Consider the following 114,014-nt stretch of genomic DNA (forward strand, 5'->3'; position numbering starts at 1 on the left):
GCGGCGTCCTCGCCTAGCGCCGCATCGACCACGGCCAGGGTGTCGGGGTCTGTGATCAGGTCGGTGTGCCACACGATCGCCGAGGCCAGCCGCACACTGATCGCCCCGCGGGCCAGCAGTGCCCCCACCCGGGGGAGCCGGGTGCGCAGCGCCATCGCCAGGTACATCTGCCCGGAGGCCAGCGCATGGCTGAGGTGTCCGGCGGCAGCGACCTCGGCGGCCATTGCGTCCCAGTTGTCGCACGACCAATGCGCGGACTCGGTCGGGCCCTGGGCGTGGCGGGCCACGAACTCCGCGATCGCGGCCAGCCGCCGCGCCGCGGCGATCGCCTCGTCGCGCGCACCGTCGCCGATCGCCGCAACCAGCTGCGCATCGGTCGCCGACCGTAATTCGACGGCGCTCAACGAATCGCACATATGTTCGAAGATAGGTGGTCCCGGCGGCGCGCGACACCCCCAACCGCCAACCTGTGGATGAACCCCCAACTGTGGATAAGCCGTCCGAAACGGGTTTAATCCCAGCCCGGCCCGGGCACGCGAACGGCATGTCTGTCGCAGCGTTTCAGGATCTGCCGTTGGCGGACCGCGACCGCAAGTGGGACGGCGACGCCGCCGAGAAGCGTGTCCGCAAGTGGGCCGGCGCCGAGGATGCGCCGAATGAAAAGTACCGCGATGCCCACGTCTGGTACGACGGCGAGAAGAAGGACAATTTCACCGCATACAAGTTATTAATCGCCGACGTCATCGGCGGCGAGCTCAAGGCGGTGCCGCGCGGGATCATGGCGGCCGGCGCCATCATGGATGGCGCGCGGGGCGGCGTCAACCTGCCCGAGAAGGACGTCGACCGGGTGAAGGGCCACCTGGCGAAGTACTACAAGAAGATGGACGAAATCCCGCCCTGGGAGCGCAGTTAACGCCCGCGAGCGTGCGCGGTTGCACACCCAACGCGGCGTGTCGCCGTACAAACACGCACGCTCGCGCAAGAAAGGGCGCGCAAATGAGCTAGACCTCGACGGCTAGCGTGGACAGGCCACGCAGGGTGACGTTGGCCTTGTAGTGCGGCTCGCCGGCCAGGCGTGCCCGCGGGAAACGCGCCGTCACTGCCGAGAGGGCGACGCCGGCTTCCAGGCGGGCCAGCGGAGCGCCCAGGCAGTAGTGCGCCCCACGGCCGAATCCCAGATGCCGCAGCCCGTCCCGCCCGGGGTCGAAAGTGTCGGGCGAATCGAACTCCGCCGAGTCGCGCTGCGCCGCCGCCAGCAGCAGCATCATCACGTCGCCCGCCGGCACGTCGACGCCCCCGACGGTCATGTCGGCGGCAGCCACGCGGCCGACCAGCTGCACGGGCGGGTCGTACCGCAGGGTTTCCTCGACGATGGCGGGCGCCCGACCGGCGTCGGCGGCCAGCGCCGTCCACTGCGCGGGGTCGCGGAGCATGGCCAGGACGGCATTGCCGATGAGGTTCACGGTGGTCTCGTGCCCCGCGATCAACAGCAGGTTGCAGGTGGAGACGATCTCCTCCTCGGTCAGCTGATCGCCGGATTCCTCCACCGCGATGAGCAACGACAACAGGTCGTCCCCCGGATGGGCGCGACGGCGGTCGATCAGGTTGTGGAAATAACCACGCAGCCATGCGCCGGCCTGCATGCGCTGGTTCACCACTTCCGGCGGGACACCCGTGATGGTGGCGAACGGGTCCAGCGCCTGCGCCAGCACCGCCGACGCCCGGCCGAACTGAGGCTCGTCCTCCAGCGGGACCCCGAGCAATCGGCAGATCACCGCGACGGGCAGCGGATAGGCGAAGTCGCCGACGACATCGAAACGTCCCCGCTCGGCGATGCCATCCAGCAGCCCGTCGACCAGGCCCGCGACATCGGGCTGCAAAGCGTTTACGACTTTCGGCGCGAAGGCCTTGCTCACCAGCCGGCGCAGCCGGGTGTGGTCGGGCGGATCGAGGAACAGGAACCCCGGCGGAAATTGCCGGGGCCGCGCCACGCCGGCTTCAATCTGTCGCTTCGTGACCGTCGAGTTCATGTTGTCGCTACTCGTCGACGGGTGGCGCAGCACCTCGTCGCAGTCGCGGTAGCTGGAGAAAACGACCAGGTGGGAATCCGGCAGCTGCAGCGGCCCGCGGTTGCGGAACCGCGCGTACACCTCGTACGGGTCGGCGCGGTTGGCCGGGTCCAGCAGCTGCAGCAGCATGGATTCGGCTTGCGCCGACGCGGTCCTCATGCAGCCATCGCGGTCGTCATGCAACCATTGTGCCCGCGGCCCGGACCGGCTCAGCGGCGCAGAAACTCCACGATGTGTCCGGCCAGCTCCTCGCCGGCGTCCTCCTGCAGGAAGTGGCCGGCACCGTGGATCACGGGGTGATCGATGCCTTGGGCACCGCGCATCTCCCGCCGGAAGATCGCGCCCATCGGCCCCGTGATGGGGTCGCTGTCGCTGAAGGCGACGAGCATGGGCGTCGGGCTCACCGACAACTTGGTCCAGGCCGCCTTGTTGGCCGCCGCCGCCGGATCCTCCGGAGAGGTCGGCACCAGCCCCGGCATCGCGCGCGGCCCGGCGCAGAATTCGTCGGAGGGAAACGGCGCGTCGTACCCCGCGCGGACCTCGTCGCTCATCTCCTGGCGGCAGCCGCCCTGCACGAACCAGCCGACATTCAGCGTCGGCGCCGTCGTGATGGCCTCCCGGAAGCGCCACCACACCTCCGCCATCGGCTGATCCCCGTTGGGTAGACCGGTGTTCGCGACCACCAGCCGGGCGAACCGTTCGGGATGCTCCGCGGCCAGCCGCAACCCGATCAGCCCGCCCCAGTCCTGCCCGACCAACGTCGCGTTGCGCAGGTCGAGCACGTCGAACGCGAGGGCGCGCATCCATTCGACGTGACGGGCATACGTGTGGTCTTCCCGACGAGTCGGCTTGTCGGAGCGGCCGAACCCGACGAGGTCGGGGCAGACGACCCGGTGTCCGGCTGCGGCGACGATCGGAATCATCTTGCGGTACAGGTACGACCACGACGGCTCGCCGTGCAGCATGAGCACGGGGTCGGCATCGGCCGGCCCGTCCTCGACCCAGGCGACCCGCAGCTCGCCGCCCTCGGCGTCGGGTATCTCGGCATACCGTGGGGCGTAGGGAAAATCGGGCACGTCGTCGAACCGCTCGTCGGGTGTCCGCACGGTCTGCATGACTCATGTCCCTTCGGTTAGGCCGGCCACTGCCGGCTGCGACATCAATCGATCGAGGAACGGCAGCTGCCCCTTGAGCAGCTTGGTGCGCGCCCGCGCCACCGAGAACCAGCCGACACGATCGACCTCGGGGAACTCCCGCATGGTGCCCGAACCCCTCGGCCACTCGAGCAGGAAGGTGTTGCTGTGCGCGTCGGTCACGTCGAGGTCGCCGTGCACGGCGAACGCGGTGATCACCTTGCCGCTGGGTTGTTTCAGCACCCCGAGGTCCGCTCGCGGACCGGGGGGCACCGCCAGTCCGAGTTCCTCGGTGAACTCGCGCTGCGCGACGCCCCAGGGGTCCTCCCCATCGGCGTACTCCCCCTTGGGGATCGACCACGCGCCATCGTCCTTGCGGGCCCAGAACGGGCCGCCCGGGTGGGCGATCAGGACCTCGACGACGCCGTCGGACAGCCGGTAGACCAGCACACCCGCACTCAGCTTGGCCAACCCGTCACACCCCGGTGGCGCGTTCCAGGTCCTTCAGCGACTCCTCCAGGTGTGCGAGCAGTCGCTGCAGGTGCGGCACGCTGCGCCGGCACCCGACCAGGCCGAAGTCGAGGTTGTCGGCGTTGCTGGCCAAGGTGATGTTCAGCGCCTGGCCGTCCAGCACGATGGAGAACGGGTAGTTGCCGTTGAGCCGGGCGCCCCCGTAGTACATCGGCTCGGTGGGCCCGGGGACATTCGAGATGACGAGGTTGAACGGCGGCGGCGTCGACGAGACCCAGCCGGGGATGGCCGCCAGGCTCAGTGATGCCACGTTCATCGCGGACAGCGCCAAGGCCTGCAAGCGCGGCAACTGCGAGAAGACGTTCTTGTTGTTGCGCATCGACTCGCTGACCGTCTGCAACCGCCGCGCCGGATCGTCGGTGTCGGTGGCGAGGTTGCACAGGATCGCCCCAACCAGATTGCCTCCGGCGTCGGCCTCGTCCTCGCTGCGCAGGCTCACCGGAACCATGGCGAGCAGCGGCGCGTCCGGCAGGGCGTTGTGCTCAAGCAGGTAGTAGCGCAGGGCGCCGGAACACATCGCTAGCACGACGTCGTTGACCGTCACTCCCGACGCCTTCTTGACGTTCTTGATCCGCTCCAGCGACCACGACTGCGCCGCGCAGCGGCGGGCGCCGCCGATCTTGACGTTCAACATGGTGCGTGGGGCGCCGAAGGGCAATGTCAGCCGCTGTTCGAGCAGCGCCGCACGAGCCAGCGACACGGTCGACGGAGGAAGCGCCGCAACGGAACCCGCGATTTGGAGCAGCGAGTTCAACCGGGATGACGGGCGCGGCTTGCGCTTTCGCTTGGGCAGGCCCCACGGCGCCCGAATCTCGGTGTCGGCCGGGTCGCTCGACAGGGTGCGCTGCATCAGCTTCTGCGCCGACACGCCGTCGATGAGAGCGTGATGCACCTTCGTGTAGACCGCGAACCGGCCGTCTTTCAGGCCCTCGATGATGTGGGTTTCCCACAGCGGGCGATGCCGGTCGAGCAGGCTGCTGTGCCACCGCGACGTCAGCTCGAGAAGTTCGCGGACCCGCCCGGGCGACGGCAGCGCCGAGCGCCGGACGTGGTAGTCGACGTCGATGTCCCTGTCGTACGACCAACCGAGATTCGCGACGCCGCCCACGAACGCCGCCGGGTGCTTGAGGAAGGTGGGTTGGAAGTCCCGCTGCGCGATCAGCTCGTCATAGAGCTCCCGGACGAAACCGCGTCCGGCACCGTCGGGCAACTCGAACAACTGCAGCCCACCGACATGCATGGGGTGCTCGCGGGATTCCCCCATCAGGAAGATAGCGTCGGTGGGCATCATCAGTTCCATCCACCCATTAGACAGTGACGGAGTCGTCGTCACGCAAGCACTCTCAGAACATCGCCGCCGAACCGAGCTCGGGATGGCCGCGCACGAATCGGACCAGCCGGTCGACATAGCTACGGAAAGCGGGCACCTCGATACCGCTGCCCGCGAGGTCGGCGCGGGTGTGGTCCGTCAGGTAATGCGTTGGGAGCGTGAAGTAATCGACGAGCTCGGGCGGGATCCCGAACAGCTTCTGCACGCCCGGAACGTGGGCCAGCGACGCCCTCGCCAGCTTCCGCGGCAGCCGGACCTTGACCAATTCCCGCCCGGTCGCCTCGGCCAGGGCGTCCGCCATCTCGTCGACAGTCAGCGGACGCGGATCGGCCAGCTGGTAGGTCCGGCCCTGCGAATCGGGGAGGCCGCTCAGGTGATCGACGGCGTCGATGACGAAGTCGCGCGGCACCACGTTGACCCGCGTCATCATCGGATCACCGGCCATCGGCACGATCGCGCGTCGCGGCTGCCGCAACAGCAACCGCATGACGAAGTAAGGGCCGTCAAATTTCTGCGTCTCCCCCGTGCGGCTGTCGCCGACCACGATCGAGGGGCGGTAGATGGTTGCCGGCATGCCCGCGGACATGTGCCAGCGCACGTCCGCCTCGGCGAGGTTCTTGGTTTCCTCGTAGTAATTGTTGAACGGTGCCCCCACCTCGAGGTCGTCCTCGGCGAACGGACCGGCATAGCGGCCGCTGACGTAGCAGGTGCTGAAGTAGTGCAGGCGACTCAATTTCGGGCAGCGCCCGAGCGCGTCCAGCACGTTGCGGGTGCCCTCGACATTGACCCGGACGGCGACGTCCCGGGCCACGGTGAGGTCGTACGCGGCGGCAAGATGCCACGCCTCGGTGACCCCGGCGAGGGCGTCGGCCGCCAGCCCCAGCCCGGGCTGGGTGATGTCGCCCTCGACCAACCGAATCCTGCCCTCCAGGAAGGGATCCGCCGAGACCAGCTCGCTGGCGCGGCGCTCCGCCTGCGTGGCGAACTTCGACTGCACCAGACAGATCGCCGAGCCGTCGGTGCGCTTGAGGATCCTCGGCAACAGTGCGCTGCCGAGAAAACCGGGAAACCCCGTCATCAACACGGACATCGCGGATCTCCTTACCGTCACCTCTTGGCGTAGAGCGCGTCGATCTCGTCGGCGAACCGGGCGGCCACGACGTTGCGCTTGACTTTGAGGGTCGGGGTCAGCTCGCCGGTGAGCACGGTGAAGTCGACGGGCAGGATGTGGAACCTGCGGATCGATTCGGCGTTCGACACCGCCTGGTTGGCGGCCTTCACGGCCTGGTCGATCTCGCTCACCAGGTCGGGGTCGTCGGCCAGGTCCGCGACCGAGGCGGTGGCCGCCTTGCCGTGGTGCTGCTTCCACACGTCGAAGCCCTCCGGATCGATCGCGATCAGTGCGGCGACGAACGGCCTGTTGTCCCCGACGACCATCGCCTGGCTGATGAGCGGGTGGGCCCGCAGCTGGTCCTCGAGGACGGCCGGGGCGACGTTCTTGCCGCCGGCGGTCACGATGATCTCCTTCTTGCGGCCAACGATCGACAGGAAGCCGTCGTCGTCCACCGATCCGAGGTCGCCCGTGTGGAACCACCCGTTGACGATCGCCTCGCCGGTGGCCGTCTCGTTGTGCCAGTAGCCACCGAACACGACGCCGCCGCGGACCAGCACCTCGCCGTCGTTGGCGATCGCCATGCTGTTGCCCGGCAACAGCTTTCCCACGGTGCCGACCCGTTCTTCGCCGAGCCGGTTAAGGGTGATCGCGGCGCTGGTCTCGGTCAGGCCGTAGCCCTCGTATACGGTCAGCCCGGCACCGCGGTAGAAGTGGCACAATCGCTTTCCCAACGGGGCACCGCCCGAGACGGCCGCACGGCATTGGCCACCCAGCGCGGCGCGCAGCCGCCCGTACACCAGCCGGTCGAACAGGGCATGCCTCGCCCGCAACAGCCGGCCGGCACCCCCGGTGTCCTGCGCGGCGCTCCACTCGATCGCGGTGCGGGCGGCCAGGTCGAAGAGCCAACCGCGGCCGCTGTCCCGCGCGCTCAATTCCGCTGTGTTGAAGACCTTTTCGAAGACTCGGGGCACCGACACCACCACCGTGGGTTTGAAGACGGCGAGGGTGGGCACCAGGTTCTTGATGTCGCTGGTGTAGCCGATGGTGACCTTGTTGGCGAACGCCGACATCGACAACGCGCGTGCCAGCACGTGGGCCAGCGGCAAAAAGACGAGGAGCCGTTCGCCCTTGCGCAGCAGCGTCGGGAAGCACTCCGCGGCACCCCGGGTCTCGTACAGCAGGTTCGAGTGCGTCAGCTGGCAGCCCTTCGGGCGCCCGGTCGTGCCCGACGTGTAGATCAGCGTCGCGGCGTCGGCCGCTCGCAGCCCGGCCAGGCGCTGGTCGAGTTGACCTGTGTCGACCGACTTCCCCGCCTCGGCCAGCTGGTCGAGCGCGGCGGATCCCCCGGACTCGAGGTGCAGGATGTGGCGCAGGTTCGGCAGCTCGTTGGCGAGTTCCTTGACCAGCTGCGCATGCGCGTCGGTCTCGGCGATCACCAGCACCGCGCCGGAGTCCTCCAGCACCCAGCGCACTTGCTCGGCCGAGGATGTGTCGTAGATCGGCACCGTGACCCCACCCACCGAAAGGATCGCGTAGTCCAGGATCACCCACTCGTAGCGGGTGCCCGACAGGATGGCCACCCGGTCGCCCGGGTTCACCCCCTCGGCGATGAGGCCCAGCGCGGTTTGCCGGATCTGCTCGGCGGCCTGGGCGCACGTGACGTCCGTCCAGACGCCGTCGACCAGGCGCCGGAAGATCACGTGGTTGGGGTCGTCGCGCTCGTGGGAGTACACGCTGCTGACGATGTTGTCGTGCTCACCGACGGTGAAGCCCGCCGGGACGCTGAATTCACGCATGACTCAAGACTCTCGATGTGGGGTTCTCCGCACGACGCTAACCGGCCCGGCGGGGCGGTTCCTAGTGGCCAAAGGTCCCGAGCGTCAGGAGCCGATCGGCAGCGGGTCAGTCCCCCAGCGACCAGACGGACGTCGCGATGAGGTCGCCGCGGTCGAGCCCGGCGGCGCGATGTTCGTGCACCGCGACGTATTCGGGCGTCGTCACCATGTCGATGAACGCCTGCGGAGTCGGGTATTCGACGATGAGAATGGCGTCCCACCAAGGCTTTTCCCCGTCACCAATGACGAACGCGGGCGCGGCGCCGAGATAGCGCACGGTGGCGCCGACGCGTTCGAGATGCGGAGCCACCTCACGCCCGTAACGCCGATAGGACTCCACGCCGCCCGGCGTCTTGAACTTCAGCAGGTTGACCATCACGACGGGCGCGTCCGCCGCCCGGGCCGCCAACGCCGCGAACTGCTCGGGGGTGGGTTCCAACGAGGTGCTCATGGGGGTGTCCGTCATCCGACGGATGTTATGCCGGCGGTCGACAGGGTGAAGCCGCGGCCCGAGGTCACGGTGCAGGTCACCCCGCCGCTCTCCGAGCGGCAGTTGAACGGGCCGACTCCGGCGTTTTGGCCGTAGGCGAGCGTGGGGGTGCCCTGCGCTGAGTTGCCCAGGCAGGAGTCGCCCGTGCAGCTCTTGAATGAGCCGCTGGTGGTCATCGTCACCGACTGGGGCGGGGAGTTGGTCTGGCAGTAGGTCTCGTCGGGTATCTCGTTGCGGTTGAAGTTCATCTCGCAGCTGATGTTGTGCGACGGGGATAGGAAGGTGCACTCCGTCGGCGTGCAGACCGGGTTGTCGGCCGCGGCCCTCGGCAGGGCGGGCCAACAGGCGAAAGCCAATGCCATCGCGGCGACGAGCGTCCGGTGCACGATCCCTCCCACGGGTTCGGCGGTTTCTGTGGTGCCCGAATTATCCAGTGCACCGGCCCGGTTGCGGGCGGTTTCGGCGCGCTTTTGTTTGTTGACAGTCACTGCCAGGTGGTCATACTGTGCCGTGCGAGGCGCCAGGCGCACCGCTTTCTACCGGAGGTTCATCGATGAGCAGCCCGACCAAGCTCCGTGTCATCCAGTGGGCGACGGGAGGTGTGGGCCGGGCCGCGATCGAGTGCGTCCTCAATCATCCGCAACTCGAACTCGTCGGCTGCTGGGCGCATTCCGCCGACAAGAACGGCCGGGACGTGGGCGAGTTCCTCGGCCTTGGTGCGCTGGGCGTCACCGCCACCAACAGCCTCGAGGACGTGATCGCCACGGAAGCCGACTGCGTGGTGTACAGCCCGCTGATCCCCAACGACGACGAGGTGATCGCCATCCTGCGGTCCGGAAAGAACGTCGTGACCCCGGTCGGCTGGGTCTACCCGGACCCGGGCAACCCGCGGCACCGGGCCGTCGCCGACGCCGCGATCGAGGCCGGGGTGACCCTGCACGGTTCGGGGATCCACCCGGGCGGCATCACCGAGCGATTCCCGCTCATGCTGTCGGGGCTTTCGTCGGCGGTCACCCACATCCGCGCCGAGGAGTTCTCCGACATCCGCACCTACAACGCCCCCGACGTGGTGCGCCACATCATGGGTTTCGGCGGCACGCCCGAGGAAGCCATGCAGGGCCCCATGGCGAGCCTGCTGGAGGCGGGGTTCAAGCAGTCGGTGCGAATGATCGCCGACCACATGGGGTTTCGCATCGATCCGAACATCAGGACCATTCAGGACGTCGCGGTGGCGACCGCCGACATCGACTATGCCCCGTTCCCGATCACCACGGGAGCCGTGGCCGCGCGGCGATTCCGCTGGCAGGCCCTCGTCGATGGCGAACCGGTCATCACGGCGGCGGTCAACTGGCTGATGGGCGAGGAGAACCTGGACCCGGCCTGGGATTTCGGCGGCCGCGGCGAACGCTTCGAGGTGGAGATCACCGGCGACCCCACCGTGAGCCTCACCTTCAAGGGGTTACAGCCCGAGACGATCGCCGAGGGGCTGGTGAAGAACCCGGGCGTCGTGGCCACCGCCAACCACTGCGTCAACGCCATCCCGGACGTCTGCGCGGCCGGCCCCGGCATCAAGACCTACCTGGATCTGCCCCTCTTCGCGGGCCGCCCCGCGCCGAAGCTCGCGGCGGGGGCGCCGACGCGATGACCTACGCCCATCCCGACTCGATGCGCGGGCACGTCGCGATCGTGACCGGCGCGGCGCAGGGCGTCGGCAAGGGCGTCGCCGCGGCCCTGCTCGAGCGCGGCGCGTCGGTGCTGCTGGTCGACATCCAGGACGAGAAGCTGCGCGCGACCACCGCGGAGTTGCGGCAGCTGGGCCGAGCCGAGGGGCTGGTGGCCGATCTGCGCAACCCGGAGAGCGCGCCGCGCATCGCGGCCGCCGCGGTCGAGGCGTTCGGCGCCGTGCACGGCCTGGTCAACAACGCGATAGCCACCAACGAGCCGAAGCGGTTCGTGGACATCACCCTCGAGGACTGGGCGCTGGGCCACGACGTCGGTCCGCGGGCATCCTTCCTGCTCATGCAGGCGGTGCATCCGTTGATGGTGGAAGCGGGCGGCGGGTCGATCGTGAACCTAGGCTCGGGGACGGGCACCGGCGGCGAACCGAGGTGGGGCGGCTACGCCGCGGCGAAGGAGGGCATCCGCGGGTTGTCCAAGGTCGCCGCGCTGGAGTGGGGGCGCGACAACGTGCGCGTCAATGTTGTCTGCCCGTTCGCCGAGTCGGACGGCGTCAAGCTCTGGAAACAGTTCGCGCCCGACGATTACGCGAAGGCGGTCAAGCGGGTTCCGATGAAGCGCATCGGCGACGTGCGCTCGGACGTAGGCGCGCTGGTCGCCTTCCTGCTCGGCAGCGATGCCACCTTCATCACCGGCCAGACCATTCACGTCGACGGCGGGATCGGCTGCTTCCGGTGACCGTCGGCGGAGAGTCGCTGCGGGAACGCCAGCGCGCGCAGATCCGCGCCGACATCCGGCGCGCGGCGATCCGCCTGTTCGTCGAGCGCGGATACGACGTCGTCACGACCGAGGAAATCGCCGCCGCGGCCGGGATCTCGCCGCGCACGCTGTTCCGACACATGCCCGCCAAAGAGGACCTGTTGCTGGCGCCCGTGCGTCACGGCGGTGCCGCCATCGTGAACCTGCTCGAGCAGCGGCCCGCGCGGGAGCCGCCGGACGTTGCGCTGATCAACGCCATCGTCTCCCGGATCGGCTCGTTTGACCACGCCGACATCGAAGAATGGCGGGAGGCGCTGCTCGGGGCGCCCGGCCTACTCGAGAAGGCCACCATTCACATGCCCGGCGACAAGGAGCGCGCCGCGAAACTGATCGGTGACCGCATGGGCGCCGACCCCGAACATGACATCCGCCCCGCCCTGCTGGTCCAACTCGCCTTTGCGGCCGCCGATTTCGCGTTTCAGCGCTGGGTACGTCAGCCAGCCCCGCGGCGCCCGCTCGATGATTGCGTGACCGAGGCCCTGGAGGCAGTCAAGAGCCCGCACTGGAGGCGGAAGCCGCGCTGAGACGTCTTGATCGCGCCGAGGCTGCCGCGGCGGCTGCGATCCGCGGCAAGTCCGCGACCTCCAGTGCAATTTCGCCGGTGGGCGCGGTGGGTGCTGTGGGTGGGTGGCGGCTTAGCCGCCGCCACCCCCGGCGCCACCGCCGGCCCCTCCAGCACCACCCGCCGGTCCCCCCGCACCGCCGTTCACGCCGTTGCCGCCACCGTTGCTCCCGTTGACCGGTGGCGGGGGCGCCGGGCTGGACGAGGTGGGCGGCGCCTTGGGCGCGTTGTTTGCCACCGTGGTTGCGCCCGCGCTGCCGGCGAGGGCGACCGCCAGGCCGATCGTGGCGGCACCGCCCACCAACGCGATTGCGTGCTTGGCTTGAGCCTTCCGTGCTTTCATCGGACCTCCCATATCGTCGTTGATTCCGACGTCCGCGAGATACCCCTTTCGCGAGTGCGTAACCGGTCGGGAGAGTCCGGATGGGAGTTGAACGGCGGGTGAACTGCGGCAAGGGCCTTGCGCAGCCCGACGTCAGCGCGAGGGCCGAGTCCGACTGACACCGCCCCGGGGAGTAGCGAGGGCGGGCAGGACCGTGTCGGTGAGCAGCTGCACCGACTTCCACGCTTCGTCGACGGGCATGCCCCCGACGAGCGGATGCATGACCAGCGGGCCATAGTCGCCCGCGTCGCGAATCTCGGCGATCAGCTCGTCGGGCGTGAGGAACCGGTACCGCCCCGACGCTCTGACCTCGTCGAGGGTGCGCACACCCGGCAGATGCATCAGCGAACGCTGGTCGGTGGACAACTCGCCGTAAGTGACTGCCGTAAGTGACTGCCTCCCAAAGGATATGCTCGCCCAAATCCGCCCACGCGCGCTCGGGGTCCTCGTGCAGGTAGATCATGCCACGGTTGACCGGCCCCGGCATGAGGATGAACGGCGTCACGCCGGCCTCGGCGCAGACGTGACGATAATACGCGGCCACCTCGGGCAGGTGGTCCGCCAGGCTGAGCGGCAACCGGAAGCGGGCGGCGCGCCGCGCGGTCGCGCGCGCACCCCCGCCGACATACAGCGGCGGGTGCGGCCGCGTCCACGTTCCGGCGCAGATGCCCGCGTCGTTGCCCGACCAGACCGAGAGCATGCCCTCGACGAGGGCGTCCATCAACGCGCCGCGCCGGCCGAAATCGGCTCCGAGGGCGTCGTATTCGACCGTGCGGTAGCCGAGGCCAACGGTGGTGTGCAGTCGGCCGCGGCTCATGTTGTCGACGAGGGCGATGTCCTCGGCGAGCCGCACCGGGTTCCACAGGGGCCCCAGCGCGCAGTCCACGCTGGCGATCAGCGTCGACGTCCGGGCGAGGAACATGGCCGCCGCCATGATGGGGTTGCAGCTCCAACCGTGTCCGGTCGCGTGATGCTCGTCAACGCTGATCGACGTGATGCCGCGCGACTCGCCCCACTGCGCCAATTCGAGTGCGGCGGAGAGTAACCGGCTTTGGGTGCGCGGGTCGCCGTGCGGGGAGGCGAAGTTGAAGCGCAGTACCGTCAACAGCACGTCAGCCCTCCGGCGCCAGCGATCGCAGGAAGGCGCCGAAATCGGGGAACAGCGAACGGTCGACGATTTCGATGCGGGTGCCGAAGCTGTCGACGTAGTAGGCGAACAACGCGAGACCGGGTGGCGAGACATCGGCGGTGGCTTCGAAGGCGAAACCGTGCTCCTCGAGCGATCGCGCGGTCGCGCTGAGGTCGTCGGTCAAGTAGCCGAGGTGGTGGATGGCGTTGCCGGGCGCCGACGTCCACGGGCTGCCGGGGACCTCCTGGATCAGCTCCACGTGTGGGGCCTGCAGCGAATACACGAATGTCGAAGTCAGTTCGCGGCTTTCGGTCGCGGTGCGGACCGGCAGCGTGTAGCTCATCGGGGTGATCCAGCGGTAACCCGCGAGCGCGCTCAGGCGGTCCATCGCCGCGTGGAGGTCGGGCACGACGATGCCGGTGTGGTAGAGATCCTCGGGCCGCAGTGCGGTTGTCACGGTTGTCATCCCTCCTTCAGACGCAGTCCGACGCGCCGTCGACCACGAAGAGCGCCCCGCTGGTGTAGCTGCTCTGCTCGATGCACAGGAAGGCGATCGTGGGTGCGATCTCACCGGCGAATCCCAGGCGGCGCAGCGGGATGTGGGCTAGCGCCGACTCCACCAGTTCGGGCGCGGCGTGCATGGGAGCCGTCATCGGGGTGTCGATCGTGCCGGGCGCGACCGCGTTCACCCGGACTCCCTTGCCCGCCCATTTGACCGCGAGGTTCCTCGTCACGTCCACGACGCCCGCCTTCGCGGCGCCGTACCCGGGCACCAGCGGGACGGCGCGGAGCCGTCGTTGACCCGCCTCGCCGACGGGCGAGGGGGACCTACAAGTTAGCGAGATCGTCGGGGACGTCGACCTTGTGTTCCAGCAGCGCCTCGAGCGGCACCACCTCGAGTGTGCGCTCGTGTGTGGACGCTAGCACCACCGGTGCGGCGCAGCCGTCCTCGTGGGCCCGCAGCCAGTTGACGGCGGTCACGCACCAGCGGTCGCCGGGCAGCAAACCGGGAAACCGGTACTCGGGAATCGGCGTCAGCAAGTCGTTGCCGATGGATCGTTGATGCTCGAGGAACTCGGCGGTCATCACCGCGCAGATGGTGTGTCGCCCCAGGTCCTCGGGCCCCGTCGAGCAGCACCCGTCGCGGTAGTACCCGGTCAGCGGTTCGCTGCCGCACGGTTCGAGCGGGCCGCCCAGCACGTTGCGATCAGACACGCACCTAGTATTGCGCCATTTGGGGTGATCTTTGAAGCCACTTTGGCAACTGTCCATCAACCGGTCGCCGCGCGATCCCGACACTCAGCGGCCGCGTTCCCCACTACCAGGGCCGCAAACGGCGGCATCGGGGTTTAGGGGCTGTTCACCTGCGCGGATCGGATCGGCATTGTAGGTTCAGCGTGTGTTGGTTACCGGGGCCTTCTTAGCCGAAGCCGCCGCGACCGTAGACAATAAACTCAACGTGACGGGCGGCGTCCTGTCGAGGTTCGCCGTCGGGCCCGACCGCCGGGTCCGGTTCGTGCTCGTGGTCCTCACGAGGTCCGAGACCGACGACTCGGATCGGCGTGTCGACGTGGAACTCAAGTCCCCGGCACTGGACGACTCGCTCGCCCACCGATTCGAGGTGCCGGAGGCGTCCATCGGCGAATTCCCCGGGTTCGCCTTCTTCGATATCGAGGCGGTGCTGCCCACCGATGGCCGGTGGGCGGTCGAGGTGACCGCCGGCGGTGAGACTGTCTCGCTGCCGCTGGTCGTCAGCGCTTGGACGCCGGCGTCGGTGATCTGTGTCAAAATCCCTCCGTCGCAGCGCCTTTGATTCGGAACGGGGAAGTCCAAGCCGAGACCCGTTAGCCCTCAACCCATGTGGCACGCCGCCCGCGGCACTCGCGTGAGAGGGGACGGGACGGCCAGCCGCCAATCCCGCTAGGTCACAGGCGGATAACAATCTTTGCCATACCTGTGAGCTCGCGCGACGCGCTGCGCAAATGCCGGGGACAGCGCGACCGGAAATTTATCGTCGGTTCGTGCACCGTCGAACCGCGCTGAAGCTACCGCTGCTCCTGGCAGCGGGCGCGGCCATGGTGCAGGCGCCCCGCGGTCGCGCGGAACCGGCGCCCCGCTCGTCCGGCGAGATCACCCGGTGGTCGCCCGACCGGGCGAACCGGTGGTACCAGGCCCAGGGCTGGCTGGTCGGCGCGAACTACATCCCGTCCAACGCCATCAACCAGCTCGAGATGTTCCAGCCCGGCACCTACGACCCACGGCGCATCAATACCGAGCTGGGCTGGGCGAGGTCGTACGGGTTCAACAGCGTACGGGTGTTCCTGCACGACCAGCTCTGGGCGCAGGACCCGCGCGGGTTTCAGAACCGGCTCGGCCAGTTCGTCGGGATCGCGGCGAGCCACGGCATCCGGCCGCTGTTCGTCTTCTTCGACTCCTGCTGGGATCCGCTGCCCAAGATCGGGCCCCAGCGCGCACCGCGGCCCGGCGTCCACAACTCCGGGTGGGTGCAGAGCCCCGGCGCCGAACGGCTCGGCGACCCGGGCTACACCGGCGTCCTGCACGACTACGTTACGAGCGTCCTGACCCAATTTCGCAGCGACAACCGCGTCCTGGGCTGGGACCTGTGGAACGAGCCCGACAACCCCGCGCGTGTGTACGCCAAGGTTGAGCGCAAAGACAAGCTGGACCGCGTGGCGGAGCTGCTGCCCCAGGTGTTCCGCTGGGCGCGCGCCGTCGATCCCAGCCAGCCGCTGACCAGCGGCGTGTGGCGCGGCGGCGACCAGGGCGAGCAGGGCGGCCGCAGCCCGATCAGCGACATCCAGCTCAGCAACGCCGACGTGATCACGTTCCACTCCTACGCCGAGCCCACCGGATTCGAGTCCCGGATCGCCGAGCTCGCGCCGCTGGGGCGGCCGATCATCTGCACGGAGTACATGGCCAGGCCGCAGGGCAGCACCATCGAATCGATCCTGCCGGTCGCCAAGCGGCACAACGTCGGCGCCTTCAACTGGGGCTTGGTCGCCGGGAAGACGCAGACCTACTTCCCCTGGGACTCCTGGGACCACCCGTACACGTCGGTGCCGAAGGTGTGGTTCCACGACCTGCTGCAGCCCGACGGGCGGCCCTTCCGAGACAGCGAGGTGCAGGCCGCGCGGACGCTGGCCGGCAGCCCCTCCTGAGCCGCACACAGTGCGCACCCCGAGAGAGTTTGGCGGTGGCGGAGGGATTTGAACCCTCGGACGGTGTTAGCCGTCACACGCTTTCGAGGCGTGCTCCTTAGGCCGCTCGGACACGCCACCGCCAGGCAGCTTACCGAACGGACCGCCGCTCACCCCAATCGCTGGCACCCGCCCACATTGCGGCATGGTTGTGCTTGCCCACCCAACTACAGCCACGGTCGCAATCTCGTCGCAGAGCCGTCGCTGGCACCCGCCCAGACTGCGGCGATGGTTGCGCTTGCCGCCCAACCACAGCCACGGCGGCAATCCCGACGCAACAGGCTCACCCCAATCGCTGCCGGGCGAAGAACTCCTCGAGGGGCGCGGCGCACTCGTCGGCCAGCACGCCGCCCCGCACCTGTGGCCGGTGATTGAGGCGGCGGTCACGCACCACGTCCCACAGCGAGCCGACCGCCCCGGTCTTGGGTTCCCACGCGCCGAAGACCAGCCGCCCGACGCGCGCCAGCACCACCGCGCCCGCGCACATGGTGCACGGTTCGAGGGTGACCGCCAGCGTGGTGCCCTCCAGGCGCCAGCCGTCGCCGAGCACGCGTGCCGCCGCCCGCATGGCCAGGATCTCGGCGTGCGCGGTGGGGTCGCCCAGCACCTCACGGGCGTTCACCGCCCGGGCCAGCTCGGTTCCGTCGGGACCGATGACCACCGCGCCGACCGGCACGTCGCGCGGGCCCGCCGTCGCGGCGACCGCCAATGCCGAGCGGATCAGATCCTCGTCGCCGATCACCGACCCATGCGGTCGATCACGGCCGACAGCTCGTCCGCGAAGCCCATCTCCCGGGCGATGCGACCCAGCTGCTCATCGGCGTACAGGTCGCTCTCGTCGAGGATCACGCCCAGCACCGCCTCGGGCAGCCCGATGTCGGACAGCAGCCCCAGGTCGCCCTCCTCGAACGGGTCGGAGTCTTCCAGATCCTCGGGGTCGATGTCCGCGTCCAGCTTGTCCAGGACCTCTGCGGCGATGTCGTAGTCCAGGGCCGCGGTGGCGTCCGAGAGCAGCAGCCGGGTCCCCGACGGCGCCGGCCGCAGGATCACGAAGAATTCGTCGTCGATGTCGAGCAGGCCGAACACGGCCCCGGCGCTGCGCAGTTCGCGCAGTTCCGTCTCGGCGGCCTTGAGGCTCGTCAGCGACTTGGAAGCCATCGCGGAACAGCGCCACTTGCCCTCTTCGCGCACTACCGCCACGCCGAATCCGTCCGGCGTGTCGGCGGACAGGCCCTGGGCTGAGGCCCGTTGTGCTCCCATGGGCGCCTACGGTAGTCCCTGGCCAGGCCCCTGACCAGACGAAGGTCCCCACGAACGCCGCCCGACCACGGCAGGGCAAGCGCCACCGCGCGTCGAACTGTGCCAACCTTGCACTGTGGCCGGCACCGCTACGCACCCCGTCTCGAAGACACCCGTATGCGTGCTTGGGCTGGGCCTCATCGGTGGCTCGATCATGCGGGCCGCGGGGGCGGCCGGCCGCGAGGTGTTCGGCTACAACCGCTCGGTCGAGGGCGCGCACGGCGCGGTCGCCGACGGCTTCGACGCCACCACCGATCTGACCGCCACGCTCACCCGGGCCGCCGCCACCGACGCGCTGATCGTGCTCGCCGTCCCCATGCCGGCGCTGCCGAGCATGCTCGGCCACATCCGTGACGTGGCGCCGGACTGCCCGCTCACCGACGTCACCAGCGTCAAGTGCGCCGTGCTCGACGAGGTGGCCGCGGCCGGGCTGCGGAAGCGCTTCGTCGGGGGCCATCCGATGACGGGCACCGCGCACTCGGGGTGGGCGGCCGGCCACGTCGGGCTGTTCACCAGGGCACCGTGGGTGCTCAGCGTGGACGACCATGTCGACCCGGCGGTGTGGTCCATGGTGATGACGCTGGCGTTGGACTGCGGCGCGATGGTGTTGCCCGCCAAGTCCGAGGAGCACGACGCCGCCGCCGCCGCGATCTCGCATCTTCCGCACCTGCTGGCCGAGGCGCTGGCCATCATCGCAGGCGAGGTACCGCTGGCTTTCGCGCTGGCCGCGGGGTCGTTCCGCGACGGGACGCGGGTCGCGGCCACGGCCCCCGACCTGGTGCGGGCGATGTGCGAGGGCAACTCCCGCGAGCTCCTCACGGCGGCGGACCGGGCCATCGAACTGCTGAGCCGCGCGCGCGAATCGCTGGATACGCACAACTCAGTCGCCGAACTCGTCGAGGCCGGCCACGCGGCCCGCACCCGCTACGACAGCTTCCCGCGCAGCGAGATCGTCCACGTCGTGATCGGCGCGGAGGACTGGCGGGAGGAACTGGCCGCCGCCGGACGGGCGGGCGGGGTGATCAGATCCGCTCTGCCAAGCCGGGGTAGTCCAGGATGAACCCATCCTCGTCGACGCGCACGACGGTGTCGGCAACGGGCGAGCGCAACTTGATGCCGTCGAGGCGGCCCTCGCTGGTATAGCTGACCGTCGCGGCGGAGACCGACATGTCGGGGACGTTCACGTACACCATCGGCAGCGCCACCGAGTCCGCCCGCTCGTGAAGGCCGAGGCGCCGGATCGGCAGCGCGTTGAAGAACGGGCTGAACACCACGTCGACGTCGAGAGCCCCGTTATAGCCGGCGCGCCGCTCCCCCTGGTGGTCGGTCACCAACCACATGTTCTCCTCGTCGCGGGCGATGGCGAGCTGGCGTTCCCGTTCGGCCAACGTGACGGTCAACCCGAAGCGCTTGGTGGCGCCGGTCTCGTCGGTCTGCAGTTCGTAGTAGGCGCCGAACGCCGCGTTCGTCGGGGTGGCCGCGGCGACGATGCGGCCGTTGGCCCGAATTCGCTTGCCGGACACCTGGACTCGCACCGACTCCATGCGTGAGACATCCTGTGCGCGCCAGGTCAACATCGCTTGCCATACGCGCCGGTTGGGATCGGAGGGGGCTGAACTCACCCGTCTACCGTAGAACGTCGCCGCGAGCCGCGGCACGTCAGCCGGTAAGTGTGACCAGCCCACCCGCGCAGGCGGCCGGTCCCGGGCACCGACGCCCACACCGCCACAGCGAGCAGGCCGTCCAGGGCCAGCGCCAACACGGCCACCATCAGCGCACCCACCAGCGCGAGCTGAAACTCGCGCTCCTTGATCCCGTCGATCAGGTAGCGGCCCAGGCCGCCGAGGCTGGCGTACGCGGCCACCGTCGCGGTCGCGACCACCTGCAGGGTCGCGTTCCGCAGCCCGCCGAGGATCAGTGGCAGCGCATTCGGCACCTCGACGCGCAGCAACACCTGGGTCTCTGTCATGCCGATCGCGCGGGCCGCGTCCACGACCGTCCGGTCGACGCCGGCGACGCCCGCGTAAGTGCCGGCCAGCAGCGGTGGCACGCCGAGCAGCATCAGCGCCGCCAGGGGCGGCCCCATGCCCAGCCCGAACACCAGCACGCCCAGCAGCAGCACGCCCAGCGTCGGCAGCGCCCGCAGCGAGTTGACCGCACCCACCACCAGCAGGGTGCCGCGGCCGGTGTGCCCGATGATCAGCCCGAGCGGAACGGCGATCACCGCCGACGCGCCGACAGCGATCGCCGTGTACTCGATGTGTTCCACGACGCGTGCCGCCAGCCCGACGGGACCGGTCCAGTTGTCGGCGGTCAGCAGATAGGAGACCGCCTGTGCCACGAAGTTCACCGGGCGCCGCCGACCACGGGAGCCGTCACCCGGCGGCGGCGGGCGGTGCCGCCGGTGCGCGCCCACGGCGTCGCCGCGCGGCCGGCCAGCACGATGAGTGAGTCGACGACGACCGCCAGCAGGAACAGCGCGATGATCCCGCCGACGATCTGGTCGCTCTTGTCGGTCTGATACCCCTCGGTGAACCAGGTGCCCAGGCCGCCGATGCCGATCACCGAACCGACCGAGACCATCGCGATGTTGGTCACCACCACCACCCGCAACCCCGCGATCAACACCGGTACGGAGAGCGGCAGCTCGACTTTCAGGACGCGCTTGATCGGGGGATAGCCGACCGCGGTGGCGGCGTCACGTACGTGCGCCGGCACCGCATCGAGCGCCTCGAGCACCGCGCGCACCAGCAGCGCCGCGGTGTAGGCGCTGAGCGCCACCATCACGTTGGCCTCGTCGAGGATCCGGGTTCCGATGATCACGGGCAGCACCACGAACAGTGCCAGCGAGGGAATGGTGAACACGACGCTGGCGGTGATCGTCGTCAGCCGGCGGGCGACCGGCACGCGCTGCACGAGAACACCCAGCGGCACCGCGATCGCCAGGCCGATCAGCACCGGCACCAGCGCCAGTCGCAGGTGAACCGCGGTGAGGGCCCAGGCCTGGCCGAGGTGGGTCAGCAGGTAGTGCACCGGTCAGGCCCTCCGGCGGGCGTCCGCCGCCGCCAGCACGTCGGCGGGCAGGATGCCGCCGATCACCCGACCGCCGTCGTCAACCGCGACGCCCACCCCCGACGGTGACGACAGCGCCGAGTCCAGTGCCTGGCTGAGGTTGCCGCCCGGGCGAAAGAGGGAGCCGACGGCGGACACGTGGTTCGCCAGCGGCGCGCCCGCGCGGCAGCTCCGCAGCCTCTCGGCGTCGAGCCAACCCACCGGCGCGCCCGCGGAGTCGACGACCAGCGCCCACCCGTCAGTAAAACCGGCATCGGGCGGACGGTTTTGCGGGATCCGGTGCAGATCGTGCAGCGGCAGACCCGTCGCGTCAAGGAGCTGCAGCCAGCGATAGCCGCGCCCGAGCCCGATGAACCGCGCGACGAAATCGTTGGCCGGCCGCGTCAGCAACTCGGCGGGCTCGTCGTATTGCTGCAGTGCCCCACCCCTGAACACCGCCACGCGATCAGCGAGCTTGAGCGCCTCGTCGATGTCGTGTGTGACGAACACAATGGTTTTACGCAGTTCGCTCTGCAGCCGCAGGATTTCGTTCTGCAGCTCGTCGCGGACCACCGGGTCGACGGCGGAGAACGCCTCGTCCATCAGCAGGATGGGTGGGTCGGCGGCCAGCGCGCGCGCGACGCCCACCCGCTGTTGCTCGCCGCCGGAGAGTTGCGCGGGGTAGCGGGTGGCGAGCTTGCCGTCGAGCCCGACGCGTTCGAGCACCTCGTACGCCGCCCTGCGGGCCTCCCGGCGGGACTTCCCCTTGAGCACCGGAACCGTTGCGACGTTATCGATCACGCGCTGGTGCGGCATCAGGCCGGCGCTCTGGATGACGTAGCCGATGCCGAGTCGCAGCGTGACCGGGTTGACCGTCGACACGTCGGCCCCGTCGACGGTGATCGTTCCGGAGGTCGGTTCCACCATCCGGTTGATCATCCGCAGCGCCGTGGTCTTGCCGCTGCCGGACGAACCGACGAAGACCGTCAGCCTGCCCGTGGGGACTGCCAGGTTCAGCCGGTCGATGGCGGCGGTCCCGTCGGGGAACACCTTGCTGACGTCGTCGAAGACGATCGCGGCATCCCGGTCTGCCATCATTCGCCAATCGGGTGGTTGAAGCCGTTGTCGCGCACCCAGTTTCGGGCCGCCTGCGCGGGGTCCATGCCGTGGTTGCCGGCCACCAGCGAGTTCAATGTCACCACGGCGGGCAACGTCAGTTTCGCCGACACCGCGTCCAGCACGTCCTTGAGCCGATCGGAACGCTTCTGCGAATTGACCAGCGGCACAATGTTGCCCGCCAGGAAATTGTGGTCCGGGTCGGCCAGCACGACCAGGTGGTTCTGCGGAATCGCGGGCGAGGTGCTGTAGATGTCGGCGGCCGTGACCCGGCCTTCCAGCAGCGCGCGCACTGTCACCGCGCCGCCGCCGTCCTCGATGGCGACGAAATTGCCGGGGCTGATGTCGAGCGCATACTTCCGTTTCAGGCCGGGCATCCCTTCCGGCCGCGTTTGAAACGACGAGGAGGCACCGAATTTCACCTCCGGCGAGTGCGCGGCCAGATCGGCGATGGTAGTGAGATGCCAGGCGGCGGCCGTCGCGCTCGTCACAGTCACGGTGTCGGTGTCGGAGGCCGGTGCGGGAGTCAGGATGGACAGGTCACCGGGCAGTCGGTCACAGAGTTCCAGCTGCACGGCATCCAACATGGTGGCCGTCGAGTCGGGCGCGAAGTAGAGCAGCAGGTTCCCGATATACTCCGGCACCAGGTCGATGGAATGGTCCTTCAGCGCGGGGATGTAGGTTTCGCGACTGCCGATCCCCATCCGCCGGCCGACATCAAACCCGTTGGCCTGCAGCGCTTCCGCGTAGATCTCGGCGACGATCTCCGATTCCGGAAAATCGCCGGACCCAACCACGATGGACTTCGGGCTGCGGGTCTGCGCCCCGAGCGGATCGGAATTGCTGCATGCCGCAACCACGCACAGCATCGCCAACCAGGCCACCGCGCGCATGGCCGCGGTGTGCCCGCGCGGCAGCACCCTCATACCGCCGACATTAACGGCAGACCCGGCGCGCCGCCGGCCCTCTGGCGGCCTTGCTTTCTTTTCCCGGCGCCGTAGGACGAAGATGACACCCATGAGCAGCCACACCCCTGCCTCGCCCGGCCCACCGCCCCCCAAGCCCACCCACGCGCCCTCGACGGGCGCGAAGTCCGCGCAGCCCGCGAAACCCAATGAACCGGCCATCGGCTTCACGCGCGCCGGCGCGCTGTGGACGTCGCTGATCGTCGGCTTCCTGGTCCTGATCGTGTTGTTGATCTTCATCGCCCAGAACACGGCAACGACGGCGTTTACGTTCTTGGGGTGGCACTGGACCCTCCCGCTCGGGGTGGCCATCCTGCTCGCGGCCGTGGTCGGCGGCCTGATCACCGTCGCGGTCGGCACCGCCCGGATCCTGCAGCTGCGCCGCGCGGCCAAGAAGCACCACGCGGCGGCGTCACACTAGGCGGCGCCGCGGTCAGTCGGGCAGCTTGGCGAGCTCCGCCAGCCCGCGCGAGATCAGCGGCGCGACCACCTCGGGCGTCTCGTCCGAGGTGTCGCCCTTGCCGTGGGCCAGATCCGACATGCGCCGGCGGAAGTCGATGCCGGCGGCGATGATGGCCAGCTTGAAGTAGGCCAGCGCCATGTAGAACTCCCAGTGCGCCAGGGACACCCCCGCGACCAGCGAATACCGGTCGGCCAGCTCGTCCGCGGTCGGCAGCAGCGGCGACGTCCACGCCGCCTGCGCATTGACGATGAGGTCCAGCGCGGGGTCCCGGTACACGCACATGAGGGCTGCGTCGCTGAGCGGGTCGCCGAGCGTCGACAGCTCCCAGTCCACGACGGCGCGCACCTTGGTGGGGTCGTCGGCATCCAGGATGGTGTTGTCGATCCGGTAGTCGCCGTGCACGATCGACGTGCGACTCTGCTGCGGGATCGCCTCGCGCAGGCCGGAATGCAGCCGCTCGACGTCGGCGTCGCGCCGGTCCTCCGGGAGCCGCACCAGGTCCCACTGCGAGCCCCACCGCCGCACCTGGCGCTCCAGGTAGCCGCTCGGCTTGCCGAAGTCGGCCAGCCCCACGGCGTTCGGGTCGACCCCGTGCAGGTCCACGAGCACGCGGATGAGCGAGTTCACGCAGCCGTCGATGACGGTGCGACTGAGCGCCTCGAGCTGGGCCCTCCGGCGCACCACCTGGCCCGCCACGAATTCGACGATTTGGAAGGGCGCGCCCAGCACCGACTCGTCCTCGCACAGCGCTATCGCGCGGGCCACGGGCACCGGGGTGTCGCGCAGCGCGGCGACCACCCGGTACTCGCGGGACATGTCGTGCGCGGACGGCGTCAGCCCGTGCAGGGGGGGCCGGCGCACCAGCCAGCTGGTCGCGTCGTCGTAGACGCGGAACGTCAGGTTCGACCGGCCACCGGAAACGAACTCCGCCCGCAACTCGCCGTCGCGGTCGATGCCCAGCGCGCGCAGGTATCGGTCCAGCGAGGACAGGTCGAGCCCTTCGAGTTGGTCAGCAGAGTTCACCGGACTTGTCTACCACCGCTCGTTGCGGCCGAGCGTCACCACCGCTGGTTTCGGGGCAACAGGTCCCACACGTGCTCGGTGGTGTTGACGGCCGCCACGGTCGCCTGGCCGGAACGGGAGAACAAGAGCCGGGTGACCGAGGCGTAGTCGACCGGAAATGACAGCAGCCGCGCGGTACCCAGGACCTCGTGCAGCAGCACGTTGATCACCCCGCCGTGGCTGAACACCGCGACCGTCTCGTCGGGGTCGGACGCGGCCACGAGGTCGGCGAGGGCGGCGCGAATGCGCCCGCGGAACGCGTCCTCGTCGACCGCGCTGGGCAGATGTCCTTGGGCGAGGCGCGCCCACTCCTCCGGCCGCTCGTGCCGGATCTGCTCGACGGGGATGTACATCGGAAGGTCGCGGTCGTACTCGGCGAATCGATCATCGATCTCGACAGCCAGCGCACGGGCCGCCGCAACCGGTTCCGCGGTCTGGATGGCCCGCCGCTGTGGGCTGCTTACCACCCGCGAGATGGGGAATCGGGCCAGCGCCTCGGGCAGCCGCCGAACTTGGGCGAACCCTTCGTCCGACAGGTCGGGGTCGGAGCCCTCACCGTGTTCGCTGCGCAGCGGCAGGGCGTGCCGGACGAGCAGAACTTGCATGGGCCCACCATTTCATGCGGCCGGCCGCCGTCGCCCCGCGAGTGGAGAAAGCTATTCTCTGCACAGAGAGTGGGGCGTGCGCGGCTGTCGGCGATATCCAGGTGGACACGGGCGTCCTCGCCCGATGGCTGGACGCCAACGACGCGCCCGGCGGCGGCGAAAGCCCGCTGCTGCAGCGGCTCACCGGCGGGTCCCAAAACACCCTGTACCTGATCGACCGGGGCGGCGAACGCATGGTGCTGCGGATGCCCGAGCCAGGTGGTCGTGCGGTTCCCGCTGTCCGAGGCGGCGGCGCTGCGGCACGTGGCCGACCGCAAGGGACCTGGTGCTCGACGTCGCGTGATCCGCTCTCGCCCCTCGCGCGAGCAGACGCAAAGGCGCCCGACACGCCGAGAAGACGCGAGCTTTTGCGTCTTCTCGCGCCAAGTGTTTGTGGCGCGAGTGACTAAGGCGTGACGATGTTGAAGCTCGGATCGGGTTGGTCGAGCACACCCAGGAAGTCCTGCAGGGCCTGCTGGTCCCCCGAGATCTCCAGCCCGGGCGAAGCGAAGTCACCCATAGCGACGGTGATGAGCCGAAACTTGCTGTCCAGCTTGACCGTGACCGTCGCCGTCGCCGGGGTGGCCGGCGCCTTGCGGTAGACGAGCACGCCGTTGCGCAGGGCCAGCCGGTAGTTGGTGGCGAGGTCGGCGAACGAGATGTCGACGGCGACGTCGAGGTCCCAGCCCCGCGGGCCGTTGACGCGGATGGCGAGGCTGTCGAAGATCTGCTCCGGGGTCAGCTGGTTCAGCATGGACAACGAGGTGGCCGTGGTAGCGGTGCCGAAGTTTCCCTCCCGCAGTTCGGTGGCGCCGCTCATGAAGAAGTTGCGCCAGGTCGCGTTCTCGGCGCCGTAGGCCAGCTGCTCGAGCGTGTCGGCATAGAGCGCGCGCGCCCCCTCGTGCCGCTCGTCGGTGAAGATCGCGTGGTCCAACAGCGTAGCCGCCCAACGGAAGTCGCCGACATCGAATGCGGTCCGGGCCAGCTCGACGACCCGGTCGATCCCGCCCATCGCGTCGACGTAGCGGGGCGCGAGCGCCTCCGGGGGATGCGGCCACAGCCGGCCGGGATTGCCGTCGAACCAGCCCATGTAGCGCTGGTAGACGGCCTTCACGTTGTGGCTCACCGATCCGTAGTACCCGCGGGCGTGCCAGGCGCGCTCCAGCGCCGGCGGCATCCGGAACATCTCGGCGATCTCCACACCGGTGTGGCCCTGGTTCAGCAGCCGCAACGTCTGGTCGTGCAGGTAGGCGTACAGGTCGCGTTGCAGGGACAGGAATTCAACGATGCTCTCGCGCCCCCACGTCGGCCAGTGATGCGATGCGAACACCACGTCGGTGCGGTCGGCGAAGGTGTCGATCGCCTCGGTGAGGTACCCGGCCCACGCGTGCGGATCGCGCACCAGGGCCCCGCGCAGCGTCAGTAGGTTGTGCAGGTTGTGGGTGGCGTTCTCGGCCATGCACAGCGCCCGGAATTGCGGGAAGTAGAAGTGCATTTCGGCCGGCGCCTCCGTGCCCGGCGCCATCTGGAACTCGATCTCCACGCCGTCGACGGTGTGCTTCTCACCGGTCCGCCGAATGTCGATGGTGGGCACGATGATGGCCACCTCGCCGGTGGACGGCGCCTGGCCGAGCCCGCAGCCGACCTGATCCAGCGGCCCACGCGGCAGCAGGGTGCCGTACATGTAGGTGGCCCGCCGTGTCATGGCCGGCCCGGCGTAAACGTTCTCCTGGACGGCGTGCTCGACGAAGCCCTCCGGGGCCAGGACGGCCACCGCGCCGGAATCCACTTCCTGCTGCGAGGTGACACCGAGGACGCCGCCGAAGTGGTCGACGTGGCTGTGGGTGTAGATGACGGCGACGACGGGACGGTCGCCGCCCCGGTGCGCGCGATACAACGCCAGCGCCGCGGCGGCCGTCTCGGTGCACACCAGCGGATCGATGACGATGACCCCGGAGTCGCCCTCGACGAAGGTCACGTTCGACAGGTCGAGGCCCCGGACCTGATAGATGCGGGGCACCACCTCGTAGAGGCCTTGCTTGGCGGCCAGCGTGGACTGCCGCCAGAGGCTGGGATGCACCGACGTCGGCGCCGGGCCGCCGAGGAACGCATAGGCGTCGTTGTCCCAGACGACCCGGCCGTCGGCGGCCTTGACAACGCATGGCGACAGCGCGGCGATGAATCCACGATCGGCATTGTCGAAATCGGTGACGTCGTCGAATGGCAGTGAGCGATCGCGATGCGCCGACTCGATGACCGCGGCGGGAGTTTTGTGGTCCACCGCCAACACATTGCCATTAATGGCGCGCCGACGAAGCGTTCTCGCGAGTGGACGGTTGAATGCAAAATTAATGGCCCTCGGACCCTAGATTCTGCCTTCAGTTAACCCGCATACTGCCCATCGATCCGTCAAAGCCGACGGACAGCAACGTTCGGGCAAAGGAGAACAGGTGAAGCGAGGACTGACGGTTGCGGTTGCCGGAGCGGCAATTCTGACCGCGGGCATTTCTGGCTGTTCGAGCAACAAATCCAACTCGGGAGGCGGTGGAACCGCGACTTCGGTGCCGGGCGCCTCCGTGTCGGTCGGCGGCCCGGCCTCCAACGCCGCGAAGGTCATCATCGACGGTAAGGACCAGAACGTTCAGGGCACCACGATCTGCACCAAGGCCGGCGGCAACGTCACCATGGCGGTCGGCGGAAACACCACCGGGATCAGTGTCGTACTGACCGACGCCAACCCCCCACAGGTGAAGGCGGTCCAGCTCGGCAACGTCAACGGCGTGACCCTGCAGTACGCGCCGGGTAGCCAGGGCAACGCCTCGGCGACCAAGGACGGCAACACCTACAAGGTCACCGGCACCGCAACGGGCGTCGACATGGCCAACCCCATGCAGCCGGTCAACAAGCCTTTCGAAATCGACGTGACCTGCTCCTAGCCGGCAGCCGAAGGAGATGACGCGGGCGGTTGCCACCCGTTGAGTGGCAACCGCACCGTGAATTCGGTGCGACCCGGCGCGCTGTCCACGGCGATGGTGCCGTGGTGGGCCCTGACCACTGCGGACACGATCGCGAGACCAAGCCCGGTGCTGCCCCCCTTCCGGGAGCGGGAGGAGTCCCCGCGGGCGAATCGCTCGAACACCTCGGACTGCAGCGCCGGCGGGATGCCGGGCCCGTTGTCGATCACCTGCAGCACGCTCTGGGACGGCTCGGTGCTCAGTCGCGTCGTCACGACCGTGCCCGCGCCGGTATGGACGCGGGCGTTGGCGAGCAGGTTCGTCAGGACCTGATGCAGCCGCGCGGAATCCCCCGGGACGATCACCGGCTCTTCCGGCAGGTCCAACTCCCACTGGTGGTCCGGGCCCGCGACGTGCGCGTCGTTGACCGCGTCGACCGCGAGGCGCGACAGATCCACCGGCTCGCGTTCCAGCGGCCGCCCGGAGTCGAGGCGGGCCAGCAGCAGGAGGTCCTCGACCAGCCTCGTCATGCGTTCGGTCTCGGATGCCACCCGACTCATCGCATGCGCGACCGCCTCGCGGTCGTCACCCATGCGCTGGCTGAGTTCCGTGTAGCCGCGGATGGCGGCGAGCGGCGTGCGCAGTTCGTGGCTGGCGTCGGCGACGAACTGCCGCACCCGGGTCTCGCTGGCCTGCCGCGCCGACAGTGCGGCCGAGATGTGGTCAAGCATCCGGTTCAGCGCCGACCCCAGCTGGCCCACCTCGGTGGCCGGGTTGGCGTCGGACTCGGCCACCCGCACCGGCAGCTCGACCTCTCCGCGGTCCAACGGCAGGTCGGCGACCTTGCTCGCCGTCTGCGCGACACGGCGCAGCGGCGCTAACGCGGACCTGATGATCACGACGCCGGCGGTGGTGGCGGCGGCGAGCGCGATGACCGTCACGATCCCGAAGATGATGAGCATCCGCATCATCGTGGCGTCGACGTTCGACATCGACAGACCGGTCACGATGACATCGTCCCCGTTTCGGCTCGCGGCAGCGATGACCCGATACCGACCCAGGCCGTCGAGGTCCAGCGTAACCGGGCGGCGACTCCCTGCGATCTGCTCGAGCTGGTTCTGCGCGGCCGGGGTCAGGGTTGCCCGGGTTCCGCTGCTGGTCAGGTAGCCGGCATCGACAGCGTGGCCATGATTCACCACCGCGGCCACCATGCCCGCCGGCTGGCCGGGCGCGTCGAGGAACCGCGGACCCGGGCCCGGCCGGGGCCAGAAGCGCGATTCGTGACGCCAGCCGGGGCGCTTGGGTTCGGGATACATCAGCGCCGAGCGGTAGGAGGTGCCGGCGAGCTGCCCGTCAAGTTGCGCGACCAGGTGGTGCAGCAGCGCCAGTTCGGTCGCGGCGGTGATGCCGATGCATACGACGGCCAGGACGACGACTTGCCCGACCAGCAGCCGTAACCGGAGCGACCAGACCCGCCGGCCGCTAACGGGCCGGCTTGAGGACATAACCCGCGCCGCGCAGTGTGTGGATCATGGGCTCGCGACCGTTGTCGATCTTCTTGCGGAGGTAGGAGATGTAGAGCTCGACGATGTTGGACCGGCCGCCGAAGTCGTAACTCCACACGCGGTCCAAGATCTGGGCCTTGCTGAGCACGCGCTTGGAGTTGCGCATCATGAAGCGCAGCAGCTCAAACTCGGTCGAGGTCAGGGCGATGGGTTCGCCACCGCGGGTCACCTCATGGCTGTCCTCGTCGAGGACGAGGTCGCCGACCACCAGTTGGGCGCCGCTGTCCACGGTCGTCACCCCGGTGCGCCGCAGCAGGGCGCGCAGCCGCAGCACCACCTCTTCGATGCTGAAGGGTTTGGTCACGTAGTCGTCGCCGCCGGCGGTCAGGCCGGCGATGCGATCCTCCACCGAATCCTTGGCCGTCAGCAGAAGTACGGGCAGCTGCGGGTTCTCCTCACGCAGCTTGTGCAGCACGTCGAGCCCGCTCATGTCGGGCAGCATGATGTCGAGGACGACAACGTCGGGCCGCTGCGCCCGGGCGGATGCGATCGCCGAGGATCCGTCGCCGGCGGTCGCGATGTTCCAGCCTTCGTATCGCAACGCCATTGACACCATCTCGGCGAGCACGGCTTCGTCGTCGACCACGAGCACGTTGATCGGGTTGCCGTCCGCGCGGCACATGACAACGCGCTCTACCGAGGCCCGGGATTGCGTCACACTATTCAGTATCCGCAGCCGACTGGGCTGCCGCTATGGCATTGCTATGTGTCGGCTGTGGAAGATCAGCGTGACCGCGGGGGGCGGCCACGCTGATCTTCCACTTGTCTGGCGGCGCCTAATACCAGTAGCGCCGGCCGGCGACCGGACGGCCCACGGACCCCATAATCCAGAGCACGGCTCCGATCACGAGTACAACGACACCGATCTCCCATAGCAATGGGATTCCGAAAACGAATCCGAGAATGAGCAGGACTGCGCCCAAGATAATCATGTGAACTTCCTTTGAGTGAGGGGTTTAGGCAACTAGGCCACTGGGCATTGAACTCGGTTGTGGTACATGGCAATCCTTGACTTTCGGATTGACACCCGCGTAGTTCAAGGGGCCGGCGACCACGGTCAGCGCGATGTTTCCCGCTGTGACACAGCTTGTCGACCCACCCTTGAAGTAATCGCGCTGGTAAGCCGCGAACACTCCGATGAGCAGCCACACCAAGACAATCGCACCGAGTATTCCGCGACCACGCATGGTGACCTCCATTTGTGTTCCGAGAAACTTCTTTCTCGTGCGCCTAGCGTTACCCATCGCCCTCACGCCTAAACATGGTTGACGCCGACCCGCATACCACTCGCGGACGTGACGGCCGCCGAATCGGGCTGCGAGGCGCCGATCGGCCCCCCTCGCGCGAGGGCGCCGGTAGCATGGCGAGTGGTGTTGCGGTGAAGGGGAATTGCGATGTATCGCACCCAGAGCAGCGGGGAACACGCCTGTCGTGTCTGACACGCTGTTCGCTGACGTCTCCGAGTACCAAGTGCCTGCCGACGACAGGTACCCCTACCGGGTGCTGTCAATCCGCGTGTGCGACGGCACCTACCGGGACCACAACTTCGCGGCCAACTACGCCTGGATGCGGAGCGCCCTGGACCGCGGGCGTCTCACCTTCGGGATCGTATACACCTACGTGCGGCCCAACTGGTTGGCTAATGCCAACACCGTGCGCTCGACGATCGACGGTGAGGGCGGCCTGCACCCGCGCGTCGCGCTGATGCTCGATGTGGAATCGGGAGGAAACCCGCCGGGTGATGGGTCGGGATGGATCAATCCGCTGTACTGGAACCTGGCCGATTACGCCGGGAGTCCCGCCCGAATCATCGGTTATGCCAACGGATACGACTTCTTCAACAAGTGGCGGACACGCCCGGCGGGATTGCGAGTGATCGGTGCGGGCTACGGCTCGGATCCCCACCTGCCCGGCCAGGTGGCGCACCAGTACACCGACGGCAGCGGCTACAGCCCCGAGCTGCCACAGGGCTGTCCACCCTTCGGCGACTGCGACATGAACTCCGCTGACGGGTTGACGCCACAACAATTCGCCGCCGCGTGCGGCATCACGACGAATGGAGGATGGCTGATGGCGCTCACCGACGCAGAACAGGCCGAACTGTTGGCCAAAGTGCGCGACATCTGGGACCAGCTACGGGGACCTGGGGGCGCTGGCTGGCCCCAGCTCGGACAAAACAGCCAGGGGCAGAACCTCACCCCCGTCGACGCGATCGCCGCCATCAAGGACGACGTCGAGAGCCGGGCGTCGCCCGGGTGACGCCGGGCGCACGCACTAGGCCGTCAAGGCTTTGCCCAACAGGGCGGCAAGTCGCTGCTGCTCGCCCGCGTTGAGCCGCTGCCGCATGGGGGACATGAGCTCTCCGATCTGGGCGATGATCTCCGGCGTGAGTCGTCGCGCCTCCGTGGTGAGGCTGACGCCCACCGATCGGCCGTCGGTGGCATCGGTGTCCTTTTGCACCAGTCCACGCTGCACGGCGCGGTCGACGAGGCCGCTGACCGTCGAGCGCTCCAAGCCCAGGTAGGTGGCGAGTTCGGCCATCGTCGGTTCGCGGTCGCGGAGAATCCCGAGCACACGCAGCTGCGTCAGCGACAGATGATGCTCGGAGGCAACCTTATTCAGGATTGCGAGGCGGCGACGAGCCCGGTCATGTCATCGTGGGTGGCCCTGCGGCGGCGTATCGACTTCGGGGCGGGCGCGACCCCGAGCGACTCGCCGGCCTCACCCAGTACGGGGCGGACGAGGTCGTCCCACTCGGCACCGGGGTGAGCGATGTCGTTCGGGTCGCGGCCGACGTCGACGTCGTCCTCGACTACCTGTGGGGTGCAACCACGGCCGAGGTCATGGCCGGCATCGCGGCCACCCGTTCGGAGCCCGGAAAGCCGCTCACCTGGGTCGAGATCGGTTCGATGGCCGGCCCCTCGGCCGCGCTACGCGCCCTCCGGTTGCAGATCGTTGGGAGCGGGCAGGGATCGATCCCGGCGCGCGACCTCTTGGCCGAACTGCCGGCCATCGCCGACGAGATCACCGGCGGCGGCTATCGACTCGACGTGCGAGCGGTTCCGCTGTCGGAGGTCGAAGCGGCCTGGCGGGATTTCACCGCCGATCAGCGGATCGTGATCACCCCGGCTTAACCCGCCCGTCGCTGTGCGGACACGAAAAGCGTTGGGGGCATGGCGTCCTCGGAACCCGCCGGAATCTCGCGCGAGTAACGCGCCATCAGCTCGGGGAACGTCTGCGCGGACACCTCCCACCCGTGCTGACGCAGCCAGACGTCGACGGGCGTGCGCTCCTCGGCGTACCAGAGGTCGTCGAAGTCCTTGATCTCGGCGTTCACCAGCCTGGCCGCCGCCGCCCGCATCCGCTGCGCGTCCTCGCGCTGACGCCGGACCAGGTCCGGGTCGGTGAAGCCCGCACCGGGCACGTTGGACGCCAGCCAGCTGCCCTTCGCGCTGAGCGCGTCGATGCGTTCGAACAACAGGTCCTGGGCCTGGGCGGGGAGGTAGCGCACCAGCCCCTCGGCCGACCAGGCAGCCGGCCGAGACGGGTCGAACCCTGCCTCCTGCAACGCCTTCGGCCAATCCTGACGAAGATCGATCGGCACGTTCACCAGCCGCGCGGCGGGCTGCGCACCATGGTCGTGCAGCGTCTGCGACTTGAAGTCCAGCACCTTGGGCTGGTCGAGTTCGTAGACCACGGTGCCGTCGGGCCAGGGCAGCCGCCAGGTCCGCGCGTCCAACCCCGACGCCAGGATGACCACCTGCCGCACCCCGGTGTCGGCCGCCCCCAGGAAAAACTCGTCGAAGAAGGCCGTCCGGGTGGCCATGAAGTCGATCATCAGCTGGACGCGCGACTGCACGTCCGGTTCGAGCTCGATCGCCTTGGCCAGCAGCGCGGGATCGGCGTAGATGCTCCACATCCCCTCCCCCGCGGCGTCGACGAAAACCCGCGCGAACGGGTCGTTGATGAGCGGGTTGTCGCTCTCGGTCTCCGCCGCGCGTGCCGCGGCGACGCCCAGTGCGGTGGCCCCCACGCTCTGAGTGATGTCCCAAGAATCGTTGTCCGTGCGCGGCATCGGCTGTTCCTCTCCCGACAGAAAGTAAGTTATGCACACTATTCTTCCAGCCGCCGACCGCCCGAGGTGCTTCTGGCCCGTGGCCTAGGCTTTTTCCCAGACGGTCCACAGGTTGCGAAGGAGCGCCGATGACGCGGAGCCCTCAGGAAGTGTTCGCCCACCATGTCGACGCGATGGTCGCGGGCGACCTCGACGAGATCGTCGCCGACTACGCCGACGATTCCGTGGTGATCACCCGCGCGGGCGTCGCACGCGGGAAGGACGGCGTCCGCAAAGCATTCGCTCAGCTCCTGGACGACCTGCCTGCCGCGGCGTGGAAGGTCAAGACGCAGATCTTCGAGGGCGACGTGTTGTTCCTCGAGTGGGCCGCCGTCGCGGAGTCGACCCGGGCCGACGACGGCGTCGACACCTTCGTGTTCCGGGACGGAATGATCCACGCCCAGACGTTCCGGTACACGCTGCAGAGTGGGAGTTGAACGTGGATGCCGGCGACCTGGAGGCCGTGGCCCGCTGGATGTCGGAGCAGGGGCTGGGTGACGGGCCGCTCGAGGACGTCAGGACCGTGACCGGCGGCACCCAGAACGTCATGCTGCGCTTCACCCGGGCGGGACGCCCGTACGTGCTGCGGCGCGGGCCGCGCCACCTGCGGCCCCGCAGCAACAGCGTCATCCTGCGCGAGACGAGAGTCCTTGCGGCGCTCGCCGATTCGGATGTGCCGCACCCGCACCTGATCGCGGCGTGCGCGGATCCGGGCGTGCTGGGCGATGCGGTGTTCTACCTGATGGAGCCGGTCGACGGGTTCAATGCGGGCGAGGGGCTGCCGCCGCTGCACGCGGGTGACGCCGAGGTTCGATATCAAATGGGCCTGTCGATGGCCGACGCGTTGGCGAGGCTGGGTGCCGTCGACCATCTCGCCGTCGGCCTCGCCGACTTCGGCAAGCCCGACGGGTTCCTGGAACGCCAAGTGCCGCGCTGGCTTTCGGAGCTCGACTCCTATCGCGAGTACGAGAACTACCCGGGGCCGCAGATCCCGGGAGTCGAGCAGGTGGCGGCCTGGCTCGAGGAGCGCCGTCCGGCCAGCTGGAAGCCGGGCATCATGCACGGTGACTACCACGCTGCCAACGTGATGTTCTCCCGCACCGGGCCCGAGGTGGTCGCCATCGTCGACTGGGAGATGTGCACCATCGGTGACCCGCTGCTGGACCTGGGTTGGCTGTTGGCCACCTGGAAGCAGCCCGACGGCTCCAGTGTCTTCAGCCATGCGCTGGGCGGCCAGGACGGGTTGGCGAGCACCGAGGACCTGTGCCAGCGGTACGCCGCCAACACCACCCGAGACCTGTCCAGCATCACCTGGTACACGGTGCTGGCGTGCTTCAAGCTCGGCATCGTGATCGAGGGAACGCTTGCCCGCGCGTGCGCGGGCAAGGCCGAAAAGGCCGTCGGGGACCAACTTCACGCGGCGACGGTTCATCTGTTCGAGAGGGCGCTGAATCTCCTCGAGACGCGGACCTGACACGCGGCGCCGCCCGGATCACGCACTACCATCTGCTTTCGTGCCGCCCTACCCCGAGGAACCCGACTACTACTCCGAGCCCACCCAGGCCGCGCGCTACGGCGGCTACAACGACGTCGCGCCCGAGCCACCGCAAGGACCGGGGCCGTGGTACCGCCGTCCGGCGGCGCTCGTCGCGGCTGGCGCGATCGGCGTAATTGTGCTTGCCGCGGTGGTGTTCGCGGCGGTCAAGCTCGCGTCCGGGTCGTCACACGCCCCCGCCGCGACGACAACCACCGCCCCCACCACGACCGCCCCGGTGACCACCACGACCACCACGACCACGGAGGCGCCGAGGCACCACGGCGGGGGTGGCGGGGCGCCGACCCAGACCGTCACCGAGACGGTCCCGCCATCGAGCACGGAAACCCCGACGACGACGACCGAGCCGAGCACGGTGACCGCGTCGCCGAGCACCGAAACCAGCACGGTCACCCAAACCGTGACCGTCCCACCGCGTCGGCCCTTCCAACCACGCCCATAACGGCGCCGCGACCGATAACGTTCCATTCCGTGGAAGTCGGTGACTCCGTCAGGCGCTCGCTTGATCATTGGGAACGGCGGCAGTGGGACGCGGCGCTGACGCACGCCTGCAACGCCGTCGACGGCACCGCCAAGAAACGCTATCCACAGTCAGGGGTGGCGAACCGGTTCAAGCTCACGATCCGTGAGGCGATGGACATCTTCCGCATGATGGCGGCGCCGGGCGTCGACTTCGAACAGAGCCGCTTTCCCATCGCGGTCAAGTCGGATCTGCCCGACGGGCGCCCCGACATCGCCGACGTCCTGTTCGGCGTTCACCGTCGGCTCCACGGACACGAGGACGAACTGCCCAATGGGTTCGAACTGACCCCGCCCGGCCCCCGTCCTCAGAGCGCGCACCTCTGGCGAAGCGGCAAGATCCAGCTGCCCGCGTCGGTGGTGATCGGTCTGCTGGCGATCGCGGTGTTCGCGCCGGAGAACAAGGGCGAGAACATTCCCGACGGATATCAGCTCAGCTGGTACCAGTACCCCTTCCTCATCTGCCTCTGGTGGGGCTGGCAGGACCATTTCCGCGAGATCATCGGCACCGCGCAAATCCCGCACACCGCTCTCGATTTCTCGGGGTTCTGGGACGAGTGGACGCCGGCCTGAGCAGCCGCGTGCGTCCGGCTTCCCCCCAGGATGCGGCCGCCTGCCTCGCGATCTATCGGCCTTACGTTCTCGGCACCGCGATCAGCTGGGAGCTGCAAGTCCCGACGGTCGACGAGATGGCCGCGCGCATCACCGCGGCCCGCGAGACCCACGAATGGCTCGCGCTCGAACGCGACGACGAGGTCATCGGCTTCGCGTACGGGCAGACGTTCAACCGTCTGCCCGCCTTCCGGTGGACGGCCCAGACCGGGCTCTATGTCCAGGCCGGCCGGCATCGCACGGGCGGGGGCCGCGAACTCTACGCGCGGCTACTCCCCCGGCTGGCCGAACGAGGGTACCGGCAGGCCATGGCCGCCATCACGCAACCGAACGAGGCCAGCAACGGGTTCCACCGGTCGTTCGGATTCCGCGACGCAGGCCTCTACCGGCGGGTCGAATGGAAGCTCGACCGCTGGCACGATGTCGCGTGGATGCAGCTCGACCTGGTCGGCTCCGCCACGCCGGACGTGCCGCCGCGCCCCCTCACCTGAGGGGGACGCGGTGACGCTGAGGGTGGTGTTAGCGGCCGCCGCCGGCGCCGCCACCGAGACGACCGCCGGCGCCACCGCCACCGATCCGTCCCCCGGCGCCACCGCCGCCGAAGCGGCCGCCGCCAGCGCCGCCACCGATCCGTCCGAATGTTCCCCCAGAGCTCAATGTGATCGTCATGGGCGGGAGATTATCGCCGCCGACGGCCCGCCACAACCAATGCCATCTGAATGATCGGCGACAACGAGGATCCGCGAAACCCCGTCCGGCAGCGATGGACCCGATTACGCTGCGCCCTAATCGGGCTTCAGCCCCGCTTCAGACGGGAGTTCCCATGACTCGCGCGGCCCTGTGTGTGTCGATCCTGGCTTCGCTGGTCGGGGCGCTGGGTATGCCGCCGGACGCACGCGCCGATCCCGACCCCGTCTCCGTGGCCGCGTTCCTCGAGACGTTGAACCAGGCTCACATCCCCTATGACAACGCCGGGAAGATGGTCGACCTGGGGAACACGGTCTGCCGGCAGTCCCGCGGCGGCACCGCCTTCGACGACGTCGGCGAATCGGTGGTCGGCAACGGATTCACGCCTGCCCAGGCGGGCCTGATCATGGGCGCCGCCGTCGCGACCTTCTGCCCCGACATGCAGCCGGCGATGGACCGGTGGAGCAACAGCTGAGTTTTAGGTAGGCGGGCTCAGGACGAGCTGAGACAATGGCGTGGTGAGCACCAAGCCCCCGCGTCAGCCACCCGCCGCTCCGAACGCCCGCCCGAGCAGCCGGGTCACCCCAGCGGAGCTGGAACGGTTCGCCGATGAAGATTTGATGCGAGAGATGCAGGACGAAGCGCGGCTGCTCGATGAGGCCCCGCCACATCACCAATAGCCGGGTCGCCTTACCCCGCTGGTCGCATATTCACTACGCGGTTCTCCGGTGCAATTCGAACAACGGAATCACCCGGCTGGTCTTTGACTGATACACGCCGAAGTTCGGCGACATCGCGACGATCTCGGCGAAAACTTCCGCCCGTCGATCACCGTGCAGCTCGTTGACCGTCACCTCGAAGGACTCCGCGCCCGCTTCGACGCGCGCAATCGGATTCGCACGCAGGTTGTGCACCCAATCCGGATGGTTCGGCGCTCCCCCGCGCGAGCCCACCACAACCATCGAGCCGTCGATCGTGAAGTACGCGAGCGGGGTCATCCTCAATTTTCCCGACTTCGCCCCGGTCGACGTCAGCAATAACATTCCATAATCTTCGAAGATGCCTCCGACTTTTCCGTCGTTGGCGCGAAATTCTTCGACGATCTGGTCGTTGAACACCTTGAGCGCGACCGTGTCGGTGCGGAACAACTCTTCATCGAACTCTTGCAAAGCAAGAACCTTTCACGAGGCAAATGCAACTTCGATTAATCGGAGATGGGGTCCTTCGGACGCCGTTGCGGTGCTCCCCGGGCGCCAGCGCGGTCGGCGGTTGTGGCCTAAAACCACTATGGGCACGGGCTCGTGCGATTGCTTGTGCGCCGGCGTACACCACTTGCCCCGATGCGCCCCGCATCACCGGGTCAACCCCGAAGCGACTGTGATGCCATCAAGAACTGGGTCACCGTCCGGGGGACGGCCCACCCTCGAAAAATCGAAGCGCGCCCGAAGGGATTCGAACCCCTAACCTTCTGATCCGTAGTCAGATGCTCTATCCGTTGAGCTACGGGCGCCTGTCTTCAGTTGTGTTCCCCGAAAGGAACCCAGCGGAGGCGAGAGGATTTGAACCTCCGGTCCCCTTTGGGGGGGACAACTCATTAGCAGTGAGCCCCATTCGGCCGCTCTGGCACGCCTCCATCGGCCTCTGAGGGTACCCGACCCCTGCCCGGTCTCCCGAAACCGCCGGAGGGTCAGCGTACACAGCGCCGACTATGCTGTCGAAGTGACCGCCCGCCTACGCCCCGAACTGCAGGGGCTACCGGTCTATGTCCCCGGCAAGACGGTGCCCGGCGCCATCAAGCTGGCCAGCAACGAGACCGTGTTCGGTCCGCTGCCCAGCGTCCGCGCCGCGATCGAAAAGGCCACCGACGAGATCAACCGCTACCCCGACAACGGCTGCGTCGAGGTGAAAGCGGCGCTGGCCAGCCACCTGGGCCCCGAGTTCGGGCCCGAGCACGTCGCCGTGGGCTGCGGGTCGGTCAGCCTGTGCCAGCAGCTCGTCCAGATCACCGCCTCGGTCGGTGACGAGGTGATCATGGGCTGGCACACCTTCGAGGTTTACCCGCCGCAGGTCCAGACCGCCGGGGCGACCCCCGTCATGGTTCCGCTCATCGATCACACCTATGACCTTGACGCGATGTTCGCCGCAATCACCGACCGCACCCGGCTGATCTTCGTCTGCAACCCCAACAATCCGACGTCCACCGTCGTCGATCCCGGGGCGCTGGCCCGCTTTGTCGAGGCCGTGCCCCCGCACATCCTGATCGCCATCGACGAGGCCTACGTCGAGTACATCCGCGACGGCATGCGGCCCGACAGTCTGGGGCTCGCCCGCACCCACAGCAACGTCGTTGTGCTGCGCACTTTTTCGAAGGCCTACGGGCTGGCGGGACTGCGGGTCGGCTACGCGATCGGGCACGCCGACCTCATGGCGGCTTTGGACAAGGTCTACGTGCCGTTCGCGGTGACGAGCGTCTCGCAGGCGGCGGCCATCGCGTCGCTGGACGCCGCCGACGAACTCCTCGCGCGCACGGACGCCCTGGTCGCCGAGCGCGCCCGCGTCGCTGCAGCTCTCCACGACGCCGGCTACGCGCTGCCGCCATCGCAGGCGAACTTCGTTTGGTTGCCGCTGGGGGCCCGCACGATGGACTTCGTGCAGCGCGCCGCGGAGGCGCGTGTCGTGGTGCGGCCGTTCGTCCCCGATGGCGTGCGCGTCAGCATCGGCGCGCCGCACGAGAACGACGCCCTGCTGCAATTCGCCTACGACTGGATCGCCCGAAGGAGTGGCCCGTGACCCTGGCCCGCAAGAAGTTCACCGAATTCAAGGAGCGCGACGGCGAGATCCCCGACGGCGAGCTCGACGACTTCTGGTCGAGCCTGCAGCCGACGACCATCGACGAGATGATCGGCGAGTGGAAGGGCGGCGAGTTCCGCACCGGCCACCGGATGAACGGACAGCTCGAGAAGGCTGGCTGGTTCGGCAAGACCTTCAAGTCCGCCCGCGACGTGCAGCCGCTGGTCTGCCTGGACGCCGAGGGCAACAAGTTCTCGAACGTGGAGATGGGCAAGGGCGAGGCCAGCCTGTGGCTGGAAGACTTCCGCGGTGAAGTCACCGCGACGATGGTTTACGACGGCCAGCCCGTGCACGACCACTTCAAGAAGATCGACGACGACGCCGTCATGGGCATCATGAACGGCAAGGGCGTCCGGGATAACGGCCGGTATTACTACTTCTACCTCGAGCGGGTGTAGCGGGTGTATCGGCTCGAGCGAGCGTGCGGCTGGCCGCGCGTTCGGCGCCCAACGTGCGGCTGGCCGCACACCGGGCCCAGGAGCTACCGGGCCGGGTTGCGGCCGGTGAAGGCGACCAGCTGCTCGAGGGCGCCCGCGGCCTCGGGCACGTCGACCGGGTCGTCGAAGCCGGCGCCGGCGCGGACCTCCGGTCTGATCACCTGGCGGGCGAGCCCCAGCACATAGTCCGACAGCGGTTCGGGGGCCTCGAGCTGGTGGCCCACGGCCGCCGCGTAATCCCAGGCGTGCACCAGGAATTCGATCGACAGGATGGCGCACGCGCTCTTGGCCGACATCTCGCCCTTGCCGAACGGCACCGAGCCGTCCAGGCCGCGGCGGTGCCAGGCGTCCAAGGCGGGCCGGGCCGCGGCGACGACCTGCCGCTCCACGGAATCGCTGTCGTCACGCTCCGGCATCTGCGCGCCGACCATGCCGCCCAACCCGGAGATGGACTTCAACAGGTGCTCGGTGAGCCGCTCCACGTCGAACTCGGTGCACGGGGTCCGCTTGGCCAAATCGTCGGCGGCGATCGGGTGCAGCACGCGCTGCAGGATCCCCAACGTGTCCTCGGCACTGTGCAGCTCGTCCGTCGGCGGGGAATGAGGGCCGGGTCGCAGATCGGGAGCCATATTCGCCACGCTACGGTCTCGATATGGGCGATACATACGAATCCGTCACAGTGGAGACCAAAGACCAGGTCGCCCAGGTGACGCTGGTCGGACCGGGCAAGGGCAACGCGATGGGACCCGCGTTCTGGTCGGAGATGCCGGAGGTGTTCGCGGCGCTCGACGCCGACCGCGACGTGCGGGCCATCGTCATCACCGGGTCGGGGAAGAACTTCAGCTACGGGCTCGACGTGCCCGCCATGGGCGGGGCGTTCGCCCCAGTGCTGGGCGGCGACGCGCTGGCCCGCCCGCGCGCGGACTTCCACGCCGAGATCAAGCGCATGCAGAACGCGATCACCGCCATCGCCGACTGCCGAACGCCGACGATCGCGTCGGTGCACGGCTGGTGCATCGGCGGCGGCGTCGACCTGATCTCGGCGGTCGACATCCGCTACGCCAGCGCCGACGCCAAGTTCTCGGTGCGTGAGGTCAAGCTCGCCATCGTCGCAGACGTCGGCAGCCTCGCCCGCCTGCCGCTCATCCTGAGCGACGGACACCTGCGCGAACTCGCGCTGACCGGCAAGGACATCGACGCGCGCCGGGCGGAGAAGATCGGCCTGGTCAACGACGTCTACGACGACGCCGAGGCCGCCCTGGCCGCGGCCCACGCCACCGCCGCCGAGATCGCCGCCAACCCGCCGCTGACCGTGCACGGCATCAAGGATGTGCTTGACCAGCAACGCATCTCGGCGGTTTCGGAGAGCCTGCGCTACGTCGCCGCGTGGAACGCGGCGTTCCTGCCGTCGAAGGACCTGACCGAGGGGATCTCGGCGGCGTTCGCCAAGCGCCCGCCGCAGTTCACCGGCGACTAGGGCACGTACCCTCGCTGGGGTGGCTGACATGACCCCCGACGGCAGGATCCGCGTGCCGTCCGACCTGGACTCCGTGACAACCATCGGCGAGGAGGACCACTCCGGCGTCGGCGCCGCCGCGGTCGAGCGGATCTGGCGCGCCGCCCGCCACTGGTATCAGGCCGGGTTCCACCCCGCCATCCAGCTGTGCATCCGGCAGCACGGGCGCGTCGTGCTCAACCGCGCCATCGGCCACGGCTGGGGCAACGCGCCCACCGACCCCCCGGACGCCGACAAGACCGTCGTCACGACCGGCACCCCCTTCTGCGTGTACTCGGCGGCCAAGGGCATCACGGCGACGGTCGTGCACATGCTCGTCGACCGCGGGGTCTTCGCGCTCGACGACCGCGTGTGCGAGTACATCCCCAGCTACACCAGCCACGGCAAGCACCGCACCACGATCCGGCACGTGCTGACGCACAGCGCGGGGGTGCCCTTCCCCACCGGGCCGCGGCCCGACGTCACCCGGGCCGACGACCACGAGTACGCCCAGCAGAAGCTCGGCGAGTTGCGCCCCCTCTACCGCCCCGGCCTGGTGCACATCTACCACGCGCTGACCTGGGGGCCGCTGATGCGCGAAATCGTGTACGCGGCTACGGGGAAGGAGATCCGCGAGATCCTGGCCACCGAGATCCTCGACCCGCTGGGCTTCCGCTGGACGAACTTCGGCGTCGAGAAGAAGGACGTCGCGCTCGTCGCCCCTAGCCACGCCACCGGCCGTGCGCTGCCCGCGCCCATCGCCCAGATCTTCCGCAAAGCCATCGGCGGCACGGTGCACGAGATCATCCCGTACACCAACACCCCGATGTTCCTCACCACCATCGTGCCGTCCTCCAACACCATCTCCACGGCTGACGAACTGTCGCGGTTCGCCGAAATCTGGCGCCGCGGCGGGGAACTCGACGGCGTGCGGGTGCTGAGGCCCGAGACGATGCGCGGGGCCGTGGCCGAAGCCCGCCGATTGCGGCCGGACTTCGCGGTGGGGTTGCAGCCCGCCCGCTGGGGCACCGGATACATGCTGGGCACCAAACGCTGGGGCCCGTTCGGGCGGGGCGCGGCAGAGGCGTTCGGCAACCTGGGGCTGGCCAACATCGCGATCTGGGCGGACCCGGAGCGCCACCTGGCCGCCGGGGTGATCAGCAGCGGCAAGCCGGGCCGCGATCCCGAGATCAAGCGGTACACCGCCCTGATGGACACGATCGCCGCGCAGATTCCGACCGGTTGACCACACCCGGCCGTGGGAACACTGCGAGCATGGCTAACTACCGAGTGCTCAATCCCAAGGGTGACGTCGTCGAGACGAAAGACATCGAGAGCGCCGACAAGGCGCACGCCTACTTCGCCGATAACGCGGTGCCGGGCAACGAACTCGGTTGGCGCATGGAGGTCGAGGAGGACGGCGAATGGCACTACTTCGACAACAGCGAAGGCGATCGCAGCTACTAGTGGCGGGTCGCCACTAGTAGCTGCTCGGGTTTGTGTCCCGGTGGGCCGGGCAACCACCTAGGTATGGATTCTGAACGCTTTCGCAAGCTGCTGGACGCCTCCGGGCCCTTCGCGTCGATCTACTTCGACGACTCGCACGACACCCACGACGCCGAGGCGCAACTCGAGCTCAAGTGGCGGGCCGCGAAGGACGAACTGGAAAAGCAGGGTGCGGGCCAGGCGGTGATCGAGGCCATCGGCGATGCGATCATGAACCTGCGGCCACCGGTCGGCCGCAGCGGGCGCGCGGTGATCGCCGGCGCCGACGGCGTGCTGATCAACGAGCACCTGGCCCGGGCCGCGGCCACCGGAGTCGTCCGGGTGTCCGAATTGCCTTACCTGGTGCCGATTCTCGAGCAGAGCTTCGATCATCCGGACTACGTGCTGGTGGTCGTCGACCACAGCGGTGCCGACCTCACCGCCCACGTCAATGGCGCGCTGCACTCGGAAACCGTCGACGGCGGCGGGTTTCCCGTGCACCACGCCGCCGGGGCGGAGAACGCCGGATACGGCGACCCGCAGCTGCGCAGCGACGAAGCGGCCCGCAAGAACCTGCGCGCGGTGGCGGATCGAGTCGGCGAACTCGTCGACGACAAAGGCATCGAGCTGGTCTTCGTGGTGGGTGAGGTGCGGTCGCGGTCGGACTTCCTCTCCACGCTGCCCGAGCGGCTGCACGATCGGGCCGTGCCGCTGGAAGTCGGTGCACGCCACAGCGGCCACGACTTCGGCGAGATCGAGCAGGCCATCGAGGCCGAGTTCCTCAAGCGCCAGCTGAGGGCCATCGACGACGCCGCGCAGAAGTTCACCGCCGAGATCGGACGGGAGTCCGGTTTGGCCGCCGAGGGGCTCGACGCGGTGTGCTCGGCGCTGCGCCAAGGCGCGGTCGAGACGTTGATCATCGGCGAGCTCGGGGACGCGACCGTCGTCGCCGACGCGGGGCTGACGACGGTGGCCCCCAACGAGAACGTGCTCTCCGAACAGGGCGCCGCGCCCGACAAGACGCTGCGGGCCGACGAGGCGCTGCCGATGTTCGCCGTGGCGACGGGGGCGTCGCTGGTGCGCACCGACGAACGGATCGCGCCGGCCGACGGCGTCGGCGCGGTGCTGCGGTACGCGCCGACGCTGCACGCGCCGGCGGGCTGACTGCGCGGTGGCGGAGGGATTTGAACCCCCGGACGGTGTTAGCCGTCTCTCGCTTTCAAGGCGAGTGCATTAGGCCGCTCTGCCACGCCACCGCTTGCAAGGGTAACTGGCTAGTAGCGTGGCGAGTATGCGTGCCATCGTCGCCGAATCCCCCGACCGACTTCTCTGGCAGGAGGTGCCCGACGCGACCGCCGGAGCCGGTGAGGTCCTGATCAAGGTCGCCGCCGCCGGAGTGAACCGCGCCGACCTGCTGCAGGCCGCGGGCAAGTACCCGCCGCCGCCGGGCGCGAGCGACATCATCGGGATGGAGGTGTCCGGCGTCGTCGCCGACGCCGGGTCGGACGTCGGGGATTGGTCTGCGGGCCAAGGGGTTTGCGCGCTGCTCGCCGGCGGCGGTTATGCCGAGTACGTCGCCGTCCCCGCTGGTCAGGTCATGCCGGTTCCCGACGGTGTCGACCTTGTCGATGCCGCGGGCCTGCCCGAGGTGGCCTGCACGGTGTGGTCGAATCTGGTGCTGACCGCCCATCTCGGCAAGGGCCAGCTGCTCCTGCTGCACGGCGGGGCGAGCGGGATCGGCAGCCACGCGATCCAGGTGGCCCGGGCGCTGGGCGTCCGCGTGGCCGTCACCGCCGGGTCGGCGGAGAAGCTCGAGTTCTGCTGGGAGCTGGGCGCGGAGATCACCATCAACTACCGCGAGGAGGACTTCGTCGAGCGGCTGCGCGCCGAGGGCGGCGCCGATGTGATCCTCGACATCATGGGCGCGGCCTACTTGGATCGCAACATCGACGCCCTGGCGACCGACGGCCAGCTCGTCATCATCGGCATGCAGGGCGGCATCAAGGGTGAGCTCAACATCGGGAAGTTGATGGGCAAGCGGGCGCGGGTCATCGGCACCACGCTGCGTGCCCGGCCGGTGACGGGTCCGAACAGCAAGACGGAGATCGTGCAGGCGGTGATCGCCTCGGTGTGGCCGATGATCGCCGAGGGCCGGGTGCGGCCGATCATCGGAGCGCGCCTGCCGATTCAGCAGGCCGGGGAAGCGCACGAGCAGCTGACGTCGAGCAAGGTGACCGGGAAGATCGTCCTGACGGTCTAGGCGGCATTCGCCGAGCGTGAAGTGACGGGCGAGTTTTCGCGCGATTTTTCGCCCTGAGGTCACGTTCGGCGAAGAGACCGAGCCGGCGGACCCCGCTCAGCCCAACGAGGCGAGCGCGCGGACCAACTGGTCGACCTCGGCCGTCGTCGAGTAGTGCGCCAGCCCGACGGTGACGGCGCCGCCGATGTCGTTGACGCCCAGCACGTCGAGCGCCCGCGACCCCTTGTTGGAGACGGCCAGGATGCCGTTGTCCGAGAGGCGCTGCACCACCCGCTCGGCGGGCACCTCGTGCAGCGCGAAGCTCACCACCGGTATCCGCACCTCCGGGCGACCGATCACCATCACCAGCGACAGGGACCGCAGCGACGCCATCAGGTAGTCGAAGATCCGGTTCAGGTACGCGGAAGCGGACTGCATCGACACCGACAGGCGTTCGCGCCGGCTGCCGCGGGCGGACTCGTCCAGCGCGGCGAGGTACTCGATGCTGGCGACCACGCCCCCGAGCAGACCGTACTGGTGAGCGCCGAGCTCGAGCCGCGCCGGGCCGGTGGCGTGGGGGTCCGTCGAGATCGAGCTGAACGAGTTGAGCAGGCTCGGGTCGCGGAACACGATCGCGCCGATCGGCGGGCCACCCCACGCCTGGGCGTTCACCGCCACCACGTCGGCGTCGGTCTCCTTGACGTCGAGCAGGCGGTACGGCGCGGCGGCGGAATGGTCCACCACCACGAGCCCCCCGACGTCGTGCACGAGCTTGGTCATCGCGCGCAGATCGGTGACCGTGCCCAGGGTCGCGGAGCCGGAACCCACGGCGACCAGCCTGGTCGACTTACCGATCAGGCTCTCCCACTGCCACGTCGGCAGCTCGCCCGTCTCGATGTCGATCTCGGCCCACTTCACCTTGGCTCCGTAGCGATGGGCGGCCCGCAACCAGGGGGCGATGTTGGCCTCGTCGTCCAGCCGGCTGACCACCACCTCGTAACCCAGCCCCGCCCGCGAGGACGACGCCTCGGCCAGCGATGACAACAGGATCGACCGGTCGGCCCCCAGCACCACACCCTCCGGCTCGGCGTTGAAAAGGTCGGCCACCGCGGCACGCGCCGCGTCCAGGACGGCGGCGCTGCGTTGGGCCGACGGATGCGCGCCCACCGTGCTGGGGCCGGATCTGCGGAAAGCCGTCGACACCGTGGTCGCGACCGAATCGGGGATGAGCATCCCGGCCGGTGCATCGAAGTGAACCCACCCGTCACCCAGCGACGGATGCAGTCCACGCACCCGGGCGACGTCGTAAGCCATGCCAGCCACCTTAGAGCTTCCGCATTTTGCGCGAAATTGCGACGGGTAGCGGGTGCCACCGGCGTTCCAGCCAGATGCGGCCTCCCGAGCCAGGACACCCGGCCAGCCATACTAGTCGAGTGGGCCTCTGGTTCGGAACGCTGATCGCATTGTTTCTGCTGATGGCACCGGGAACGACCGTCGCGCGAATCAGTCAGCTGACCTGGCCCGTCGCGGTCGCCGTCGGTCCCGCGCTGACCTATGGCGTGGTGGCGCTGGCGATCATTCCCTACGGTGCACTCGGGATTCCGTGGAACGGTTGGACGGCGCTCGCCGCGCTCGCCGTCGTGTGCATCGCGATGACGGGTTTGCAGCTGGTGCTGGCACGCTACCGCGACACGGAGGCGGAAGCGCTCGGGATCGGCCGCTGGCCGGCGATCGCTGTGGCCACCGGTGTGCTGCTGGGCGCCGCACTGATCATGTGGGCCGGCTACCGGGGGCTCACGCACTGGCAGACCGTGCCGAGCACCTGGGACGCCGTGTGGCACGCCAACGAGGTCCGCTACATCCTCGACACGGGGCAGGCCTCATCGACCCACATGGGCGAGCTGCGCAACGTCGAGACGCACCAGCCGCTGTACTACCCGTCGGTGTTCCACGCCGTCACCGCGGTGTACTGCCAGCTGACAGGCGCGGCGCCCACCACGGGCTACACCCTCACTTCGCTGGCCGCGTCGGTCTGGCTGTTTCCGTCCAGCGCGGCAACGCTCACCTGGTTCCTGGTGCGGCCGGTCAGCGCCCAATGGCGAGCGGCGGGCGCGTCGGCCACCGCCGCGGCGCTGTCGGCGTCGTTCACCTCGGTGCCCTACGTGGAGTTCGGCGTCGCGGCGATGCCCAACCTGGCCGCCTACGGCGTCGCCATCCCGACGTTCGTCCTGATCGCCTCGACGCTGCGGCACCGTGACCGCGTTCCGGCGGCCGTGCTGGCGCTGGTGGGTGTCCTGTCGGTGCACCTCACCGGCGGGTTCATCGTCATCCTCTTCCTGCTGGCGTGGTGGCTGCTCGACGCACTCTGGCACCCAGTGCGCGGCCGCGTCGCCGACGCGGCCGTCCTGGCCGCCGTGGCGGTGCCGACGGGGGCGATCCTGGCCCCGCAGTTCCTCGGCGTGCTGCGGCAGGCCGACATCATCGCCGGGCACGCGTTTCCCAGCTTCAAGAGCGCGAAGCAGGGCGTGATCGACGCGCTGCTGCTGCACACCCGCCACCTCAACGACTTCCCGATTCAGTACGGCCTCGTGGTGTTGTCGTACGCCGGGATGGCGCTGCTGTTGTACAAGCGCATTTGGTGGCCGGCGGCGGTCTGGCTGGTGTTGACGGTGGCGACCATCTACTCCGGGGCGCCGTTCCGCAATCCGGTCGGCCGCGCGATCGAGGAGTTCAGCCAGTTCTTCTACAACGACCCGCGGCGCCTGACCGCAGTGGTGACGATGGTGCTGACACCGATGGCGGCCGTGGCGATGTACGCCGCGGTCGTGGCGGCGGTGGCCGGTTTGCGGCGGCTCAGCGACCGGCGAAAGCCGTTGCCGCCGCCGGTGTGGACCGCGACCACGGCCGCGGCGCTGGTGCTGACCACGGCGCTCACGGCGCGGCACTACCTCTATCGACACATCGTGCTGTTCGGCGACAAGTACGACCAGGTCATGATCGACCAGCGCGACCTGATGGCTATGGCGTATCTGGCCAAGCTGCCGGGTGCGCGCGACACCGTGATCGGCGACTCCAACATCGACGGCACCGCCTGGATGTACTCCGTGGCCGACCTGCACCCGCTGTGGACGCACTACGACTTTCCACAGCAAACCGGGCCCGGCTACTACCGCTATATCTTCTGGACCTCGGCCCGCAAGGGTGATTCCGACCCGAAAGTGGTGGAGGCGATCAAAGCCCTGAATATCCGGTACATCCTCACCAGTGCGCCGAACGTCCGGGGATTCGCCACGCCGGACGGACTAATGTCACTGGATAAATCGAAGTCGTGGGCGCTGATCTACGACAACGGTGGGGCCCGGATCTACGAGTGGCACTCGGACGTCCCGGCGACCCACCCCTAGGACCACAACAGGATGGTGATGAAGTGAGCATCAGCGACCAGGCTGACGGTGACGACGGCGTCGAGATCATCGGCGGCCTCGACCCGCGGATGATAACCGCGGCCGACGACGACTCCGACGAACGCTCGCTGACCGACTTGGTGGAACAACCGGCGAAGGTCATGCGCATCGGCACCATGATCAAGCAACTGCTCGAGGAAGTGCGCGCCGCACCGCTCGACGAGGCCAGCCGCAACCGGCTGCGCGAGATCCACGCGACCAGCATTCGCGAGCTGGAAGACGGCCTGGCGCCGGAACTGCGCGAGGAACTCGAACGGCTGACCCTGCCGTTCGACGAGGGTTCCGCGCCGTCGGACGCGGAGCTGCGCATCGCCCAGGCGCAGCTCGTCGGGTGGCTGGAAGGCCTGTTCCACGGCATCCAGACGGCGCTGTTCGCCCAGCAGATGGCCGCGCGGGCCCAACTCGAGCAGATGCGCCAGGGCGCGCTGCCCCCCGGAATGGGCAAACCGGGCCAGGGCGCGCACGGTCATGGGCAGTACCTGTAAGCAGACATGAGTAGTTGACGGTGTCGGGTCCTCATATCGAGACGCGCGACGCGTGGGTCGAATTCCCCATCTTCGACGCCAAGTCGCGTTCGCTGAAGAAGGCTTTCCTGGGCAAGGCGGGCGGCACGATCGGTCGCACCAGCTCCAACGTGGTTGTCGTCGAGGCGCTGCGAGACATCACCATGAAGCTGGAGCTCGGCGACCGGGTGGGTCTCGTCGGTCACAACGGGGCCGGCAAATCCACTCTGCTGCGCCTGCTTTCGGGCATCTACGAGCCCACCCGGGGCTGGGCGAAGGTCACCGGCCGCGTCGCGCCCGTTTTCGACCTCGGGGTCGGCATGGACCCGGAGATCTCCGGCTACGAGAACATCATCATCCGCGGCCTGTTCCTCGGGCAGACCCGCAAGCAGATGCTCGCCAAGGTGGACGAGATCGCCGAGTTCACCGAGCTGGGCGACTACTTGTCGATGCCGCTGCGCACCTACAGCACGGGGATGCGGGTGCGGCTCGCGATGGGCGTCGTCACGAGCATCGATCCCGAGATCCTGCTGCTCGACGAGGGCATCGGCGCGGTGGACGCCGACTTCCTGAAGAAGGCGCAGTCCCGCTTGCAGGGCCTGGTGGAGCGCTCCGGAATCCTGGTCTTCGCCAGCCACTCCAACGAATTCCTGGCCCGGCTGTGCCGCACCGCGATGTGGATCGATCACGGGGCCATCCGGATGTCCGGCGGAATCGAAGAGGTCGTGCGCGCCTACGAGGGCGAAGACGCGGCCCGCCACGTGCACGAGGTGCTGGCCGAGACCCGCGCTTCGGCGGACACCGAACGGCCCCTGGCGCAAAGCGCATCCGCGGATGAGTGACAGCGTCTGCGCCGTCGTCGTCACCCACCGGCGCCACGACGAGCTGGCCAAGTCCCTCGATGTGCTGAGCACGCAGAGCCGTCTGCCCGACCACCTGATCGTCGTCGACAATGACGGTTCGAGCGACAGAGTCCGGGACCTCGTTGCCGGTCAGCCGATTCCGACGACGTACCTGGCTTCCAGGCGAAACCTCGGCGGCGCGGGCGGTTTCGCGCTTGGCATGCTGCACGCGCTGGCACAGGGCGCCGACTGGGTGTGGCTCGCCGACGACGACGGCCGCCCCCAGGATTCCGAGGTGCTGGCGACGCTGCTGGCCTGCGCCGAAAAATACGGCCTGGCCGAGGTGTCGCCGATGGTGTGCAACATGGACGATCCGCGGCGGCTGGCGTTCCCGTTGCGCCGCGGCCTGGTGTGGCGCAGGCGCGCAGACGAATTGCGCACCGAGGACGGGCAAGACCTGCTGCGCGGCATCGCGTCGCTGTTCAACGGGGCGCTGTTCCGGGCGTCGACGCTGGAAGCGATCGGTGTGCCGGACCTGCGGCTGTTCATCCGCGGCGACGAGGTCGAGATGCACCGCCGCCTGGTGCGCTCCGGCCTGCCGTTCGGCACCTGCCTGGACACCGCGTACCTGCACCCCTGCGGATCCGACGAATTCCGGCCCATCCTCGGCGGCCGGATGCACACGCAATATCCCGACGACGCCTTCAAGCGGTTCTTCACCTACCGCAACCGCGGCTACCTGCTGGCGCAACCCGGGCTGCGCAAGCTGGTGGCGCAGGAATGGCTGCGGTTCGGCTGGTTCTTCCTGGTGACCCGGCGCGATCCCAAGGGCCTGCGGGAGTGGATCCGTTTGCGACGCTTGGGGCGTCGCGAACATTTCGGCAGGCCCGGGGCGGGAGGAGCATCATGACGTTCATCGACGCCGCGGCGCAGTCCAGGACCCTGGCCCGAGCGCGCGCCGATCTGGTCGACGGCTTTCGCCGGCACGAGCTGTGGCTGCACCTGGGCTGGCAGGACATCAAGCAGCGCTACCGCCGCTCTGTGCTGGGGCCGTTCTGGATCACCATCGCGACGGGCACCACGGCCGTCGCGATGGGGGGGTTGTATTCCAAGCTGTTTCACCTCGAGCTATCCGTGCACCTGCCCTACGTCACGCTCGGGCTGATCATCTGGAACCTGATCAACGCCGCCATCCTCGAGGGCGCCGACGTGTTCGTCGCCAACGAGGGCCTGATCAAGCAGCTGCCCACGCCGCTGTCGGTGCACGTGTATCGATTGGTGTGGCGGCAGATCATCCTGTTCGCGCACAACATCGTCATCTACGTGGTGATCGCATGCATCTTCCCCAAGCCGTGGTCGTGGGCGGACCTGTCCGTGTTTCCGGCGCTCGGGTTGATCGTGCTCAATTGCATCTGGGTGTCACTGTGTTTCGGCATTCTGGCGACCCGCTATCGCGACATCGGCCCGCTGCTGTTCTCGGTGGTGCAGCTGCTGTTCTTCATGACCCCGATCATCTGGAACGACGACACCCTGCGGCAGCAGGGCGCCGGGCGCTGGTCGAGCATCGTCGAGTTCAATCCCCTGCTGCACTATCTCGACATCGTCCGCGCCCCGTTGCTGGGCGCGCACCAGGAGATGCGGCACTGGGTGGTGGTCATCGCGCTGACCGTCGTCGGGTGGCTGCTGGCGGCCTTCGCCATGCGGCAGTACCGCGCTCGCGTCGCATACTGGGTGTAGGTCCCCGCCGAGCGTCGGGTTGTTGCTGCGCAATTGCGCTTATTCACGCAACAACTCGACGATCGGGCATCCGCGTCGGCTCCCGGGCTCGGACGGGCCAGCCCCGCCCACCGGCCGTAGTCGCAGTTCACTAGAACCCGGGACGTGCGCGCGGCCCTTCGAAGGAGGAGTATGCGAGCGTGAGCGATGCCTCGGCCGTCGGCTGCGTCGGGACGCTGACCGTGGCGACCCGCGGTGACCGCGGCGCGGGGGAAGTGCTGGTGACCGTGCGCGGATCCAAGGAGGCCTTCCTGGCCTGGTCCGACGAGCCGTTACCCAAGGGTTCTTCCGTTCTGGTGGTGGGCGTCCGAGGCGCTCGCGCCGTGGTCGTCGAGCCATGGCAGCACCACCTCACCCCGGGGTGATTTGCCGGCCGAAAAGTCTTGGGATACAACAGCGAAACCCATTAAGGAGTCGAAGATGCTCGGTTACAAGGTTCCCGCCCCCGACGAGGCGATGCTCATCGCCGGTGCCAGAACCAAGAGCAACGCCCCGTTCCGCGTCGTGACCGGCCACGGCGCCTTCATCATGCCGTTCTTCCGCAAGGTTCGGTTCCTCACGCTGTCCATGTGCGAGGCCGAGGTCGCCGAGAAGTGCGTAACCCAGCAGGGCATCACCCTCAACGTCCGCGCGGTGATCGCCTTCAAGGTCGGCAACGACACCGAGAGCATTATCAGTGCGGCACAACGGTTTCTGTCCGAGCAGGACCAGATGTCGGTGCTGACCGGGCGGATCTTCGCGGGTCATTTGCGCTCGATCATCGGCTCGATGACCGTCGAGGAGATCATCCGGGAGCGGCAGAAACTGGCGACCGAGGTGCTCGACGGTTCCAAGGAGGAGATGGCCCGAATCGGCCTGACCGTCGATGCCCTGCAGATCCAGTCCATCGACGACGACGGGCTCGGCTACATCGACGCAATGTCGGCCCCCCACAACGCGGCGATCCAGCAGATGGCCCAGATCGCGCAGGCCCAGGCGAACCAGGCCGCGGCGGAAGCCGAACAGGAGTCGCAGCGCAAGCAGGCCGAATTCGCGCGTCAGACCGCGATCGTCAAGGCGCAGTACAAGGCCGAGGTGGACAAGGCCCAGGCGCTGGCAGCCCAGGCCGGCCCGCTGGCCGAGGCCCAATCCCAGCGCGAGGTGCTCGAGATGAAGACCGAGCTTGCCGAGCGTGCCGCCGAGCTGCGCCAGCAGGAGCTGGTCGCCGAGGTGATCAAACCCGCGGAAGCCGAGGCCGAACGTGTCCGCATCATGGCCGTCGCCGACGCGGAGAAGATGAAGATCCAGGCCGAAGCCGCGGCCTCGCACAACCGGGTCGCGCTGGACAAGATGCTCATCGACCAGCTGCCGCAGATCGTGGAGAAGGCGGCGCTCGGGCTGTCGAACGCCAACCTCACCGTGCTCAACGGCGCCGAGGGACTCAGCGAGGTGGCCACCGGCCTGGTGTCCCAGGGCAAGGCCATCTTCGACGCGTTGCGCGGCGGCGGCTCCGACTATTACGACGACGAGGACGCGGCGCCGGTCCACACGAATTCAGACTCCGGCCACCCGACCCGCTGAGGGTGTCGCCCCGCGAGCTGATCGTGCTCGGCACCTCCAGCCAGGTGCCCACCCGACGCCGCAGCCACAACGGCTACCTGCTGCGCTGGGACGACGAGGGTCTGCTGTTCGATCCGGGTGAGGGCACGCAGCGGCAGCTGCTGCTGGCCGGCACGTCGGTGAGCGCCATAACCCGGCTCTGCCTCACCCACTTCCATGGCGACCACTGCCTGGGGGTGCCCGGCATCGTGCAGCGATTGTCGCTGGACGGGGTGCCGCGCCCGGTGCCCGCCTACTTTCCGGCGTCGGGCCGGGAGTTCTTCGCCCGGCTGCGCCATGCCAGCATCTTCTACGATATGGCCGACGTGCCGGAGCACCCCGTCGCCGCGGACGGACGCGTCGCGTCGGGCGCTTTCGGCATGCTGGAGGCCCGCACGCTCGACCATTCCGTCGACGCCATCGGCTACCGGCTGATCGAGCCGGACGGGCGCCGCTTCGTGCCCGAGTTGCTGGCCAGGCACGGCGTCGCCGGCCCCGCCGTCGGCGAACTGCAGCGGTCGGGGTCGATCGAGGCCGACGGGCGGACCGTCAGCCTTTCGGAGGTGACGGCGACCCGCCGCGGGCAGCGGTTCGCCTTCGTCATGGACACCCGGTTGTGCGACGCCGTCTACGCCCTCGCCGACGGCGCCGACATGTTGGTGATCGAGGCGACGTTCCTCGACGAGGACGCGGACCTGGCGACTCGGTATGGGCACCTGACCGCCCGCCAGGCGGCAGGGGTGGCGGCCAAGTGCGGGGTGCGCCGGCTCGTGCTGACCCACTTCTCCCAGCGCTACACCGACAGCCGGCGTTTCCACGACGAGGCCGCCGCGGCCTTCGGCGGCGACACTTTCGTCGCCGAGGACCTGGCACGGATACCGGTGCCCACCCGGCTCGACGAATAGGATGGCGGGCACCTCGTGGCGGTGTCACACTGATACGCCATTCGGGCAAACCGGGCGAAAGGTCGAGCGACGTGAGCGACGAAGTCGAATCAGCGGCCGATGCGGCGCGCGCCAACCTCTCCGCGGAGCTGGAGCGGTTGAGGCAGCGGCGCGCTCGCCTGGAGCTTGAGGTCAAGAACGACCGCGGCATGGTCGGCGACCACGGCGACGCGGCGGAGGCCATCCAGCGGGCCGACGAACTGGTCGTCCTCGCCGACCGGATCAACGAACTCGACCATCGGCTGCGCGAGGGCCCCTCACCCGAGGAGTCGACGTCGCTGCCCGGCGGCACCGAGGTGACGCTGCGGTTCCCCGACGGTGAGGTCGTCACGATGCAGGTGATCTCGATCGTCGAAGAGGCCGCCGCCGGCCGGGAGGGCGAGGCGCTGACCGCTCGCAGCCCCCTGGGGCAAGCGCTCGCCGGGCATCAGCCGGGCGACACGGTGATTTACTCGACGCCTCAGGGCGAGAACCGGGTCGAGTTGATCGCGATCAAACGCCCCGGCTAGCGGCCCGTGGGGCGTCCGCGGCCCGATAGACTCCCCCCAATGGTTGCCTCGCCGCCCGACCCCGCGCCGCACAACCCGACCCTGGGCGCACCGCTGAGCCTGACGACGCAGGTGTGGCGCTTCGTCGTCACCGGCGGCCTGGCCGCGATCGTCGACTTCAGCGTCTACGTCAGCCTCTATAAGGCGGTGGGCCTGCAAGTCGACCTGTCCAAATTCATCAGCGTCGTCGTCGGCACCATCACCGCCTACCTGATCAACCGTCGATGGACGTTCCAGGCGCCGCCGAGCACCTCCCGGTTCGCCGCCGTAATGGGCCTTTACGCCGTCACCTTCGCCGTGCAGGTCGGCCTGAACCACTTCTGCCTTGCGCTTTTGCACTACCGGACGTGGGCCATCCCGGTCGCGTTCGTGGTCGCCCAGGGCACCGCGACCGTCATCAACTTCATCGTCCAGCGAGCCGTGATCTTCCGCATGCGCTGACCCGCCGTCCGCAGGCGGTACCCTCTTTGACGATGTCGAGCACCCCCGAGCACACCACCCTCACCCGGCTGACCGGGTGGGGCCGCACCGCCCCGTCGGTGTCCGACGTGCTGCGCACCCCCGACCCCGAGGTCATCGCGAAGGCCGTGACCAGGGCCGCCGACGCGGGCGGCCGGGGCGTGATCGCGCGCGGGCTGGGCCGATCCTACGGCGACAACGCGCAGAACGGTGGCGGCCTGGTCATCGACATGAACGCGCTGAACACGATCCACTCCATCAACGCCGACACCAAGCTGGCCGACCTGGACGCGGGCGTGAACCTCGACCAGTTGATGAAGGCCGCGCTCCCGTTCGGCCTGTGGGTCCCGGTGCTGCCGGGCACCCGTCAGGTCACCATCGGCGGCGCCATCGCGTGCGACATCCACGGCAAGAACCACCACAGCGCGGGCAGCTTCGGCAACCACGTGCGCAGCATGGACCTGCTCACCGCGGACGGGCACGTGCACCACCTGTCACCCACCGGCGAAGGGTCCGAGCTCTTCTGGGCCACGGTCGGCGGCAACGGCCTGACCGGCATCATCCTGCGGGCGACCATCGGGATGACGCCCACGGAGACGGCGTATTTCATCGCCGACGGCGACGTTACGGCCAGCCTCGACGAAACCATCGCCTTCCACAGCGACGGCAGTGAGGCGAACTACACGTACTCCTCCGCCTGGTTCGACGCGATCAGCGCGCCCCCGAAGCTGGGCCGCGCGGCGATATCGCGCGGCTCGCTGGCCCGGCTCGATCAGCTACCCAAGAAGCTTCAGCGCGATCCGCTGAAATTCGATGCGCCCCAACTTCTTACGATCCCCGACATTGTTCCGAACGGCCTGGCGAACAAGTACACGTTCGCGCCGATCGGCGAGCTGTGGTACCGCAAGTCTGGCACCTACCGCGGCAAGGTGCAGAACCTGACGCAGTTCTATCACCCGCTGGACATGTTCGGCGAGTGGAACCGCGCCTACGGCCAGTCGGGCTTCGGCCAGTACCAGTTTGTGGTGCCGACCACCGCCGTCGAGGAGTTCAAAGGCATTATCCGCGACATCCAGAGGTCCGGGCATTACTCGTTCCTTAACGTGTTCAAGCTCTTCGGTCCGGGCAACCAGGCTCCGCTGAGCTTTCCGATCCCGGGCTGGAACGTGTGTGTCGACTTCCCGATCAAGGCGGGGCTCAACGAGTTCCTCAACGAACTCGACCGCCGGGTGCTCGAGTTCGGTGGGCGGGTCTACACCGCCAAGGATTCCCGAGTGAGCGCCGACACCTTCCACGCCATGTACCCGCGCATCGACGAATGGATCGCGCTGCGCCGCAAGGTAGATCCGATGCGAGTGTTCGCCTCCGACATGGCCCGACGCTTGGAGTTGCTCTGAATGGTGCACCAATGGTTCTAGATGCCGTGGGAAACCCGCAAACCATCCTGCTGCTCGGCGGCACCTCCGAGATCGGACTCGCCATCTGCGAGCGATATCTGCAGAACGCGCGGGCCCGGATCGTGCTGGCCGCCATGCCCGGCGACCCGGGCCGTGACGCGGCCGTGGCCCAGATGAAGGCCGCGGGCGCGCGGTCGGTGCAGCTGATCGACTTCGAAGCCACCGATCCCGACAGCCACCCGAAGATGATCGACGAGGCCTTCGAGGGCGGTGACGTCGACGTCGCCATCGTTGCGTTCGGCATCCTCGGCGACGCCGAAGAACTCTGGCAGAACCAGCGAAAGGCGGTGCTGGCCGCCGAAATCAATTACACCGCCGCGGTTTCGGTGGGTGTACTGCTGGGCGAGAAGATGCGGGCCCAGGGATTCGGGCAGATCATCGCGATGAGCACCGTAGCCGGCGAGCGAGTGCGACGGTCCAACTTCGTCTACGGCTCCACCAAGGCTGGCTTGGACGGCTTCTACCTCGGGTTGGCGGAGGCGTTGCGCGAGTGCGGCGTTCGCGTGCTGGTGATCCGGCCCGGCCAGGTGCGGACCCGAATGAGCGCCCACGTCAAGGAAGCCCCACTGACCGTCGACAAGGAGTACGTCGCCAACCTCGCGGTGACCGCCGCCGCTAAAGGTAAGGAATTGGTTTGGGCACCGGCAGCATTCCGCTACGTGATGATGGTGTTGCGGCACGTCCCGCGGAGCGTCTTCCGCAGGCTGCCAATCTGAACATGCGCAACGCGCTGGCCACCCTCGGCCAGATGGTGCTCGCGGTCGCGGTGTCCGTCGTCGTCGCGGTGGTGTCACTGATCGCCATCGCTCGCGTGCAGTGGCCGGCGTACCCGTCGTCAAACCAACTGCACGCGCTGACCACCGTCGGCCAGGTGGCCTGCCTGGCCGGGCTGGTCGCCGCGGGGTGGGCGTGGCGCTCGGCCCGCCTCCGCTGGCCCGCCCGGCTGGCCGGGCTGGTGTTCGTGTCGGCGTTTACCGTCGTGACGCTGGGCATGCCCCTGGGGGCCACCAAGCTGTACCTGTTCGGCATCTCCGTCGACCAGCAGTTCCGCACGGAATACCTCACCCGACTGGCCGACAGCCCCGCGCTGCGCGACATGACCTACCTCGGGCTGCCGCCCTTCTACCCGCCCGGCTGGTTCTGGATCGGTGGCCGGGTCGCCGCCCTGACCGGGATGCCGGCCTGGGAGGTCTACAAGCCCTGGGCCATCACGTCGATCGCGATCGGGGTGGCGGTCGCGCTGGTGCTGTGGTGGCGGATGATCCGCTTCGAGTACGCGCTGATCGTCACGACGGCGACCGCGGCGGCGACGCTGGCCTACGGCTCGCCCGAGCCGTACGCGGCGATGATCACGGTGTTGTTGCCGCCGGTGCTGGTGTTGACGTGGTCGGGCTTGCGCGGCGGCGAACGCCCGGCTGGCGGGGCGCCCAAGACCGAGTGCCCGGCTGGCGGGGCAACCGAGCGCGAAGTTAACAGCACACTCGAGGCGGAGCGCGAAAGTAGCTTCGCAGTCGCGACGGCGAGGCCGGACGCAAGAGGCGGGTGGGCTGCCGTCGTGGCCGCCGGTCTCTTCCTGGGATGGGCGGCCACCTGGTACTCGCTGCTGGTCGCCTTCAGCGCGTTCACGGTCGTGCTGATGACCCTTCTGCTGGCCGGGACGCGGTGGCGCCGAAGCGGCTTCGCCGGCGCGCTCGACCCGCTGCGCCGGCTGGCCGTCATCGCCGTCATCGCGGCGGCGATCGCGAGCACCACCTGGCTGCCGTTCATCCTGCGGGCGGCCGGCCACCCGGTCAGCAACAGCGGCAGCGCGTTTCACTACCTGCCCGCCGACGGCGCCGTGCTGACCTTTCCCATGCTGCAGTTCTCGCTGCTCGGCGCGGTCTGCCTGATCGGCGCCCTGTGGCTGGTGATCCGCGCCGGATCGTCGGCGCGGGCGGGCGCCCTGGCCGTCGGCGTGCTGGCCGTCTACCTGTGGTCGCTGCTGTCGATGCTGACCACGCTGGCGCGCACCACCCTGTTGTCCTTCCGGTTGCAGCCGACCCTGACCGTCCTGCTGGTCGCCGCCGGAGCCTTCGGTTTCGTGGAGGCCACGCGGGCGCTGGCCGCACGCGGGCCGGCGGTCGTCCCGGTGGCCGGCGCGACCGGCCTGGCCGCCGCGATCGCGTTCAGCCAGGACATCCCTGACGTGCTGCGGCCGGACCTCACCATCGCCTACACCGACACCGACGGCCACGGCCAGCGCGGTGACCGGCGCCCACCGAGTTCGGAGAAGTTCTACGCCGAGATCGACTCGGCGATCGTGCGCGTCACGGGCAGACCCCGCGACCAGACGGTGGTGATGACCGCCGACTACAGCTTTCTGTCGTACTACCCCTACTGGGGGTTCCAGGGGCTGACCTCGCACTACGCCAACCCGCTCGCCCAGTTCGACCTGCGGGCCGCGCAGATCGAGAAGTGGTCGACGCTCAAGACGGCCGACCAGCTCATCCACGCCCTCGACGCCTGCCCGTGGCCGCCGCCGACGGTCTTCCTCATGCGCCAGGGCGCGAACAACAACTACACCCTGCGGTTGGCCCAGGACGTCTACCCCAACCAGCCCAACGTGCGCCGCTACACGGTCGATCTGCGGGCCGCGCTGTTCGCCGACCCGCGCTTCGCGGTGCAAAGCATCGGGCCGTTTATGCTGGCCATTCGTAAGCCTGGGGCGTGACAGCTGATGAGTACCGAGACATCGCCTGAAACGGGGCCGATGACGGCCGAAGAACTACCATCTACCTCCGTGAACGACACGGGAGGCAATTACCGGATCGCCCGGTTGGTCGCCACCGTCGCCGGTCTACTCGGGGCCCTGCTGGCGATCGCCACCCCGCTGCTGCCCGTCAACCAGACCACGGCCAAGCTCAACTGGCCGCAAAGCGGCATCTTCGGCAGCGTCGATGCTCCGCTGATCAGCTATGTGGCAACCGATTTGAACATCACCGTGCCGTGCCAGGCCGCCGCCGGGCTGTCCGGCCCGCAGAACGGCGGCAGGACGGTCCTGCTCTCGACGGTGCCCAAGCAGGCCCCGAAGGCCGTCGACCGTGGCCTGCTGATCCTGCGCGCCAACGACGACCTGGTGCTGGTGGTGCGCAATGTGCCGGTGGTGACCGCCCCGATGAGCCAGGTGCTCAGCCCGGCCTGCCAGCGACTCACGTTCACCGCGCACGCCGACCGCGTCACCGCCGAATTCGTCGGCCTGACTCAGGGGCCCAACGCCGAGCACCCCGGCGCGCCGCTGCGCGGTGAGAAGAGCGGCTACGACTTCCGGCCACAGATCGTCGGTGTGTTCACCGACCTGAGCGGACCCGCGCCGCCGGGCCTGAGCTTCTCGGCGACCGTCGACACCCGCTACAGCAGCAGCCCCACCCCGCTGAAGATGGCGGCGATGATCCTCGGAGTGGTGCTGACCGCCGCCGCCCTGGTCGCGCTGCACGTCCTCGACCGCGCCGACGGCATCCGGCACCGGCGCTTCCTGCCACCGCGCTGGTGGTCGGTTGGCGCGCTGGACGCCCTGGTGATCGCCGTGCTCGGGTGGTGGCACTTCGTCGGCGCCAACACCTCCGACGACGGCTACATCCTCACCATGGCCCGGGTGTCCGAGCACGCCGGCTACATGGCCAACTACTACCGATGGTTCGGCACCCCGGAGGCGCCGTTCGGCTGGTACTACGACCTGCTCGCGCTGTGGGCGCACGTCACCACCACCAGCATCTGGATGCGGCTGCCCACCCTGGTCATGGCGCTGACGTGCTGGTGGGTGATCAGCCGCGAGGTCATCCCCCGGCTCGGCCACGCCGTCAAGACAAACCGGGCCGCCGCCTGGACCGCCGCGGGCATGTTCCTGGCCGTCTGGCTGCCGCTGGACAACGGGCTGCGGCCTGAGCCGATCATCGCGCTCGGCATCCTGCTGACCTGGTGCTCGGTGGAGCGCGCGGTGGCCACCAGCAGGCTGCTGCCAGTGGCCGGCGCCTGCATCATCGGAGCGCTGACCCTGTTCTCCGGCCCGACGGGCATCGCCTCGATCGGCGCACTGCTGGTGGCGATCGGTCCGCTGCGGACCATCCTGCACCGCAGGATCAGACAGTTCGGCGCACTTCCGCTGCTGGCGCCGCTCCTCGCCGCGGCCACCGTCACCGTCATCCTGATCTTCCGCGACCAGACCCTCGCCGGGGAGCTGCAGGCCACCGCCCTCAAGCGGGCCGTCGGCCCGAGCCTGAGCTGGTTCGACGAGCACATCCGCTACGAACGGCTGTTCATGGCCAGCCCCGACGGGTCGGTCGCGCGACGCTTCGCAGTGCTGGCGCTGCTGATTGCGCTGGGCATCACGGTGGCGATGTCGCTGCGCAAGGGCCGCATTCCGGGCACGGCGACCGGACCGAGCCGGCGGATCGTCGGCATCACGATCATCTCGTTCCTGGCGATGATGTTCACCCCCACCAAGTGGACGCACCACTTCGGCGTGTTCGCCGGCCTGGCCGGGTCCCTGGGTGCGCTGGCCGCGGTCGCGGTCACCGCAGGGGCCATGCGCTCGCGCCGCAACCGCACCGTCTTCGCCGCCGCGGTGCTGTTCCTCATGGCGTTGTCGTTCGCCAGTGTCAACGGCTGGTGGTATGTCTCCAATTTCGGTGTGCCGTGGTCGAATACGTTCCCACAGTGGCATTACGGCTTCGCGACCATGCTGCTCGGCCTGACGCTGTTGGTGCTGCTGCTGGCCGCCTGGTTCCACTTCGTCGCCACCGACAACAGCCCCCCGAGCACCCCGCGAGGGGCGCGGGTGGCGCGAATCATCCAGTCTCCCCTGGCGATCGCCGCATGGGCACTGGTGATCTTCGAGGTTCTGTCGCTGACCCTGGCGATGACCGAGCAGTATCCGGCGTGGTCGGTGGGCCGGTCGAACCTGGAGGCGCTCACCGGAAGGACATGCGGTCTGGCCGAAGACGTCATGGTGGAGCAGGACCCCAACGCCGGCATGCTCGCGCCGGCGACCGGGCCGGCCGCCGAGGCGCTGGGCGCTGGGTTGTCGGAAGCGTTCACGCCCAACGGGATTCCGGCGGACGTCCGCGCCGACCCGGTGATGGAGCGCCCGGGCGACCGCAGCTTCGTCGGCGACGACGGGTTGATCACCAACAGCGAGGCGGGCACCGAGGGCGGCACCAATCCGGCGCCGGGACTCAACGGTTCCCGCGCCCAACTGCCCTACAACCTGGACCCGGCCCGCACGCCGGTGCTGGGCAGCTGGCAGGCCGGCATCCAGCTGCCCGCGCGGCTGCGGTCCGGCTGGTACCGGCTCCCGCCACGGGACAAGGCCGGCCCGCTGCTGGTGGTGAGCGCCGCGGGCCGCTTCGACCCCCGGGAAGTCCAGTTGCAATGGGCCACCGACGATGAGGCGGCCGCCGGACACCCCGGCGGGTCGTTCCAGTTCTTCGATGTTGGGGCGTCACCGGCCTGGCGCAACCTGCGGTTGCCGCTATCGCTGATTCCCGCCGACGCCACCCAGGTCCGGCTGCTCGCCGACGACGAGGATTTGGCACCGCAGCACTGGATCGCGCTGACGCCGCCCCGGATCCCCCAGTTACGCACCCTGCAGGACGTGGTGGGTTCGTCGGACCCGGTGTTCCTGGACTGGCTGGTCGGGCTGGCGTTCCCCTGCCAGCGGCCGTTCGGCCATCAGAACGGCGTCGACGAGACCCCGAAGTGGCGCATCCTGCCCGACCGGTTTGGCGCGGAGGCGAACTCCCCGGTGATGGACAACAACGGCGGCGGGCCGCTGGGCGTCACCGAACTGCTGGTCAAGGCGACGACGGTGGCGACCTATCTGAAGGACGACTGGTCGCGGGACTGGGGTGGCCTGCAGCGGCTGACGCCCTACTACCCCAGCGCCCAGCCCGCCCAGCTTCAGCTCGGGACGACGACGCGCAGCGGTCTCTGGAATCCGGCGCCGCTGCGCAAGACCTGAAATAGCCTCAGCTCGGCTCGATTTCGAGCCTGAGCTGCTGGTTGCCGATGCGGATGTGGTCGCCGTCGGCCACGGCGGCGCTGCCGTGGATGCGCCGGCCCTGCACTTCGACGCCGTTGGTCGAGCGCAGGTCGGTGATCACGAATCCGGTTCCGGTGTCGGCGATCACGGCGTGGTGCCGGCTCACGTCGGCGTCGTCGAGGACGATGTCGTTGTCGGTGAAACGCCCGATCCGGGTCGTCGCGCCGCTCAGCCGGTACTCCCGGCCGTTCTGGTCACGCAGCCGCGCGACCGCTGACCCCGGCGACGGCGCCGCTTCCCCGCCCCGATAGGCGTCGCGCTTGTGGGTGGTCAGGGCGGCCAGCTTGGTGCCCAACGGCTCCTGGCGCAGGATGCGCTCGTGCAGCGCGCTCACCGTGCGGCCGGGGTCGATGCCCAGCCCGTCGGCCAGGGCCGTCTTGAGCCGCCGGTAGGCGCCCAGCGCGTCGGACTGCCGCTCGGTGACGTAGTAGGCGGTGATCAGCTGAGCCCACAGCGGTTCGCGGTAGGGGTGCTCGGCGGCGAGGGCCTCGAGCTCGGCGATCACCGAACCGGCGCGGCCGCAGGCGATCTCCGCCTCGGCGCGGGCGATGTGCGTCGCCACCTTCTCCTCGGTCAGCGCCGCGGCGTAGGCGTCGACGAACGCGAAGTCGCGCAGGTCCTCGAGCACCAGGCCGCGCCATTCCGCAAGCGCAAAAGAGAAGTGGTCGCCGGCGTCGCCCAACTGGCCCGCGGCCGCCGCCTTGACGCCGGCGGCCTTGGCCGTCATGAACCGCCCCACGTCGCAGTCGGGGTCGGCGACGCTGAGCTGGTAGCCCGGCGGCGCGCTCGCCAGCATCCGATTGGCATCGGCGCCGACGGAACGCAACAGCCGGCGCAGATTGGAGATGTGTGCCTGGATGCTGGTCCGCGCCGCCGGCACCGGATCCTCATCCCATACCCCGTCGATCAGGGCCTCGACGGACACCGGTCGGTTGCGATTGATCAACAGCATGGCCAGCACCGCCCGCTGTTTCGGCGGACCCACGGGCACCCGGACGCCGTGGCTGGTCATCAGCAAGGGACCCAGCACCCCGAACCCGAGACCAGTGGTCATCGCGCCTGCCACCTAGAAGTCGGGGCCGCCTTCGCCGGCCTGCGCTCCTCATTTTGACCGCATCCGGCGCGCCGAGGGGCGCTTTCACGCTGGCGGCGCGGTGATTCGGCCCCTTGCCGCCATTTCGCGCCCGCAGCCCGCTTCGCGGCCCTGCGTCCTCACCGCGCTAAGCCCCTTCCCTTACCATCGAGCCTCGTGCCCCACGACGGAAAAGAGCGATCGCAACGGATTCCCCGGTTGGTCGCCGCCGTCGCGGGCCTGGCGGGCCTGGCGCTGTGCGTGATCGTCCCGCTGCTTCCGGTCCGGCAGACGACGGCCACCGTGCTGTGGCCGCAGGGCACGAGCGACGGCAACGTCACCCAGGTCACCGCGCCGCTGGTGTCCGGTGCGCCCCGCGCGCTCGACATCTCCATCCCGTGCTCGGCCATGGCCACGCTGCCGCCGGACGGCGGCCTGGTGGTCTCGACCCTGCCGGCCGGCGGGGTGGACACCGGCAAGAACGGCCTGTTCGTGCGGGCCGACAAGGACGTGGTCGTCGTCGCGTTCCGGGACTCCGTCGCCGCCGTGGCCCAGCGCCCGGCGGTCGCGGCGGGGGCCTGCAGCGTGCTGCACGCCTGGGCCGACGCCGGTGGGGTGGGCGCCGACTTCGTGGGCATCCCGGGGGCCGCCGGTCACCTCTCGCCGGAGAAGAAACCTCAGGTGGGCGGCATCTTCACCGACCTGAAGGTGCCGGCCCAGCCCGGCCTGTCCGCCCGCGTGGACATCGACACCCGGTTCATCACGGCACCGACAATGCTCAAAAAGCTGGTGATGGTCGCGGGCGCGCTGTCGGTCCTCACGGCGATCATCGCGCTGGCCGCCTTGGACCGGCGCAGTCGCGGCATCGACACGCTGATCAACTGGCGGGCCCCCATCGCCTGGCTCTCGCGGTATCGCACCGGTGGACACCGGCGCGTCGGGATCGCGACCTGGCTGGCCGACGCCGCCGTGATCGCGACGCTGCTGGTCTGGCACGTCATCGGCGCCACCTCGTCGGACGACGGATACAACCTGACCATCGCGCGGATCGCGCCCAAGGCCGGCTACATCGTCGACGCCTACCGCTACTTCGGCACGACGGACGCGCCGTTCGACTGGTACCTCGGCGTGCTGTCCAAGCTGGCGACCGTGAGCACCGACGGCGTGTGGATGCGGCTACCCGCCACGCTGGCCGGCATCGGCTGCTGGCTGATCCTCAGCCACTGGGCGCTGCGGCGGCTGGGGCCCGGCCGCGGCGGCCTCGGCGCCAACAGGGTGGCCATCCTGACGGCCGGTGCGGTGTTCCTGGCGGCCTGGCTGCCGTTCAACAACGGCCTGCGGCCCGAGCCGCTGATCGCCCTCGGCGTGCTGGCGACCTGGGCGCTCGTGGAACGCGCGATCGCGCTGGGCCGGCTGGCGTCCGCCGCCGTGGCGATCGTGGTCGCGACGCTCACCGCGACGCTCGCGCCCCAGGGATTGATCGCGGTGGCCGCGCTGTTGACGGGGGCCCGCGCCATCGCACGCACCATCCGCCGGCGCCGCGACACCGATGGCCTGCTTGTCCCGCTGGCGGTGCTCGCGGCCGCGCTGTCCCTGATCACCGTGGTCGTGTTCCGCAGCCAGACGCTGGCGACGGTCGCCGAGTCGGCGCGCATCAAATACAAGGTCGGCCCGACGATAGCGTGGTACCAGGACTTCCTGCGCTACTACTTCCTCACCGTGGAGAGCAACGCCGAGGGATCGATGGCGCGGCGATTCGCGGTGCTGATCATGCTGCTGTGCCTGTTCGGGGCGCTCGTGGTGCTGCTGCGCCGCGGCCGGGTCGCCGGCCTGGCGAGCGGCCCGACGTGGCGGCTGATCGGCACCACGGCCGTCGGGCTGCTGCTGCTGAATTTCACCCCCACCAAGTGGGCCGTGCAGTTCGGCGCGTTCGCCGGCGTCGCGGGCGCCCTCGGCGCGGTCATGGCGTTCGCCTTCGCGCGCATCGGCCTGCACAGCCGCCGCAATCTGACGTTGTACGTTACGGCGCTGCTGTTCGTCCTGGCGTGGGCGACGTCCGGGATCAACGGCTGGTTCGGGGTGAACAACTATGGGGTGCCGTGGTACGACATCCAGCCCGTCATCGCCAGCCACCCGGTGACGACGATGTTCCTGGCCCTGTCGATCCTCACCGGGCTCCTGGCCGCCTGGTACCACTTCCGGATGGACTACGCCGGCCACACCGAGGTCAAGGACAGCCGGCGCAACCGCGTGCTCGCCTCCACCCCGCTGCTCGTCGTGGCGACGATCATGGTGCTGGGCGAGGTGGGTTCGCTGGCCAAGGGCGCCGTCTTCCGCTACCCGCTGTACACCACCGGCAAGGCCAACCTGGCGGCGCTTGCCTCGGGGCTTTCACCCAGCAGCTGCGCCATGGGCGATGACGTGTTGACCGAGCCGGACCCCAACGCGGGGCTGCTGCAGCCGGTCCCCGGGCAGCAGTTCGGGCCGGCGGGCCCGCTCGGGGGGATCAACCCCGTCGGCTTCAAGCCCGACGGGGTGGGCGCCGACCTGAGGTCCGACCCGGTGGTGACCAAACCCGGCGTGGTGAATTCCGACGCGTCCCCCAACAAGCCCAATGCCGCCATGAGTGACTCCGCCGGCACCGCCGGCGGGAGGGGACCGGCCGGGGTCAACGGGTCGCACGCGGCGCTGCCCTTCGGGCTCGACCCGGCCCGCACCCCGGTGATGGGCAGCTACGGCGAGAACTCGCTGGCCGCCACCGCGACCTCGGCGTGGTACCAGCTGCCACCCCGCACCGGGGACCGGCCGCTGGTCGTGGTCTCCGCGGCGGGCGCGATCTGGTCGTACAAGGAGGACGGCACCTTCACCTACGGGCAGTCGCTGAAGTTGCAGTGGGGTGTCACCCGGCCCGACGGCAGCACCCAACCGCTCGCGGAGGTGCAGCCCATCGACATCGGGCCGCAGCCGGCGTGGCGCAATCTGCGATTCCCGCTGGCCTGGGCGCCGCCGGAGGCCAACGTGGCTCGCATCGTCGCCTATGACCCGAACCTGAGCTCCGAGCAGTGGTTCGCGTTCACGCCGCCGCGGGTGCCGGTGCTGCAAACGCTGCAACAACTGATCGGATCGCAGACCCCGGTGCTGATGGACATCGCGACGGCCGCGGATTTCCCGTGCCAGCGCCCGTACACCGAACACCTCGGAGTCGCCGAGCTTCCGAAATACCGCATCCTGCCCGACCACAAGCAGACGGCGGCGTCGTCGAACGGGTGGCAGGCCAGCGAGACGGGCGGTCCGTTCTTGATCACGCAGGCGCTGCTGCGTACCTCCACGATCGCCACGTACCTTCGGGGCGACTGGTATCGCGACTGGGGATCGATCGAGCAGTACTACCGACTGGTGCCGGCCGACCAGGCGCCGGAGGCCGTTATCGAACAGGGTGTGATCACAGTGCCCGGCTGGAGCCGGCAGGGACCGATTCGAGCCCTCCCATGAGTGTAACGACCGTGCCGGACCGCGAGGACAAGGCCCGGCGTTCCGGGCCCCGCCAGGACGTGCGGCTGACGGGGTGGATCGCGACGATCGCCGGGCTGATCGGCTTCGTGCTTTCGGTCGCGACCCCGCTGCTGCCGGTCGTGCAGACCACCGCGTCGCTGAACTGGCCCCAGAACGGTCAGCTGAACAGCGTCACGGCGCCGCTGATCTCGCTGACGCCGGTCGACGTGACGGTGACCGTGCCCTGCTCGGTGGTGCGCGACCTGCCGCCCGACGGCGGGGTCGTGCTGAGCACCGCGCCGAAGAAGGGCAAGGACGCCGCGCTCAACGCGCTGTTCGTCGTCGTCAACGGCCAGCGCGTCGACGTCACCGACCGCAACGTGGTGATTGCCAGCGTGCCCCGCGACCAGGCGGCAGGAGCCGCAGGGGCCCCCGGATGTTCCAGCATCGAGATCACTTCCACCCACGCCGGCACCTTCGCCACGTTCGTCGGGCTGAACGATCCGGCGGGCCGGCCGGTGCGCGGCGGCTTCCCCGACCCCAACCTGCGGCCCCAGATCGTCGGGGTGTTCACCGACCTGACCGGCCCAGCCCCGGCCGGGTTGCGGCTCTCGGCCACGATCGACACCCGGTTCTCCACCACCCCGACGACGCTGAAGCTGCTCGCGATGGTGGGGGCGGTCCTGTCCACGATCGTCGCGCTGGTCGCGCTGTGGCGGCTGGACCAGCTGGACGGCCGCCGCATGCACCGGCTGATCCCGACCCGGTGGCGCAAGTTCACCCTGGTCGACGCCACGGTCATCTTCGGGTTCCTGCTGTGGCACCTGATCGGCGCCAATTCCTCCGACGACGGCTACATCCTCGGCATGGCCCGGGTCGCCGACCACGCCGGCTACATGTCCAACTACTTCCGTTGGTTCGGCAGCCCCGAGGACCCGTTCGGCTGGTACTACAACCTGCTGGCCCTGATGACCCACGTCAGCGACGGAAGCCTGTGGATGCGCCTGCCCGACCTGGTCGCCGGCCTGGTGTGCTGGCTGCTGCTGTCCCGTGAGGTGCTGCCGCGGCTCGGGCCGGCGGTGACCGGCAGCACGGCCGCCAACTGGGCGGCCGGCATGGTTCTGCTCACCGCGTGGATGCCGTTCAACAACGGCCTGCGGCCGGAGCCGATCATCGCGCTGGGTTCGCTGATCACCTACGTGCTGATCGAGCGTTCCATGTGCGCCTCGCGCCTGACCCCGGCCGCGCTGGCCGTGATCACCGCGGCCTTCACCCTGGGCGTCCAACCCACCGGCCTGATCGCGGTGGCCGCGCTGGTCGCCGGTGGCCGCCCGATCCTGCGGATCCTGGTCCGCCGCCACCGCCTGGTGGGCACCTGGCCGCTGGTGGCGCCGCTGCTCGCCGCAGGGACCGTCATCCTCACCGTGGTCTTTGCCGACCAGACGCTGTCGACGGTCATGGAAGCCACCCGGATTCGGACCGACATCGGCCCCAGCCAGGCCTGGTACACCGAGAACCTGCGGTATTACTACCTGATCCTGCCGACGGTCGACGGTTCGCTGTCGCGCCGATTCGGCTTCCTGATCACCGCCCTGTGCCTGTTCACCGCGCTGTTCATCATGTTGCGCCGCAAGCGGGTTCCCGGCGTGGCGCGCGGGCCGGCGTGGCGACTGATGGGCGTCATCTTCGCCACGATGTTCTTCCTGATGTTCACCCCCACCAAGTGGGTGCACCACTTCGGCCTGTTCGCGGCGGTGGGTGCGGCGATGGCCGCGCTGACCACCGTGCTGGTGTCGCACGAGGTGCTGCGCTGGTCGCGCAACCGGATGGCGTTCCTGGCGGCGGTGCTGTTCGTGATGTCGCTGTGCTTCGCCACCACCAACGGCTGGTGGTATGTGTCGAGCTACGGCGTGCCGTTCAACAACGTCATGCCGCGGTTTGCCGGCATCAGCGTCAGCACGGTCTTCTTCGTGCTGTTCGCGATCGCGGCGCTCTGGGCGATCTGGCTGCACTTCGTGTCCCGCGACCACGGCGAGGGCCGGCTGGCGCGGGCGGTGACGGCCGCCCCGGTGCCGCTGGCGGCCGGCTTCATGGCGCTGGTGTTCGTCGCCTCGATGGTCGCCGGAATCGTCCGCCAGTACCCCACCTATTCCAACGGGTGGGACAATCTGCGGGAATTCTCGGGCGGCTGCGCGCTCGCCGACGACGTGCTCGTCGAGCCCGACAGCAACGCCGGCTTCATGACCCCGCTGCCGCCCGAGTCCGGCAGCTACGGCCCCCTTGGCCCGCTGGGCGGCGTCAACCCCGTCGGGTTCACCCCCAACGGTGTCCCGGACCACACCGTCGCCGAGGCGGTCCAGGAGACGGCGGTCCCGCAGCCCGGCACCGACTACGACTGGTACGCGTACGACTGGCGCGCACCGACCAAACTGAAGGCGCCGGGCGTCAACGGATCGCTCGTGCCGCTGCCCTACGGCCTCGACCCCGACCGGGTCCCGCTGGCCGGCAGCTACACCCCCGGCGCGCAACAGCAGAGCAGGCTCACCTCGGCGTGGTACCAGCTGCCCAAGCCCGACGACGGGCATCCGCTGCTGGTGGTGACCGCTGCCGGGACGATCGCGGGCAACAGCGTGCTGCACGGGCACACCAACGGCCAGACCGTGGTCCTCGAGTTCGGCAGGCCTGGTTCGGGCGGAAGCGTCGTCCCGGGCGGGCGGCTGGTGCCCTATGACCTCAACGGCGAGCAGCCGAAGGCGTGGCGCAACCTGCGCTTCGCCCGCTCGCAGATGCCCGCTGATGCGGTCGCCGTCCGCGTGGTGGCCGAGGACCTCTCCCTGACGCCGGACGACTGGATCGCCGTGACCCCGCCGCGGGTGCCCGAGCTGCGCTCCCTGCAGGAATACGTCGGCTCCACGCAACCGGTGCTGATGGACTGGGCGGTCGGCCTGGCCTTCCCGTGCCAGCACCCCATGCTGCACGCGAACGGCGTCACCGAGATCCCCAAGTTCCGCATCACGCCGGACTACAACGCGAAGAAGCAGGACACCGACACCTGGGAAGACGGCGTCAACGGCGGCTTGCTGGGGATCACCGACCTGTTGCTGCGGGCCCACGTGATGTCGACCTATCTGTCCCGCGACTGGGGCCGTGACTGGGGCTCGCTGCGCAAGTTCGACACGATTGCCGACGCGCAACCAGCGCAGCTCGATTTGGGCACGGCGACGCGCAGCGGATTGTGGTCGCCCGGTCAAATGCGGATCAAGCCCTAGGGCCTGGGTTACGAAGTTTCCGGCGCGGCTAATAATTCGGCATCGGTCTAATAAAAGCCGGATTATTAACGGTTGAGCAATTCCGGTGAATAGGTTTATTTGTATCGCGCTTCAGGCAATTCCTATGCCGCTGTGATCCAGCTAACAGTCGAGGCACGAGGTGACCCCATGCGCGCAGACCCGGCCGTGATGGCACGCGTAGCAACCTGTTCGGCCGCACTCGCGGTGACGGTCATCCCGGCCGCCACCTGGGGCTTCGGCAACGCCGCCGCCCAGGCTGGCACCCGGGTCGTCCTGGACAACAAGCTGCGGCGATGTGACTTCAGCCTGATCACCGAGGCGGCCATGGTCCCACGCACGGCGCTCGCCACGGGCTCGGCGGTCATCAATCGGAACGGGTCCACCGCAACGGCGGAGGTCCACCTGGTCGACGCCCCCGAGCCGGGCACGCACTTCGACGTCGGCCTCATTCAGGAGCCCCGGGCGGCGTCGGCGACGTGCGGGCCCGGGGACCCGGGCACGGCGTTCGGGGGCCTGGACACCGACGGTGCCGGCAGCGGAACCGCGACCGTCCAGGACACGATTCGACCGGGCACGACGGGTGTTTGGGTGATTATCGAGCGACCGAATGCACATTCCCAAAACCCGGGCGAGTTCTACACATCGGAGTTTCTGGCGCCGGTATGATCGCCATTCGCTGACCGTTTGCCACCGCCGCGCGTCGGCCGCCCGCCGGTCATCGCGAGCCGACGCCCCATCCGCCCGGGGCCGAACGCCCCGGCCGGGACGGGACTTCCGTCCCTATCAGGGTGGTCGGGTTCGATGGTCCGATTAGAGGGGTCGACGACGACCGGTGTCAAACGGAGGCACGACATGACCGCTTCACCGCCCACCCAGCACGCGACACGGATGTTTTCCCGTGTGCTCGGCCCCTTCCTCGTCGTCGTCGACGTCACCGCCATCGCCCGCGCGTCGGAGATGCAGGGGCTCCTCTCGCAGTTCGAGGCGAACTCGATGTGGGCGTTCGTCGCCGGGGCGTTCGTCCTGCTGTTCGGACTCGTGGTGGTCGCCGGCCACCAGTGCTGGCAGGGCCCGGCCGCGATCATCGTGTCGCTGCTGGGGTGGCTGATCGTGCTGCGCGGCCTGCTGCTCGTGGCCTTTCCCCGAATCTTCGTCTCGGTGGCCGACGTCATGATCGGCGCCCAGGGCTGGTGGATGTCCCTGTGCGCCCTGTTCGCGCTCGTGGGGTTGTACCTCAGCTACGTCGGCTGGGCCCCGGCGCCCGACCGGCCGACCACGACGGCGACCAGCGCGTCGCCGGATGTGCCCCGGGCCGCGTGATCGGGCATCCGTGTCGACTTCACAATGGCCTGCTCCGAGGCCCGCTCCAAACTCCGCTCCGACGCCCGTGTCCGACGACCACACGGAGAACCTCGGCGCGGGGTTGCGCACCGACGTCGTCGGGGAATTCGACACGTCGGCGACCATCGCGGAAGATGCCGTGGAGAACATGGCGACGATGGGACGCGGCCTCGGAGTCTTGGTCGTCAAACGCGGGCCCAACGCCGGAGCACAGTTCCGGCTGGACCGAGCCGTCCTGTCCGCGGGCCGGCACCCCGCCAGCGACATCTTCCTCGACGACATCACCGTGAGCCGTCGGCATGCCGAATTCCACAGGGGAGACAGCGAATTCCGCGTGATCGACCTCGGCAGCCTGAACAATACCTACGTCAACCGGGAGCCCGTCGACTCGGCGGTACTGGCCAACGGCGACGAGGTGCAAATAGGCAATTTCCGCCTGGTCTTCCTGACCGGGCCCGTATAGCGACGCGATCGACAGGGAGGATTCCTTGAGCGCAGCAACCAACACACGCGATGTCGATCACATCCTGGTCCGGGCGGGCATCCTGCAGCACGTCGAGCCCGCCGCCGCCGCCGCGTTGATCGAGCAGCTTCACCCCGCGGAATTTCCCGCCGGCCAAATGATTTTCGCGGAGGGCGATCCCGGCGACCGGGTGTTCATCATTGTGGCGGGCAAGGTCAAGATCAGCCTGCAGGGCCCCAGCGGCCGCACCAACCTGCGTGCGATCATGGGCCCCGCCGACGTCTTCGGCGAACTCGCGGTCTTCGACCCCGGCCCCCGAACCTGCACGGCCACGGCGATCACCGACGTGCGCACGATGTGGCTAGACCGGGCCACGCTGCGGACCTGGATGACCGAGCGGCCGACGATCGCCGAGCAGCTGCTGCGGGTGCTGTCCCGCCGGCTGCGGAACACCGACGACGAACTGATCGAGTTGGTGTCCAGCGATGTGGCCGCCCGCGTCGCCCGTCAGCTCCTGTTGCTGGCCAGGCGGTTCGGCGTTCCGGAGGGCAACGGGCTGCGGGTCGCTCACGAGCTCAGCCAGGATGAGATGGCTCAACTCGTCGGCGCGGACCGCACCTCCGTCAACCGGGCATTGCGCAACTTCGCGAGCCGCGGTTGGATCGTCTTGGAAGGCAAGGCCGTCCTGATCGTCGACCCGCGGGCGCTGGCCCGCCGCGCCGAAAGCCACGGCCACCCGGGCGCCCCGTCGAGTCGGCGCCGGCGCCCGTTGCGCGCCACCGCATAACGCCCGCGACGGTATACCGTCGATCCATGAGCGACTACGCCGTCGAGTCCGTGGATTGTCTGCCGTTCTCCACCCCGGAAAAGTCGCGGCGCTACCAGACCGAGAACTACTCCGGAGCCGTCGGTCTCAACTGGTACCTCACCGACCCCACCCTGCAATTCACCATGGCCTATTACCTGGGACCCGACGCGCTACAGGTGGCCCAACGCCATCTCACGCGCATCGGCGAGCTGATGGGTGGGCCGGTGGCGCGGTGGGCCGACGAGACCGACCGCAACCCGCCCCGGCTGGAGCGCTATGACCGGTGGGGTCACGACATCAGCCAGGTCGTCGCGCCGGCGTCGTTCATCGCGTCCAAGCGCGCCGTCCTGGACGCCCAGCGGGCGCTGCGTGCCGACGCCAAGGCGGCCGGGGTGAGCTCGGGTCTCGCCCTGTTCGCGTCGAACTACCTGCTCGACCAGGCCGACATCGGGATGGGCTGCGCGCTCGGCACCGGCGGTGGGATGGTGCAGTCGCTGGTGGCCGCCTACGCCCCCGCGGACGTACGCGATCACGTGCTGGAGAAATTCGCTTCCGGCGCGTGGGCGGGCGAGACCGCGCAACTACTCACCGAACGCACCGGCGGCTCAGACCTCGGCGCGCTCGAGACCACCGCGACCCGGCACGGAGATGCGTGGCTGCTCAACGGGTTCAAGTGGTTCGCCTCCAACTGCGCCGGCGAGGCGTTCGTGGTGCTGGCCAAACCGGAGGGCGCACCCGACTCGAGCCGGGGCGTCGCCAATTTCCTCGTGCTCCGCACCCGGCGAGACGGTTCCCGCAACGGCGTCCGGATCCGGCGGCTGAAAGACAAGCTCGGTACCCGGTCGGTGGCCTCCGGGGAGGTCGAGTTCGTCGACGCCGAGGCGTTCTTGCTTTCCGGCGAGCCAACTTCGGAGGGCGCCGCGTCCGACGGCAAGGGGCTGGGCCGGATGATGGAGCTGACCAACGCCGCGCGCCTGGGCATCGCGCTGTTCGCGCTCGGCAACGCGCGCCGCGCGCTGGTGGAGTCGCTGTGCTACGCGCGGCAGCGCCAGGCCTTCGGTGGGACCCTGATCGACAAGCCGTTGATGCGGCGCAAGCTCGCCGAGATGATCGTCGACGTCGAAGCGGCAGTGGCGCTCGTCTTCGACGGCACCGGCGCCATCAACCATCGGCAGCCGCGCGGCATGCGGCAGCGCATCGCGGTGCCGGTCACCAAGCTCAAGGTGTGCCGGCTGGGGCTCACCGCGGCGTCCGACGCCATCGAGATCCACGGCGGCAACGGCTACATCGAAACATGGCCGGTGGCAAGGCTTTTGCGTGACGCACAGGTGAACACCATCTGGGAGGGCCCGGACAACATCCTGTGCCTCGACGTGCGCCGCGGCATCGAGCAGACGCGGGCGCATGAGCCGCTGCTGGCCCGGCTGCGCGACGCGGTGTCGGTCTCCGACGACGACAGCACCACCCGCCTGGTGGCCGACCGCATCGAGGACCTGGACGCCGCGATCACGGCCTGGAGCAAGCTCCACCGGGAGGTGGCCGAAGCCCGGCTGTTTCCACTGGCGCAATTCATGGGCGACGTCTACGCCGGGGCCCTGCTCACCGAGCAGGCCGCCTGGGAGCGGGCCACCGGCGGCGGTGAGCGCAAGGCGCTCGTCGCCCGGCTCTACGCGCGGCGCCACCTTGCCGATCGCGGCCCGCTGCGTGGCATCGACGCCGACTCCGACGAGGCGCTGGAACGGTTCGGCGAGCTGGCCGACGGGGCGCTGAGGCTATAGAAGCGGGTCCGCGTCCCCTCGTCTTAGAGTGAAGCGAGTCCGACTATTCAGAGCCGCAGAGCGACCCTGCCTCGCGCACGACTCGGGCGGGGTCGAGGAAGGGCAACACGAAACATGGCTGACGAGCTGGCGCCGCATTTCGAGGACGTCCAGGCGCACTACGACCTATCCGACGACTTCTTTCGGCTGTTCCTCGACCGCACCCAGATGTACACGTGCGCCTACTGGCTCGGCGGCGACGACATGACCCTGGAACAGGCGCAGATCGCCAAGATCGACCTTTCACTGAGCAAGCTGGGCTTGCAGCCCGGCATGACAATGCTCGACCTCGGCTGCGGCTGGGGCGCGGCAATGATGCGGGCCATCGAGAAATACGACGTCAACGTCATCGGCATCACGCTGTCCAAAAACCAGGTCGCCCACGTCGAGCAGCTGTTCGCCGCATCGGACAGCCCGCGTTCCAAGCGGGTGTTGCTCGAGGGCTGGGAGCGCTTTCACGAGCCGGTGGACCGGATCCTGGCGATCGGACCGTTCGAACATGTCGGCTACGACCGCTACGACGCCTTCTTCGAAAGAACCTATGAGTTACTACCCAACGGCGGCACCATGCTGTTGCACACCATCACCGTGCTCTCGGAGAAGGAGATCATCCAGTCCGGCCTGCCGCTCACCCCGGCGATCGTCGAATTCAGCGACTTCATGAAGACCGAGATCTTTCCCGGCGGTTTCCTGCCGACTATCGACATGGTCAAGGAGTTCTCGGCGAAGGCCGGCTTCAAGCTGAAGCGCCGCCAATCGCTGCAGCGGCATTACGCCAAGACCCTGGACGTGTGGGCCGCGGGCCTGCAGGCACACAAAGCCGAGGCCATCGAGATCCAGTCCGAAGAGGTCTACGACATGTACATGAAGTACCTCACCGGCTGCGCGAACCTCTTCCGCAAGGGCTACACCGACCTCAACCAGTTCACCTTGCGGAAGTAGCAAGCTCCCTAACGCCGCGCCGAATCGAGCAGCTCGGCCGTGGCCTCCCACAACCGTGCCTCACGGGACTCGTCGCGCGCGAACGATTTGACCTCGCGCTCTTGGTCCTTGACGACGAACGCGCCGTCGCGCAGGTGCGCCCAGCGGTCGTCGAGCACGAGCGAGGCGAGCGCCGGACCGGAGCTTGCCGGTGACGACACACCGGGGATTCGCTCGATGATGCGCCCCACTCGTTGCAGCCCGGGGCCATGCGCCCGGCTGAGCCCGGTGCCCGGCATGAACCCCGGCTCGAACACCGTCACCGATACGCCCGGGTTGGCGACGTCGAAGCGGCGCTGCAGTTCGTGCGCGTAGTACAGCAGGGCGAGTTTGGAGTTGGAGTAGGCGATCCCACACCGTTCGAACGTCGACGCGACGTCGGGCGCCGCGGGTCGGGCCAACTCGACCGGATCGGCCCAGTGCGCCGGGGCTACATGCAGGACCCGGCGATAGATGTTCTGGTGGTAGGTGTTCGAGCCCAGCAGCACGACCCGGGCCGGAGCGTCCAGCGCGTCGAGAAGGTCGCCGATCAGTTGCGCGTGCGCCAGGTAGTTCACCGCGAAGGTCAACTCGTAACCGTCCGCGGACGCGTCGTGGACGTCGCCGACGCTGAGCCCCGCGTTGGCCACCAAGCCGCGCAGCGGCCGCACCGAGCCGGCCGTCAACAGGTCCCTGGCGGCCTCGGCCGCGCGGCGCACGTCGGCCAGACTGGCCAGGTCGCAGCCGATCTCGTGTGCGTTGGCACCGGCCGCTCGGGCCCTTTCGGTGACGTCGGTGAGCGCGTCGCCGGGCCGGCCGACGAGCACCAGGTCGGGGCGCTGGGGCGCGGGGCGACGGGCCATCGTGAGCGCCGCGGCCCGTCCCAGCCCGCCCGTCGGCCCCGTGAGCAAGACGGTGCCGGATGCGATCGAGTTCATGACAGCCAGTGTCGGCCCGATTCTTCGGGCCAGGGAGCCGTCCGGTTGTCGTAGGACTGTCAGTACCAGGACAAAGCCTTTCCCTGCCCGCGGATATCACGCACAGTGAAGGGATGGCGTCGTGGGAGTTCGGCCGGACGGTGCGCCGCTGGCGCGACCGCGTGGCGCCCACCGCCGTCGGTGTCCCCGTCGGCGGGCGGCGGCGCGCGTCCGGCCTGCGCCGCGAGGAGCTGGCCGCCCTCGCCGGGATCTCGGTCGACTATCTCACGAGGCTCGAACAGGGCCGGGCCACGTCGCCCTCGATTCAGGTCGTCGAGGCGCTCGCGCGGGCATTGCGGGTATCCGACACCGAGCGCGACCTCCTGTTCCGGCTCGCCGGGCATGCCGCCCCAGGACCCGGTGTGGTGTCCTCGCGCGTGACGCCGAACGTGCAACGCATCCTCGACCGCCTCGCCCACACCCCGGTCGCCGTCTACGACGCGAGCTGGACCCTGCTGATCGCCAATGCGCAGTACGACGCGCTGATGGGTCCGACGACGACCTGGCGCGGGAACGAGCGAAACAGCGTCTGGCGCAACCTGGTCGGTCCCGGCACCCGGGTCGTTCACACCCCCGAACAGCGGGCCGACCTGCAGGCGGGGTTGGTCGCCGACCTGCGCCTGACGGCGGCCCGGTATCCCGCCGACCAGCGGTTGAAGCAGCTGACCCGCGACCTCGCCGCACGGAGCCCGCGCTTCGCCGAGCTGTGGGAAGCCGCGCCCCCGCTGCCGCGCGGAGACCTGGGCCGGCACAAGGTGATCGACCATCCGGACGTCGGGCCCATCGCCCTGGACTGCGACACGCTCATCGTCGCCGCCGACGACATCCGCATCATGATCTACACCGCCGACCCCGGCACCGAGGACGCCGAACGGCTCGCGCTGGCAACCGTTCTGGGCACGCAGTCGGTGGCCGACGCCGCATTTTCCGGCGAGCAGACGTAAAAGCCCGCGACACGCCGAGCGACAGCGGGCCTTTGCGTCTGCTCGCGGTGGAACTAAACCGGGATTAGGCCGTGCTTGCGGGCCGTCCGCCACCAGAGCTGCTTGTCGCGCAGCAGGCGCATCGACTTGCGGATCAGCAGCCGAGTCTCGTGCGGATCGATGACCGCGTCGATGAACCCCCGCTCGGCCGCCGTCCATGGGATCGCCATGTTCAGGTTGTAGCCCTCGATGAAGTCCTTCTTGATCTGCTGCGCCTCGGGCGTGGTCGGGTCGGGGAAGCGCTTCATCAGCAACTGCGCGGCGCCTTCGGCGCCGATCACCGCGATGCGCGCGGTGGGCCACGCAAAGTTGAAGTCGGCGGTCAGCTGCCGGGAGCCCATCACGGCGTAGGCGCCGCCGTAGGACTTGCGCACGGTGATGGTCACCTTCGGCACGTCAGCCTCCACGACGGAGTAGAGGAAACGCCCGCCGCGCTTGATGATTCCCCTCTTCTCCTCCTCGGCCCCCGGCAGGAATCCGGGCGTATCCACCACAAACACCAGCGGGATGTTGAACGCGTCGCAGAACCGGATGAACCGCGCCGCCTTGTCGGACGCCTCGTTGTCGATCGCTCCCGACATGTACATCGGCTGGTTAGCGATCACGCCCACCGGGTGGCCGTCGACCCGCGCGTAACCGGTGATGATGGCCGGCCCGTGCTGCGCGGCGACGTCCAGGAAATCACCGTCGTCGAAGATGCGCAGCAGGATCTCGTGCATGTCGTAGGCCGCGTTGTCGGAATCCGGCACGATCGCGTCGAGTTCGAGGTCGGTCGGGGTGATCCCCGGTTCCAGCCCGGGGTTGACGATCGGCGGCTTGTCGAAGCAGTTGGACGGCAGGAACGACAGGAACTCACGCACGTACGTGAACGCCTCGGCCTCGGAGTCCACCACCTGGTGGATGTTGCCGTACCGGGCCTGCACGTCGGAGCCGCCGAGCTCGTCGAGGGTGACCTCCTCGCCGGTGACCTCGCGGATCACGTCGGGACCGGTGACGAAGAAGTAGCCCTGGTCACGCACCGAGATGAGCAGGTCGTCCTGGATCGGCGAATACACCGCTCCCCCAGCGCATTTGCCAAAGATGAGGGAGATCTGTGGCACCAGTCCGGACAGCGCCTCGTGACGACGACCCAGCTCGGCGTACCACGCCAGCGAGGTGACCGCGTCCTGGATTCGGGCGCCGCCCGAGTCCTGGATGCCGATGATCGGGCACCCGACCATCGCGCACCACTCCATCAGCCGGGCCACCTTGCGGCCGAACATCTCGCCAACGGTGCCCTGGAACACGGTCTGGTCGTGGGAGAACACCCCGACGGGCCGGCCGTCGATCATGGCGTGGCCGGTGACGCACCCGTCGCCGTAGAGCGCGTTCGGGTCGTTGGGAGTCTTGGCCAGCGCCCCGATTTCGAGGAAGGTGCCCGGGTCGACCAGCGCGTGGACGCGGGCGCGTGCGCTGGGGATGCCCTTCTTGTCGCGCTTGGCGGCGGCCTTCTCGCCGCCGGGCTCCTTCGCCAGCTCCAGGCGAGCGTGCAGCTCGGCCAGCTTCTCGGCGGTGGTGTGCTGAACGGGGGCGGCCCCCGAAGCTGGCAGAGTTTCCGTCACTACGTGCCTACCTCACTCGTCCGGCGGTTGCCTCGATCTGGTTCAGCGCCCCGGTCATGTGGGCGCCCACCTTGGCGATGTAGGGCTCGTCGATGGCCTGGATGTGTTCGCCACCGATCGGCACCACCTCAAGGTCGGCCACGTACTCGCTCCAGCCGCCGTCCGGCTTGCGGGTGGCGTACGCGGGCTCGAACGTGATCGCATCGTCATGGTAACGATCGGCCATGTACAGGGTTACGTGGCCGTCGTAGGACTGGTACTCCGCGGTGTCGATCGCGCGCTGGTCCAGGTAGGACGTCCGCTGGTGCTCAATGATCCCGCCCGGGATCTGCACCCCGCTCGCCTTGATGGCCTCCAGGACGAACGTGACCTGTCCCTCGTCGTCGAGCTCCTCGAGCTGCTCATAGGGGATCTCCGGGACCGTGACGTTGAAGGTCCGCTCGGCGAACCGCGCGTAGCGGTCCCAGCGCTTGCGGGTCTCCTCCTTGGTCTTCAGGATCGGCTCTCCGGGCATCACCGCGTCGATCAGCCCGACGAACCGGACGTCCTTGCCGAGCCGCTTCAGACCGATCGCGCAGGCGTAGGCCAGCGCGCCGCCCAGTGACCAGCCGGCCAGGATGTAGGGCCCGTCGCCCTGCATCTCGATCAGCTTCGGCACGTACTGCTCGGCACGCTCCTCGATCGAGCCCTCGACGCGCTCGAACCCGTACATCGGGGTGTCGGCCGGCAGCCGGTTGAGCAGCGGCTCGTACACCACGGTCGACCCGCCGGCCGGGTGGAAGACGAACACCGGAACCTTCGAGCCGCCCTCCGGGCGCGCCCGCAGCGTGCGGACGAACCCGTCGACCACGCCGGCCTCGAGGTGCTGGCGCACCTTATCGGCGAGCGCCTCGATGTTCTCCGACGTGAGCACGTCCTCGGCGGTGATCGGGCCCTCGGCCCGCTCGGCGAGCCGCTGCGCCAGCTTGGCGGCCGTGTCCTCGTCCAGCTTGGGCAGCGGGTTGAAGATGCCGCCCGGCGACTTGCCCGTAACGATCGCCCACGTGGCGAAGGTGACGCGCTCGGCCGCGTCGCGCGGCGGCACGTCGGAGCTGAGCGCCTTGGCGATCGCCTCCTGGTTGAGCGCCTCGGCGGCGCCCTTCAGGTTCGGCTGCGCACCGTTGCCGTTGGTCTTGCCACCGTTGGGTCCCGACGGGTTGGTCGGCGGCGGCGGGATCGGTACCTCGGATGCCGGCGCAGAGGCCGACGCGTCGGCCTGGGTGTCCGGCTCGGCCTGCGGATCGGGCGCCGGCGCGGTGACGCTGGCCAGCGTCGCCCCGCTGACCAGGGCCGCCTGGGCCTTCGCGATTTCCTCGGGCGTCTGCGTCTGCTGGTAGTCGTGCAGCTGTGAGACCTCGTCGCGGTGCTCGACCGCGTACTTGATCAGCTCTTCGATGTTGTAGAGGTTGGCGTCGCGCACCGCCGTCAGCTGGATCGGCGGCAGGTCGAAGTCGTACTCGACGCGGTTCTTGATCCGCACGGCCATCAAAGAGTCCAGGCCGAGCTCGACCAGCGGCACCTCCCACGGTAGGTCCTCGGGCTCGTAGCCCATGGCCGCCCCGACGATCGCGCCGAGCCGCTGGGCGACGGTCTCGCCCGAATCCGGCGACCACTTGGTGAAGCCGGCCGGCATGTAGCGGTTGGTCAGGCTGTCCTCGAGCGTCTCGGATCCCGCCTCGTCCACCGCCGGCGCCGTACCCTCGGCGCCCACCCCGGCCGGGGCGGCGATCGCTGTCCCCGCGCCGACCGCAGCCGGTAACACCGACTGCGCTCCGCCGCGGGTGACCAGCGCGTCGTACACGAGGGTGAACGACTCGTCGACGCGCGCGTGCACCTGGACCGAGGCGCCGCCCGGGTGCCGGGTCAGCGTCGTCACCAGCCGCGCGCCCTGGCCCGGGACCGCGCGCTGCTCGGACGCCGTCAGCTGCGCGTCCGGGATCACCTCGGCCGCGGCGGCCTTCACCAGCGACGCTAGATCCGTCAGGCCGCGGGGCGCGTACTCCCAGACGTGCCGGCCGTCGGGCAGCGCGACGTGGCTGCCGGGTATGAGCACCGAGTTGGTGCCGTGCGAGAAGTGCACGTCCAGCCAGTGCTCTTTGCGCTTGAACCGGGTTGGCGGGATGTTCGCGTAATCCTGGGGTCCCGCGGGGCCGTCGGGCCGCGTGAACAGCGTCCATATGTCCAGGTCGTGGCCGTAGACATAGAGCTGCGCCATGGTCGAGATCATCGACTCGACCTCATCCTGCTTGCGGGCCAGCGTCGGGATCAGCTGGGCGTCGTGCAGGCCCGCGCTGGCCGTCGTCAGCCCCACCTGCATCAGCGCCACCGGGTTGGGGGCCAACTCGAGGAAGGTGGTGTGGCCGCTGTCGACGGCGTTGCGGATGCCGTGGGTGAAGTAGACGCTGTGGCGCAGCCCCTTCTTCCAGTAGTCGACGTCGTGGATCGGCTCGCCGCCGGGCTTGATGTAGCGACCCTCGTGCACGGTCGAGTAGATGCCCACCGTCGGGCTGAGCGGCTTGATGCCCTGCAGCTCCGCGGCGAGCTCGCCCAGCAGCGGATCCATCTGCGACGTGTGGCTGGCGCCCTTGGTCTGGAACTTGCGGGCGAACTTGCCCTCCGATTCGGCGCGGGCGATGATCGCGTCCACCTGTTCGGGCGGCCCGCCGATGACGGTCTGTGTGGGCGCCGCGTAGACGCACACCTCCAGGTCGGGGAAGTCCGAGAACACCGTCTTGATCTCGTCGGCGGAGTACTCCACCAACGCCATCAGCCGGATGTACTCGCCGAACAGCATCGCCTCGCCCTCGCCCATCAAGTGGGAGCGCGAGCAGATGGCCCGGGTCGCGTCGCGCAGCGACAGGCCGCCCGCAAAGTACGCGGACGCGGCCTCGCCCAGCGACTGGCCGACCACCGCGGACGGCTTGGCGCCGTGGTGCTTGAGCAGCTCACCCAGCGCGATCTGGATCGCGAAGATGGTGACCTGGGTGGTCTCGATGCCGTAGTCCTGCGAGTCGTCGAGGATCAGCTCGAGGACCGAGTAGCCCAGTTCGTCCTGGATCAGCGCATCGACCTTCTCGATCCACTGGGCGAACACCGGGTTGCGCAGGTACAGGCTCTTGCCCATCTTGCGGTGCTGGGCGCCGAATCCGGCCAGCACCCACACCGGCCCGTTGCTCACCGGCCCGTCGACGCTGAACACGCCGGGGCGCTGCTTGCCCTCGGCGACCGCCCGCAGGCCCTTGACGGCCTCCTCGTGGTCGTGGGCGAGCACCACCGCGCGGGACCGGCCGTGGTTGCGCCGGGACAGCGATCGCCCGATCGACTCCAGCGACGACGCCTGGCCCTCGGGGCTTTCCAGCCAGTCCGCCAGCTCGGCGGCGGCCGCCTTCTTGCGCGACGTCAGGAACGCCGAGACGGCCAGGGGAATAGGCGGCTTCGATTCCCCTTGCGCCGCAAGCTCTTCCAGCGCGGCTTCCTTGAGCCGCAGCGCCTCCTCGGTGACGCCCGGCAGCTCGTAGTCGTCCTCCTGCGCCGCGGGGGCGTCGGTCAGGATCTCGCCGAATTCGTCGAACCGCAGCGACGGGCCCTCGAAGCTGGGCACCCCGACGGCCTCGGCCGCGTTGGCCTCGGGCTTAGCCGCCGGCGCGGACGCCTCCACGACGTCGCGCGGCAGCACCTCGCGCACCACCACGTGCGCGTTGGCCCCGCCGAAGCCGAAGCTGGACACGCCCGCCAGCGCGTAGCCGCCGTAACGCGGCCAGTCGGTGGGCTGATCGACCACCTTCAGGTGCGTCGCGTCCCAGTCGATGTACGGGCTCGGCCCGGCGAAGTTGATCGACGGCGGCAGCTTGTCGTGCTGCAGGGCGAGCACCACCTTGGCCAAGCTCGCCGCGCCGGCGGCCGACTCCATATGTCCCACATTGGTTTTCACCGCGCCCAGCAGCGCCGGACGGTCGGCGGGACGGCCCCGGCCGACGACCCGGCCCAGCGCCTCGGCCTCGATCGGGTCGCCGAGGACGGTGCCGGTGCCGTGCGCCTCGATGTAGTCGACGGTGCGCGGATCGATGCCGGCGTCCTTGTAGGCTCGACGCAGCACGTCGGCCTGCGCGTCCTGGTTCGGAGCGATCAGCCCGTTGGACCGGCCGTCGTGGTTGACCGCGGTGCCGGCGATCACGGCCAGGATCTGGTCGCCGTCGCGGCGGGCGTCGTCGACGCGCTTGAGCACCAGCATGCCGGCACCCTCCGAGCGGGTGTAGCCGTCGGCGTCGGCGGAGAAGGACTTGATCCGGCCGTCGGGGGCCAGTACCGCGCCGATCTCGTCGAAGCCCAGCGTCACCGCGGGCGTGATCAGTGCGTTGACGCCGCCGGCCACCGCGACGTCGCACTCGCCGTTGCGCAGGGCCTGCACGGCCTGATGGGTGGCCACCAGTGAACTCGAGCACGCGGTGTCGACCGCGACCGAGGGCCCACGGAAGTCGTAGAAGTAGGACACCCGGTTGGCGATGATCGCGTGCGAGTTACCGGTGATCGCGTAGGGGTGCGCGACCGTCGGGTCGGAGATGGCCAGGAATTGGTAGTCGTTGTTGGTGAAGCCGACGAACACGCCGACGGGCTTACCGCGCAGGCTCGACGCGGGGATGCGGGCGTGCTCGAGCGCCTCCCAGGTCAGCTCCAGCGCCATCCGCTGCTGCGGGTCGATGTTGTCGGCCTCGGTCTTGGCGATCGCGAAGAACTCGGAGTCGAAGCCCTTGATGTCCTTCAGGTAGCCGCCGCGGGTGCGGGCCTTGGCGACCCGCTCGGCCAGCCGCGGCTCTTCGAGGAACTCCTCCCACCGGCCTTCGGGCAGGTCGGTGATGGCGTCGCGGCCCTCCATCAGCGCCTGCCACATTTCATCGGGGCTGTTCATGTCCCCGGGCAGGCGGGTGGACAGGCCCACGATCGCGATGTCGACGCGCTCGGCGGGACCGGTGCGGGTCCAGTCCGTGTTGTCGTCACCGGTGGTGTCCGGCTCGGGCTCACCCTCGATGATCCGGGTCGCCAGCAATTCGATGGTGGGGTGCTGGAAGGCGACCGCGACCGACAGGGTGACACCGGTCATGTCCTCGATGTCGGCGGCCATCGCCACCGCGTCACGGGACGACAGCCCGAGTTCCACCATGGGAACCGACTCGTCGATGGCGTCGGGCGATTGCCCGGTGCACTTGGCCACGTAGTTGCGCAGCCACTGCCGCATCTCGGGGACCGTCATATCGGTCTTGGCGGGCGTGCGCGTCACCTCGCCCTGGCCTTCGGGGAGTGGGGTCAGTTCAGATTCTTTGTCAGCCATGGTCGTTGAGAGTCCGTCAGTTACCGGTAGCGAAAACGGTCGGGGAGCCGATGCCGCTGCGCAGGCTGCCGTCGAGGTAGGCGGTGCGGCAGGCGCGGCGGCCGATCTTGCCGCTGGATGTCCGGGGGATCAAACCGGCCTGCACCAGCAGCAGGTCGCGGACGGTCACGCCGTGGCGCACGGCGATCGCGGCGCGAATGTCGTCGGCGATCGGCTGGTAGTCCAGCTTGTGCGCCCCGGCGGCGCGCTCGGCGACGATGACCAGCTGCTCGGAGGTGTCCTCGGGGTCGGCCTTCAGCCCGGCGTGCGGGTTGTCGAACACCTCTTGGGGCAGCTGGTTGGCCGGCACCGAGAAGGCCGCGACGTACCCGGTCCGCAGCGCCTTGTTGGCCTCTTGCGCCGAGTACTCGAGGTCCTGCGGGTAGTGGTTGCGGCCGTCGATGATCACCAGGTCCTTGATCCGGCCGGTGATGTACAGGTTGCCCTTGTAGAAGGTGCCGTAGTCCCCGGTGCGGACCCACAGCGCGTCGTCGGTCGCGCCCTCCGCGTGCGAGGGGTTGGCGCGCGACTTGAGGATGTTGCGGAAGGTCTCCTGGGTCTCGTGCTCCTTGTTCCAATAGCCGAGCCCCATGTTGTTGCCGTGCAGCCAGATCTCGCCGATCTGCCCGTCCGGCAGTTCCGTGGCCGTGTCCGCATCGACGATCACCGCCCACTCGTCCACGCCGACCACACCGGCGGAGACCTGGGCGACGGCGTTCGGGTCGTCGGCACTCGCCTGGACGAACCGCTGCTCGTTGAGCGCCTCCCGGTCGACGTGGATGACCAGCGGCGCCTCGTCCATCGGGGTGGTGGACACGAACAGGGTCGCCTCGGCGAGGCCGTAGGACGGCTTGATGGCGGCCTCACGCAGGCCGTAGGGCGCGAAAGCCTCATAGAACTTGCGCATCGACGCCGGGGACACCGGCTCGCTGCCGTTGAGGATTGCGCTGACGTTGCTCAGGTCGAGCGGCGGCTCACCGTCCCGCGGGGCGCCGCGCAGCGCGGCGTGCTCGAACGCGAAGTTCGGCGCCGCCGAGTAGACCTCGCCCTCTTCGTCGCCGACGCGGGCCATGGCGCGGATCCAGCGGCTCGGCCGGCGCACGAACGCCGCCGGCGTCATGAACGACATGTGATGGCCGAACACCGGCGACAGCATGACGGTGATCAGACCCATGTCGTGGAAGAACGGCAGCCAGCTGACCCCACGGTCGTTTTCGCTGCCCTTCATGGAGAGGGCGTCGAGCACCTGGACGACGTTGGTGGGCAGGTTCCGGTGGCTGATCTTGACCCCGGTGGGCGTCCGGGTGGAGCCCGACGTGTACTGCAGGTACGCGATGGTCTCCGGGGTGGATGTCGGCACCTGCCAGGTGGAGGCGACCTCGTCGGGCACGGCGTCGACGGCGATGACGCGGGGCCGGTCCTTGGCTGGGCGGCCGCGGAAAAACTTGCGCACGCCCTCGGCGGAGTCGCTGGTGGTCAGGATCGTCGAGGGGGTGCAGTCGTCGAGCACCGCGTGCAGGCGCCCGACGTGCCCCGGCTCGGCGGGGTCGAACAGCGGCACCGCGATCCGGCCCGCGTAGATGGTCCCGAAGAACGCGGTGAGGTACTCCAGGTTCTGCGGGCACAGCAGGGCGACGCGGTCGCCCGGCTCGGTGACCTGCTGCAGGCGGGCGGCGATGGCGCGGTTCCGCTTGCTGAAGTCGCGCCAAGACAGGTCGCGCTCGATGCCATCGCGCTCGGTGGAGAAGTCCAGGAAGCGGTAGACCAGCCTGTCGCCCCGCACGGACGCCCACCGCTCGATGTGGCGTGCCAGGTTGAGATTGTCGGGGAACCGGATCTTCCCGTTCGTGATGAACGGGTTGTGGTACGCCATAACGCTCTCCTGTCACAACAGTGTTCGGTCGGCCAGGCCGACGGTTGCCTCTGGTGCCAGCGGTGCCGACATTTTGCCCTGTGCCCGGGCCAGCCTACGCACGTCGTCGAGTCGCGAGCGGTGGTCGACACTCGGCCCGGGTCGCAACAAACGTCTAGATGCTCTTAAATTCTTCTTAATGTTACGGGGCGGCCCGCGGCACACCAAATCACAAGGTACCGCTGATTTCCGTTGGAAAGCCGCTAGCCAACCCCTGTGTCCAGCGCCGATCAGCCATGTTTGGGATGCGGCGCGTTCGAGATCAGCCCCTCGGCCCAATTCAGCGTCCAGTCCGTCGCCGGTGCGCCGTCGAGGCTCCAGCACTGCGTAGTCGCGTAGAGCGCGTGCACCGGCTGACCGGCGCCGCCGGCCAACGTGTTGAGCGTGTTCGGCAGGTTGGCGACGCTGAAGGCCGCGTCGGGGGCGGCGCAGATGAGGTCGCCCGGGGCGCAGATCTCGTTCGTCTTGCCGTTGAGCGCCCCGAAACCGCCCGGCCGGGCGCCGGTCATCGTCAGCCCCAGCCCGGACAGCATCGGGATCTCGTGCAGGGTCACTTCGGCGCCCTGACCCGGCGGGTTGGGCCCGATGTCGTTGCCGACGCCCTGCTGCCGGCGGCCGTCGGCGATCAGCGTCACGCCGAGCACGAGGTCGTCGTCGACGGGGCCGCGGCCGTTGCCGATGTCGCTGGCGATGTCGCCGGCGATCACCGCCCCCTGGGAGAAGCCCATCAGCACGTAGCTGGTCAGGGGGCATTTGTTGTTCATGTCGGACATCGCCTGGACCGTCGCGCGGGTGCCCTCGGCGCGGCTCTCGTTGTAGGACATCTGCGGGTCACCGGCGAGCGGGTTGTGGAACTGCGCCGTGTACGGCGTGGTGTAGGTCTGCACCCGCGAGGACGGGAACTGCTGGGCGATCGCCCCGGTGACCCGGTGCAGCAACGCATTGGGGAATTGCGTGGGGTTGACCGGATCGTCCTGCGGCGAGGACTCCCAGGTGCCGGGGACGGCCACGACCTGGACGTCCGGGCAGGACGCGTCCTGCGACGAGGGCCTGGGCTTGTGGGGGTGGGTCGTCGTCGAGGCCGGCGGGAGGACGCCCGGCGGCACCGCGCTGGGCGGCGCTTCGCGACCACGCAGCAGCAGCACCGCGGCGGCGACGACAAGCAGGACGACGAGGGCCACCGTCAGGGCCGCCACCCACGCAAGAATCCGGTGGCGCTTACGCCGGGCGTTGGTGGCCATGTTCTCCTGCCAGCGGATCGGGTCGGTTCGTCGGTGTTGGGCGCGGGTCCACCGCGGGGCGGCGCGGCCCTCCCCGCCTGCGCTGCACTCCTACACGGTACCGGCATTTCGGGCATGGCCATCCGACCCCGATGCCGCCCGGTTGGGAGGCCGAACTAGTTCGTCGGACCGCCGATCGCCGAGATGGCGGCGGGGGTCGTGGTTTGCCGCGAACTAGCGGATGGCCCCGACGATGTCGCCCGACATGGCGCCCAGCTGGCCCGACCACGGGCCCCAGCCGTTGTCGCCGCCCGGGAAGTCGAAGTGGCCGTTGTGCCCGCCGACGCTGCGGTACTGCTGATAGAACTCAAGGGCCGTCCCCGTCGCCTGATCCGGGACGCCCAGCACGGCCGCGGGATCGCTCGCCCCACCCTTCGCCGACCACACCCAGACGCGAGTGTTGTTCTGCGCCAACAGCGACGCGTGCACCCACGGGTCGTGCCACTTCCACCGACCGAGCTGCGGGGCGCCCCACATGCCGTTGCCGTCGACCCCGCCGAACTGCTGCAGGCCGGCGAGGATCGCGCCGTTCACCGTGGTCTCGGAGGGGTACAGGAAGCCCGAGAGGGAGCCCGCAAACCCGAAGCGGTCGGGGTGGAACGTGGCGAGCGCGAGGGCGCCGTAGCCGCCCTGCCCGGCGCCGACCGCGGCGTGGCCGCCCGGCGCGAGGCCCTTGTTCGCGGCCAGCCAGTTCGGCAGCTCGCTGGACAGGAACGTGTCCCACTGCTTGCTGCCGTCCTGCTCCCAGTTCGTGTACATGCTGTAGGCGCCCCCGGCCGGCGCCACTACCGAGATCCCCTTGCCGGCGAGGGTGTTCATCGCGTTGCCGGCGGTCACCCAGTTGCTCACGTCCGGGGCGGCGTCGAAGGGATCGAGCAGATAGACCGCGTGCGGACCGCCGGCCAGGAAGGCCACCGGGATGTCGCGCCCCATCGCGGCCGACGGCACCATCAGGCTCTCGTACCCGGCGGCCCGGGCCGTTCCGGGGGCGCCCGCCAGCGTGGCGGCGCCGCCCACGCCGATCGCCAGCACGACCACACCCAATACCCGCATCAGCGCCGACACGCCCCGCACGACCCTCATGTCCACCCTCCATCGTCTAGCCGCTGTGAGCACACTAGCCAGCGCCGGATGACCCGCGGCCCGCAGGGTAGTGAAATAGACCACACCGCGGGGCCGCTAAACAGAACAACGGCGGCGACCCTAGGGTCGCCGCCGTCGATCGTGTCGGTGCGGGTTAGGCGCCTTGGCCGTTTCCGGTAGCCGCCGCGGTGGCCGGACCGGCGCCCGGGGTGGCGCCCAGCGTCGACTGCAGATCAGGCTTCATCGCCTGCAGCTGCGCGCCCCAGTAGGGCCAGTCGTGGGTGCCGTTGGCGTCGAAGTTCCACACCGCGTTGTGACCGCCGGCGGCGTTGTAGGCGTCCTGGAACTTCAGGTTGCTGGTCCGCACGAAGCCCTCGAGGAACTTCGCGGGCAGGTTGTCGCCACCCAGGTCCGACGGCTTGCCGTTACCGCAGTACACCCAGATGCGGGTGTTGTTCGCGACCAGCTTGCCGACCTGAAGCGACGGGTCGTTGCGCTGCCAGGCGGGGTCGCTCGACGGTCCCCACATGTCCGCGGCCTTGTAGCCGCCGGCGTCACCCATGGCGAGGCCGATCAGCGACGGGCCCATGCCCTGCGACGGGTCCAGCAGCGCGGACAGCGAGCCCGAGTAGACGAACTGGTCCGGGTGGTAGGCCGCGAGGATAAGGGCGGACGACCCGGCCATCGACAGGCCGACGGCGGCGCTGCCGGTCGGCTTGACCTGCTTCTGCGAAGACAGGTACTGCGGCAGTTCGCTGGTCAGGAAGGTCTCCCACTTGTAGGTGGTGCAACCGGCCTTACCGCAGGCGGGCTTGTACCAGTCGGAGTAGAAGCTGGACTGCCCGCCGACCGGCATGACCACGGCGATGCCCGACTGGTTGTACCACTCGAACGCCGGGGTGTTGATGTCCCAGCCGTTGTAGTCGTCCTGCGCGCGCATGCCGTCGAGCAGGTACAGCGCGGGTGCGTTGGCGCCACCGCTTTGGAACTGGACCTTGATGTCGCGGCCCATGCCCGCGGACGGAACCTGCAGGTACTCCACCGGCAGGCCCGGGCGCGAGAACGCCCCAGCCGTCGCGGAGCCCCCCACGACGCCGATCAGACCCGACAGCAGGGCCGCGCCGGCGGCTCCCACCACGAGCCGTCGTGGCATACGTGCCACGGCGCCGCGCAACCTGTCAACAAGCGTCATCCTTGCTTCCTCATCCTTTCGGCGCATCCTTCATTCGAAGGTGCATGTCGAAATTGGTCGTACTGCATACGCATCCGATCGCCCGGCTCCTCCTCGGACCTGCAATGTCCGGATCGTCGCCGCGCTGAACGCAGCAGTGCTCGTGTAGTCAACCACACCAAGCGGCCTTCGCTCTCATCGAGACCGGCTCCGCACGGCCCGTTCGACACGCGCTACCCAGCGATTTCGTGATCAAACACACATCGGAAAAGGGGCGTTTCTGCATGTGCCCCGGTGTCGATGGCCGCTGGTGAGCGGCCAATTGTGATGTTGCTGTGAAAGTTTGGCGGCCAGCATGGCCGTGATTGTCTCGAGATCTGACGAAAAATCTTCTGCGCGGCGTTCACTCGTGCGGGGGCGGCGGGATGGCCGCCGGCACCGGCAGCCCACAACGCGCCAGCTCGTACAGTGGGACACGGTCGATCCGGTATCCGGTGAACTCGAAGGCGTGCAGCAGGTTCGACAGGAACCGATGCGGGGTCATCGGGGCGCGCACGGACGCCAGAACGGCCTGTGTCTCGGGGCATTTCAGCGCCTCCACCGCCTGTGCGACCCAGTTCACGTCGAGGTAGCCGGGAATGCCGGGATACACCTTCACCCAAGGGCCATCGGCGATCACCCAATCCGGGAACAGGTTCTTGTCGTGCCCGATCCGGCCGTGCTTCAACCGCTCCGTGTGCTGGGCAAGCGGATTCGCCAGGCCGATCTGGTCGATGACCCGCACGTCCAGCCCGACGTTCATGCCGACCATGCCGAGGTTGGTGAAGAACACCGTGTGCTGCGGCTTTTGGGGCGCCGCGCCCGGCGGCGGCGGCAACATCGGCACCAGGTCCCACTGGGTGTAGTTGCCGGACGGCAGCAGCAGGGCCCCGTCGGGGGTGTTGTCCAGCGCAGTCAGGATGGCCGCCATTCGCGGGTAGTCGAGGTAGTCGGCCGCCGTCAGCGGGTGTGCGTGACCGGTGGCCTGCGCATAGAAGCGGCGCTCGTCGACAATGCCGGAGTAGCTGACGTGGGTGGCGTCATCGCCCATCCCCGGCGAGTTCGCCGCCCACAGTGACCAACCGGCGATCCCCACCCACAGCAGGCCGGCCGCGCCCGCGACCCAATAGCCGGTCTCGCGCGAATAGTCCTTGCCGTCGGGAATCAGCACCGGGATAACGGCCACCGGAGCCAGCAGGCAGAAGAGCGGCGCCAGCAGCACCCGGCCGTGCATGAAGTCGCCGCCCTGGCGGATCCAGTAGAGCGCCTGCAGCAGCCCGCTGACGACGACGAAGGCCACCACCGCCGGTGGGCTCTGCACCACCCGGGCCGCGCGGCCGTAGTCGGGGGTCAGCTGCGGCCGCAGGAATGACGGCCGGCGCCGCGCCGCCAGCACCAGCACACCGAGCGGCACCAGCAGCACCAGCGGCACCCACACCGCGTACGGCGCGTCGAAATTCGCCAGGTAGGTCATCCCCTGCGACCACTTGTCTCCCGCGGCGTCCTTGGCCAGGGCGGTGCCGGGCACCAACAGGCCGTAGTAGCCCATCCGGAACACCTGGTAGGCGACGGGCAGAAGTCCGCCGGCGAGCACGATCAGCGCGCGGCGGCGCCAGGTGCGCCCCGCAACCAGCATCATGATCAGCGCGAGGCCGCCCATCAGCGCCAGCTCGGGCCGCACCAGGACGCTGAAGCCGGCGACGAAGGCGAGGGCACCGGTGAACGCCGGGCTTTCCAAGCGGTTCCGGACCGGCTGCGACCAGCACACCATCATCCACCACAGCAGGCCCAGATAGGCCAGCGTCAACCCGCTTTCCAGCCCGGACGTGGCGAAGTCGCGGGCCGGGGGCAACGCGATGTACACCAGCGCCCCGGCGGGCAACATGATGGCCCGCCGGCCACGCAGGCTCGGCGCAAACAGCCGGCCGGTACCGAGCATCAGCAGCACCACGCCCAGCACCGAGAGCCCCAGGGCGAGCGTGAGCGCCACGTATTCCATGCGCATCGGCTCGCTGATCCAGCTACCCACGTACATGAGGTAGGTCCACGCGGTGGACGTGTTGGCCTCGACCCGCTCCCCCTGGTTGAAGACCGGGCCGTTGCCGGCCAGCAGGTTGCGCACGGTGCGCAGCACGATTAGGCCGTCGTCGGCGATCCAGCGGCGCTGCCAGGCGCCCCAGGCGAACAGCAAGGCGACCACCGCCACGCTGATCGACAGGCTGACACGCACCGGGGCGGCGTACGGAAACAGGGGCCGACTGACCCGCGTGACCACCGGACGGCGCCGCAGCCCACCCAACCGAAGGGCCTTCAGTTCGGGGCTAACCGAAGGCAACGGCGGCTCCCACGGTCGCGATCCAGGCCAGCGCAAGCAGCTGCAGGACGCGGTCACGCAGCGCGATGTCCTCGGGCTCCCCGGCCAGCCCGCCGTCGACGTCGACCGCGTAGCGCAGGATCGCGATAGTGAACGGGATCATCGACACGGCGTACCAGGACCCGGAATGACGGTCGCGCTCGAAGGCCCACAGTCCGTAGCACAGCACCACCGCGGTGGCCGACATCGTCCAGACGAAGCGCAGATAGGTGCTCGTGTAGCTCTCGAGCGCCTTGCGAATGGCCGCACCCGTGCGCTCGGCGACCTGTAGCTCGGCGTACCGCTTGCCGGCCACCATGAACAGTGACCCGAAGGCGACGAACAGCAGAAACCATTGCGACAGCGGTATGTTCGTGGCCGCGCCCCCGGCGATGGCCCGGATCAGGTAGGCCGACGACACGATGCAGATGTCCATGACCGCTTGGTGCTTGAGTCCGAAGCAGTAGCCCAGCTGCATGCCGATGTAGACGGCCATCACCAGCGCGAGATTCGGGGTCAGCCACCACGCAATGGCCAGCGACGCCGCCGCCAGCACCACCGCCAGGGCGTAGGCAAGCCACTCCGGCACCACGCCGGCCGCGATCGGGCGGAACCGCTTGGTGGGGTGCTCGCGGTCGGCCTCCACGTCGCGCACGTCGTTGACCAGGTAGATCGACGAGGCCGCCAGACAGAACACGACGAACGCTACCGACACCTGGGTGAGCACTTGGGCGTAGTCGTACCTCACGGGACCGCCCAGTGCGGCCAGTGGCGCGGCCAGCACGATCACGTTCTTCACCCACTGACGCGGGCGAATCGCCTTGATCACCCCGGTGAGCAGGTTCCCCTGTGATTCGATCACCACGTCGTCACTCATCATCAGTGTCTTTACTCATCGAGTACCACCTTCGATCCGGTCGTCGAGCCGGACGGCGACCCTCGCCACGACGGCGCCGAGGCCGATGCCGAAGGCCACGTCACTGGGGTAGTGCACGCCCAGCACGATCCGCGACAACGCCATCGGCGGAACCAGGACCGCGGCCAGCGGCAGCCCGGTGGCCCGGCCCAGCAGGATGGCCGCGGCCGTGGTCGACGTGGCGTGCGCCGACGGGAAGCTCAGCCGGCTCGGGGTGCCCACGTTGACGGCGACGGCCGGATGATGCGGACGTTGCCGTCGCACCACCCGCTTGACCACTACGGCGGCGGCGTGCGCGGCGAACGCGCCCGCCCCGGCCAGCAGCCACTCCCGCCGCCGCGCCGGAGCCAGCAGCGCACCGAGCAAAGACACCGCCAGCCAGCCGATGCTGTGCTCCCCGAAGTGGGAGAGGCCGCGCGCGACGGCCAGCACACCGGGGCGGTCGGCGAGCGCCAACTGGACGGTCACCAGCGCGGCGACTTCGCCGCTGGGAGGCGCCGATTCAGGCATGTCTCGGCTCGGTATGCGCCGGAAGCAGCGCGGTTTCCCACTTCTGCTTGCTGGACAGCACGGGCAGCGCGTCGCGGTACACCCGGCGCATCTCGTCGAACCGGCTCGCGAGCTGACGCTGCCGGCGCAGCGACTGGGTCAGCAGCGAGAACATCTTGCGGCGGTCGCGCTGCCGGTAGACCACGCCGCACCCGTCGGCCGTCGTTACGGTGACCCCGTCCACGGTGCAGAGCCGGAACCAGCGCGCGTCCTGGGTCGCGACGTTGTATTCCGGGCGTTGGTGCGCCTGCGGATCGGCCTTGGTCGCGTTGTGCAGGATGCCACGGGCCAACCGGTAGCCGATGGACACCGGATTCACTGGCGGCCTCATCGCCTTGGTCTTATTCAGCGGCGGCGGCAGCTCGCTGGCCGCCGGAAGGACGACCGCGTCGGGATACTCCTTGCGGATCCGGTGCACTTCGGGGAGCGCCGATTCCAGGATCGAGAAGATGTGCTCTGGGCCGGCGAGGAAGTCATCGATGGCCTTGTTCTGGATGGCTACCGTCGAATACTCAAGGCAAGCAAGGTGTTTCAGTGTGGCCTTGAGGTGGCTGCGGACCAGTCCGGTGATGTCGCCGTCCCAGTGCAGCGCCGCCACCACCAGCCGGTTGCGCAGGTGGAAGTAGGCCTGCCAGTCGATCGCGTCGTCCTTGTCGCTCCAGGCCATGTGCCAGATGGCGGCGCCGGGCAGCGTGACGGTCGGATAGCCGCGTTCGCCCGCGCGCAGGCCGTATTCCGCATCGTCCCACTTGATGAACAGCGGGAGGGGCTGGCCCAGCTCCTCGGCAACCTGCCGCGGGATCATGCACGTCCACCAGCCGTTGAAGTCGACGTCGATGCGCCGGTGCAGCAGCTTGCTCCGAGAGTCCTTGTCGTTCAACGGGTATTCGGCGAAGTCGTGGTCGTACTCGGCGTGCGGGGCGGCGGTCCACATGAAGTTCGACTGGTTGACGACCTCACCCATGATGTGCAGGTGCGACGGCTCCTGCAGGTTGAGCATCTGCCCGCCCACCAGCATCGGGGTCTTGGCGAAGCGGTGCATCGCCAGCACCCGCAGGATCGAGTCGGGCTCGATGCGGATGTCGTCGTCCATGAACAGGATCTGTTGGCAGTCGGTGTTCTTGAGCGCCTCGTACATCACCCGGCTGTAGCCGCCGGAGCCGCCGAGGTTGGGTTGGTCGTGGATGGACAGCCGGTTGCCCAGGCGGGCGGCGGCCTGCGGGAAGTCGGGGTGGTCGCGCACCTTGCGCACGCCCTGATCGGGCACGATCACGGCCCCGACCACCTCGTCGACCAACGGGTCCGCGGTGAGCGCGGCCAGCGCGTTGGCGCAGTCGGCGGGTCGGTTGAAGGTCGGGATGCCGACGGCGATGTTGGCGGGGACGGGAGCGGGTTCGGTCGCGTACCAGCCTCCGCTGCGCAGCGTGACCGCCGTGTCGGTGGTGATGTCGAACCAGATCCAGCCGCCGTCCTCGAAAGGCTTTAGCGCCACCTCGATTTCGAGGATCTCCGGCTGGTCATCGGCGCCGGCGAACTGGCGGCCCTCGATGGAGATCCGCGCCCCGGTGGCCTTGGTCCGGTAAAGGTCGACACGTCCGGAACCGGTCACCTCGACCCGCAGCACCACCGCCTCGCAGATCGACCAGCGGCGCCAGTAGCTCGCCGGGAACGCGTTGAAGTACGTCGCGAACGACACCTCGGACTCTTTGCCGATCTCGAGCGAGGTGCGGCTCGTCGCGTGCGCCCGGCGGGCGTTGGTGGTCGATTCCTCCAGGTACAGCTTGCGGACGTCGAGGGGCTCCCCCGGACGCGGCAAGATGATCCTGGAAAGCAGGCTTACAGCGGTCATCCCCCCGCACCTTCCTCCGCTAATGCTTTGCCGTCGCGCAGGTGCGGCGCGAGGACGTTGTCGTACATGTTGAGCGCGCTGGCAATCGCCATGTGCATGTCCAGGTACTGATAGGTGCCCAGCCGGCCGCCGAACAGCACCTTCGACGACGCGGTTTCGGACTTCGCCCGCGCCCGGTACGCGCCCAGCAGGGCGCGGTCGGCCTCGGTGTTGATCGGATAGTAGGGCTCGTCATCGTCCTTGGCGAACCGGGAGAACTCCCGCATGATGACCGTCTTGTCGGAGGGGTATTCACGCTCGGGGTGGAAGTGGCGGAACTCGTGGATGCGGGTGTAGGGCACGTCGAGGTCGTTGTAGTTCATCACCGGCGTTCCCTGGAAGTCGCCGACGGGGAGCACCTCCACCTCGAAATCCAGGGTCCGCCAGCCGAGGTGGCCTTCGGCGTAGTCGAAGTAACGGTCCAGCGGACCGGTGTAGACGACCGGGGCGTCGGGGCTGTCGGCGCGCAACTGGTCTCGCACGTCGAACCAATCGGTTTCCAGTCGCACCTCGATGCGGTCGTCGTCGGCCATGTTCTGCAGCCACGCGGTGTAACCGTGCAGCGGCAGCCCCTCGTAGGTGTCGCTGAAGTACCGGTTGTCGAAGGTGTAGCGGACCGGGAGGCGCGTGATGTTCGCCGCGGGCAGTTCGGTGGGGTCGGTCTGCCACTGCTTGGCGGTGTAGCCCTTGACGAACGCCTCGTAGAGCGGCCGGCCGATCAGCGAGATCGCCTTTTCCTCCAGGTTCTGCGCGTTCGCGGTGTCGATCTCGGCGGCCTGCTCCGCGATGAGCTGCCTGGCCTCCTGCGGGCTGAAGTACTTGCCGAAGAACTGCGACACCAGGCCCAGCCCCATCGGGAACTGGTAGGCCTGCCCGTTGTGCATCGCGAACACGCGGTGCTGGTAGTTGGTGAATTCGGTGAACTGGCGCACGTAGTCCCAGACCCGCTTGTTCGAGGTATGGAACAGGTGGGCGCCGTACTTGTGGACCTCTATCCCGGTTTGCGGCTCGGCCTCCGAGTAGGCGTTCCCGCCGATGTGCGGGCGCCGTTCGACGACGAGCACGCGCTTGCCCAGTTGGGTAGCCACGCGCTCGGCGATGGTCAGGCCGAAGAATCCGGAGCCGACGACAAAGAGGTCAAAGCGACTAGAAGGAGAGGTCATCGGTTGCTTAGGGTATCCGACCGCGCGGGCCTAACCCATTTGGCGAGGCTGGGGAGTCGGCTTCGGGTGACGCGGCGGCGCCGCCAGGGCGCAAGGCCCAGCGGTCACAAGCGGAGTCGCAAATGCCTCACGATTCGATCTCGCCACTCCAGTCACAACATTCTCACTCGTACCATCGACTCTGTGTGGTTCATGCCGGACAGGACAGGCAGGACACGCCGACACAACACGAGTCCGAAATAGTTGTCCAGATTTGAGGAGACTTCCGTGCCGAACCGACGCCGACGCAAGCTTTCGACAGCCATGAGCGCGGCCGCCGCCCTGGCAGTGGCTAGTCCGTGCGCATACTTCCTTGTCTACGAATCGACCGCGGGCCCCAAGCCGGTCGAGCACCACGAGTTCAAGCAGGCGGCGGTCATGTCCGACCTTCCCGGTGAGCTGATGGGGGCGCTGTCGCAGGGGCTTTCCCAGTTCGGCATCAACCTGCCGCCGGTGCCCGCACTGGGCGGGGCCGGCGCCACCTCGCCGGGCCTGACCAGCCCCGGCCTGGGCACACCGGGCCTGGGCACGCCGGGCCTGGGAACGCCGGGCTTGACCAGCCCCGGCCTGACGAGCCCCGGCCTGACCAGTCCGGGCCTGACGAGCCCCGGTTTGACGAGCCCCGGCCTCACGCCGGCGGCGCCGGGCCTCACCTCGCCGAGCGCCCTGACCCCGACCACCCCCGGTGGGGGTGTGACCACGCCGGGCGCCGGGGTGACCACGCCGGCCGCCGGGCTCAACCCGGCGCTGGCCAACCCAGGCCTGACCAGCCCGGCGGGGCTGACGCCCGGTGCCGGCGCCTCGACCCTGGCACCGAGCGAGGTGCCCATCGACTCGCAGACCGGCCTGGACCCGGGCGCCGGAGGAACCTACCCGATCATCGGGGACCCCTCGACGTTGGGCGGCGGCTCGCCGATCGGTAGCGGCGGGGGCGGAAACGGCGGTGGCGGCGGGCTCATCAACGACGTGATGCAGGCCGCCAACCAGCTGGGCGCGGGTCAGGCGATCGACCTGCTCAAGGGCCTGGTCATGCCGGCGATCATGCAGGGCGTCCAGCACGGCGCGGCCGGTGCGCCGGCCGCCGCGGGTGCCCTGCCCGGTGCCGCCGGCGCTCTGCCGGGTGCCGCAGCCGGTGCCCTGCCGGCCGCGGCGGGCGCCGCGGGTGCCCTGCCCGGTGCCGCCGGTGCCCTGCCGGGTGCCGCAGCCGGTGCCCTGCCGGCCGCGGCGGGCGCCGCCGGTGCGCTCCCGGCCGCGGCCGGGGCCGCGGCGCCGGTGTTGCCGCCCGTCTAGCTCGAAAAGCCTGTCACCCGACGGCACCGCAGAGTCGCGCGAGGACGTCTCCGACCTCGACACAGTCCTCTGCGGTGCCGTCAAATCATGTCCCGGGCCTTTTCCCGCGATCCCGACGCCGTGTCGTCCCACCAATAACACTGGAAACATAAGTAACATCAGCTGGTGTCCCGCAGTCGCGCGCCGACGATGTTGGTCAGCGCCATCGCCGCCACCGTCGTCATCGTGTCGTGGATCGGCGAAGCCACGTACGACCGGCACGCCGCCGCCCCGACCCGCGCACGCGACACCCAGCTCGCCGAACAGCCGCTGGTCGGCCTCGGCCCCGGCGTGACGATTCGTGAGCTCACCCAGAACGAGCCCTTCTCACTGGTCGCGTTCACCGGTGACCTGGCTGGCACGTCAACGCGGGTGCGCGCCAAGCGCCCCGACTCCTCGTGGGGGCCGTGGTACCAGACCGAGTACGAAACCGCCGCACCCGACCCGGCCGCCACCGGCGACGGTGCGGGGGCCACGGAGGGGCCCCGCAGCACCGACCCGGTGTTCGTCGGCACCACCACCACCGTGCAGATCGCCGTCACCCGCCCGCTCGACGCCCCGGTCACCAAGCCGCCCGCGGCGCAGCCCAGCCCCCACCCCGACGGCCTCGGCTACCGGCCGGCGTCCAGGGAACAGCCCTTCGGGCAGAACATCTCCGCCATCCTCATCTCCCCGCCGCAGGCGCCGACCGAGACACAGTGGACGCCTCCCGCGGGCGTCGTGATGCCCGGGCAGGCGCCCAGCATCATCAGCCGGGCCGAGTGGGGCGCCGACGAGTCGCTGCGGTGCGGAACACCGACGTACGACAACGGGATCCGGGCCGCGGTCATTCACCACACCGCCGGCAGCAACGACTACTCGCCGCTCGAATCGGCCGGCATCGTCAAGGCCATCTACACCTACCACAGCAAGACCCTGGGCTGGTGCGACATCGCCTACAACGCGCTGGTCGACAAGTACGGCCAGGTGTTCGAGGGCAGCGCCGGCGGGCTCACCAAGGCGGTGGAGGGTTTTCACACCGGCGGTTTCAACCGCAACACCTGGGGCGTGGCGATGATCGGCAACTTCGACGACGTGCCGCCGACGCCGCTGCAGCTGCGGGCCGTGGGCCGGCTGCTCGGTTGGCGGCTGGGCCTGGACAACGTCGACCCCAAGGGCACCGTGCAGCTGGAGTCCGCGGGTAGCCACTACACCACCTTCGCGGCCGGCACGGTCGCCACGCTGCCGACCATCTTCACCCACCGCGACGTCGGCAACACCGACTGCCCGGGCAACGCCGCCTACGCGCTGATGGACGAGATACGCGACATCGCATCGCATTTCAACGATCCGCCGGAGGAGTTGATCAAGGCGTTGCAGGGCGGCGCGATCTACGACCACTGGCAGCAGATCGGCGGTATGAACAGCGTGCTCGGCGCGCCGACCTCGCCCGAGGCCGGGGCCGAGGGCGACGCGCGCTACGTCACGTTCGCCAAGGGGGCGATGTACTGGTCGCCGGTCACCGGACCGCAGCCCGTCACCGGCGCCATCTACGACGCCTGGGCCTCGCTGAGCTACGAACGCGGACCCCTGGGCCTGCCGACCAGCGCGGAAATACAAGAGCCCCTTCAGATCACCCAGAATTTTCAGCACGGCACCCTGAACTACGAGCGGTTGACCGGCAACGTCACGGAGGTGGTCGACGGCATCACCACCCCGCTCTCCACGCAGCCGCCGAGCGGCCCGACCGTGGAGCCCGAACATTTCTCGCTGCCGGCCCACCCCGGCGCGTAGGCGCGGGTTCGACACTCAAATCGGTCGGCCACTACTCTGCCTGCTGTGCCCGAGACGCCGTACCTCACCATCGATCTCGACCGGGTCCGCGAGAGCTTCGGGCAGCTGCGGGATTTGTTTCCCGGCGCCGAGATCCGCTACGCGGTCAAGGCGAATCCGGCCGAACCCGTCCTGCGCCTGTTCGCGGCGGAGGGCGCCACGTTTGACGTCGCCTCCGTCGGCGAAATCGACGCGTGCGCCGCGGCCGGCGTCGAGGCCCGACTGCTGACCTTGGGCAACCCCGTTCAAAAGGCCTCGGCGGCGGCCAGGGCGCACTCAGTCGGCGTGCGGCGATTCGCGTTCGACACCGACCACGCCGCGGCGACCATCGCCGAACACGCGCCCGGCTCGGGGGTGGAATGCCGCATCGCGCCCGCGTTCCCGTCCTCGGTGACGCCGTTCGGCCACAAATTCGGCTGCGCCCCGGAAGCGGCGGCGGGGCTGCTGGACGGCGCCCGCCGGCGCGGGCTGCGGCCGGAAGGCGTGTGTTTCCATGTGGGCTCGCAGCAGCTCGACCCGTCGGCGTGGGAGCTCGGAATCCGTTCGGCCGCGGATGTTTTCGCCACGGTCGGCGGCCTGACCACGATCAACGTGGGGGGAGGCTTCCCTGTCGCCTACGCGTCCGGCGCGCCATCGCCCGCGGCGATCGCCGACTCGATCATGTCCGCGCTCGCGCGCTATTTCCCCGGGGGCGCGCCCCGGCTGGTAATCGAACCCGGGCGCGTCCTGGTCGGGCCCGCGGGGACGATCCACTGCGAGGTCGTCGGGGTGCGGCACGGCACCGATGGCAGGCGCTGGGTATACCTCGACGTCGGCCGCTACGGCGGCCTGGCGGAGACGGAGAACGAGTACATCAGATACCGGCTGCGCACCAGCCGCGACGGCGACGCCCGAGACGATGCCGTGGTCGCGGGACCCACCTGTGACGGCGACGACGTGCTCTACCGGAACTACCCGCTGCCGGTGACCTTACGGCCCGGTGACCGCGTCCAGATCGCCGACGCGGGCGCGTATACCGCGAGCTACGCGTCGACGTCGTTCAACGGATTCCCCCCGCTCCCAACAACGTTCGGGACTGCCGCCCCGGCCGCGGCCGTAGCCCGGGTGATAGTCGAGCCGATGGCGCCCGGCCTCACCCGCACCTGGGAGCTGTCCGAGGTCATCTGCGAGGCCGACACCGAATACCAGCACCTGGTCATCGGCCGGACCGCTCAGGGGATGGCGCTGTTCGCCGACGGCGAGCGGCAGAGCACCGAGCTCAGTCAGCTCGTCTATCACGAGGCACTGCTGGTGCCGGCGCTGCTGCTGGCGGCGCGGATCGAGCGGGTACTGGTGATCGGCTCCGGGGAGGGGGTGGTGAGCCAGCTGGCGGTGGCAGCCGGCGCGACGCACGTCGACCACGTCGACATCGACAGCGAGGCGGTCCGGCTGTGCGCACGGCACCTGCCCTACGGCTACACACCCATGGAATTGGCCGCGGCCGAACGCGGACTCGGGCCCGTCAGCGTGCACTACGGCGATGGGTGGAGCTTCGTCGAGGGCTGCGGCGCGGCATACGACATCGTGGTGGTCGACCTTCCCGACGAGCGGGCCGGACCCGCCCAGCACAACCGGCTCTACGAGGCCGACTTCCTCGAGCGGTGCCGCGCCATCGGCGGGGTGGTCACCGCCCAGGCCGGCTGCCCGACGCTGTGGCGCAACGAGTCGCTGCACGGGGCGTGGCGAAGGTTTCAGGACGTCTTCGACCGCGTCGTCTACTTCGGCAGCGACGAGCACGAGTGGGCGTTCCTCTCGGGCATCTCGGGAGGGGCCGACGACCCGCTCGCGACGATGTCGGCGCGACTGCGGACGCTGCCCTATCGCCCGCGGGCCATCGATGCCGAATCGCTCGTGGCATCGACCGTGCCGCCGAAGGCCCTTCGGTCTGGCTGAGAAAGCCGGATTCGGCCCGCCGCGCACTGCGTCGCAGTAGGCTCTACTTCGCTTCAATTGGGGTCGCGGGGGGCCGAGTCGACAGGAGATGGCTTTGTCGTTTGTGGTCACAGCACCGGAGTCAGTGACGTCCGCGGCCGGGACGTTGGCAAGCATCGGCTCCAGCCTGCAAGAGGCCACCGCGGGCGCGGCGGCTCACACCACCGGGGTCGCGTCCGCGGCCGCCGACGAAATATCGCTTGCGATTTCGGAGCTGTTCGGCACGTACGGCCAGGAGTTCCAGGCACTCACCGCGCAGGCCACCGCCTTCCACGACGAGTTCGTACGGCTGTTGAACGGGGGTGCCGCGGCGTATGTGGGCGCGGAGGTCGCGAACGCCGAGCAGACGCTGCTAGGCAACGCGGGGCTCGGCGGTGCCGGTTCCGCGGGTGCGATGGCGACCGGCGCGGCCGCCGCCGTCCCGGGTGGTGCCTACGCGCAGCTCTTTGCCAACACGACCGCCAACCTGCAATCCCTGTTCGGAACCTGGGCGGCCCACCCGTTCCCGTTCCTCCGCCAAGTCCTCGCAAACCAGCTGGGCTACCTGCAGCAGGCCGAGCTCGCGGTCAACGGCACCATTGCGAACCTCCCCGCGGTGCTGGCGAATCTGCCCGCGACCATCGAGGGGCTGCTGTCGCTGAACCCCGCGCAGTTCATCCAGCAATTCATCACCACCCAGGTCGGCTTCGCCCAGGACTTCGTCACGTCGGCGGCCAACATGGTCACCGGAATCGTCAACGGTCTGCCCGCATTCGAGGCGCAGCTGCGGGTGGCCTTCCAGGCGGTCCTGGCGGGCAACTTCAACGGCGCGGTCATCGACGTCGCGCAGGCCTACGCGAATCTGCTTGTCACGGGCGTCGATCCGGGAACTCTCGCGCTCAATCTCAGTGGCACCATCATTCCTCCGAATCTGGTAGCGACCCTCGTCGGCAATCCCACACTGCTCGGCCCGCTGGGCGACCTCTTCAGCATCATGAACATCCCCGGCCAGGAGGCGCAATACTTCACCAACCTGCTGCCGCCCGGATCCATACCGCAGCAGATGGCCCAGAACGTGACCAATGTGCTCAACGCGCTAACCGTGCCCAGCATCCGGTTTGACGTATCGGTACCGGTGTTCAACCCTCCCGCGGTTCAGTACAACGCGTTCTTCGGCTTGCCGCTCGTGATCACCTATGCGCTGGCGGGCGCACCGATCGCCACCCTGAACGGCATCGCCTCCTCCGCCACGGCGGTCCAGCAGGCCCTGCTCGCCGGCGACGGCGTGGGCGCGATAGGCGCGCTCTTCGATGCGCCCGCCATCGTGGCGAACGGATTCCTCAACAGCGACACCCTGATCGACATGTCGCTGGCGGTGCCGACGGGCGCGTCAGCGCCCTTCCCGACCGTGGTGACGATCGCGCTGCACCTGCCGTTCGACGGCATTCTCGTTGCGCCGCATCCAATCACGGCGACCGTGAATGTTCCCGGGTTTGAGGCGTTCGGCTTCCCGACCACCGTCACCGTCGGCGGCACGCCGTTCATGGGCCTCGTACCCCTGCTGGTCAACTACCTGCCCCAGCAGCTCGCCAACGCAATCACGCCGGGTTAGCGCGTCAACCTACTCAACACCGAGATTGCCGCGCTGGTCGCGATCCGCGCCGAGGCCCGACCGTCACCGCAACCTCGGCGGTCGGGGAACCAACGCCTAGAGAATCGCGACGGCGACCACGATGCCGAGCGCGAATTGGGACGCCGCGACCATGAGCGACTCGTAACTGTATTCGTCGGCGTGGAACAGCGCGTCCATGTCGATACCGACGGCCAGGGTGGCGATCCGCATCATCACGACCTGCGCGGCGATGCCCACCAGGCCGAAGACCGCCGAACCGACCAGCCCCTCCAACAGCTTTCCCGACGACGCATAGATCGCCAGCACCACGATGAGCGCCATGCTCACCATGCCCGCCGCGGACACGATGATCGCGTTGGGCTTGCCCGCGTCAACCATCTTGCGCAGCGGCCCGGGGGTGGTCAGGTCGATGGCATAGAACCCGATCAGCATCAGCACCAGACCGACAATGGAATACAAGATGATCGCACCGGCGCCGCGGCCCAACGCGTTGAGGTATCCCGCATCCCAATAGCCGGAACTCAGCGCCACGGTGCTTACGGTCATCAGTCAACTCCGTTCATTCGGGCGGGATTTCATCTCGACTCGAGCGTCATGACTTCGGAATCCGATGGGGCACAAATGCCGCCCCGTCGTCGGTGATCAACCCCGCGGTCTCGCGGATGCCCAGGCCCGCGGCCGAGTCCCCGACGATCCACGCACCCAATGCGGGTCGCATGTCGTCGAATTCGGGCAGCGGGTCCAGAAGCTGATAGACGAATCCCTCTTCGCCGTAGACCCCGCCGGTCGCGGTCTCCATCCCGGCACCCACCACCGTGATGTTCGCGCCCTCCCGGCCCAGCTTGGGTTTGCGGACGTACTCGGTCAATTCGTGCGGGTCGTCCAGGTACGCCGGCAGGAGGTTCGGGTGGCCGGGATACATCTCCCACAGCACCGCGAGGATCGCTTTGTTCGACAGCAACGTCTTCCACAGCGGTTCGATCCACGTCGTCCCCGGCAGGCTCGACACCGCGTACCGGCCGAACTCGTCGTCGAGCACCCACTCCCACGGGTGCAGCTTGAAGATCGTATGGATCTCGGACTCCTCCAGATCGACGAACCGCTGCAGCGCGGCGTCCCAACCGACGTCCTCGATCGTCAAGCCGACGGTGTTGAAACCCGCCTCGGCCGCCGTCTCCTGCATGTAGGTGGTCGTGATTTGGTCCTCACCGGTCGCCTCCGCGCCCGACCACGTGAAGTGCAACTCGTTGCTGGGCAACAGGTCACGAACCGTCTTCCAGCGGTCGACCAACTGCTCGTGCAGCGAATTCCACTGATCGTCGCCGGGGAAGTTGTCCTTGAGCCAGTACCACTGCAGGATCGCCGCCTCCAGCAACGTGGTGGGCGTGTCGGCGTTGTACTCGAGCAGTACCGCGGGCCGGCGACCGTCGTAGCGCAGGTCGAAGCGGCCATACACGTGGGGATCGGACCGCCGCCACGAGTCCGCGATCGCCGGCCAACTCCATTCCGGCAGACCGAAATCCGCGTATCGCTCCATCAGCACAACCTGCTCGACGGCGTTCAGGCACATCGAATGCAGCAGCTCGACGTCGGCCTCCAGGGCCAGGATCTCGTCCATCGCGAATTCGTAGTAGACGGACTCGTCCCAGTAAGGCCGGTCCGCGCCGGTCGCGTCGCGCGCGGGTGTCCCGTAGACCAGACCCTGAGACTCGACGATCGTCCGCCAGTTCGGTCGCGGACGTTTCCGCACCCGCTTCACGACCCGCCGCCCTTGCCGCCGCCCTTGCCCCCGCCACCGAACTTGCTGCCGAAGCCGCCGCGCTGGATGGTGCTGCCGGATTTCGTGGTGACCGTCGCCCCCTTGGGCGCGACCGTGGTTCCGCCGATCGGCCGCGAACCCACGGGCCCCGAGCTGCCGTAGTAATAGCGGTACTGATGCCCGCCGAAGAAGAAAAACCCGTTGAGTCCCGCGGTGTGTCCGGTGCAGTAGCTGTCCGGCACGACCACCGGCTGCCCGGTCGGGTCGTCCTGGACACATTGCGCGGTGACGGTGCTCGGCGACAGCGCCCAATACCCGAGGCCCGCCACGACGCCGACCACCCCGATCGCGGCGGCGGCGCCGATCAGCCTCCGGTTCCGCTGCTGGCGCTTGGCTTCCGCCTCGAGGCGCGCCTCCTCGAGCTCGCGCTGCTTGTCCTCGTACTTCTTTCGCGCCCGCAGCTCCGCGGGTTTGGGCGGGCGCGGGCGCGACGTCTCGGCATCCTGATAGCGGATGCTCCCGCCGGACGGATACTCGCCGGAGTCGCCGGGGGAAGGCTCGGCGCCCGACGGCTCGGGGGCCGCCTCGGCGTCGCCGATTGCCGCGTGCTCGGGCTTCTCGTCAATCGGCTCGTCGCGCTCGGGCGGCGAGCCTTCTTCCGATCCCACTAGCAGTTCCCCGGCCCACGCCCGTTGGCGCGACGGCAATCAGAAGCAAATGCACGCACGCGGGCAGTCTGTCACATCGGACCCGGCGACGTTAGCGGAGCGACACGCGTCAGAGCCACCAGCGCTCCAGCACCCGCCCCACCCCATCGTCACTGTTGGGCGCGGTGATCTCGTCGGCGGCGTCGATCACCTCGGGGTGGGCGTTGCCCATGGCGACGCCGTGGCCCGCCCACCGCAGCAGCGGGATGTCGTTGGGCATGTCACCGAACGCCACCACCTCGTCGCTCAGTATTTCCAGCGGCCGGGCCAGCTCCTCCACCCCGGTCGCCTTGCTCGTGCCCAACGGCACGATCTCGATGAGCCCGTTGTCGGTGGAGTAGGTGATGTCGCCCTCGATGCCGACGTGCTTGGCCAGGGCCGCGGCCATGTCGGCGCTTCGGGCACCGGTCTTGCGGATCAACAGCTTGATCGCCGGCGCGCTGAGCAGGTCCTCGAACGACACCTCGGTGTTGTCGGGATTCAGCCAGGCGTGCTCGTATCCCGGCGAACTGACGAACTGCGGGGTTGCCGTGTCGTGGGCGCGCTCGCCGATCCGCTCGACGGCGAGGCCCGCCCCGGGGATGACACGGCCCGCGAGCTCGGCCAGCTCGGCCAGGGTGTCCACGGGCAGCGTGCGCGTCGCGATCACCCGATCGGTCGACGAGTCGTAGATGACGGCGCCGTTGGCGCACACCGCCATCGGCGCGAACCCGAGCTCGTCGACCACGGGACGTATCCACCGTGGCGGGCGGCCCGTCGCAAGGACGAACTGCGCGCCGCCGGCGACCGCGGCCAGCACGGCGTCACGGGTCCGCGGGCGAATGGTTTCGTCGTCGTCGAACAACGTGCCATCCACGTCGCAGGCGATGAGCGCCGGCAGCGTCATGACGAACCGCCTTGGTATTCGATGGGTTTCGTCAATGCAATCCGCTTTGGTTCTGCCCCGGTCGCGTCACGCCGTCGGTGCCATACCTTTGCATCCGCTCCTGCAGCTCGGCCAGCCGGATCGCCCGGGAATCGTCCTGGCTCGGCGCGTCGCCGCCCAACCGCCGCGGCACCCAATAGGCCCCCTCCGGGTGCGGGTACTCCTCCTGCACGCGGTAGAGCAACGAGTTCATCGCCTGCCGCAGCGAGCCGGTCAGCTGTTCGGCCGTGCCCAGCGGGGGTATCGGCCGGCCCGCCGCCACGGTGACCGGAACCTTGTTGCGGATCAACTTCTTTGGGTGATCTTTGGGCCAGATCCGGTGCGCGCCCCAGACGATTAGCGGAACGATCGGCACCTGCGCCGCCAGCGCCATCCGGGCCGTCCCGCTCTTGAACTCCCGCAGTTCGTAACTGCGGCTGATGGTCGCCTCGGGATGCAAGCCGACCAGCTCGCCCCCGCGCAGCCGGTCGACGGCCACCGCATAGGCGTCGTGCCCGTTGCGGCGGTCCACCGGGATGAGCCGGGCGTGCTTGATCACATAGTTGACGGCCTTCACGTCGGCCATCTCCGCCTTGATCATGAACCGCAGCCGCCGTCCCCGCTCCTTCGCGGCGATCGATGCGGGCAGCCAGTCCAGGTAGCTGGTGTGATTGAGCGCAATCAAAGCGCCGCCTTGCGCTGGAATGTTGTCCAGGTTCTCGAACTTCAGCTTGGTTCCCTGCAACGCGACGACCGGGGGAACCACCATCTCCGCGAACCGGAAGAACGGCTCTGCCATGTCTTCTCCTTCCACCCCTACCGTGGGCGACGTGGGCTGCGGGTCGTGGACCTCCGCGCCGCCTCGTCGGCCTCTATCTTGGCCGCCTCGGCCGGTGACGGCGCCCCGCCACCCAGGCGGCGCGGCACCCAATGCGCCCCCGGCTCGTGCGGATACCGCCGCTGTACCTGATCCAACAGCGTGCTCATCGCCGCGCGCAGCGCCGCGTCCATGGTCGCGACGTCCTCGGCGGGCCGCACCGGGGCTCCCACCTGCACCATGACCGGCAGCCTATGACGGCCCAGGCGCCGCGGGTGGCCCTTGGTCCAGATCCGTTGCGCCCCCCACACGATCAGCGGGACGATGGGCACCCCCGCCTCGATCGACATCCGGGCAGCGCCCGACTTGAACTCCTTGAGTTCGAAGCTGCGGCTAATGGTGGCCTCCGGGTAGACGGCGACCAGCTCCCCCTCGCGCAACCGCTGGACGGCCACGGCGTAGGCACCGGCCCCGGCGCCACGATTCACCGGGATGGCGCGGGTGTGTTTGATCAAAAAACGGACCACCTTCACCTGCTGCATCTCGGCCTTGATCATGAACCTGAGGCGGCGACGACGATGCACGGCCAGCGCGGCGGGCAGGAAGTCCACGTAGCTGGTGTGATTGACGGCGATCACGGCGCCGCCGGTGTCCGGAATGTTCTCGTCACCGCCGTAGGTGATGCGCGTGCCTGAGGCCGAAACGACGAGCCGGGCCAGCACCTCCAGCGCACGGAAAGTCGGCTCCACCATCGGCCACTACTCCGGCGGCCTCGCGGATTGGGCGCGGCGGGCCGCGCGGGCGGCGGCGTCCTCGGCGTCCATGCGGGCCGCTTCGGCCAACGACGGCGCCCCGCCACCCAGCCGGCGCGGTACCCAGTACTCACCGGCGGGGTGGGGCCCGTACATCTCCTGCGCCCGCTCCAGCAGGTGCTGCATCCTCGAGTGCAGCAGCGTGTTCAGCTCAGCCGTGCCCAGCGTCGGCGGGATGGGCTCGCCGACGAGCACGATGACCGGCACCTTGGGGCGGAACAGGTGTTTTGGGTGGCCCTTGGTCCAGATGCGCTGCGCACCCCACACGATGATGGGAACGATCGGCACTCCGGCCTCGACCGCCATCCGGGCGGCCCCGGACTTGAACTCCTTGATCTCGAAGCTGCGGCTGATGGTGGCCTCGGGGTAGACGCCGACGAGCTCGCCATCCTTGAGGTTTCGGACGGCCTCCTCGTACGAGGCGGCACCGTCCTGCCGGTTCACCGAGATGTGGCGCAGGCTACGCATGATCGGCCCGGTGACCTTGCTGTCGAACACCTCTTGCTTGGCCATGAAACGCACCTTGCGGCCCAGGCCCTGTTTGTAGGCGGGCAAGCCCGCGAAGGTGAAGTCGAGGTAGCCGGTGTGGTTGATCGCGATCACCGCGCCGCCTCTCTCAGGCAGGTTCTCCGCCCCCACGACGGTGATCTCGAGGCCCTGGATGCGCCAGATCAGGCGGGCGAGTTGAATGACAGTCCCGTATACCGGCTCCACAGCTAAGCAGCCTAGTGCGCCGCGCTGTGAGTCACCCGAAGTGCCGAAAAGAGGCTGCACATTGTCCTTCCCGACGTCTGGCGTTCCAGCACCCGCGATCGTGGACCGATTTGCCGCCGGCCGGGCGGTGCGCGCCGTTTGGGTCAATGACATCGGAGGCGTGACCTTCAGGATCGGTACTGACCACGCCGACGCCGAGTTCGTCAAGGTCGCCGACGCCGGCGTCGCCGACTTTGCCGCCGAAGCGGCGCGCCTGCGCTGGGCGGCCGCGTATCTGACGGTGCCACCGGTGCTGGGCGTCGGCATCGACGGGCGCTGCGCCTGGCTGCGCACCCGGGCGCTGCCGGGCGTCTCGGCCGTGCACCCTCGCATTCGGGCCAGGCCCGAACTTGCGGTACGCGCGATCGGGGTCGGTCTGCGCACGTTGCACGACCGGCTGCCGGTGTCGTCCTGCCCCTTCGACTGGTCGGTGGCCACCCGGCTGGCCGGGTTGCCCCCCGCCGCGGCTTCGGGACTGACCGACCTGCCGCCGATCGACCGGCTGGTAGTCTGCCACGGCGACGCGTGCGCGCCCAACATCCTGGTCGACGAGCGCGGCCACTACTGTGGGCACGTCGACCTCGGCCACCTCGGTGTGGCCGACCGGTGGGCCGACCTTGCCGTCGCGACCCTGTCGCTGGGCTGGAACTTTCCCGGCCGGGTCTGGGACCCGGAATTCTTCGAAGCCTACGGTGTCGAGCCGGATCCGGCACGCATCGACTTCTACCGGCGGTTGTACCAGGCCGACGACGCCACCTCGCGCTAAGCTCGGGGGCTGGAAAACCGTTTGCCGGCCAGGGCCGGCACGGACCCGGGAAGGTGTTTGTGCAGGTCCTCAGCGTCGGCCACGCCGGCTTTCTCCTCGAGACCCGAGCGGGCCGCATCCTTTGCGACCCCTGGGTCAATCCGGCGTACTTCGCGTCCTGGTTCCCGTTTCCCGACAACAGCGGGTTGGACTGGGACCGCCTGGGCGACTGCGACTACCTCTACGTCTCGCATCTGCACAAGGACCACTTCGACGCGAAGAACCTCGCCGAGCACGTCAACAAGGACGCGGTGGTGCTGCTGCCGGAGTTCCCCGTGCCCGACCTACGCAATGAGTTGCAGCTACTGGGGTTCCACCGGTTCTTCGAGACCGCCAACTCGGTCAAGCACCGGGTCAGCGGCCCGAAGGGCGACCTCGACATTATGATCATCGCGCTGCGCGCGCCCGCCGACGGCCCGATCGGCGACTCTGCGCTCGTGGTGTCCGACGGCGAGACAACGGTTTTCAACATGAACGACGCGCGGCCGGTCGACCTGGACGTGGTGGGCACCGAGTTCGGCCACGTGGACGTCCACATGCTGCAGTACTCCGGGGCTATTTGGTATCCGATGGTCTACGACATGCCGGCCCGAGCCAAGGAATCGTTCGGCACGCAGAAGCGGCAGCGCGGAATGGACCGCGCCCGCCAGTACATCGCTCAGGTGGGGGCGAGCTGGGTGATCCCGTCGGCGGGCCCGCCGTGCTTCCTGGATCCCGAGCTGCGTCATCTCAATGACGATCACGGCGATCCGGCCAACATCTTCCCCGACCAGATCGTGTTCCTCGACCAGATGCGCGCCCACGGCGACGACCGCGGGCTGCTGATGATGCCCGGGTCCACGGCGGCGTTCACCGGCGCGACACTGGACTCGCTCAGCCATCCACTATCGGAAAATGAGGTCGAGGCCATCTTCACCACCGGCAAGTCGGCCTACCTCGCCGACTACGCCGAGCGGATGGCGCCCGTCATCGCAGCCGAGCGCGCCGGCTGGGCTCCCGCCGCCGGCGAACCGCTGCTGGAGCCGCTGCGCGCGCTGTTCGAGCCGATCATGCTGCAAAGCGATGAGATCTGCGACGGGATCGGCTACCCGGTCGAGCTCGTTCTCGGCGCCGAATCGGTGATCCTGGATTTCCCAAAACGCGCTGTGCGTGAACGGATTCCCGACGAAAAGGTGCGTTACGGCTTCACGATCGCGCCGGAGCTGGTGCGCACCGTGCTGCGCGACCACGAACCGGACTGGGTCAACACGATCTTCCTGTCCACCCGCTTCACGGCATGGCGGGTGGGCGGCTACAACGAATACCTGTACACCTTCTTCAAGTGCCTCACCGACGAGCGCATCGCATACGCCGACGGCTGGTTCGCCGAATCCCACGACGACTCGGCGTCAATCACGTTGGATGGCTGGGAGATTCAGCGCCGCTGCCCCCACCTCAAGGCCGACCTGTCGAAATTCGGTGTGATCGAGGGTGACACGTTGACCTGCAACCTGCACGGGTGGCAGTGGCGCCTGGCCGACGGCCAGTGCTTGACCGCGCGGGGCCACCAGCTGCGGAGTTCGCGGGCATGAGCGCGGCGTCGGGCCATTCTTATGACGATGGCCTGGTGCAGCTGGACCATGCGGCGATCACCCTGCGCCGTTACCACTTTCCGTCGGGCACGTCCAAGGTCATCCCGCTGGGCACGATCCGCGGATACCAGGCGGAGGGCCTCGGCCTGCTCATGCAACGGTTCCGCATCTGGGGCAGCTCGGACCTGCGCCGGTGGCTGCCGCTGGACGTCCGGCGGCCGTTGAAGTCGACGTTGATCACGCTGGACGTGCCGGGAACCCGGCCGAGTCCCGCATTCACCCCGGAACGCCCCTCCGAGTTCACCGCCCTGCTCGACGAGCTGCTGGGCGGGTGCGGTTAGCCACCCGCCGCGCACCGCGCGAATTCAGAGCGCATCGAGCGCCGCGCGCGCGGCGTTGTAGCCGGGGATGAACGTGATCCCGGGCCCGCCATGGCATCCGGCACTGCCCAGGTACAGGCCCTCGATGGGGATCGGCTGTCCCACAAAGCCTTTCGGGCCCGGCCGATTGGGGCCGATCTGGTCGGGGTTCAGCAGCCCGTGGCAGTAGTCGCCGCCCGGCGCCCCGAACATGACGCCCATGTGCTTGGGCGTGAAGGTGGTGTGCCGGGTGATGCTGCGTTCGAAGTTCGGGGCCAGCCGCGTGATCTTGTCGATGACGCGCTGCCCCATCTCGACCTTCGCCCGACCGTAGTCGGCACCACCCTCGATGGGGAACCACAGCGCGAACGCCGATGCGGCGTGCTTGCCCTCGGGCGCCAGGTCCGGGTCGTTCTGCGACGGGATCTGCAGCACCACGGTGGGGTCGGCCGGAACGATCCCGCGGCGGCACTCCTCCCACTGCTGCTGGACCTCTTCCGGCGTGCAGAACAGCCCGATCGACGCCTGCATCGCCGGGGCGTTGAGCGACTCGTACGGCGCGGCGAAATGCGGCGCCTCGTCCAGCGCGAAATGCATCTGCAGGTAGCTGCCGCGGTGGTCGGTGCCCGCGTAGCGCTGCCGGATGTCGGCCGGCAGGGCGCCGGGATCCACCAGCTCGTTGAGTGTGACGTCGGGCGCGAGCCCGGAAATCACGATCGGGGCGGCGATGGTCTCCCCCGCCTCCGTGCGCACCCCGGTCACCCGGCCGGCCTCCACCAGAATTCCGGTCACCCTGGTCCGCAGCCGGACTTCGCCGCCGCGGCTCTCCAGCAAGTCGCACAGGTGCGACGTGAGCGCGCCGATCCCGCCCCGCAGCTTCTTCATCTGCATGGTGTCCCCGTCGGGCACCCCGAGTCCGAACGCGAGCGCGGCCGCGCTGCCCGGGGTCGACGGCCCGCGGTAGAGGGTGTTGACCGCCAGGACGGTCATCGAGCCCCGCAGCGCCGCGTGCTTCTCGCGGTCCGGCAGGTACCGGTCCAACACGTCGGTGACCGAGCCGAACAACATGTCATCGATTGCCGAGCGCTCGAATTCGTTTGTCGCACAGGCGTACATCTCGTCGTACGTCTTCGGCGGCGCGCCCGCCTCGAACC

General features: G+C 68.9%; 106 protein-coding genes, 4 tRNA genes and 4 pseudogenes (1 of these 114 running past the window's edge). 56 read left to right on the forward strand and 58 right to left on the reverse strand.

The genetic code is table 11. From position 1 onward, the window contains the following. Window positions 1-416, reverse strand: a 416-nt coding sequence (locus SKC42_RS16525) for a DUF222 domain-containing protein (RefSeq protein ID WP_330965367.1), incomplete at its 3' end; no start/stop codon positions are given. Window positions 417-544: 128 nt separating this feature from the next. Here SKC42_RS16525 and SKC42_RS16530 point away from each other — a divergent pair. Continuing rightward, the gene (locus tag SKC42_RS16530) at window positions 545-913 is read left to right on the forward strand and encodes a hypothetical protein (RefSeq protein WP_330965368.1); all 369 of its coding nucleotides are present in this window, start codon (window positions 545-547) and stop codon (window positions 911-913) included. 88 nt (window positions 914-1,001) lie between these two features. On the opposite strand, the gene SKC42_RS16535 is transcribed toward SKC42_RS16530, so the two are convergent. From SKC42_RS16535 to SKC42_RS16570, 8 genes are all read right to left on the reverse strand, one after another. Further along, window positions 1,002-2,228: a cytochrome P450 gene (locus SKC42_RS16535; RefSeq protein ID WP_330965369.1), complete on the reverse strand. Its 1,227-nt coding sequence runs from the start codon at window positions 2,226-2,228 to the stop codon at window positions 1,002-1,004. A gap of 50 nt (window positions 2,229-2,278) precedes the next feature. Next, window positions 2,279-3,184 carry a haloalkane dehalogenase gene (locus SKC42_RS16540; RefSeq protein WP_330965370.1) on the reverse strand — a complete coding sequence of 302 codons (906 nt, stop codon included), beginning with the start codon at window positions 3,182-3,184 and terminating at the stop codon, window positions 2,279-2,281. A 3-nt stretch (window positions 3,185-3,187) separates the two neighbouring features. Then, entirely contained in the window at window positions 3,188-3,673 is a 486-nt protein-coding gene (locus SKC42_RS16545) for an NUDIX domain-containing protein (protein WP_330965371.1), read from the reverse strand. Window positions 3,674-3,677: 4 nt separating this feature from the next. Then, on the reverse strand, window positions 3,678-5,033 hold the full coding sequence (locus SKC42_RS16550) for a WS/DGAT/MGAT family O-acyltransferase (RefSeq protein ID WP_330965372.1): 1,356 nt from the start codon (window positions 5,031-5,033) through the stop codon (window positions 3,678-3,680). A 43-nt stretch (window positions 5,034-5,076) separates the two neighbouring features. Further along, the gene (locus SKC42_RS16555; protein ID WP_330965373.1) at window positions 5,077-6,153 is read right to left on the reverse strand and encodes an SDR family oxidoreductase; all 1,077 of its coding nucleotides are present in this window, start codon (window positions 6,151-6,153) and stop codon (window positions 5,077-5,079) included. Window positions 6,154-6,170: 17 nt separating this feature from the next. Further along, complete coding sequence (locus tag SKC42_RS16560) at window positions 6,171-7,973, reverse strand: AMP-dependent synthetase/ligase (RefSeq protein WP_330965374.1); 1,803 nt, start codon at window positions 7,971-7,973, stop codon at window positions 6,171-6,173. Window positions 7,974-8,079: 106 nt separating this feature from the next. After that, on the reverse strand, window positions 8,080-8,478 hold the full coding sequence (locus tag SKC42_RS16565; protein ID WP_330965375.1) for a DUF1330 domain-containing protein: 399 nt from the start codon (window positions 8,476-8,478) through the stop codon (window positions 8,080-8,082). Next, window positions 8,475-8,990, reverse strand: a complete 516-nt coding sequence (locus SKC42_RS16570) for a hypothetical protein (protein ID WP_330965376.1) — start codon at window positions 8,988-8,990, stop codon at window positions 8,475-8,477. The genes SKC42_RS16565 and SKC42_RS16570 overlap by 4 nt, the downstream gene beginning before the upstream one ends. 65 nt (window positions 8,991-9,055) lie before the next feature. Here SKC42_RS16570 and SKC42_RS16575 point away from each other — a divergent pair, with 65 nt between their 5' ends. The 3 genes from SKC42_RS16575 to SKC42_RS16585 are packed head-to-tail and all read left to right on the forward strand — an operon-like array spanning window position 9,056 to window position 11,522. Then, the gene (locus SKC42_RS16575) at window positions 9,056-10,147 is read left to right on the forward strand and encodes an NAD(P)H-dependent amine dehydrogenase family protein (RefSeq protein WP_330965377.1); all 1,092 of its coding nucleotides are present in this window, start codon (window positions 9,056-9,058) and stop codon (window positions 10,145-10,147) included. Beyond that, on the forward strand, window positions 10,144-10,917 hold the full coding sequence (locus SKC42_RS16580; RefSeq protein WP_330965378.1) for an SDR family NAD(P)-dependent oxidoreductase: 774 nt from the start codon (window positions 10,144-10,146) through the stop codon (window positions 10,915-10,917). Before SKC42_RS16575 ends, SKC42_RS16580 begins: the two co-directional genes overlap by 4 nt. Beyond that, a complete protein-coding gene (locus tag SKC42_RS16585) occupies window positions 10,914-11,522 on the forward strand; it encodes a TetR/AcrR family transcriptional regulator (protein WP_330965379.1) in 609 nt (202 codons plus the stop codon). Before SKC42_RS16580 ends, SKC42_RS16585 begins: the two co-directional genes overlap by 4 nt. Before the next feature lie 111 nt (window positions 11,523-11,633). Here the strand turns inward: SKC42_RS16585 and SKC42_RS16590 are convergent, their stop codons facing one another. The 5 genes and pseudogenes from SKC42_RS16590 to SKC42_RS16610 all read right to left on the reverse strand — a co-directional run bounded on the left by SKC42_RS16590 (window position 11,634) and on the right by SKC42_RS16610 (window position 14,286). Next, window positions 11,634-11,903, reverse strand: coding sequence for a hypothetical protein (locus tag SKC42_RS16590; protein ID WP_330965380.1), 270 nt, complete (start codon window positions 11,901-11,903; stop codon window positions 11,634-11,636). 132 nt (window positions 11,904-12,035) lie between these two features. Further along, window positions 12,036-13,053: pseudogene (locus tag SKC42_RS16595) on the reverse strand (LLM class flavin-dependent oxidoreductase). A 1-nt stretch (window position 13,054) separates the two neighbouring features. Next, a complete protein-coding gene (locus tag SKC42_RS16600) occupies window positions 13,055-13,537 on the reverse strand; it encodes a VOC family protein (RefSeq protein ID WP_442932172.1) in 483 nt (160 codons plus the stop codon). A 7-nt stretch (window positions 13,538-13,544) separates the two neighbouring features. Continuing rightward, a pseudogene (locus SKC42_RS16605) lies at window positions 13,545-13,868 on the reverse strand (SDR family NAD(P)-dependent oxidoreductase); the annotation flags it as partial. A 31-nt stretch (window positions 13,869-13,899) separates the two neighbouring features. After that, window positions 13,900-14,286, reverse strand: a complete 387-nt coding sequence (locus SKC42_RS16610; protein WP_330965381.1) for a DUF2237 family protein — start codon at window positions 14,284-14,286, stop codon at window positions 13,900-13,902. Window positions 14,287-14,470: 184 nt separating this feature from the next. Here SKC42_RS16610 and SKC42_RS16615 point away from each other — a divergent pair, with 184 nt between their 5' ends. Both SKC42_RS16615 and SKC42_RS16620 read left to right on the forward strand, forming a co-directional pair. After that, window positions 14,471-14,884 (forward strand): hypothetical protein, encoded by a 414-nt coding sequence (locus SKC42_RS16615; protein WP_330965382.1) that lies wholly within the window; start codon window positions 14,471-14,473, stop codon window positions 14,882-14,884. A 208-nt stretch (window positions 14,885-15,092) separates the two neighbouring features. Continuing rightward, on the forward strand, window positions 15,093-16,250 hold the full coding sequence (locus SKC42_RS16620; protein WP_330965383.1) for a cellulase family glycosylhydrolase: 1,158 nt from the start codon (window positions 15,093-15,095) through the stop codon (window positions 16,248-16,250). A gap of 30 nt (window positions 16,251-16,280) precedes the next feature. Here SKC42_RS16620 and SKC42_RS16625 read toward each other — a convergent pair. From SKC42_RS16625 to SKC42_RS16635, 3 genes are all read right to left on the reverse strand, one after another. Beyond that, a tRNA-Ser gene (locus SKC42_RS16625) sits at window positions 16,281-16,370 on the reverse strand. A 202-nt stretch (window positions 16,371-16,572) separates the two neighbouring features. Then, entirely contained in the window at window positions 16,573-17,031 is a 459-nt protein-coding gene (locus tag SKC42_RS16630; RefSeq protein WP_330965384.1) for a nucleoside deaminase, read from the reverse strand. Beyond that, window positions 17,028-17,549, reverse strand: a complete 522-nt coding sequence (locus SKC42_RS16635) for a tRNA adenosine deaminase-associated protein (protein ID WP_330965385.1) — start codon at window positions 17,547-17,549, stop codon at window positions 17,028-17,030. Before SKC42_RS16635 ends, SKC42_RS16630 begins: the two co-directional genes overlap by 4 nt. A gap of 160 nt (window positions 17,550-17,709) precedes the next feature. Here SKC42_RS16635 and SKC42_RS16640 point away from each other — a divergent pair, with 160 nt between their 5' ends. Beyond that, window positions 17,710-18,648, forward strand: coding sequence for a prephenate dehydrogenase (locus tag SKC42_RS16640; protein WP_330965522.1), 939 nt, complete (start codon window positions 17,710-17,712; stop codon window positions 18,646-18,648). Here the strand turns inward: SKC42_RS16640 and SKC42_RS16645 are convergent. Genes SKC42_RS16645 through SKC42_RS16665 form a run of 5 tightly spaced genes read right to left on the reverse strand, consistent with a single transcriptional unit; the run spans window position 18,611 to window position 22,681 of the window. Continuing rightward, window positions 18,611-19,210 (reverse strand): putative glycolipid-binding domain-containing protein, encoded by a 600-nt coding sequence (locus tag SKC42_RS16645; protein ID WP_330965386.1) that lies wholly within the window; start codon window positions 19,208-19,210, stop codon window positions 18,611-18,613. The genes SKC42_RS16640 and SKC42_RS16645 overlap by 38 nt on opposite strands. Then, window positions 19,207-19,938 (reverse strand): ABC transporter permease, encoded by a 732-nt coding sequence (locus SKC42_RS16650; protein WP_330965387.1) that lies wholly within the window; start codon window positions 19,936-19,938, stop codon window positions 19,207-19,209. The genes SKC42_RS16645 and SKC42_RS16650 overlap by 4 nt, the downstream gene beginning before the upstream one ends. Then, on the reverse strand, window positions 19,935-20,621 hold the full coding sequence (locus SKC42_RS16655) for an ABC transporter permease (protein WP_330965388.1): 687 nt from the start codon (window positions 20,619-20,621) through the stop codon (window positions 19,935-19,937). Before SKC42_RS16655 ends, SKC42_RS16650 begins: the two co-directional genes overlap by 4 nt. A gap of 3 nt (window positions 20,622-20,624) precedes the next feature. Continuing rightward, window positions 20,625-21,734, reverse strand: a complete 1,110-nt coding sequence (locus SKC42_RS16660; protein WP_330965389.1) for an ABC transporter ATP-binding protein — start codon at window positions 21,732-21,734, stop codon at window positions 20,625-20,627. Beyond that, window positions 21,734-22,681, reverse strand: a complete 948-nt coding sequence (locus SKC42_RS16665) for an ABC transporter substrate-binding protein (protein WP_330965390.1) — start codon at window positions 22,679-22,681, stop codon at window positions 21,734-21,736. The genes SKC42_RS16660 and SKC42_RS16665 overlap by 1 nt, the downstream gene beginning before the upstream one ends. Before the next feature lie 91 nt (window positions 22,682-22,772). On the opposite strand from SKC42_RS16665, the gene SKC42_RS16670 reads away from it, so the two are divergent. Further along, entirely contained in the window at window positions 22,773-23,141 is a 369-nt protein-coding gene (locus SKC42_RS16670) for a LapA family protein (protein ID WP_330965391.1), read from the forward strand. Between the two features lie 12 nt (window positions 23,142-23,153). Here the strand turns inward: SKC42_RS16670 and SKC42_RS16675 are convergent, their stop codons facing one another. After that, window positions 23,154-24,206 (reverse strand): phosphotransferase family protein, encoded by a 1,053-nt coding sequence (locus SKC42_RS16675; protein WP_330965392.1) that lies wholly within the window; start codon window positions 24,204-24,206, stop codon window positions 23,154-23,156. A gap of 35 nt (window positions 24,207-24,241) precedes the next feature. After that, window positions 24,242-24,850 (reverse strand): histidine phosphatase family protein, encoded by a 609-nt coding sequence (locus tag SKC42_RS16680; RefSeq protein WP_330965393.1) that lies wholly within the window; start codon window positions 24,848-24,850, stop codon window positions 24,242-24,244. Between the two features lie 14 nt (window positions 24,851-24,864). On the opposite strand from SKC42_RS16680, the pseudogene SKC42_RS16685 reads away from it, so the two are divergent. Beyond that, window positions 24,865-25,119, forward strand: a pseudogene (locus SKC42_RS16685) (hypothetical protein); the annotation flags it as partial. A gap of 176 nt (window positions 25,120-25,295) precedes the next feature. Here the strand turns inward: SKC42_RS16685 and SKC42_RS16690 are convergent. Continuing rightward, on the reverse strand, window positions 25,296-27,170 hold the full coding sequence (locus tag SKC42_RS16690; RefSeq protein ID WP_442932173.1) for an alkyl/aryl-sulfatase: 1,875 nt from the start codon (window positions 27,168-27,170) through the stop codon (window positions 25,296-25,298). A gap of 169 nt (window positions 27,171-27,339) precedes the next feature. On the opposite strand from SKC42_RS16690, the gene SKC42_RS16695 reads away from it, so the two are divergent. Further along, window positions 27,340-27,825 carry a lipoprotein LpqH gene (locus SKC42_RS16695; RefSeq protein ID WP_330965394.1) on the forward strand — a complete coding sequence of 162 codons (486 nt, stop codon included), beginning with the start codon at window positions 27,340-27,342 and terminating at the stop codon, window positions 27,823-27,825. Here the strand turns inward: SKC42_RS16695 and SKC42_RS16700 are convergent. From SKC42_RS16700 to SKC42_RS16710, 3 genes are all read right to left on the reverse strand, one after another. Continuing rightward, window positions 27,822-29,348 carry a sensor histidine kinase gene (locus SKC42_RS16700; protein ID WP_330965395.1) on the reverse strand — a complete coding sequence of 509 codons (1,527 nt, stop codon included), beginning with the start codon at window positions 29,346-29,348 and terminating at the stop codon, window positions 27,822-27,824. The two genes, SKC42_RS16695 and SKC42_RS16700, sit on opposite strands and share 4 nt — an antisense overlap. Beyond that, window positions 29,326-30,030 carry a response regulator transcription factor gene (locus SKC42_RS16705; protein WP_330965524.1) on the reverse strand — a complete coding sequence of 235 codons (705 nt, stop codon included), beginning with the start codon at window positions 30,028-30,030 and terminating at the stop codon, window positions 29,326-29,328. Before SKC42_RS16705 ends, SKC42_RS16700 begins: the two co-directional genes overlap by 23 nt. 334 nt (window positions 30,031-30,364) lie before the next feature. Next, entirely contained in the window at window positions 30,365-30,607 is a 243-nt protein-coding gene (locus tag SKC42_RS16710) for a hypothetical protein (protein ID WP_330965396.1), read from the reverse strand. Window positions 30,608-30,839: 232 nt separating this feature from the next. Between SKC42_RS16710 and SKC42_RS16715 the strand changes: the two genes are divergently transcribed. After that, a complete protein-coding gene (locus tag SKC42_RS16715; protein ID WP_330965397.1) occupies window positions 30,840-31,667 on the forward strand; it encodes a hypothetical protein in 828 nt (275 codons plus the stop codon). A gap of 15 nt (window positions 31,668-31,682) precedes the next feature. Here SKC42_RS16715 and SKC42_RS16720 read toward each other — a convergent pair whose 3' ends face one another. Further along, a complete protein-coding gene (locus tag SKC42_RS16720) occupies window positions 31,683-32,033 on the reverse strand; it encodes a MarR family winged helix-turn-helix transcriptional regulator (protein WP_330965525.1) in 351 nt (116 codons plus the stop codon). Window positions 32,034-32,065: 32 nt separating this feature from the next. Between SKC42_RS16720 and SKC42_RS16725 the strand changes: the two genes are divergently transcribed. Next, the gene (locus tag SKC42_RS16725; protein WP_330965398.1) at window positions 32,066-32,542 is read left to right on the forward strand and encodes a hypothetical protein; all 477 of its coding nucleotides are present in this window, start codon (window positions 32,066-32,068) and stop codon (window positions 32,540-32,542) included. On the opposite strand, the gene SKC42_RS16730 is transcribed toward SKC42_RS16725, so the two are convergent. Then, complete coding sequence (locus tag SKC42_RS16730; RefSeq protein WP_330965399.1) at window positions 32,539-33,483, reverse strand: class I SAM-dependent methyltransferase; 945 nt, start codon at window positions 33,481-33,483, stop codon at window positions 32,539-32,541. The two genes, SKC42_RS16725 and SKC42_RS16730, sit on opposite strands and share 4 nt — an antisense overlap. Before the next feature lie 128 nt (window positions 33,484-33,611). On the opposite strand from SKC42_RS16730, the gene SKC42_RS16735 reads away from it, so the two are divergent. Genes SKC42_RS16735 through SKC42_RS16755 form a run of 5 tightly spaced genes read left to right on the forward strand, consistent with a single transcriptional unit; the run spans window position 33,612 to window position 36,699 of the window. Beyond that, window positions 33,612-33,959, forward strand: a complete 348-nt coding sequence (locus tag SKC42_RS16735; RefSeq protein ID WP_330965400.1) for a nuclear transport factor 2 family protein — start codon at window positions 33,612-33,614, stop codon at window positions 33,957-33,959. 38 nt (window positions 33,960-33,997) lie between these two features. Then, window positions 33,998-34,996 carry a phosphotransferase family protein gene (locus tag SKC42_RS16740; protein ID WP_330965526.1) on the forward strand — a complete coding sequence of 333 codons (999 nt, stop codon included), beginning with the start codon at window positions 33,998-34,000 and terminating at the stop codon, window positions 34,994-34,996. A gap of 40 nt (window positions 34,997-35,036) precedes the next feature. Further along, window positions 35,037-35,519 carry a hypothetical protein gene (locus SKC42_RS16745; RefSeq protein WP_330965401.1) on the forward strand — a complete coding sequence of 161 codons (483 nt, stop codon included), beginning with the start codon at window positions 35,037-35,039 and terminating at the stop codon, window positions 35,517-35,519. 29 nt (window positions 35,520-35,548) lie between these two features. After that, window positions 35,549-36,169: a hypothetical protein gene (locus tag SKC42_RS16750; protein WP_330965402.1), complete on the forward strand. Its 621-nt coding sequence runs from the start codon at window positions 35,549-35,551 to the stop codon at window positions 36,167-36,169. After that, window positions 36,154-36,699, forward strand: a complete 546-nt coding sequence (locus SKC42_RS16755; protein ID WP_330965403.1) for a GNAT family N-acetyltransferase — start codon at window positions 36,154-36,156, stop codon at window positions 36,697-36,699. Before SKC42_RS16750 ends, SKC42_RS16755 begins: the two co-directional genes overlap by 16 nt. Window positions 36,700-36,727: 28 nt before the next feature. Here SKC42_RS16755 and SKC42_RS16760 read toward each other — a convergent pair whose 3' ends face one another. Then, a complete protein-coding gene (locus SKC42_RS16760; protein WP_330965404.1) occupies window positions 36,728-36,877 on the reverse strand; it encodes a hypothetical protein in 150 nt (49 codons plus the stop codon). A gap of 154 nt (window positions 36,878-37,031) precedes the next feature. Between SKC42_RS16760 and SKC42_RS16765 the strand changes: the two genes are divergently transcribed. Together SKC42_RS16765 and SKC42_RS16770 are read left to right on the forward strand one after the other, a co-directional pair. After that, window positions 37,032-37,370 carry a DUF732 domain-containing protein gene (locus SKC42_RS16765; RefSeq protein WP_330965405.1) on the forward strand — a complete coding sequence of 113 codons (339 nt, stop codon included), beginning with the start codon at window positions 37,032-37,034 and terminating at the stop codon, window positions 37,368-37,370. Between the two features lie 43 nt (window positions 37,371-37,413). Continuing rightward, entirely contained in the window at window positions 37,414-37,575 is a 162-nt protein-coding gene (locus SKC42_RS16770) for a hypothetical protein (RefSeq protein WP_330965406.1), read from the forward strand. 33 nt (window positions 37,576-37,608) lie between these two features. On the opposite strand, the gene SKC42_RS16775 is transcribed toward SKC42_RS16770, so the two are convergent. The 3 genes from SKC42_RS16775 to SKC42_RS16785 all read right to left on the reverse strand — a co-directional run bounded on the left by SKC42_RS16775 (window position 37,609) and on the right by SKC42_RS16785 (window position 38,528). Further along, window positions 37,609-38,043 (reverse strand): nitroreductase family deazaflavin-dependent oxidoreductase, encoded by a 435-nt coding sequence (locus SKC42_RS16775; protein ID WP_330965407.1) that lies wholly within the window; start codon window positions 38,041-38,043, stop codon window positions 37,609-37,611. A gap of 289 nt (window positions 38,044-38,332) precedes the next feature. Continuing rightward, window positions 38,333-38,405, reverse strand: a tRNA-Arg gene (locus tag SKC42_RS16780). A gap of 34 nt (window positions 38,406-38,439) precedes the next feature. After that, window positions 38,440-38,528 (reverse strand) — tRNA-Ser (locus SKC42_RS16785). Window positions 38,529-38,614: 86 nt separating this feature from the next. Here SKC42_RS16785 and SKC42_RS16790 point away from each other — a divergent pair. Then, a complete protein-coding gene (locus SKC42_RS16790) occupies window positions 38,615-39,685 on the forward strand; it encodes a pyridoxal phosphate-dependent aminotransferase (protein WP_330965408.1) in 1,071 nt (356 codons plus the stop codon). Beyond that, the gene (locus tag SKC42_RS16795; RefSeq protein WP_330965409.1) at window positions 39,682-40,143 is read left to right on the forward strand and encodes a DUF4334 domain-containing protein; all 462 of its coding nucleotides are present in this window, start codon (window positions 39,682-39,684) and stop codon (window positions 40,141-40,143) included. The genes SKC42_RS16790 and SKC42_RS16795 overlap by 4 nt, the downstream gene beginning before the upstream one ends. An 83-nt stretch (window positions 40,144-40,226) precedes the next feature. Here the strand turns inward: SKC42_RS16795 and SKC42_RS16800 are convergent, their stop codons facing one another. Continuing rightward, window positions 40,227-40,811, reverse strand: coding sequence for a TIGR03086 family metal-binding protein (locus SKC42_RS16800; RefSeq protein WP_330965410.1), 585 nt, complete (start codon window positions 40,809-40,811; stop codon window positions 40,227-40,229). 23 nt (window positions 40,812-40,834) lie between these two features. Here SKC42_RS16800 and SKC42_RS16805 point away from each other — a divergent pair, with 23 nt between their 5' ends. The 4 genes from SKC42_RS16805 (at window position 40,835) to SKC42_RS16820 (ending at window position 44,326) form a co-directional block, all read left to right on the forward strand. Continuing rightward, window positions 40,835-41,659, forward strand: a complete 825-nt coding sequence (locus tag SKC42_RS16805; RefSeq protein ID WP_330965411.1) for a crotonase/enoyl-CoA hydratase family protein — start codon at window positions 40,835-40,837, stop codon at window positions 41,657-41,659. A 28-nt stretch (window positions 41,660-41,687) separates the two neighbouring features. Continuing rightward, window positions 41,688-42,923: a lipase LipE gene (gene lipE, locus SKC42_RS16810; protein ID WP_330965527.1), complete on the forward strand. Its 1,236-nt coding sequence runs from the start codon at window positions 41,688-41,690 to the stop codon at window positions 42,921-42,923. A gap of 29 nt (window positions 42,924-42,952) precedes the next feature. After that, on the forward strand, window positions 42,953-43,144 hold the full coding sequence (locus tag SKC42_RS16815) for a hypothetical protein (protein WP_330965412.1): 192 nt from the start codon (window positions 42,953-42,955) through the stop codon (window positions 43,142-43,144). Window positions 43,145-43,207: 63 nt separating this feature from the next. Next, window positions 43,208-44,326: an Rv2629 family ribosome hibernation factor gene (locus SKC42_RS16820; RefSeq protein ID WP_330965413.1), complete on the forward strand. Its 1,119-nt coding sequence runs from the start codon at window positions 43,208-43,210 to the stop codon at window positions 44,324-44,326. Between the two features lie 5 nt (window positions 44,327-44,331). Here the strand turns inward: SKC42_RS16820 and SKC42_RS16825 are convergent. Further along, window positions 44,332-44,418, reverse strand: a tRNA-Ser gene (locus tag SKC42_RS16825). A 35-nt stretch (window positions 44,419-44,453) separates the two neighbouring features. Here SKC42_RS16825 and SKC42_RS16830 point away from each other — a divergent pair. Then, window positions 44,454-45,422, forward strand: a complete 969-nt coding sequence (locus SKC42_RS16830) for an NAD(P)H-quinone oxidoreductase (protein WP_330965414.1) — start codon at window positions 44,454-44,456, stop codon at window positions 45,420-45,422. A gap of 96 nt (window positions 45,423-45,518) precedes the next feature. On the opposite strand, the gene SKC42_RS16835 is transcribed toward SKC42_RS16830, so the two are convergent. Beyond that, on the reverse strand, window positions 45,519-46,715 hold the full coding sequence (locus SKC42_RS16835) for a cysteine desulfurase-like protein (RefSeq protein WP_330965415.1): 1,197 nt from the start codon (window positions 46,713-46,715) through the stop codon (window positions 45,519-45,521). 119 nt (window positions 46,716-46,834) lie between these two features. On the opposite strand from SKC42_RS16835, the gene SKC42_RS16840 reads away from it, so the two are divergent. From SKC42_RS16840 to SKC42_RS16905, 14 genes are all read left to right on the forward strand, one after another. Continuing rightward, complete coding sequence (locus SKC42_RS16840) at window positions 46,835-48,805, forward strand: DUF6541 family protein (RefSeq protein ID WP_330965416.1); 1,971 nt, start codon at window positions 46,835-46,837, stop codon at window positions 48,803-48,805. A gap of 89 nt (window positions 48,806-48,894) precedes the next feature. Continuing rightward, window positions 48,895-49,350, forward strand: a complete 456-nt coding sequence (locus SKC42_RS16845; RefSeq protein ID WP_330965528.1) for a bacterial proteasome activator family protein — start codon at window positions 48,895-48,897, stop codon at window positions 49,348-49,350. Between the two features lie 20 nt (window positions 49,351-49,370). Next, window positions 49,371-50,210: a galactan export ABC transporter ATP-binding subunit Wzt/RfbE gene (gene wzt, locus SKC42_RS16850; RefSeq protein WP_330965417.1), complete on the forward strand. Its 840-nt coding sequence runs from the start codon at window positions 49,371-49,373 to the stop codon at window positions 50,208-50,210. Further along, on the forward strand, window positions 50,203-51,120 hold the full coding sequence (gene glfT1 / locus SKC42_RS16855; protein ID WP_330965418.1) for a galactofuranosyltransferase GlfT1: 918 nt from the start codon (window positions 50,203-50,205) through the stop codon (window positions 51,118-51,120). The genes wzt and glfT1 overlap by 8 nt, the downstream gene beginning before the upstream one ends. Then, on the forward strand, window positions 51,117-51,947 hold the full coding sequence (wzm, locus tag SKC42_RS16860; protein WP_330965419.1) for a galactan export ABC transporter permease subunit Wzm/RfbD: 831 nt from the start codon (window positions 51,117-51,119) through the stop codon (window positions 51,945-51,947). Before glfT1 ends, wzm begins: the two co-directional genes overlap by 4 nt. Before the next feature lie 179 nt (window positions 51,948-52,126). Beyond that, the gene (locus tag SKC42_RS16865) at window positions 52,127-52,351 is read left to right on the forward strand and encodes a hypothetical protein (RefSeq protein WP_330965420.1); all 225 of its coding nucleotides are present in this window, start codon (window positions 52,127-52,129) and stop codon (window positions 52,349-52,351) included. A gap of 55 nt (window positions 52,352-52,406) precedes the next feature. Further along, complete coding sequence (locus tag SKC42_RS16870; RefSeq protein ID WP_330965421.1) at window positions 52,407-53,546, forward strand: SPFH domain-containing protein; 1,140 nt, start codon at window positions 52,407-52,409, stop codon at window positions 53,544-53,546. A gap of 2 nt (window positions 53,547-53,548) precedes the next feature. Continuing rightward, a complete protein-coding gene (locus SKC42_RS16875) occupies window positions 53,549-54,469 on the forward strand; it encodes a ribonuclease Z (RefSeq protein ID WP_330965422.1) in 921 nt (306 codons plus the stop codon). A gap of 71 nt (window positions 54,470-54,540) precedes the next feature. After that, window positions 54,541-55,017 carry a GreA/GreB family elongation factor gene (locus SKC42_RS16880; protein WP_330965423.1) on the forward strand — a complete coding sequence of 159 codons (477 nt, stop codon included), beginning with the start codon at window positions 54,541-54,543 and terminating at the stop codon, window positions 55,015-55,017. A 39-nt stretch (window positions 55,018-55,056) separates the two neighbouring features. Continuing rightward, window positions 55,057-55,497, forward strand: coding sequence for a GtrA family protein (locus SKC42_RS16885; protein ID WP_330965424.1), 441 nt, complete (start codon window positions 55,057-55,059; stop codon window positions 55,495-55,497). A 32-nt stretch (window positions 55,498-55,529) separates the two neighbouring features. Beyond that, window positions 55,530-56,912 carry an FAD-binding oxidoreductase gene (locus tag SKC42_RS16890; protein WP_330965425.1) on the forward strand — a complete coding sequence of 461 codons (1,383 nt, stop codon included), beginning with the start codon at window positions 55,530-55,532 and terminating at the stop codon, window positions 56,910-56,912. A gap of 11 nt (window positions 56,913-56,923) precedes the next feature. Further along, window positions 56,924-57,688: a decaprenylphospho-beta-D-erythro-pentofuranosid-2-ulose 2-reductase gene (locus tag SKC42_RS16895; protein WP_330965426.1), complete on the forward strand. Its 765-nt coding sequence runs from the start codon at window positions 56,924-56,926 to the stop codon at window positions 57,686-57,688. Window positions 57,689-57,690: 2 nt separating this feature from the next. Next, window positions 57,691-59,682 (forward strand): galactan 5-O-arabinofuranosyltransferase, encoded by a 1,992-nt coding sequence (locus SKC42_RS16900; protein WP_330965427.1) that lies wholly within the window; start codon window positions 57,691-57,693, stop codon window positions 59,680-59,682. Window positions 59,683-59,721: 39 nt separating this feature from the next. Further along, on the forward strand, window positions 59,722-62,967 hold the full coding sequence (locus SKC42_RS16905) for an arabinosyltransferase domain-containing protein (protein WP_442932174.1): 3,246 nt from the start codon (window positions 59,722-59,724) through the stop codon (window positions 62,965-62,967). Between the two features lie 7 nt (window positions 62,968-62,974). On the opposite strand, the gene SKC42_RS16910 is transcribed toward SKC42_RS16905, so the two are convergent. Continuing rightward, window positions 62,975-64,102, reverse strand: coding sequence for a BTAD domain-containing putative transcriptional regulator (locus tag SKC42_RS16910; RefSeq protein WP_330965429.1), 1,128 nt, complete (start codon window positions 64,100-64,102; stop codon window positions 62,975-62,977). Between the two features lie 195 nt (window positions 64,103-64,297). On the opposite strand from SKC42_RS16910, the gene SKC42_RS16915 reads away from it, so the two are divergent. From SKC42_RS16915 to SKC42_RS16950, 8 genes are all read left to right on the forward strand, one after another. Continuing rightward, the gene (locus SKC42_RS16915) at window positions 64,298-67,612 is read left to right on the forward strand and encodes an arabinosyltransferase domain-containing protein (protein ID WP_330965430.1); all 3,315 of its coding nucleotides are present in this window, start codon (window positions 64,298-64,300) and stop codon (window positions 67,610-67,612) included. Next, complete coding sequence (locus SKC42_RS16920; RefSeq protein WP_330965431.1) at window positions 67,609-70,881, forward strand: arabinosyltransferase domain-containing protein; 3,273 nt, start codon at window positions 67,609-67,611, stop codon at window positions 70,879-70,881. The genes SKC42_RS16915 and SKC42_RS16920 overlap by 4 nt, the downstream gene beginning before the upstream one ends. A gap of 168 nt (window positions 70,882-71,049) precedes the next feature. After that, window positions 71,050-71,568, forward strand: coding sequence for a hypothetical protein (locus SKC42_RS16925; protein ID WP_330965432.1), 519 nt, complete (start codon window positions 71,050-71,052; stop codon window positions 71,566-71,568). A gap of 186 nt (window positions 71,569-71,754) precedes the next feature. Continuing rightward, window positions 71,755-72,222, forward strand: a complete 468-nt coding sequence (locus tag SKC42_RS16930) for a hypothetical protein (protein WP_330965433.1) — start codon at window positions 71,755-71,757, stop codon at window positions 72,220-72,222. A gap of 67 nt (window positions 72,223-72,289) precedes the next feature. Beyond that, the gene (locus SKC42_RS16935; protein ID WP_330965434.1) at window positions 72,290-72,706 is read left to right on the forward strand and encodes an FHA domain-containing protein; all 417 of its coding nucleotides are present in this window, start codon (window positions 72,290-72,292) and stop codon (window positions 72,704-72,706) included. 25 nt (window positions 72,707-72,731) lie between these two features. Then, window positions 72,732-73,493, forward strand: a complete 762-nt coding sequence (locus tag SKC42_RS16940; protein WP_330965435.1) for a Crp/Fnr family transcriptional regulator — start codon at window positions 72,732-72,734, stop codon at window positions 73,491-73,493. Window positions 73,494-73,519: 26 nt separating this feature from the next. Continuing rightward, window positions 73,520-75,292 (forward strand): acyl-CoA dehydrogenase family protein, encoded by a 1,773-nt coding sequence (locus SKC42_RS16945; protein ID WP_330965436.1) that lies wholly within the window; start codon window positions 73,520-73,522, stop codon window positions 75,290-75,292. 114 nt (window positions 75,293-75,406) lie between these two features. Then, the gene (locus SKC42_RS16950) at window positions 75,407-76,273 is read left to right on the forward strand and encodes a cyclopropane mycolic acid synthase family methyltransferase (RefSeq protein ID WP_330965437.1); all 867 of its coding nucleotides are present in this window, start codon (window positions 75,407-75,409) and stop codon (window positions 76,271-76,273) included. Window positions 76,274-76,281: 8 nt separating this feature from the next. On the opposite strand, the gene SKC42_RS16955 is transcribed toward SKC42_RS16950, so the two are convergent. Further along, window positions 76,282-77,229, reverse strand: a complete 948-nt coding sequence (locus SKC42_RS16955; RefSeq protein ID WP_330965438.1) for an SDR family NAD(P)-dependent oxidoreductase — start codon at window positions 77,227-77,229, stop codon at window positions 76,282-76,284. A 113-nt stretch (window positions 77,230-77,342) separates the two neighbouring features. On the opposite strand from SKC42_RS16955, the gene SKC42_RS16960 reads away from it, so the two are divergent. Then, a complete protein-coding gene (locus SKC42_RS16960) occupies window positions 77,343-78,212 on the forward strand; it encodes a helix-turn-helix transcriptional regulator (RefSeq protein WP_330965439.1) in 870 nt (289 codons plus the stop codon). A 53-nt stretch (window positions 78,213-78,265) separates the two neighbouring features. Here SKC42_RS16960 and SKC42_RS16965 read toward each other — a convergent pair whose 3' ends face one another. From SKC42_RS16965 to glf, 11 genes and pseudogenes are all read right to left on the reverse strand, one after another. Continuing rightward, window positions 78,266-79,840, reverse strand: coding sequence for an acyl-CoA carboxylase subunit beta (locus tag SKC42_RS16965; protein WP_330965529.1), 1,575 nt, complete (start codon window positions 79,838-79,840; stop codon window positions 78,266-78,268). 11 nt (window positions 79,841-79,851) lie between these two features. Beyond that, window positions 79,852-85,139 (reverse strand): annotated as a pseudogene (gene pks13, locus SKC42_RS16970) (polyketide synthase Pks13). 94 nt (window positions 85,140-85,233) lie between these two features. Then, window positions 85,234-87,129, reverse strand: coding sequence for a long-chain-fatty-acid--AMP ligase FadD32 (gene fadD32 / locus SKC42_RS16975; protein WP_330965440.1), 1,896 nt, complete (start codon window positions 87,127-87,129; stop codon window positions 85,234-85,236). 269 nt (window positions 87,130-87,398) lie between these two features. Next, on the reverse strand, window positions 87,399-88,409 hold the full coding sequence (culp6, locus tag SKC42_RS16980) for a carboxylesterase Culp6 (protein WP_330965441.1): 1,011 nt from the start codon (window positions 88,407-88,409) through the stop codon (window positions 87,399-87,401). 213 nt (window positions 88,410-88,622) lie between these two features. Beyond that, window positions 88,623-89,522, reverse strand: a complete 900-nt coding sequence (locus SKC42_RS16985; RefSeq protein WP_330965530.1) for an esterase family protein — start codon at window positions 89,520-89,522, stop codon at window positions 88,623-88,625. 163 nt (window positions 89,523-89,685) lie between these two features. Further along, the gene (ag85B, locus tag SKC42_RS16990; RefSeq protein ID WP_330965442.1) at window positions 89,686-90,723 is read right to left on the reverse strand and encodes a diacylglycerol acyltransferase/mycolyltransferase Ag85B; all 1,038 of its coding nucleotides are present in this window, start codon (window positions 90,721-90,723) and stop codon (window positions 89,686-89,688) included. 382 nt (window positions 90,724-91,105) lie between these two features. Next, window positions 91,106-93,076, reverse strand: a complete 1,971-nt coding sequence (gene aftB, locus SKC42_RS16995; RefSeq protein WP_330965443.1) for a terminal beta-(1->2)-arabinofuranosyltransferase — start codon at window positions 93,074-93,076, stop codon at window positions 91,106-91,108. Further along, the gene (locus SKC42_RS17000; RefSeq protein WP_330965444.1) at window positions 93,063-93,971 is read right to left on the reverse strand and encodes a decaprenyl-phosphate phosphoribosyltransferase; all 909 of its coding nucleotides are present in this window, start codon (window positions 93,969-93,971) and stop codon (window positions 93,063-93,065) included. Before SKC42_RS17000 ends, aftB begins: the two co-directional genes overlap by 14 nt. Window positions 93,972-93,986: 15 nt before the next feature. Then, the gene (locus SKC42_RS17005) at window positions 93,987-94,520 is read right to left on the reverse strand and encodes a phosphatase PAP2 family protein (RefSeq protein ID WP_330965445.1); all 534 of its coding nucleotides are present in this window, start codon (window positions 94,518-94,520) and stop codon (window positions 93,987-93,989) included. Next, entirely contained in the window at window positions 94,513-96,408 is a 1,896-nt protein-coding gene (locus SKC42_RS17010; RefSeq protein ID WP_330965446.1) for a glycosyltransferase, read from the reverse strand. Before SKC42_RS17010 ends, SKC42_RS17005 begins: the two co-directional genes overlap by 8 nt. After that, on the reverse strand, window positions 96,405-97,610 hold the full coding sequence (gene glf, locus SKC42_RS17015; protein WP_330965447.1) for a UDP-galactopyranose mutase: 1,206 nt from the start codon (window positions 97,608-97,610) through the stop codon (window positions 96,405-96,407). Before glf ends, SKC42_RS17010 begins: the two co-directional genes overlap by 4 nt. 267 nt (window positions 97,611-97,877) lie before the next feature. Here glf and SKC42_RS17020 point away from each other — a divergent pair, with 267 nt between their 5' ends. From SKC42_RS17020 to SKC42_RS17035, 4 genes are all read left to right on the forward strand, one after another. After that, entirely contained in the window at window positions 97,878-98,939 is a 1,062-nt protein-coding gene (locus tag SKC42_RS17020) for a PirG (RefSeq protein WP_330965448.1), read from the forward strand. 162 nt (window positions 98,940-99,101) lie between these two features. Continuing rightward, window positions 99,102-100,751, forward strand: coding sequence for an LGFP repeat-containing protein (locus tag SKC42_RS17025; RefSeq protein ID WP_330965531.1), 1,650 nt, complete (start codon window positions 99,102-99,104; stop codon window positions 100,749-100,751). Between the two features lie 45 nt (window positions 100,752-100,796). Continuing rightward, on the forward strand, window positions 100,797-102,722 hold the full coding sequence (locus tag SKC42_RS17030) for an alanine racemase (protein WP_330965449.1): 1,926 nt from the start codon (window positions 100,797-100,799) through the stop codon (window positions 102,720-102,722). A 94-nt stretch (window positions 102,723-102,816) separates the two neighbouring features. Continuing rightward, window positions 102,817-104,352 (forward strand): PE family protein, encoded by a 1,536-nt coding sequence (locus tag SKC42_RS17035; RefSeq protein WP_442932175.1) that lies wholly within the window; start codon window positions 102,817-102,819, stop codon window positions 104,350-104,352. A gap of 96 nt (window positions 104,353-104,448) precedes the next feature. Here SKC42_RS17035 and SKC42_RS17040 read toward each other — a convergent pair whose 3' ends face one another. The 7 genes from SKC42_RS17040 to SKC42_RS17070 all read right to left on the reverse strand — a co-directional run bounded on the left by SKC42_RS17040 (window position 104,449) and on the right by SKC42_RS17070 (window position 110,086). Then, the gene (locus SKC42_RS17040; RefSeq protein WP_330965450.1) at window positions 104,449-104,919 is read right to left on the reverse strand and encodes a DUF350 domain-containing protein; all 471 of its coding nucleotides are present in this window, start codon (window positions 104,917-104,919) and stop codon (window positions 104,449-104,451) included. Window positions 104,920-104,965: 46 nt separating this feature from the next. Beyond that, window positions 104,966-106,132 carry a glutathionylspermidine synthase family protein gene (locus SKC42_RS17045; RefSeq protein ID WP_330965451.1) on the reverse strand — a complete coding sequence of 389 codons (1,167 nt, stop codon included), beginning with the start codon at window positions 106,130-106,132 and terminating at the stop codon, window positions 104,966-104,968. Further along, window positions 106,129-106,800 carry a hypothetical protein gene (locus SKC42_RS17050; RefSeq protein ID WP_330965452.1) on the reverse strand — a complete coding sequence of 224 codons (672 nt, stop codon included), beginning with the start codon at window positions 106,798-106,800 and terminating at the stop codon, window positions 106,129-106,131. The genes SKC42_RS17045 and SKC42_RS17050 overlap by 4 nt, the downstream gene beginning before the upstream one ends. Before the next feature lie 109 nt (window positions 106,801-106,909). Beyond that, window positions 106,910-107,725 carry an HAD family hydrolase gene (locus SKC42_RS17055; protein ID WP_330965453.1) on the reverse strand — a complete coding sequence of 272 codons (816 nt, stop codon included), beginning with the start codon at window positions 107,723-107,725 and terminating at the stop codon, window positions 106,910-106,912. Window positions 107,726-107,756: 31 nt separating this feature from the next. After that, window positions 107,757-108,542: a lysophospholipid acyltransferase family protein gene (locus SKC42_RS17060; RefSeq protein ID WP_330965454.1), complete on the reverse strand. Its 786-nt coding sequence runs from the start codon at window positions 108,540-108,542 to the stop codon at window positions 107,757-107,759. Between the two features lie 17 nt (window positions 108,543-108,559). Beyond that, on the reverse strand, window positions 108,560-109,312 hold the full coding sequence (locus SKC42_RS17065) for a lysophospholipid acyltransferase family protein (RefSeq protein ID WP_330965455.1): 753 nt from the start codon (window positions 109,310-109,312) through the stop codon (window positions 108,560-108,562). A gap of 6 nt (window positions 109,313-109,318) precedes the next feature. Next, window positions 109,319-110,086, reverse strand: a complete 768-nt coding sequence (locus tag SKC42_RS17070) for a lysophospholipid acyltransferase family protein (RefSeq protein WP_330965456.1) — start codon at window positions 110,084-110,086, stop codon at window positions 109,319-109,321. 61 nt (window positions 110,087-110,147) lie between these two features. On the opposite strand from SKC42_RS17070, the gene SKC42_RS17075 reads away from it, so the two are divergent. From SKC42_RS17075 to SKC42_RS17085, 3 genes are read left to right on the forward strand one after another with little or no spacing between them, the layout of a single operon-like run. Further along, a complete protein-coding gene (locus SKC42_RS17075; protein WP_330965457.1) occupies window positions 110,148-110,891 on the forward strand; it encodes a phosphotransferase in 744 nt (247 codons plus the stop codon). Window positions 110,892-110,950: 59 nt separating this feature from the next. Then, window positions 110,951-112,501, forward strand: coding sequence for an MBL fold metallo-hydrolase (locus tag SKC42_RS17080; protein ID WP_330965533.1), 1,551 nt, complete (start codon window positions 110,951-110,953; stop codon window positions 112,499-112,501). After that, a complete protein-coding gene (locus tag SKC42_RS17085) occupies window positions 112,498-112,842 on the forward strand; it encodes a hypothetical protein (RefSeq protein ID WP_330965458.1) in 345 nt (114 codons plus the stop codon). Before SKC42_RS17080 ends, SKC42_RS17085 begins: the two co-directional genes overlap by 4 nt. 24 nt (window positions 112,843-112,866) lie before the next feature. Here SKC42_RS17085 and SKC42_RS17090 read toward each other — a convergent pair whose 3' ends face one another. Beyond that, window positions 112,867-114,014, reverse strand: the 3' portion of a protein-coding gene (locus SKC42_RS17090; protein WP_330965459.1) for a phytoene desaturase family protein. It continues 409 nt past the right edge of the window; only the last 1,148 of its 1,557 coding nucleotides appear in the window; its start codon lies beyond the right edge, outside the window — the gene reads right to left on this strand; it ends in the stop codon at window positions 112,867-112,869.

It is taken from the genome of Mycobacterium sp. 050134, assembly GCF_036409085.1.
Lineage (GTDB): Bacteria > Actinomycetota > Actinomycetes > Mycobacteriales > Mycobacteriaceae > Mycobacterium.

What these genes read in the sequence shown, in the direction of transcription:
- SKC42_RS16670 (WP_330965391.1), top strand. Translation starts at nt 22,773, where the DNA reads ATGAGCAGCCACACCCCTGCCTCGCCCGGCCCACCGCCCCCCAAGCCC.
- SKC42_RS16600 (WP_442932172.1), bottom strand. Translation starts at nt 13,537, where the DNA reads ATGACAACCGTGACAACCGCACTGCGGCCCGAGGATCTCTACCACACC.
- SKC42_RS16565 (WP_330965375.1), bottom strand. Translation starts at nt 8,478, where the DNA reads ATGACGGACACCCCCATGAGCACCTCGTTGGAACCCACCCCCGAGCAG.
- SKC42_RS17065 (WP_330965455.1), bottom strand. Translation starts at nt 109,312, where the DNA reads ATGGTGGAGCCGACTTTCCGTGCGCTGGAGGTGCTGGCCCGGCTCGTC.
- SKC42_RS16845 (WP_330965528.1), top strand. Translation starts at nt 48,895, where the DNA reads ATGATAACCGCGGCCGACGACGACTCCGACGAACGCTCGCTGACCGAC.
- SKC42_RS16555 (WP_330965373.1), bottom strand. Translation starts at nt 6,153, where the DNA reads ATGTCCGTGTTGATGACGGGGTTTCCCGGTTTTCTCGGCAGCGCACTG.
- SKC42_RS16735 (WP_330965400.1), top strand. Translation starts at nt 33,612, where the DNA reads ATGACGCGGAGCCCTCAGGAAGTGTTCGCCCACCATGTCGACGCGATG.
- SKC42_RS16705 (WP_330965524.1), bottom strand. Translation starts at nt 30,030, where the DNA reads ATGTGCCGCGCGGACGGCAACCCGATCAACGTGCTCGTGGTCGACGAC.
- SKC42_RS17000 (WP_330965444.1), bottom strand. Translation starts at nt 93,971, where the DNA reads ATGAGTGACGACGTGGTGATCGAATCACAGGGGAACCTGCTCACCGGG.
- SKC42_RS16710 (WP_330965396.1), bottom strand. Translation starts at nt 30,607, where the DNA reads ATGGAGGTCACCATGCGTGGTCGCGGAATACTCGGTGCGATTGTCTTG.
- SKC42_RS16730 (WP_330965399.1), bottom strand. Translation starts at nt 33,483, where the DNA reads ATGCCGCGCACGGACAACGATTCTTGGGACATCACTCAGAGCGTGGGG.
- SKC42_RS16955 (WP_330965438.1), bottom strand. Translation starts at nt 77,229, where the DNA reads ATGAACTCGATCGCATCCGGCACCGTCTTGCTCACGGGGCCGACGGGC.
- SKC42_RS16870 (WP_330965421.1), top strand. Translation starts at nt 52,407, where the DNA reads ATGCTCGGTTACAAGGTTCCCGCCCCCGACGAGGCGATGCTCATCGCC.
- SKC42_RS16740 (WP_330965526.1), top strand. Translation starts at nt 33,998, where the DNA reads ATGTCGGAGCAGGGGCTGGGTGACGGGCCGCTCGAGGACGTCAGGACC.
- SKC42_RS16835 (WP_330965415.1), bottom strand. Translation starts at nt 46,715, where the DNA reads ATGGCTTACGACGTCGCCCGGGTGCGTGGACTGCATCCGTCGCTGGGT.
- SKC42_RS16575 (WP_330965377.1), top strand. Translation starts at nt 9,056, where the DNA reads ATGAGCAGCCCGACCAAGCTCCGTGTCATCCAGTGGGCGACGGGAGGT.
- SKC42_RS17060 (WP_330965454.1), bottom strand. Translation starts at nt 108,542, where the DNA reads ATGGCAGAGCCGTTCTTCCGGTTCGCGGAGATGGTGGTTCCCCCGGTC.
- fadD32 (WP_330965440.1), bottom strand. Translation starts at nt 87,129, where the DNA reads ATGGCGTACCACAACCCGTTCATCACGAACGGGAAGATCCGGTTCCCC.
- SKC42_RS16930 (WP_330965433.1), top strand. Translation starts at nt 71,755, where the DNA reads ATGACCGCTTCACCGCCCACCCAGCACGCGACACGGATGTTTTCCCGT.
- SKC42_RS16800 (WP_330965410.1), bottom strand. Translation starts at nt 40,811, where the DNA reads ATGGCTCCCGATCTGCGACCCGGCCCTCATTCCCCGCCGACGGACGAG.
- SKC42_RS16530 (WP_330965368.1), top strand. Translation starts at nt 545, where the DNA reads ATGTCTGTCGCAGCGTTTCAGGATCTGCCGTTGGCGGACCGCGACCGC.
- SKC42_RS16895 (WP_330965426.1), top strand. Translation starts at nt 56,924, where the DNA reads ATGGTTCTAGATGCCGTGGGAAACCCGCAAACCATCCTGCTGCTCGGC.
- SKC42_RS16660 (WP_330965389.1), bottom strand. Translation starts at nt 21,734, where the DNA reads ATGGCAGACCGGGATGCCGCGATCGTCTTCGACGACGTCAGCAAGGTG.
- SKC42_RS16760 (WP_330965404.1), bottom strand. Translation starts at nt 36,877, where the DNA reads ATGACGATCACATTGAGCTCTGGGGGAACATTCGGACGGATCGGTGGC.
- SKC42_RS16830 (WP_330965414.1), top strand. Translation starts at nt 44,454, where the DNA reads ATGCGTGCCATCGTCGCCGAATCCCCCGACCGACTTCTCTGGCAGGAG.
- SKC42_RS16950 (WP_330965437.1), top strand. Translation starts at nt 75,407, where the DNA reads ATGGCTGACGAGCTGGCGCCGCATTTCGAGGACGTCCAGGCGCACTAC.
- SKC42_RS16905 (WP_442932174.1), top strand. Translation starts at nt 59,722, where the DNA reads ATGACGGCCGAAGAACTACCATCTACCTCCGTGAACGACACGGGAGGC.
- glf (WP_330965447.1), bottom strand. Translation starts at nt 97,610, where the DNA reads ATGACCTCTCCTTCTAGTCGCTTTGACCTCTTTGTCGTCGGCTCCGGA.
- SKC42_RS16910 (WP_330965429.1), bottom strand. Translation starts at nt 64,102, where the DNA reads ATGACCACTGGTCTCGGGTTCGGGGTGCTGGGTCCCTTGCTGATGACC.
- SKC42_RS16635 (WP_330965385.1), bottom strand. Translation starts at nt 17,549, where the DNA reads ATGGGAGCACAACGGGCCTCAGCCCAGGGCCTGTCCGCCGACACGCCG.
- SKC42_RS16700 (WP_330965395.1), bottom strand. Translation starts at nt 29,348, where the DNA reads ATGTCCTCAAGCCGGCCCGTTAGCGGCCGGCGGGTCTGGTCGCTCCGG.
- SKC42_RS16765 (WP_330965405.1), top strand. Translation starts at nt 37,032, where the DNA reads ATGACTCGCGCGGCCCTGTGTGTGTCGATCCTGGCTTCGCTGGTCGGG.
- SKC42_RS16885 (WP_330965424.1), top strand. Translation starts at nt 55,057, where the DNA reads ATGGTTGCCTCGCCGCCCGACCCCGCGCCGCACAACCCGACCCTGGGC.
- SKC42_RS16925 (WP_330965432.1), top strand. Translation starts at nt 71,050, where the DNA reads ATGCGCGCAGACCCGGCCGTGATGGCACGCGTAGCAACCTGTTCGGCC.
- SKC42_RS16665 (WP_330965390.1), bottom strand. Translation starts at nt 22,681, where the DNA reads ATGAGGGTGCTGCCGCGCGGGCACACCGCGGCCATGCGCGCGGTGGCC.
- SKC42_RS17040 (WP_330965450.1), bottom strand. Translation starts at nt 104,919, where the DNA reads ATGACCGTAAGCACCGTGGCGCTGAGTTCCGGCTATTGGGATGCGGGA.
- SKC42_RS16540 (WP_330965370.1), bottom strand. Translation starts at nt 3,184, where the DNA reads ATGCAGACCGTGCGGACACCCGACGAGCGGTTCGACGACGTGCCCGAT.
- SKC42_RS16945 (WP_330965436.1), top strand. Translation starts at nt 73,520, where the DNA reads ATGAGCGACTACGCCGTCGAGTCCGTGGATTGTCTGCCGTTCTCCACC.
- SKC42_RS17085 (WP_330965458.1), top strand. Translation starts at nt 112,498, where the DNA reads ATGAGCGCGGCGTCGGGCCATTCTTATGACGATGGCCTGGTGCAGCTG.
- SKC42_RS16580 (WP_330965378.1), top strand. Translation starts at nt 10,144, where the DNA reads ATGACCTACGCCCATCCCGACTCGATGCGCGGGCACGTCGCGATCGTG.
- SKC42_RS16920 (WP_330965431.1), top strand. Translation starts at nt 67,609, where the DNA reads ATGAGTGTAACGACCGTGCCGGACCGCGAGGACAAGGCCCGGCGTTCC.
- SKC42_RS16805 (WP_330965411.1), top strand. Translation starts at nt 40,835, where the DNA reads ATGGGCGATACATACGAATCCGTCACAGTGGAGACCAAAGACCAGGTC.
- SKC42_RS16680 (WP_330965393.1), bottom strand. Translation starts at nt 24,850, where the DNA reads ATGCAAGTTCTGCTCGTCCGGCACGCCCTGCCGCTGCGCAGCGAACAC.
- SKC42_RS16820 (WP_330965413.1), top strand. Translation starts at nt 43,208, where the DNA reads ATGGATTCTGAACGCTTTCGCAAGCTGCTGGACGCCTCCGGGCCCTTC.
- SKC42_RS16890 (WP_330965425.1), top strand. Translation starts at nt 55,530, where the DNA reads ATGTCGAGCACCCCCGAGCACACCACCCTCACCCGGCTGACCGGGTGG.
- culp6 (WP_330965441.1), bottom strand. Translation starts at nt 88,409, where the DNA reads ATGGCCACCAACGCCCGGCGTAAGCGCCACCGGATTCTTGCGTGGGTG.
- SKC42_RS16590 (WP_330965380.1), bottom strand. Translation starts at nt 11,903, where the DNA reads ATGAAAGCACGGAAGGCTCAAGCCAAGCACGCAATCGCGTTGGTGGGC.
- SKC42_RS16960 (WP_330965439.1), top strand. Translation starts at nt 77,343, where the DNA reads ATGGCGTCGTGGGAGTTCGGCCGGACGGTGCGCCGCTGGCGCGACCGC.
- SKC42_RS16815 (WP_330965412.1), top strand. Translation starts at nt 42,953, where the DNA reads ATGGCTAACTACCGAGTGCTCAATCCCAAGGGTGACGTCGTCGAGACG.
- SKC42_RS16560 (WP_330965374.1), bottom strand. Translation starts at nt 7,973, where the DNA reads ATGCGTGAATTCAGCGTCCCGGCGGGCTTCACCGTCGGTGAGCACGAC.
- SKC42_RS17005 (WP_330965445.1), bottom strand. Translation starts at nt 94,520, where the DNA reads ATGCCTGAATCGGCGCCTCCCAGCGGCGAAGTCGCCGCGCTGGTGACC.
- ag85B (WP_330965442.1), bottom strand. Translation starts at nt 90,723, where the DNA reads ATGACGCTTGTTGACAGGTTGCGCGGCGCCGTGGCACGTATGCCACGA.
- SKC42_RS16550 (WP_330965372.1), bottom strand. Translation starts at nt 5,033, where the DNA reads ATGGAACTGATGATGCCCACCGACGCTATCTTCCTGATGGGGGAATCC.
- SKC42_RS16900 (WP_330965427.1), top strand. Translation starts at nt 57,691, where the DNA reads ATGCGCAACGCGCTGGCCACCCTCGGCCAGATGGTGCTCGCGGTCGCG.
- wzm (WP_330965419.1), top strand. Translation starts at nt 51,117, where the DNA reads ATGACGTTCATCGACGCCGCGGCGCAGTCCAGGACCCTGGCCCGAGCG.
- SKC42_RS16535 (WP_330965369.1), bottom strand. Translation starts at nt 2,228, where the DNA reads ATGAGGACCGCGTCGGCGCAAGCCGAATCCATGCTGCTGCAGCTGCTG.
- SKC42_RS17055 (WP_330965453.1), bottom strand. Translation starts at nt 107,725, where the DNA reads ATGACGCTGCCGGCGCTCATCGCCTGCGACGTGGATGGCACGTTGTTC.
- lipE (WP_330965527.1), top strand. Translation starts at nt 41,688, where the DNA reads ATGACCCCCGACGGCAGGATCCGCGTGCCGTCCGACCTGGACTCCGTG.
- glfT1 (WP_330965418.1), top strand. Translation starts at nt 50,203, where the DNA reads ATGAGTGACAGCGTCTGCGCCGTCGTCGTCACCCACCGGCGCCACGAC.
- SKC42_RS17010 (WP_330965446.1), bottom strand. Translation starts at nt 96,408, where the DNA reads ATGACCGCTGTAAGCCTGCTTTCCAGGATCATCTTGCCGCGTCCGGGG.